The sequence below is a fragment of the Leclercia sp. W6 genome (assembly GCF_003336345.1).
In the GTDB taxonomy this organism is placed as follows: Bacteria; Pseudomonadota; Gammaproteobacteria; order Enterobacterales; family Enterobacteriaceae; genus Enterobacter.
Genome location: NZ_CP031104.1, coordinates 3,430,682 through 3,546,024, shown reverse-complemented (window position 1 = coordinate 3,546,024; position 115,343 = coordinate 3,430,682). Strand labels below are relative to the sequence as shown.

Below are 115,343 nucleotides of genomic sequence, written 5' to 3'. Positions count from 1 at the left end.
ATATCCGCGCCAAAAACAGCATGGGTATACCCACCAACAAATCCGACAAAGGTCACCACCATAATCAGCGGGCCGGGCGTGGTTTCTCCCAGCGCCAGCCCGTCCATCATCTGCCCGGCAGTCAGCCAGCCAAAATTGGCGACAGCACCCTGATAAACGTATGGCAGGACGGCGTAGGCCCCACCGAAGGTAAGGAGCGCAGCCTTGGTAAAGAACCAGCTCATCTGCGTCACCGGATGCGCCCAGCCCAGCCCCAGCGTCAGCACCGTCATGGGAATAAGCCAGAGCAGTGCGCCCGCCGCCACAATCCTTAACAGTTTCGCCCAGCTGAACAGGGCATGCGCCGGTACGGGCGTATGATCGTCAATAACCGCAGCTCCACCAGCGGCTTTCTCCTGTTTGTTATGTCCGCTGCCGCTGTGAAATTTTTCCGGCGCGATGCGTCCGCCGATATAGCCAGTTATCGCTGCTGAAATAACGATGACAGGGAAAGGTACGTTCAGGGCGAAAACGGCCACAAATGCCGCAGCAGCTATAGCCCAGTGGGCACCGTGCTTCAGCGCACGGGACCCGATGCGATGCGCCGCCTGCAGCACGATTGCCGCCACGGCGGGTTTAATGCCGTAAAAGATACCGGCAATAATGGCAACGTCTCCCCAGGCGATATAGATCCACGACAACGCGATAAGAATAAAAAGCGAAGGAAGGATAAATAACAGCCCGGCGATCACGCCACCCCACGTTCTGTGCATCAGCCAGCCGATGTAGGTCGCAAGCTGCTGCGCTTCCGGACCGGGCAGCACCATACAGAAGTTGAGTGCGTGAAGGAAACGCGACTCGGATATCCAGCGCCGGTTCTCGACCAGCTCCTGGTGCATGATAGCTATCTGTCCGGCGGGCCCGCCAAAGCTGATAAACCCCAGCTTGAGCCAGAACCAGAACGCCTCCTTCAGGGGGATCGGCGAGGGCTTAACGTTTTCCTCTGCCAGCGTCAGCGACTCCGTTTTGTTCATCATGGCCGGACCTCATTTCAAACGTCGTTAACAGACCATCAAACAGCGAACAGGCCGCTGCGAGTAATGTGTCATCATCCGTAATGCTTTCACGCAATCCTGCCAGTACACTTTCAACGCCAGCCGCTTCGGGAGGCTGAACCCCGCCAACATCAAGGTAATGCACCAGCATTGCCGGACCATTCAGGGCATCCCCCGTCAGCCCGAAGCGGACCATCAGTACTTCAAAGGTCACCCGATTGTCGATGTGGCTGAAGGTCGCCCCATCAAAATCAAACCCCACCGCCGCTGTCGGGCAATCATTGCCATCCTCAAGCCAGAGAAACTGCGCATCAGGATCGATAAAACGCCGTATAAGCCAGGCGCTGGCAAGCCTGTCAATCCAGGGTCTGCGTCGGGTTGCCCAGATCCGGTTGTGGAAATCCTCAGGCATCAGTTGTGTCAGCTCGCCGCTGACGGCGTGGGGCTCGCCGGGAGAGATGAACCTGTTAATGCCTGCTTCCAGTTCCGTCAGGCTAAAGACGGCCTGCGCCTGCGCTTCACCAGGAAAGAAATCAATCGCCACAATCCGATCCAGCTCGCGCCGAAGTTTTCTCACCACCTTCAGCTGGCTGACGGCGGTTTCCTCATCCAGGTCGTTTTTACACACCTGTAGCCTTTCCAGCAGGGCCATGTACTGCTGAGAGCGATCAAATAACGGGCGGATTTCCTCTTCTTCGGGCGTTGCAGCGTTAAAAACAAAAGCCGCACCCCCCTCATCGCGGATTTCACGACTTATATCGTTAAAGATCTCTTGGCCCTGTTGCGCTTCAGGCAACAGATAAACGCCGTCGCGCAGCATGGCGGCACCGGTGTTTTTTAATGCCCGCCAGACACGCATACGCAACGTGGCCTGCTGAGTGGGCAGCGTCAGGATAAGAATATGTAGTTTCATGATGTAGAGATTAATACATCATGTAGAATTTGCTACGAATAATTTTTTATATGCATATAACAATGGGGGGCCATCCAAAAAGAGAGCCACTAAAATGTAATACCGCTTGCCAGGCACACCGCTATTCTCTACTCTTTCCACATCCCCCCGGGGGGGATATGGAAAGCCAGGAGAGTTTCTGATGCTAAGCATTCTTTCTGATCGTTCATACCGCCACCTGTTTATGGCGCAAATAATTGCCCTTATCGGTACCGGTCTGGCGACCGTTGCGCTGGGCCTTCTGGCCTACGATCTGGCGGGCGACAGGGCCGGGGCCGTTCTGGGAACGGCGCTGGCGATTAAAATGAGTGCTTATATTCTGGTCGCCCCGGTTGCCGCCGCCTTCGCTGATAAATTTCCCCGCCGCACGATGCTGGTTACGTTGGATCTGGTGCGGGCTATGGTGGCTTTTGCACTGCCTTTCGTGACCCAAATCTGGGAAATTTATATCCTTATTTTCATTCTGCAATCGGCGTCAGCCGCGTTTACGCCAACGTTCCAGGCCACGATTCCTGATATCCTCCCGGACGAGCGTGACTACACCCGGGCGCTCTCGCTCTCCCGGCTGGCCTACGATCTTGAAAGCGTCATCAGCCCCATGCTGGCAGCCGCACTGCTGACGGTGATGAGTTTCCACAATCTTTTTGCAGGCACCGCCGTCGGTTTTCTCGCTTCCGCCATTCTGGTTGTCTCAGTCACCTTGCCCAGAATGCAGGCGCTGACTGTTCATCGCACCATTTACGATAAAACCACGCGCGGGATGCGCATCTTCCTGAAAACGCCAAGGCTGCGGGGGTTGCTGGCGCTGAATATGGCCGTTGCAGCGGCCAGCGCGATGGTGATCGTCAACACCGTGGTTCTGGTGCAGGCCGACTTTGGTTTCTCACAGCGCTCCACCGCGATTGCGCTGGCGTTCTTTGGCGTGGGGTCGATGATATCGGCGCTGATACTTCCGCGTCTTCTCGACAAAATAAGTGACCGGATGCCAATGATGGTCGGAACCGGTTTACTGGTTGTTGGCCTTGGGCTGGGTATTTTCCTTAAGGATTATTTTACGCTGGTCGTGCTCTGGGCTTTGCTGGGCGTTGGCTACTCGCTTTCCCAGACGCCATCCGGGCGTTTATTACGCCGCTCATCAACACCGGAAGACCGGCCTGCACTGTTTGCCGCTCAGTTTGCCCTGTCACATTCCTGCTGGCTGCTTACCTATCCGCTGGCCGGATGGGTAGGGGCAACCTGGGGAACTCAGGCCTCTTTTATTGCGCTTACCATTGTGGCGGCGTTCTCTCTGTTAACCGCCGTGCTGATCTGGCGTCCGGAACACGAGGTTTATTCGCAGTTGCACAGCCATCAGGATGCTGACGCGAAAACGGAAATAACCCATGAGCATGATTTCGTTATTGATGACGAACATCCCTCATGGCCGAAGAGAAAAAAATAATTACCCAACGTTCGTACTATCAGGAGAGGATAAACCGATAAACAGTGTGACCCTTACGTTGATACACATTATCTTATCCCCTCCACCCGGAGAGGATAAAAATGACTGTTCACGCTTCACACCCCGACATTATAAAAAGACTTAAACGTGCCGCCGGGCACCTGAAAAGCACCATCCAGATGCTTGAAGATGAAAAAGCCTGTCTGGATATCGCCCAGCAACTTTATGCTGTGGAAAAGGCGATAACAAACGCCAAGCGTACGCTCATTCATGACCATCTCGATCACTGTCTGGAGGATGCCCTTCACGCCGATCATGCCGGGTCTGACACAACGCTTAACGAATTTAAAGAGATCACCAAATATCTTTAAGGCAAGAGAAACATGACTGATTTTTCCGCTCTGTTACAGCAAGGCGTGGCTAACGCCTGGCTGTTTATTCCCAGCGCTATTTTGCTGGGTGCGCTCCACGGGCTCGAACCGGGCCATTCCAAAACGATGATGGCCGCTTTTATCGTGGCTGTCCGGGGAACCGTTAAGCAGGCTGTTCTGCTGGGGCTCGCTGCCACCCTTTCCCACACTTCAGTTGTCTGGTTAATTGCTCTGGGTGGAATGTATATCAGCCGCAAGTTTACCGCTGAATCTGCAGAGCCCTGGTTCCAGTTGATTTCTGCGATCATTATTCTCGCTACTGCCGCATGGATGTTCTGGCGCACCTGGCGCGGCGAAAAGCTATGGAAGATGGAGCAGGAACAGGAGCATTCTCACGGCCACCATCACGATGAAACACGCGTCATCGACACCGGTCACGGCAGCGTTGAACTCTCTATCTTTGAGGAAGGCCAGCCGCCTCACTGGCGTTTACGCATGCTTAGCGGCAAAAAATGGGAAGCGCGGGATATTTCGCTGGTGACCAACCGTGGGCCGGATACTTTTTCACAGGTATTCGACTTCGTTGAAAAAGACGGTTTTATGGAATCCACCCAGCCGATCCCCGAACCGCACAGCTTCGATGTCCGCTTAACCCTGGGTCATCGCGGCCATGTGCATGACTACGACGTAGCGTTTCATGAGCACGACCACGATCACGAGCATGACCACTCGGCTCTGGAAGGTCTGGACGTGAATTCTCAGGAATATCAGGATGCGCACGAAAAGGCGCATGCGAACGATATCAAAAAGCGTTTTGCCAATCGTAAGGTCACAACCGGGCAGATAGTCCTGTTTGGCCTGACCGGCGGGTTAATCCCTTGCCCGGCAGCCATTACCGTTTTGCTGCTCTGCATTCAGGTGAAAGAGTTTACGCTTGGTGCTGCCCTGGTGCTGTGCTTCAGTATTGGCTTAGCCATTACGCTGGTTTCGGTAGGTGCGGCTGCGGCGTTTAGCGTTCGTCAGGCAACCAAACGCTGGAGCGGATTTGATACGCTGGCGCGTCGTGCTCCGTACTTCTCAAGCGTGCTGATAGCTCTTGTGGGGATATATATGGGCTATCACGGCATGACAGGCATTATGCAATAATTTTTTGAAGCGCCGATATTCACAATACGTTGTAATTCGACCTGAACATTGAGGTTCAGGTTGAGTCTTCTTAAGTATTCATGCCTTTACACTCATGCAAAGAGTCCATGTCAGCTTTAAGCTCATTACACGTTTTGGCTGTGTATTGCACTAGTACGCTGTCCTTTCCCTTAGCAGTAAAGCACTCTTCCGGAATATTGTCTGATAGTGATTAATCACAAACTATGATGCTTTTGCCACCATATGAAGCTCGCATACGCATCTCTGCTTGTACCTGTGGCAGCCCTGTTTAAAAAACCAGCAATAAAAATTTTCACATACTAGGTATTAATATAAATTTTATTAAATAACAATAACTTGTCGTTGTTTGGAATATAAGTTGGAATAATTTGTTGTAAAAAATGTGGTTGCGTTCTATCCTTCATGGTGACATTTCACAACAAATTTTTAGAGATCCTCTATGTCTTTAATCAATAAAGAAGAAGCCCATTTAGTATGCCGTCCTTACTACAACACCTTAACTTCTGTTTTCGATAATGCTTGGAAAAACTGGATTCAAAACGATATTGCCCGTCGCCTGGTCGACAAACGAGTGCGCTCGGCAGTGCTCCGAAACGATGCCTTATTTTTTTTGAAGGATCAGATTGAAGCTGCAGAAATTGAAGGTATTAAGTACGTAAAGATGCCTCATCAAGTGGGATTTTTGATTCAAGATCGCTATTTTGTGAGAATCAAAAAAGGGGACAAGAGCCTTCGCTCTTCTAACTATCCGACGCAAAGAGCATTGGATTTCCACAACCCTGAAGTTGACATGTTTGGTGGTCTGATTCGATTAGAGTTACTTTACATACTTAGTGACGACTGTGTAGGAATTGATAAAATCGTCCTTACTCAGCGCAACGGGAAATTTGTTGCATGGGCAATTGATATAACAGATGAAAATCTGTACGACTTGCCTGTACACGAGCTTGAAGTGAACATACCCCAACCTCAGCCTGTTACAAAAAGTGTTTCACCTGCGAAAAGTGTTGTGAAACCGAAACGGGTTAGAAAGACAGAACCGAAGGTAGAAAATGGTCGTGGAGATTAAGTCAGCAGCCACCGTACGCCCAGAGATGATTGAGTTGCGTCGGAAAATGTTGGGTATGAGCCAAAAGGATTTGGCTCATCGTGTAGCCCTGTCTCAAGGTACGTTGTCCAAAATTGAACAAGGGCTTAAATCTGCAACTGAAGACCAAATCCGCAGTATTGCGGAAGCGCTTAACTGTCCCGTCGAGTTTTTCATGATGTCAGAAAGGCTTTATGGTGGACCAATCAGTGCAAACCCGATGTACCGTAAAAAAGCATCTGTCAGCATGAAAGTGCTGGATAAACTTGTTGCTGAAGTGAATGTACGTATTGCTCATCTCAGAAAGCTGTTGCAGTTCGTTGAGTTCGAGCCCGAATATGAGCTCCCTTACTACGATCCTGAAGACTACGAAGAAAATATCGAACAAATTGCTCGTAATGTCCGTACTGCGTGGCATATCCCACGTGGGCCGATAAAAAACCTTGTTGAGGTACTGGAAAGAGCAGGCATCATTATCATTGATTGCGATATGGAAGATACTGGACTTTCAGGGCTAAGTTACAAAGTGGCGGGATTGCCACCATTAATCTTTATAAATAAAAATCAGCCAGTTGATAGGTACAGATTTACTCTAGCCCATGAGCTGGGTCATTTAGTGATGCATCGGGCTCCCACTCCAACGATGGAGGATGAAGCCAACGCTTTTGCTGCAGAATTTCTTATGCCCGCCTCTGATATTTATAACGATTTACGAAATATCAGTATCGAAAAAGCCGCTGCCCTTAAACCATTTTGGCGGACTTCAATGGCTGCGTTGTTCTATAGAGCAAAAACGCTAAAAGCGATTACGGCAGGTCAAAGCGATTGGATTTGGCGGCAAATGTCCATTAAACGTTACAAAATAGATGAGCCTGTCAAACTCGATGTAAACGGGGAAACACCAACATTACTGAACGCAATAATTGATCATACGAAAGACGAGCTAGGGTATGACCAAAGCGAACTTGCATCTATCTTCAATTTATTCCTTCCCGAGGTTATGCGTCTGTATGCTTTGGGAGCTCAAAACCAACATCTACGGTTGGTAAATTAATCATTTAGGGCTGAGCAATAACGCTCAGCCTTATGGTCTAACCCGCTGTTTTAATATGTAAAAATTAAACTTCTGCCAGAGAGCTAATGTTGTCGGCATACCACTGCATCATCTCCCTACGTCCCTCCAAATACTGAGCATGGTTGTAAGTCCCACGTATCGCATTCTTATCCACATGCGCAAGCTGCGTTTCAATCCACGCCGAGTTAAAACCTTCTTCATGCAGGATGGTACTCATGGTGTGGCGGAAACCGTGCCCCGTCAGCCTTCCTTTATATCCCAACAACTCAATCACTTGATTGACACTTTCCTTTGAGATGGGCTTCGTTCGATCATTCCGTCCGACGAATACTAGGGGGTATAGCCCGGTAATAGGCTTAAGTAACTCAAAGAGCTCGACAACCTGATCCGACATCGGAACAATGTGTGGTCGTTTCATCTTCATCACTTCAGCAGGGATCTCCCAGAGCCGCTTTTCAAAATTAATATCCTCCCAACGAGCAAAACGTAATTCCTGAGTTCGAACTCCTGTAAGCATGATGATTTGAGTTGCAGTCTTGGTAATAACACTCCCGGTATAGCCTGCAAGATCTCTAAGAAAGTGGGGGAGTTCTTCAGCAGTCAGGAAAGGAAAATGCGTTTTCTTTGGTGTAGCGAGGGCTGTAGCGAGATCGGGTGCAGGGTTGTATTCAGCGCGTCCGGTCACGATTGCATGACGGAATACTTCACCGCAGCGCTGTCTGACTTTGCGCATCTTTTCTAATGCACCACGCTTTTCCATACGACGAAGGGTTTCCAGCAATTCCATGGGCTTAATTTCAGCTATGGGACGCTTACCGATGTAGGGAAAAATATCCTTTTCAAAGGTATCAATAATTTCATCGCGATAACGTAATGACCAACGATCCGCTCTCAGCTGATGCCATTCACGGGCAATAGCTTCGAAGGTATTTTCATAGTTAAGCTTTTGGGCAATTTTCTCTGCTTTCTTTACTTCACCGGGATCGCTTCCAGCAGACAGCAGCTTTTTCGCAGCATCACGCTTTTCACGGGCTTGAGCGAGAGAAACCTCAGGATAAACGCCGAAAGCAAGGCGCTTTTCTTTACCCGCATAACGATACTTTAAACGCCAGTAGCGTGAGCCGTTGGTGGTTACTTCAAGGTAGAGGCCTCCACCATCAGATAGCTTGTACGGCTTCTCTTTGGGCTTGGCTGTGTCGATTTGTCTGACTGTTAGCTTCATTGGGGGCATCTCAAAATGGGGCTATAAATCATGCCCCCCATTATGCCCCCAGAACGCACTTGATTCCGGTAGAGACAGTTGACCTCGGGAGAACATAATCAGCAGTAATTGCGGGTATTATAGGGGATTTACTTGAGACAGTGGAGTTCAGTAGAGGCTAATTGGCGGAAGATCACAGGAGTCGAACCTGCCCAGGACCGCTGGCGGCCCCAACTGGATTTGAAGTCCAGCCACCTCACCGGAGATGACGATCTTCCGCGCCTCGATTGCTACATGGAGGCGGGGCGCATTATAGCTACTTTCAATCATTTACCCCATCTTTTCCCTCACTTATTTCACCCCTTTTTTGACCTGCGTTATGCCCCCAGCGTAAACCCTAAGAAAATCCTCAGCTTACATTTTCCGCCTCTGCACTTTTACCGCGATCACAAAAAACAAGAAACGTAAAAAAGTAACCAGAAAACGCAATACCTGCCCGTGGGTGAATGGTTTACAAAAAATGTAACCGGTCTCAGCGCCCTACGCGTGAAGGAAAAACAATGAAAAGCGAAGTCTTATCCGTCAAAGAGAAAATTGGTTACGGCATGGGTGACGCCGCAAGTCACATCATTTTCGACAACGTTATGCTCTACATGATGTTTTTCTATACCGATATCTTCGGCATCCCTGCCGGGTTCGTCGGCACCATGTTCCTGCTGGCGCGTGCGCTGGATGCTGTCTCCGACCCCTGCATGGGGCTGATAGCCGACCGCACCCGCAGCCGTTGGGGTAAGTTCCGCCCGTGGATACTGTTCGGGGCGATCCCGTTTGGCGTCGTCTGTGTGCTGGCCTACACCACGCCGGACCTCAGCCTGAACGGCAAAATGATCTACGCTGCCGTCACTTACACCCTGCTGACCGTGCTCTATACCGTGGTCAACATCCCGTACTGCGCCCTGGGAGGGGTGATCACCAACGACCCGACGCAGCGTATCTCCCTCCAGTCCTGGCGCTTTGTGCTGGCGACGGCGGGCGGCATGCTCTCCACGGTGCTGATGATGCCGCTGGTGAATATGATTGGTGGCGAGGATAAAGCACTCGGCTTCCAGGGCGGTATCGCAGTGCTGTCGGTGGTAGCGTTCCTGATGCTGGCGTTCTGCTTCTTCACCACCAAAGAGCGCATCCAGGTGCCGCCGAGCACCACCTCCATGCGCGAAGATCTGCGCGACATCTGGAAGAACGACCAGTGGCGCATCGTCGGGCTGCTTACCATCCTCAACATTCTGGCGGTCTGCGTGCGCGGCGGGGCGATGATGTATTACGTCACCTGGATCATGGGCTCGCCAGAACTGTTTGTCGCCTTCCTTACCACCTACTGCGTCGGCAACCTGATTGGCTCCGCGCTGGCGAAACCGCTCACCGACTGGAAATGCAAAGTCAGCGTCTTCTGGTGGACCAACGCCTTGCTGGCGGTGGCGAGCGTGGCGATGTTCTTCGTGCCGATGCAGGCCAGCATCACCATGTTCGGCTTTATCTTCGTGATTGGCGTGCTGCACCAGCTGGTGACGCCGATCCAGTGGGTGATGATGTCCGACACCGTTGATTACGGTGAGTGGACCAACGGCAAACGCCTCACCGGCATCAGCTTTGCGGGCACGCTGTTCGTGCTCAAGCTGGGGCTGGCGCTGGGCGGGGCGTTAATCGGCTGGATGCTGGCTGGCGGCGGCTACGATGCCGCAGCAAAAACCCAGAACAGCGCCACCATCAGCATTATCATCGCCCTGTTTACCCTGGTACCCGCCGCTTGCTACCTGCTGAGCGCGGTGATTGCCAAACGCTACTACAGCCTGAAGACGCCATTCCTGGTCAAAATCATGAACGATCTGGCGCAGGGCGCGCGACGTAACCAGCAGGAATTTAACACCCTGCCGGTCAGCAAAGAATTGCAGAACTAAGAGGACGAAAGCATGAAAATCAGTGATGGAAACTGGCTAATTCAACCGGGTCTGAACGTAACCTATCCGGTGCAGGTATTCGATGTGGAGCAGCAGGGCAACGACCTGGTGGTCTATGTGGCGCCACGCGACGTGCGTGAGCGCACCTGGCAGCTCGACACCCTGATGTTCACCGTGCGCCTGTTTGCGCCGCAGGGGGGGATTGTCGGGGTGCGTATCGAGCACTTCCAGGGGGCGCTGAATAACGGCCCACACTATCCGCTCAACGTGCTGAAAGACGTTAACGTGCAGATTGAAAACAACGCGGAGTTTGCCGAGCTGAAAAGCGGCAACATCAGCGTGCGCGTCACTAAAGGCGAGTTCTGGTCGCTGGATTTCTTCCGCGACGGCCAGCGCATCACCGGCAGCCAGTTGAAAAACAATGGCTACGTGCAGGACGGTAATACCGATCGCAACTACATGTTTGAGCGTCTGGATCTGGGCGTGGGTGAAACCGTCTACGGCCTGGGCGAGCGCTTTACCGCCCTGGTGCGCAATGGCCAGAAGGTCGAGACCTGGAACCGCGACGGCGGTACCAGCACCGAAAAGTCGTACAAAAATATCCCGTTCTACCTCACCAACCGCGGCTACGGCGTGCTGGTAAACCACCCGGAAAACGTCTCCTTTGAAATCGGCTCCGAGAAGGTGTCGAAGGTGCAGTTTAGCGTCGAGGGTGAATATCTGGAGTACTTCGTCATCGACGGCCCGACGCCGAAAGAGGTGCTCAATCGCTATACGCAGTTCACCGGGCGTCCGGCGCTGCCGCCAGCGTGGTCGTTCGGGCTGTGGCTCACCACTTCATTCACCACCAACTACGACGAAGCGACGGTGAACAGCTTTATCGACGGCATGGCGGAGCGCGACCTGCCCCTGCACGTTTTCCACTTCGACTGTTTCTGGATGAAGGCCTTCCAGTGGTGCGACTTCGAGTGGGACCCGGTCACCTTCCCGGACCCGGAAGGGATGATCCGCCGCCTGAAGGAGAAAGGGCTCAAGGTCTGCGTGTGGATCAACCCGTACATCGGCCAGAAATCCCCGGTATTTAAAGAACTGAAAGAGAAGGGCTATCTGCTGAAACGTCCGGATGGCTCCCTGTGGCAGTGGGATAAATGGCAGCCGGGGCTGGCGATCTACGATTTCACCAATCCGGAAGCCTGTAAATGGTACGCCGACAAGCTGAAAGGCCTGGTGGAGATCGGCGTCGACTGCTTTAAAACCGACTTTGGCGAGCGCATCCCGACCGACGTGAAATGGTTCGACGGTTCCGATCCGCAGAAAATGCACAACCATTACGCCTACATCTACAACGAACTGGTGTGGAACGTGCTGAAAGAGACGGTGGGCGAGGAAGAGGCGGTGCTGTTCGCTCGCTCGGCCTCGGTGGGGGCGCAACAGTTCCCGGTTCACTGGGGCGGCGACTGCTATGCCAACTACGAATCGATGGCCGAAAGCCTGCGCGGCGGGCTGTCGATCGGGCTCTCCGGATTTGGGTTCTGGAGCCACGATATCGGCGGATTCGAAAACACCGCCCCGGCGCATGTCTACAAACGCTGGTGCGCGTTCGGGCTGCTCTCCAGCCACAGCCGCCTGCACGGCAGCAAATCCTACCGGGTGCCGTGGGCGTATGATGACGAGTCCTGCGACGTGGTGCGCCACTTCACCCAGCTGAAATGCCGGATGATGCCGTACCTCTATCGCCAGGCGGCGCTGGCCCGCGAGTTCGGTACGCCAATGCTGCGCGCGATGATGCTCGAGTTCCCGGACGATCCGGCCTGCGACTATCTCGACCGTCAGTATATGCTGGGCGATGCGGTGATGGTGGCGCCGGTATTCAGCGAGGCGGGCGACGTGCAGTTTTACCTGCCGGAAGGGCGCTGGACGCATCTGTGGCATAACGATGAATTGCAGGGCAGCCGCTGGCACAAACAGCAGCACGATTTCCAGAGCCTTCCGGTCTACGTGCGCGACAACACCCTGCTGGCGCTGGGTAACAACGACCAGAAACCGGACTACGCCTGGAACGAAGGTACCGCCTTCCAGCTGTTTAACCTGGCCGATGGCGCCACGGCGGTAAGCGAAGTCCCTGCGGCGAACGGTGCCGTGGCCTTTACCCTGACCGCGATGCGCAGCGGTGATACCATAACGTTAAAAGGGAGCGGCGAAGCGCGGAACTGGACGGTCTGCCTGCGCAATGTGCAGCGGATTAGCAGCGTGAAAGGCGCATCCAACATCGGCAGCGAGTGGGGCGTGGTGGTGAAAGCCGAAGGGGATGAGGTAGTGGTTCACCTCTGAGTCGTCTGGAAAAGCCCGGCGGCGCGTTGCTTGCCGGGCCTACGGATCGTGCATGCTGTGGGTTTTGTAGGCCGGGTAAGGCGAAGCCGCCACCCGGCAATGCAGTACGGTCTGATGCCCGGTGGCGCGTTGCTTGCCGCGCCTACGGATTGTGCATGCTGTGGGTTTTGTAGGCCGGGTAAGGCGAAGCCGCCACCCGGCAATGCAGTACGGTCTGATGCCCGGTGGCGCGTTGCTTGCCGCGCCTACGGATTGTGCATGCTGTGGGTTTTGTAGGCCGGGTAAGGCGGAGCCGCCACCCGGCAATGCAGCGCGCTCTGATGCCCGGTGGCGCTGCGCTTGCCGGGCCTACGGGTCGTGCATGCTGTGGGTTTTGTAGGCCGGGTAAGGCGAAGCCGCCACCCGGCAATGCAGTACGGTCTAATGCCCGGTAACGCTGCGCTTACTGGGCCCACATTATGGTGCGGGTGGTGGTGCCACCGTATTCACCGCCCCGCCCGTCATCGTCTGGGTCACCTGTTGCTTATCCATATTTACCGCATTCAGCTTGCCGTTAACCGTCGGTTTTAACGGGGAATCTTTCTGCACGTTGCCGCTGGCGGTGAGCTGAAGGTTGCCGTCGCCGGACACCGGCAGCGCTGGCCAGCCCCACTGCTGGATGATGTTCAACGGCACGCCGCGCCCGGTCAGATTAACGGTAGTCTGGCGCACCGGGGTCTGCGACACGCTGGCCTTCGCTTCCAGGATCCCTTTCTCGGTAAAGGCGCTCAGTTCATTGATGGCAATTGTCGAGGCGTTGGCGGTAAGCGACAGCGACGGACGACGCACGTCCACGCGATTAAAGGTGGCGGCCGCACCGTTCAGGGTGGCAGTGCCTGACCAGACTCCCCACTCACGATCTTTCGCCAGTTGCAGGTTGGTGCCATAACCATCGAGAGCGGTGATCTGCCACGGGAAGGTGGCGTCGACATCGATCACCAGGTTCCGGCTCAGGCCAAATTTGCGCAGCGTGACGCTGTGCAGCCATTCCGGCAGGGTCGTCATCCACTGCGTTTTCCAGTTCTCCGGCAGGGTGTATTCCAGCCCGGCGACGGCGACATCATCCAGCACCAGCGCTTTACCACTGCGCAACCAGTTGCCGGAGGTGCGCACCATTCCGCCTTCCCAGCGCGAAGTGAACTGGCGCAGGGCGATCCCCTGCGGGGAGAATTCAGCGTTCAGGATCGGGTCGAACAGATGCAGTGAACCGTAGATAAACTCGCTGGCGTTCATCGACAGGCGGCCATCCTCACTCTGCCAGTCGCCCTGGCTCAGGGTCAGGTTGCGCAGGTTTAAATCGAGATCGGTGACCGCCCAGTCCGGCCCCTGCAGGCGGGCGTCGGTCACGTCGAGGCGGCCAATCTGCAACGACGGCAGCGTGGTGATGGGAGCGAAGAAGTCGGCAAGGGATTTATCGCTCTGCAGGCGGATCTCATTCAGGCGCATGTTGTCCACCTTCCAGCCGCCGTTGGCGTCGCGTCGCGCGGTGCCGGTGAGCGAGCCCCGGGCCATGTCTGCGCCGATGGTGGTCAGCACCACCTCTTTATCGTTCAGTTCACCTTCAATCAGCACGTTGCTGGCCGGTACGCCGTTCAGCGTCAGCGACCCGGCGCTGATCTGAATCTGCGCTTTTTTACCCAACACGTTGCCTGCTTCAGGGTCCCAGGGGCGCACGCCGCCGGTCACCTTCTGGGCGCTCAGATCCCACTCGGTATTGGGGCTGTTAAACGCCATGTTGTTCAGCAGCAGGCGATCGGCCTGGAAGGGGAGCGGGGCAGTCTGGGGCGAGAGGTTCAGCGTGCCGTCAAACAGGGTGATGGTATCCATGTGCAGCGGATCGGTGAGCTGGCGGCTGCTCACGCCGATATCCACCATTTTGGCGACCAGCGTCGCGGGTTGGCCATCGCGCCCGAAGGTGACGTTTTTCAGCACCAGGTGCGTGGGCGACGAGAAACGGTGATCCATCAGGTCGAAATTGAGTTCGTAATCGGTGTTTACCGTGATCCAGCTGCTGACCTGCGCCGCTCCCCAGCGGGTTTGTACAAGGATATAGAGCGCGAGGATCGCAATAAGCAGAACGGCCAGAATACCGACGAGAAGCTTTCCAATAAATTTCATGGTCTTCCATCACGTAAAACGAACATAAAGGAGTTATGCACGATTTATACGCAATGCTCAAGGCGGGAATGGTGTAATTACGTGTCACGGCAGCAGTTGCCTGCTGCCGTGAAAGGCGATCAGTTCTTTTCTGGCGGGAAAATCAGGTTCAGGACGATAGCGGTGATCCCACCGGCGGCGATGCCGGAAGAGAGCAGGTTCTTCACCCAGTCCGGGGCAAACTGCAGGATCAGCGGCTGCTGAGAAACACCCAGACCCACTGCCAGCGACAGGGCGATGATCATGATAGCGCGGCGGTTCAGCGGCTCGCGGGAGACGATACGCACGCCCGATGCCGCGATGGTGCCAAACATCACCAGCGTTGCGCCGCCCAGGACCGGCTCAGGAATGTGCTGCACAAAGCCGCTCACCGCCGGGAACAGGCCCAGTAAAACCAGCATCAGCGCCACGACAAAGCCCACGTAGCGGCTGGCAACGCCGGTCAGCTGGATAACGCCGTTGTTCTGGCCGAAGCAGGAGTTCGGGAAGGTGTTGAACACGGCGGAGACAAACGAGTTCAGACCGTTGGCCAGGACGCCGCCTTTCAGGCGCTTCATGTACAGCGGGCCAGAGACCGGCTGTTCAGAGACGTCAGAGGTCGCGGTAATGTCGCCGATGGTTTCCAGCGAGGTGATCATAAACACCAGCATCAGCGGCAGCAGCAGGCTCCAGTCAATGCCCAGGCCGTAGTAGAGCGGCGTCGGCACCATGATCAGCGGGCTGTCGGTCGGCGCGGCAGACTGCGGCAGCATACCCATCGCCCAGGCGGCCAGGTAGCCAGCCGCCATGGCGATCACCAGCGAGGCGACGCGCAGGTACGGGTTACGCTGACGGTTAAGCAGAATAATGATTGCCAGCACGATGCCCGCCAGCAGCAGGTTTTTCGGGGCGCCGAAGGTGTGGTCGTTCATCGCCGCGTAGCCGCCGCCGATGGAGGTCAGACCCACCTGAATCAGCGACAGGCCGATAATCATTACCACTACGCCGGAGACCAGCGGGGTAATAATGCGGCGCGCCAGGTGCAGAACGCGGGAGATCACCATCTCGGTGCAGCTTGCCAGCATCAGGGTGCCGAACAGTGCCGCCATCATTGTTGGTACATCCGCGCCGCCGGTTTTCAGCGCCGTACCGCCCATGATCAGCGGGGCAACAAAGTTAAAGCTGGTGCCCTGAATCGACAGCAGACCGGAGCCCACCGGCCCCCGGGCTTTAATCTGAATGATGGATGCTACGCCCGAAGCAAACAGTGACATGCTGATAATGTGCTGGGTGTCCTGCGCCGGTAAACCGAGGGCCTGACAGATCAGCAGGGCTGGGGTAATAACGGCCACAAACATCGCCAGCAGATGCTGACAGGCGGCAAACAAGGTCTGCGCCAGCGGCGGGCGGTCTTCAAGACGGTAAATCAGTTCACTGTTTTGCGGCTGCGCAATCGGTTGCGCATCCTGCTGTTCAATGGCGTTAACGGACATCTGCTGCGAACCCCTGGAGGAAAAGCGGGCATTTTAGCCGAGTGGATGAGAAAAGCAAACGATTGCTAACAAAAAACGTTGATAAATTCACCCGTCCAGGACGGCTTTTTCTGTCCTGATGCGGCAAAGTTCATTACACTCCTGCTCCCGATTGCGCTAATAACACGCAAACGTTACAGGAAAACGCGCATGTTGATGGAGCACGTGCCTTAAAAGGAGCCCACTATGATTCATCTCGATACGTTGTCGACCCTCGTTGCGGCAACTCTCGTTTTACTGCTTGGCCGTAAACTGGTTCACAGCGTTCCCTTCCTCAGAAAATACACCATCCCGGAGCCCGTTGCGGGCGGATTGCTGGCCGCTCTTGCGCTGCTGGTGCTGAAAAAAAGCATGGGTTGGGAAATCAACTTCGATATGACCTTAAAAGACCCGCTGATGCTGGCCTTTTTCGCCACGATCGGCCTGAACGCCAACCTCTCCAGCCTGCGGGCGGGTGGCAAAGTGCTGGGCGTGTTCTTGATTGTGGTGGTCGGTCTGCTGGTGATGCAGAACGCCATCGGCATCGGCATGGCGTCGCTGCTGGGGCTGGACCCACTGATGGGCCTGCTGGCCGGTTCGATTACCCTGTCGGGCGGTCACGGTACCGGCGCGGCCTGGAGCAAACTGTTTGTTGAACGCTATGGCTTCCAGAATGCCACCGAAGTGGCAATGGCCTGCGCCACCTTCGGGCTGGTGTTGGGTGGCCTGATCGGCGGGCCGGTCGCGCGCTATCTGGTGAAGCGCTCCACCAACCCCAACGGCTGCCCGGACGATGAGTTGACGCCGTCGGCATTTGAGAAGCCGGACGTCGGACGCATGATCACCTCCCTGGTGATGATTGAAACCATCGCCCTGATCGCCATCTGCCTGACGGTGGGTAAAGTGATTGCGCAATTGCTGGCAGGCACCGCGCTGGAGCTGCCGGTCTTTGTCTGCGTGTTGTTTGTGGGGGTGATCCTCAGCAACGGCCTGGCCCTGATGGGCTTTTATCGCGTCTTTGAGCGGGCTGTGTCGGTGTTGGGCAACGTCTGCCTGTCGCTGTTCCTGGCGATGGCGCTAATGAGCCTGAAGCTGTGGGAGCTGGCCTCGCTGGCGCTGCCAATGCTGGCGATCCTCATCGTACAGGCCCTGTTTATGGCCCTGTACGCCATGTTCGTTACCTGGCGGATGATGGGTAAAAACTACGATGCGGCGGTGCTGGCGGCCGGCCATTGCGGCTTTGGTCTGGGGGCAACGCCGACGGCGATCGCCAACATGCAGGCCATCACCGAGCGCTTCGGTCCGTCGCATATGGCGTTTCTGGTGGTGCCGATGGTGGGGGCATTCTTTATTGATATCGTCAACGCGATCGTGATTAAGCTCTATCTGATGCTGCCCATCTTCGGCTGATCAGGCGTTAGAGTAACGTCCGGTCTCTGGCATCCAGCGGTCGATTAACGCTGCCGCCTGTTCGGGGTAGCGTTCATGAATATGGCGTGCCAGACGCTGAACTTCGGGGATCATGCCCTGATCGCGCAGTAAATCTGCTACTTTAAACTCGGCGTTACCGGTCTGACGGGTGCCGAGCAACTCTCCCGGCCCACGGATCTCCAGATCCTGTTGCGCAATTACAAAGCCGTCATTGCTGTCGCGTAATACTTGCAAACGTTTTTGCGCCGTTTTCGACAGTGGGGCTTTATAGAGCAATACGCAGTGCGAAGCCACCGCGCCACGTCCGACGCGGCCACGCAGCTGGTGCAGCTGCGCCAGACCCAGACGTTCCGGGTTTTCGATGATCATCAGGCTGGCGTTAGGCACGTCCACCCCTACTTCAATCACTGTGGTGGCGATCAGCAGATGCAGTTCGCCCTGCTTGAAGGCCTGCATGACCGCCTGTTTTTCCGCAGGCTTCATGCGGCCATGCACCAGCCCAACGTTCAGCTCCGGCAGGGCCAGCTTTAACTCTTCCCAGGTGGCTTCTGCCGCCTGCGCTTCCAGTAGATCCGACTCTTCAATCAGCGTACAGACCCAGTAGGCCTGACGCCCTTCCTGCAGGCAGGCGTTGCGCACGCGATCGATGATGTCGCTGCGGCGTGTATCCGGGATGGCAACGGTGATCACCGGTGTACGGCCCGGGGGCAGCTCGTCGATAACGGAGGTGTCGAGATCGGCATAGGCGGTCATCGCCAGGGTGCGGGGAATGGGCGTGGCGGTCATGATCAGCTGGTGCGGATGATAACCCTGCTGGAGACCTTTCTCCCACAGCGCCAGACGCTGATGCACGCCGAAGCGGTGCTGCTCATCAATGATCACCAGCGCCAGACCGTGGAACTGCACCTGCTCCTGGAAGATGGCATGGGTGCCGACAATCATCTGCACCTGACCGCTGGCAATCGCCTCCTGCTGCGCCTGTCGCGCTTTACCTTTTTGTTTACCGGCAAGCCAGCCCACCTCCACGCCCAGCGGCGCAAACCAGGCGCGGAAATTGTTGGCGTGCTGTTCGGCCAGCAGTTCGGTCGGCGCCATCAGGGCGACCTGTCTGCCGTGGGCAATGGCGCGCAGGGCAGCCAGAGCGGCCACCAGCGTTTTGCCCGAACCGACGTCGCCCTGCACCAGACGCATCATCGGCACGTCCAGCGCCATATCATGCTCGATCTCGGCGGTTACGCGGGCCTGCGCCCCGGTAGGTTTAAACGGCAGCGAGGCCAGCAGCCTCTCTTTTAATTCGTTACGGGCCGGGAGCGGCAGGGCGTGAAAACGCTGTGCCCCGGCGCGCAGCGCCAGCATGCTCAGGTTATGCGCCAGTAACTCTTCGAGAATAAGACGTCGCTGCGCCGGGTGTTGCCCGCTCTCTAAATCGCTCAACAGCAGTGAAGGCGGCGGGCGATGGAGAGTACGCAACGCATCCGGCAGGCTCATCATCCCCTGCGCCAGCTCCGGCGGCAGAAGTTCGGCAATGGCGCAGGTATCCAGCAGCTCCAGCGCCTGATCGGTCAGCTTGCGCAGCGTCGCCTGCTTAACGCCTTCGGTGGTCGGGTAGACCGGCGTCAGCGTCTCCTGCATCTCCGGCGTGCTGAGATCGCCCTGCACGCGGTACTCCGGGTGGATCATCTCCGCGCCATATTTCCCGCGTTTGGCTTCGCCATAGGCCAGCACCCGTCGACCGGTGACGAGGCTATTTTTCATTGCCGCATTGAAGTTAAAAAAGCGCATCGTCAGGATGCCGGAGCCGTCGCTGATCTGGCAGGTCATCATCCGGCGACCGCCGAAGGTGATGTTGCAGTTCAGGACTTCGCCTTCAACGGTGGCGTAAATGCCAGGCAGGAGTTCACCAATCTGGTAAAGCTGAGTGCGGTCTTCGTAACGCAGGGGGAGGTGCAGAAGGAGATCCTGCACAGTATGCAGGCCGATTTTCGCCAGTTTACTGCTCTGGGCCGCGCCAACGCCCGTCAGGGAATTGAGCGGCACAGCATCCAGCAGACGGCCTTGCATGATTTACTTCGCCGCCTGCATCGTCGCCCACCACGTCGCATCGGCTTCAATCTCGCCCTGCAGATTCACGTGGGGGTACGGTAATTTTTTCTGCTTCGCCACTCTGGCCAGCACCGGATAACCGCCTTCAAACAGCAGGCGCTGCTGCTCGTCGTCCGGCAGCATGCTGTTCTCGCGTTTGTACATCCCGGCATTTTGTCGCTGACGCTGGGCTTCATACAGAATGAGGGCGGAGGCCACGGAGACGTTCAGCGACTGCACCATGCCGATCATCGGAATGATGATGTCCTGATCCGCCAGATCTAAGGCTTCCTGGGTGATCCCCGTCTTCTCCTGACCCATCAGAATGCAGGTCGGGCGGGTGTAATCAATTTCACGGAAATCGACGGCTTTGTCGGAAAGGTGGGTCGCCAGAATCTGCATGCCGCGCCCTTTCAGATGCGAAATGGCTTCGGCAATATTATCGTGAGCTTTGACCTGTACCCAGCTGTTGCTGCCTGCGGCAGCCGAGGCCATAGGGCGCATCCGCGTCCCCTTCCAGACGGCGTGCACTTCATGCACGCCGACGGCATCAGCGGTACGGACGATAGCAGCAACGTTATGAGGTTTATGCACCTGCTCCATGCACACCGTCAGATCGGGCTGACGCCTGGCGAGCATTTCGCAAATCCGGGCATAACGCGTTGAGTTCATAAAACTAGTTTCGGTTACGGGTGACTTTAATGACGTCAGCCATCACGCGGATTTTACGCATGATATTCGCCAGATGCACACGGTCCCGCGCGGTCAGACGAATAAAGGCGCTGTAGACACGGCCATCCTTCTCTTCGGTATTCAGGCTATGAATATTCGAAGAGGCGGTGTTGATCGCCGCGGTCAGGTTCGCCAGCGCGCCCTGGTGGTTGAACATATCTACCTTGATCTCGGTGATAAATTCCTGCTCGGTCTCTTTATCCCACTCGACCGCCATAAACTTCTCTGGCTCTTTCTGATAGCCGCGGATGTTACGACAGGATTCGTGATGGATAACCAGGCCTTTACCGGGGCTGACGTGGGCAATAATCGGATCGCCAGGAATAGGGCGGCAGCACTTGGCAAAGGTGATCAGTACGCCGTCGGCGCCCTTGATCGGCAGATGCCCGTGGCTGGTTGATGACGGCTGCGGCACAGAGGTTTCGCCCTGCTGCAGGTTCTTCGCTACCACCACGCTCATCGCGTTGCCCAGACCGATCTCTGCCAGCAGGTCATCAAGCGAGGCGAGCTTCATACGCTCCAGCTCGTGCTGAATGCTCTCTTTCGGGATCTCAGCCAGCTTGCGGCTACCCCCCAACGCATGGTTGAGCAGACGACGACCCAGGCTGACGGAGTCATCGCGTTTGAGATTCTTCAGCAACTGGCGGATCTTGGCGCGTGCTTTCGAGCTCACGACAAAGTTGAGCCACGCCGCATTCGGACGCGCGCCTGGGGCGGTAATGATTTCTACCGTCTGGCCACTGGTCAACGGCTGTGACAGCGGATACGGCTGCCTGTCGACACGTGCCCCCACGCAGGCATGACCGATATCGGTATGCACGGCGTAGGCGAAGTCGACCGGCGTGGCACCAGCAGGCAGCTCGACAATGCGCCCTTCTGGTGTGAAAACGTAAATCTCATCCGGGAAGAGATCGGATTTAACGCTCTCGATAAATTCAAACGAGCTACCGGCGCTCTGCTGCAGCTCCAGCAGGCTTTGCATCCAGCGCTGAGCGCGGATTTGCGCGGTAGTGCTGGTTTCGCCGTGCTCTTTATAGGCCCAGTGTGCGGCAACACCCATCTCCGCCATCTGATCCATATCTTCGGTACGAATTTGCACCTCAACCGGCACGCCGTGCGGGCCAATCATCGAGGTGTGCAGAGACTGATATCCGTTCGCTTTTGGAATGGCGATATAGTCTTTCATTCGGCCCGGACGCGGCTTGTACAGGCTGTGCATCTGACCGAGCACGCGATAACAGGTGTCGGCGTCATGAACGATCACGCGGAAGGCGTAGATATCCATGATCGAGTGAAAACGCTGCTCTTTGAGCACCATTTTGCAGTAGATGGAGTACAAATGCTTTTCGCGACCGCTGACGCGACAGGGAATACCGGCTTCCTGCAAACGCCCTTCGATTTCCGAGAGGATCTTCTGAATCATCTCTTTACGGTTGCCACGCGCGGCTTTCACCACCTCTTTAATCACACGGAAGCGGTTCGGGTAGAGCGCTTCAAAACCCAGCTCTTCCAGCTCGGTTTTAATGTGATGAATACCTAAACGGTGCGCCAGCGGGCTGTAGATTTCGAGGGTTTCACGGGCAATACGGCGACGTTTGTCCGGGCGAAGCGAGCCCAGCGTGCGCATATTGTGGGTACGGTCAGCGAGTTTGATCAGAATGACGCGGATATCCTGCACCATCGCCATGATCATCTTGCGAAAGTTTTCGGCCTGCGCCTCTTTCTTGTCGCGGAAATTCAGCTTATCAAGCTTAGAGACCCCTTCCACCAGTTCGGCAACGCTTTTGCCAAACAGCTGTTCCATATCCTGGTAGGTGGCAGGGGTATCTTCGATCACGTCATGCAGCAGGGCGGCCATCAGCGTTTCATAGTCGAGTTTCATCTCGGCCAGAATACAGGCCACCGCTACCGGGTGCGTGATATAGGGTTCACCGCTTGAACGTGTCTGACCCTCGTGAGCGTCACGTGCAACGAGATACGCCTGCTGGAGACGTTTAATCTGATCTACCGGCAGGTAGGTTTGAATCAGTTGATTCAGGCTTTCAAACAGATACAAGGGCGACCCGCAGGTTTAATTAACGACGACCTTCAGCAATGGCGGTAACGGCCTGCAGTTCTGCGGCTTCCTGCTCTTGCTGCTCCTGGCGCTCACGAACATCGAGGATCTGGCTGTTGATCAGGCCTTCTTCGATTTCGCGCAGTGCGATAACGGTAGTTTTATCGTTTTCTTCCGGTACCAGTGGATCTTTACCGCCTGACTGCATCTGACGAGCGCGACGCGCGGCGACCAGCACCAGGTCAAAACGGTTACCAATTTTCTCTACAGCGTCCTGAACAGTTACGCGTGCCATACTTAAAATGCTCCACAGATGAAGAAATGACTGGGCATGATACTGAATGTGGGTTCAGTCTGCCAACAGTTTGGTGATTAATGCGTCATGTCGCTGCTTCTGGCGGCTCATACGCAGACGTTCGGCGCGAAGGATAGTTTTGAGATCGCTCAGGGCGGCGTCAAAATCATCATTCACAATCAGGTAATCATATTCGGCGTAATGGCTCATTTCCGCAACTGCCTGGGCCATACGTTTTGCGATAACCTCTTCGCTATCCTGGCCGCGGCCACGGAGACGGCGATCCAACTCATCTTTCGATGGTGGCAAAATAAAAATGCTGCGTGAATCGGGCATTTTCTGGCGAATCTGCTGCGCGCCCTGCCAGTCGATATCCAGGAATACGTTTACGCCGGTCGATAGCACTTGCTCGATGGTTTCACGCGAGGTGCCGTAATAGTTACCGAAGACCTCAGCGTGTTCAAGAAACGCATCTCTGCCAATCATCGTTCTGAATTCATCGTGATCGACAAAGAAATAGTGTTCACCGTGTACTTCACCCGGACGCGGCGCGCGCGTGGTGTGAGAAACAGAAACCTGCGTATCGTACAACGGTTGGGTTTTTAACAGCGCCTGAATCAGGCTGGATTTACCCGCGCCACTTGGGGCAGAAACAATATAAAGCATGCCTTGAGCCATGAGAGTCTTTGTATGTTGATAGCGTTGAAGTCCTACATACGGGCTTATTATACACGTCGCCGCTTCGTGACGTAGCCTTTGTCACACTTTTTCCGCATTCCGGTTGATTTTTGCGTACCTTTTTCCGGTTTTATGGGGTGTTTGCTGCAACAAAAATTCAATTCTGAGGTTGCCTCGTAAAGTCGTTTTTTGCTCCTCGCCTGCGGCTGCGCTTCGCGTTATACCCCCTGCAAAACAGGGAGGAGTGACGATGTGGCGATATTTTAGCGTGCTGTTAGCAATCTGGAGCAGTGCCGGTCAGGCGATATGCCCGGTCTGGTCGCCTACCCAGGCAGAGCAGGAGATAGCCAGGCTCAGCGCGCAAATAGCACGCTGGGATAAGGCGTACTGGCAACAGGGCACCAGCGACGTCAACGACGAAGTCTATGACCAGCTGGCGGCAAGGCTAAAACAGTGGCGGCACTGCTTTGGCGATGAACAGGCGGCGGACGTACCGGTGGCTGCGGGTGGTTCGGTCAGGCACCCGGTCGGCCACACTGGAGTCGCGAAGATAGCCGATAAAACAGCGCTCCGGCAGTGGATGCAGTCGCGTCGCGATCTGTGGATCCAGCCAAAAGTGGATGGCGTGGCGGTCACGCTGGTCTACCGTCAGGGTCAACTGGTGCAGGCCACCAGCCGCGGGGACGGGCTGAAAGGCGAAGACTGGACGGAGAAAGTCAAACGCATCGCCTCGGTTCCCGGGCAGGTAAAAGGCCCGCTTGCCAATAGCGTGTTGCAGGGGGAGCTCTTTTTACTGCGCGATAACCATATCCAGAAGCAGATGGGTGGGATGAATGCGCGGGCAAAAGTCGCCGGGACGATGATGCGACACGATTCCGGCGCAGGGCTGGATAACATCGGTATTTTCATCTGGGCATGGCCTGACGGCCCCGCCTCGATGCCTGAACGGCTACAGGCCTTAACCCAGGCAGGCTTCACCCTGACCGGGTCATGGACGCATAAAGTCAGTTCGCTGGAGGCGGTAGAAAAAATACGCGAACGCTGGTTTACATCGCCCCTGCCGTTTGTGACCGATGGGGTCATCATCCGCTCGGCGCAGGAGCCTCCGGGTCACCGCTGGCTTCCCGGCGAGGGCAGTTGGGTCGTGGCGTGGAAATATGCGTCGGTCGCCCGGGTTGCCGAAGTTCGGGCCATCAATTTCACCGTGGGGCGTACCGGCAGGATCGCGGTGGTTGCCCTCCTGGAGCCCGTACAGCTTGATGATAAGCAGGTGCAGCGCGTAAACCTCGGGTCAGTGGGACGCTGGCAGGCGCTGGATATTGCGCCGGGGGATCAGATCCAAATTAGCCTGGCCGGGCAGGGGATCCCGCGAGTGGATAACGTTGTCTGGCGGGGGAGCGATCGCCGCAAACCTGTGCCGCCAGAAACGCGTTTCACCCCGCTCACCTGTTTTTATGCCACGCCGGAGTGCCACGGGCAGTTTATGGCCCGGCTGAAGTGGCTGAGTTCGTCGTCGGTGTTAAATATCGCCGGGCTGGGTGAGGCTGGCTGGCAGACGCTGCATCAGGCGCACCACTTTGAACATCTCTTTTCCTGGCTGGCGCTCACTCAGGAGCAATTGCAACACACACCCGGCATAACGTCAGAGCGGGGCCTGCGGCTCTGGCATCAATTCAATCTGGTTCGCCGTCAGCCTTTTACCCGCTGGCTGGATGCGCTTGGCGTTCCCCTGCCACGAAGGGCCCTGCGCGCGCTTAGCGATCGGCAGTGGCAGCAGTTACTGGAGAGAGATGCGTTACGCTGGCATCAGGTGCCGGGCATCGGCCCGGAAAAGGCGCGCAGGCTGGTGGATTTTGTTCATCATTCCACCGTTAACGCCCTGGCTTCCTGGCTGGGTGAGCAGGGCGTACAGGGCTTTTAGTGGCTATCGTGGGTGTAATAAAAAACGGGTAATCCCAGTTTCAGACGCAGCGCCAGCATGCGGGCGGTAAAGCCAAATAAGAGCGTGGAGATGATCACCACATCCTGATTGCTCACGTAATGCTGCAAAGCAACATAGAGCACGGCGGAGGCGAAAGAGACGCCAGCGTAGAGTTCTTTCTGAAAGACCAGCGGGATGCGTTTGCAGAACATATCGCGTAGCACGCCGCCAAAGACGCCAGTGATCACCGCCGCGATAGTGGCGATTACCGGGCCCTGGCCCATATCCAGCGCGACCTGGGCGCCAATAATGGAGAATACGATCAGGCCGAGGGCATCCAGCACCAGAAACAGACGGCGCAGATGGGGCATAACCGGGGCGGCAATGGTGGTCAACACGGCGGCGACGGCCACGATAATCACATATTCAGGATGTTGGACCCAGCCGAGCGGATAGTGGCCCAGCAGGATATCCCGGACGGAGCCGCCACCCAGCGCCGTGGCAGTGGCAATAATAATGACGCCGAAGGTGTCCATACGACGACGTCCGGCGGCGAGGGCGCCGGTCATGGCTTCAGCGGTGATACCGATCAGATACAGGATATGCAGCAGCATGTTACCCCCAGAAATAAGAGCGTCAGGGTAACGTTTTGTGCTCTGTCTCACGATTTAGATTTTCTTGTGCGAGTAAATATGCCTTAGATTATCTAATGGCACTTTAGCTTAAAGAGGGCGATGTACTGTTTTTTGAGCAAATATCGCATTAGATAAATTTGGCCTTTAACGCTACTGGGGGCTAAAAATCTGCCGGAACATTGGCACCAGCATCTTATTCCCGGTTTCGCTGAGGTGGTTATCGTCGAAATACCACGGTTGTAAATTTTTACTGCCCATGCAGCGGCCCGTGGTACAGAGCCAGGCGGTGGGATCGAGCACCTGAACGCCACACTGTTTCGCCGCCCGCGCCTGCGCCTGCAAAATAACGGCGTTTTGTTTGGCGTAAGTCGCGACGGGTATGGATAAGTCGTGCGTGGTTTTGCCGGTCATCAGGCGATGAGATAACGTGCGGGGAACATTTTGCGCCATCTCGGGGATCGGATTCACCAGATAAACAGGACGCGTACTGTTGAGCGAGCATGCCATATCAACAATGGCATCAGAGTACTGACGCAGGTAGTCCTGCTTGTTTTGCTGCCCGGCCCCGAAGGTGACAAGCTGCTTTTCGGCATAGTGCGTCAGGCGGTTGACGATCACCACCGGTACGTCCGGCGCGTAATCCTTCAGCCTTGAAGGGAGAGAGCGGTTAAATTCCCCGCATCGATTGCGTGCCCCCAGCTCGCCCCTCGCCAGCGTCGGACAGCCAGAGTAGGTGATCCCGACAACAGAGCCCTTACCTTGCGCTGCTTCTGCCAGCGCGGTTGCGGTGGCTTCCGCATGGCTGTCGCCAATGATGATGGCTGCAGGCTCACCTGTGCCATAAGTGCTCAGGTGCGTTTTAGGATTGGCAGCGTAGTTTTTGTTGGTGGCTTCCAGCGCGATTTTGTTGACGAGCGGGTCGGGCTGACTGACCACGATGTGGTTTTTCACCAGATAGCTGAACAGCCAGGCGACACCCACGCAGGCAAAGAGGATCAACCAGAAAGCGCGGGTTGAACGCTGGCTAAGGTAATTTTTGCCGGGTTGCTCAATCAGCACCCACGACAGCCAGCCGACGGCGAAAGAGAGCGCAATCGCGCTCATGACCCACAGCCCGTTATGCTGCTTTCCGCAGTAGAGCAGAATCACCGCCACAGGCCAGTGCCATAAGTAGACGGAGTACGAGCTCAGCCCCGCCCAGCGAAAATTACGGTCGAACAGGCTCACCAGTGGCTGGTAGTCGCTATAAATCACCAGCATCGCGCCCGCGACGGGCAGTAAGGTCAGCGGTCCTGGCCAGGCATGCTCAGCGGTAATGTAAAAGAGAGAAAGCAGGATCAGCGCGTAACCCGCAATTGCCGCAACCGGGCGAAGCATCAACGGCATCACAAAGCGCTGTGCGGCATACCACACCAGACCACCGCATAACATCTCCCAGGCGCGGTAAGGCATCAGGTAGAAGCTGGTGGCCGCAGCGTTGGACGTGTGGGTGACACTCACGATAAACGACGCAACGGTGAATATGGCCAGGCATAAGCCGGTGTTCAGTTTTTTCCTGAGGGGATAGAGCCCCATCATAATGAAGGGTAATACCAGGTAAAATTGCCATTCGACGGACAATGACCAGGTATGTAAAAACCAGTTTTCATGGGAGTCGGGAGCAAAATAGTCCCCGGACTCTTTGTTAAGTTTCAGATTGGATATAAATAAGGCGGCATAGCCAATATAGTTTCCGAGTTTCTGGTACTCATTTGTTGGCAACCAGAAAAAGGTCGTCGCGGCGACAATCAGACACATCGCCAGCAGCGCGGGAATTATTCTTTTACAGCGCGCGGCATAAAACTGAATAAGGTTGAAGCTATTTCGCTCAAGGCCTGTGGCGATGATTTTGGTCATCAAGAAGCCGGAGATAACGAAAAACACATCCACGCCAGCGAAACCGCCGGGCAGCAAAGTGGCGGTAAAGTGATAAAACACTACAGAAAGAATGGCTATTCCGCGCAGCAGGTTAATGTCCTGCCGGAAATCGCGGTCAACTGAGAGGCTGGAGGTTTCCTCTAAGGATAAGTTGATGTTTGCCATTATGTTTCCTGAGAGGAAAGATAAGAATATTGAGTGCGGCGTGCATTCTAACAAAAATAGGAAAGGAGTTCTTATATTCTGATGCGCAGGTGGGATTCAGGACATACTTAAAGCCGTTAATTGACAATGGTCCCTTAGCGGGACCATTAATAGCGAAAAACGCGCGCTAATGTTTATTCAATATTCTGAATCTGTTCGCGCATCTGCTCAATAAGCACCTTCAGTTCAATCGCAGAGTTAGTGACTTCGGCATTGATAGACTTGGATGCCAGCGTGTTCGACTCGCGGTTGAATTCCTGCATCATAAAGTCGAGACGACGGCCCACGGCCTCTTTCTTCTTCAGGATGTTGTAGGTCTCTTTGACGTGCGCTTCCAGACGATCCAGCTCTTCCGCCACGTCAATACGCTGCGCCATCAGCACCAGTTCCTGTTCGAGACGGTTGTTTTCCAGCTGAACTTCGGCATCTTCCAGTTTGGCGACCAGACGCTCACGCTGCCACTGCAGGATCTCTGGCATATGGGCACGGACTTTCGCCACTTCGCCGCTTACGCCTTCCAGACGTTGCTCGATCAGCGCTTTCAACGCCTGACCTTCGGTTTCACGGGCTAAAATGAAGTCGTCCAGCGTGCTGTCCAGCGCGGTAAGGAGCTCAGCGGTAATGGCGTCCAGATCCTGTTCGCCTGCCGCCATCACGCCAGGCCAGCGCAGAATATCCACCGGATTAATTTCGCCTTCGTCGCTCTGCATTTTGACCCAGTTAGCGGCGTTCACCAGCTGTTTAGCCAGTTTCTCGTTCAGGATCAGCTCACCTTGCGCGCTCGCATCGGGCTCAAAACGCAGGTTGCATTCAATCTTTCCGCGGGTCAGGCGAGCGCGGATACGCTCACGCACGACAGGCTCAAGGCTGCGGAACTGTTCTGGCATACGGAAATAGGTTTCAAGATAGCGTTGGTTTACCGAGCGCATTTCCCAGGTAGCGCTGCCCCAGCTACCCTTGATTTCACGGCGGGCGTAGGCGGTCATACTGCGGATCATAGACTTTTCCGTTTTCAGAGGAGAGATGGGGGGATTATAGCTTTCGGGGCTTTCTCAGGATAGGAATAAGCGCGTTTAATCCGTATAATGCGCAGCCACATTCGTTTCAAGCCGGAGATATCATCATGCGTCCATCAGGTCGTAGCGCCAACCAGGTGCGCCCCGTCACCCTGACCCGTAACTATACAAAACACGCTGAAGGTTCCGTGCTTGTTGAATTTGGTGACACCAAAGTCCTGTGCACCGCCTCCATTGAAGAAGGCGTACCGCGCTTTCTGAAAGGCCAGGGACAGGGCTGGATCACTGCCGAATATGGCATGCTGCCACGCTCCACCCACACCCGTAACGCCCGCGAAGCGGCGAAGGGCAAGCAGGGCGGTCGCACCATGGAAATCCAGCGTCTGATCGCCCGTGCGCTGCGCGCCGCTGTTGATCTGAAAACCCTGGGCGAGTTCACCATCACCCTGGACTGCGACGTGATCCAGGCGGACGGCGGCACCCGTACTGCCTCTATTACCGGAGCCTGTGTGGCGCTGGCCGATGCCCTGAACAAACTGGTTGCGGCCGGTAAACTGAAAGCGAACCCGCTGAAAGGCATGGTGGCAGCGGTATCAGTAGGTATCGTCAATGGCGAAGCGCTGTGCGATCTGGAGTACGTTGAAGACTCTGCGGCAGAGACCGACATGAACGTGGTGATGACCGAAGATGGTCGCATCATCGAGGTGCAGGGCACAGCAGAAGGTGAGCCGTTTACCCATGAAGAGCTGCTCTCTCTGCTGGCGTTGGCCCGAGAGGGGATCGAATCTATCGTAACGACGCAGAAGGCGGCGTTAGAAAATTGATTTTAAAGGCGACTGATGAGTCGCCTTTTTTTTGCCTGTAAGACAGAAAAGAGAAAGGAGCGAATCCATGAAACCGTATCAGCGCCAGTTTATTGAGTTTGCGCTTAGCAAGCAGGTGCTTAAGTTTGGCGAATTTACGCTGAAATCCGGGCGCAAGAGCCCCTATTTCTTTAACGCCGGGCTGTTTAATACCGGGCGCGATCTGGCACTGTTAGGCCGCTTCTATGCCGAAGCGCTGGTGGATTCCGGGATCGAATTCGACCTGCTGTTTGGCCCGGCGTACAAAGGTATTCCGATTGCCACCACCACCGCCGTGGCGCTGGCGGAGCATCACGATCGCGACGTGCCGTACTGCTTTAACCGCAAAGAGGCCAAAACCCACGGCGAAGGCGGTAACCTGGTCGGTAGCGCGCTACAGGGCCGGGTGATGCTGGTGGACGATGTGATCACCGCAGGCACCGCCATCCGTGAATCGATGGAGATTATCCAGGCGAACAATGCCACGCTTGCGGGCGTGCTGATCTCGCTGGACCGCCAGGAGCGTGGACGTGGCGATATCTCGGCCATTCAGGAAGTGGAGCGTGACTACAACTGCAAAGTGGCCTCAATCATCACTCTGAAAGATCTGATTGCCTATCTGGAAGAGAAGCCGGACATGGCAGAGAGCCTGGCGGCGGTGCGCGCCTATCGCGAAGCGTACGGCGTTTAATGTAAAAGCCCGGTGGCGCTTTGCTTACCGGGCCTACGTAAACCGTAGGCCGGATAAGGCGGCAACAGGGTTACTGCAACTGCGCGGCCACGAGCGGCCAGCGGGCATCAAAATCGTCCGTCGGACGATATTTGAATTCACTGCGCACAAAGCGGGAGAGCATCCCTTCACAGAAAGCCAGAACTTGCCCGGCAAGCAGCGATTCATCCATGGTGAAGCCTTCGCCTTCACGCATTTTCTTTTCGCGTAATACCTGGCGCAGCTGCGCCTCAATACGTTCGAAAAGCTGGTTAATACGCCCCTGCAATCTGTCCTGTTCAAACATCAGCGCGTGGCCGGTCAGGATACGGGTTAACCCCGGATTGCGCTCGCCGAAACCGAGGATCAGCAGGACAATCAGACGCAGCCGTGCGGTGGTGTCTTTTTCATCCTTCAGAATCAGGTTGATACGCGTGATCAGGCTATCTTCGATAAACTCGATCAGGCTGTCGAACATCCGCGTTTTGCTGGGAAAATGACGGTACAGCGCCGCTTCCGACACGCCCACAGAGGCGGCCAGTTTTGCGGTGGTGATGCGTTGACTGCCATCGCTGGATTCAAGCATCAGAGCCAGAGATTGAAGTATTTCTTCGCGACGATTCCTTTTCGCTGTTTGTTTTTCTGCCATGTTACAAAATACCCCTGAAAATAATCACTTGTCAGGCTGACGTCCACACAACGACCGCAAACGGATGTTTGCGGTTTGTTATTACGTTATGCGTTGTGGGATGCGTATAGCCGGGTTTATTTACGCCCGGAATGGCCGAAGCCGCCTTCGCCGCGATCGGTCGCGTCGAAATCTTCTACCAGATTAAATTCAGCCTGTACCACCGGGACGAACACCATCTGGGCGACACGCTCGCCGGGTTGAATGGTGAAGCTCTCCTGGCCACGGTTCCAGACAGAAACCATCAGTTGACCCTGATAGTCAGAATCGATAAGACCCACCAGATTGCCCAGCACGATACCATGCTTATGGCCCAGGCCGGAACGCGGCAGGATCACCGCCGCCAGAGAGGCGTCGGCAATGTGGATCGCAAGGCCGGTCGGCAGCAGCGTGGTAGCGCCGGGTGCCAGTTCTACGGCGTCGTCGAGGCAGGCACGCAGGTCAAGACCGGCAGAGCCGGAAGTGGCATAGGTCGGCAGTGGAAATTGCTGACCAACACGCGGGTCCAGAATCTTAACGTCGATTTTTTTCATCATAACGGGTAACGATCTCGTCCAGTAATTGTTGGCCCAGGAGTTCCTTGCGCTCAAGCGGTAAGACTTTATCTCCATCCTGCCAGAAAAGGTGCAATGCGTTGCTGTCGCTGTTGAATCCTTGTGAGGCCAGCGATACGTCGTTCGCGCAAATCAAATCGAGGTTTTTGCGGGTACGTTTTTGCCGGGCATATTCTTCCACATTATTCGTTTCAGCGGCAAACCCAACGACGTAAGGGCGGCGATCTTTTAATGCCGCGACCCCGGCTACGATATCGGGGTTTTTCACCATTTTTATCGTGATTTCATCGCCTTGCTTTTTGATTTTCTCATCGGCTATGGCGGCAGCGCGATAGTCCGCCACGGCAGCACAGCCGATAAAAATCTGCTGCTGCTGCGCATGGGTCTGAACCGCGGCATCCATTTCCAGCGCGGTAGTGACGTCGATGCGCTGCACCCCAGGAGGCGTTGGCAGCGAAACCGGGCCGCTCACCAGCGTCACCTTTGCCCCGCGCGACGCGGCGGCGGCGGCAATCGCAAAGCCCATCTTGCCGGAGCTTTGGTTGGTGATATAGCGCACCGGATCCAGCGGTTCACGCGTCGGACCCGCGGTAATCATGATGTTGAGATGTTGCAGATCGTTGACAGGTGAAAAATGGCTCGCGGCCAGATCCACAATCGCCAGCGGATCCAGCATACGGCCCGGACCCACATCGCCACAGGCCTGGCTGCCGCTGTCCGGCCCCCAAATTAACAGCCCGCGAGAGGCGAGAGTCGTCAGGTTATGCTGCGTTGCCGCGTTGCGGTACATCTGCTGGTTCATGGCCGGGACCACGGCGACGGGCGCTGGCGTGGCAAGGCAGATAGTGGTAACCAGGTCGTTAGCCATGCCGGCGGCCACGCGGGCGATGAGATCGGCGGTGGCGGGGGCGAGGATGACTAAATCGGCCCATTTACCCAGCTCGATATGGCCCATTGCGGCTTCTGCCGCCGGATCGAGCAGGCTGTCCGACACCGGGTAGCCTGAAACGGCCTGCAGGCTCAGCGGCGTAATGAACGCTTTGCCCCCTTCGGTTATTGCCACCCGCACGTCCGCTCCGCGATCGCGTAAACGGCGCACCAGTTCCGGCGTTTTATAGGCTGCAATGCCGCCGCTCACGCCAAGAACGATTTTTTTACCGGCCAGGCTCATCATGATTCTTTCCTGTTGGGTTCAGCTGAGAGGCGGGCATTTTATCACAATCCGAAAAGCATCGTGCTGTTGTCCATGCGCCACTTTGCGAGGCGTTACGCAATACGAAAAACAGAGCCTCGTGAGGCGTCAGGCGCTGTGGCAGCATAGCGTGGTGATGGAGAAGGAGAGGGTATGGAGACACTATCCCCGCTGCTGCCGCGGGAGAAAATGCTACGGGATGGCGCGACGTTACTGACGGACGAAGAGCTGCTGGCGCTGTTCCTGCGTACCGGGACGCGGAGTAAAAACGTGTTCGTGCTTGCCAGAGATCTGTTGCAGCATTTCGGCTCGCTGCATGGTTTGTTATCCGCAGAGATGAAGGATTTCAGGCTGGTCGAGGGAATTGGCCTGGCGACATTCGCCCAGCTGAAAGGGATTGCTGAGCTCGCCCGCCGCTACTACTGCTCGGGGATTCAGGGCATCAACCCGCTGAAAGATCCGCAGATGACCCAGGAGTTTGTGCGTAGCCAACTGGCGGAAGAGGAGCGCGAGATCTTTATGGTCATCTTCCTCGATAACCAAAACCGGGTGCTGAGCCACAGCCGGTTATTTTCGGGAACCCTGCGCCATGTTGAGGTGCATCCCCGGGAAATTGTGCGCGAAGCGATAAAAGTGAATGCCGCGGGCGTGATCCTCGCGCATAATCACCCCTCAGGGCGCGCCGAACCGAGCAAAGCCGACAGAGACGTGACCGCACGCATCATGAAATGCTGTCAATTCATGGACATTTGTGTTCTTGATCATCTGGTGATAGGCCGCGGAGAGTACGTTTCGTTTGCCGAACGTGGGTGGATTTAAGCCATTTCTCGCGATCCATCGGGATCTTTGTCTGTTCGGGACTTGAGCACATCCGCGAGTCAGCGTATACTACGCCACCTTTGAGAATCTCGGGTTTGGCATTTGGGCCTGGCAATCGATGGTTCACTTAGAATCGCGATGACCGGGCTGTAAAGCCTGACGAGGCGCCGATACCCCATACGAAGCTCGAGCTAATTTGATTTTTGGAGAATAGACATGTCCCGAGTCTGCCAAGTTACTGGCAAGCGTCCGGTGACCGGTAACAACCGTTCCCACGCACTGAACGCGACTAAACGCCGTTTCCTGCCGAACCTGCACTCTCACCGTTTCTGGGTTGAGAGCGAGAAGCGTTTTGTCACCCTGCGCGTATCTGCTAAAGGTATGCGTGTAATTGATAAGAAAGGCATCGATACAGTTCTGTCTGAACTGCGTGCCCGTGGCGAAAAGTACTAAGTACTTAAAGAGGAAATAAATCATGGCTAAAGGTATTCGCGAGAAAATCAAGCTGGTTTCTTCTGCTGGTACAGGTCACTTCTACACCACCACGAAGAACAAACGTACTAAGCCGGAAAAACTGGAACTGAAAAAGTTCGATCCAGTTGTACGCCAGCACGTAATGTACAAAGAAGCTAAAATCAAATAATTTTAGTTTTCTGGTACTGAAAAACCCCGCAACCGCGGGGTTTTTTGCATTCTGCATCTCAACGGAGGAACCATGCCTGAATTACCTGAGGTAGAGACCAGCCGCCGTGGCATTGAGCCCCATCTGGTCGGTGCGACCATTCTTCACGCTGTTGTCCGTAACGGTCGTCTTCGCTGGCCGGTCTCTGATGAGATCCATGCGCTGAGCGATAAACCGGTTCTCAGCGTACAGCGCCGCGCAAAGTACCTGCTGCTTGAGTTGCCTGACGGCTGGATCATCATTCACCTGGGGATGTCCGGGAGCCTGCGCATCCTTAGCGAAGAGCTACCCCCAGAAAAACACGACCACGTTGACCTGGTGATGAGCAACGGCAAAGTGCTGCGCTATACCGATCCGCGTCGTTTTGGCGCCTGGCTGTGGACCAAAGAGCTGGAAGGGCATAACGTGCTGGCGCACCTGGGGCCGGAGCCGCTCTCAGACGCGTTTAATGCGGCGTACCTGAAGGCGAAGTGCGCGAAGAAGAAAACCGCCATTAAACCCTGGCTGATGGATAACAAGCTGGTGGTCGGCGTGGGCAATATCTACGCCAGCGAATCGCTGTTTGCCGCCGGGATCCATCCCGATCGGTTAGCCTCATCGCTGTCGGCGCAGGAGTGTGAGCTGCTGGTGCGGGTGATCAAAGCCGTATTGCTGCGTTCGATTGAGCAGGGCGGAACCACCCTGAAAGACTTCCTGCAAAGCGACGGCAAGCCCGGCTACTTTGCTCAGGAGCTACAGGTCTATGGCCGTAAAGACGAGCCGTGTCGGGTCTGTGGCACACCGATTGTGGCAACGAAGCATGCCCAGCGGGCAACGTTCTATTGCCGTCAGTGCCAGAAATGATGTGGAGGCCCGGTAAGCGCAGCGCCACCGGGCAAAACACTTATTTCAGCTTGTCCATCAGCGCCTGATGCACGCTGGCGGGTAAGAAATGGGTGACGTCACCTGCATGGCGCGCCACCTCTTTCACCAGAGTAGAAGAGATAAACGACCACTCTTTGGATGGCATCAGAAAGACGCTCTCCAGCTCGGGCATCAGATGGCGGTTCATGTGCGCCAGCTGCATCTCATATTCAAAATCGGCCACCGCGCGCAGCCCACGAATTAAGATATTGGCCTGCTGAGCGCGGGCAAAATTCGCCATCAGATCGCTAAAGCCCACCACGTCAACATTGGGCAGATGCGCCGTTGCGGCTTTCGCCAGCGCAACCCGCTCATCAAGATCGAACAGGGGCTTTTTGCTGGGGCTGGCGGCAATCGCCAAAATCACCGTGTCAAACATGCTTGCGGCACGCGTGACGATATCGATATGGCCGTTGGTGACAGGATCAAAGGTACCCGGATAAATCGCTTTTGTGCTCATGGCTCACGCTTTCTCAGAGTAGCCGCGGCTCAGCGCCCACAGCTCGGTGTATTTATTAAATGTATACTGGGCGTTAACCACCGCCAGTAACCAGCCCTGCTTACCGTCCAGCACGCCACCACGTAGCACCAGCGTCTTCAGAAACGCGCCGACGGTGTGGCTGAAAATTCCTGCCAGCGAGGTTTTCTTGCCGCGCTGATGACGCTCCTGGGCCCATGCCGTGGCGTAATTAAGCTGTTTACGCTGAAAGCTGGCGAAATCACGGCAGGTCAGATGCAGGAGGTCACCGTCGAGGGCAGTTACCGGCGCACCGTCGCAGGCCAGCGACTCGTGCACCAGGTTATCGTTGTACTGATAGCGCTCGCGCTCGTAGAGGCGCATCACGCGGTCCGGATACCAGCCGCTGTGGCGCATAAAACGGCCGAGGAAGTAGTTGCGGCGCGCAATGCTGTAGACAACATCAGGCTGAGGGGCCGCCAGTACGCGCTGGATGGCCTGTTTAAGTTCTGGGGTCACACGCTCGTCGGTGTCGATCATCAGGACATAATCGCCGGTGGCGTACTGCTGCGCCCGCTGGCGCTGAATGCCATAACCCTGCCAGTCGGTATCGATATGGACCTGCACACCGGCGGCGCGGGCGATATTAACCGTGTCGTCGGTACTGCCGGAGTCGAGCAGGACGATCTCATCGGCCCATGCCACAGAGGCGAGGCAATCCGGCAGCAGGTCGGCGGCGTTTTTGGCGATCATCACGACCGACAGACGCGTTGACATTAGTGGCTCCGCACGGGCAGGTAAGGTTGCAGCAGTTGTAGCAGACGGGTCAGTGCGCCCTGGTTCTGATGCAGCACTTCGACAGCGTGACGGCCATACCACAGACGATAATCTTCGTCGGTCAGCAGGTTTGAAACCTCTTTTTCGATGGCGTTCGCATCGGTGACGGTAATCAGCCCGTCCGCCTGCTGCAGTTTGGCGCAGATATCTTTGAAGTTAAAGGTATGTGGCCCCATCAGCACCGGGATGGCGTGCGCTGCGGGCTCCAGCGGGTTATGCCCGCCGCGCTCCACGAGGCTGCCGCCGACAAAGGCCAGGTCGGCAATACCGTACAGCAACATCAGCTCACCCATGGTATCGCCAATTACCACCTGGGTGCCGGAGGAGGGAATTTCACCGCTGCTGCGCATCGTGAAGCTGAATCCGCCCTTTTGCACCATCTCGCGGGCGTCTTTAAACCGTTCAGGATGACGAGGCACGAGGATCAGCAGCAGGTCCGGGAAGCGTTCAAGCAGCTGGCGGTGCGCCTGCAGGATAATCTCTTCTTCACCGTCGTGGGTGCTGGTGGCGATCCACACTTTGCGGCGCGGCGCCCACTGGCGACGCAGGGTGACCGCTCTGGCAGCCAGTTCAGGTGTGACAGAAATATCAAACTTCAGGCTACCGGTGACTGCCAGCTGGTTGCGCTTCAGGCCCAGCGACAGGAATCGCGCGCCATCTTCTTCATTCTGGGCCGCAATCAGGGTGATCTTACTCAGCAGGCGGCGCATAAAGTTGCCCAGCTTGCCGTAGCCCTTCGCGGAGCGCTCTGACAGGCGGGCGTTAGCCACCACCAGGGGAATTTTGCGGGCGTGTAGGGCAGAAATCATGTTCGGCCACAGTTCGGTTTCCATTACGATCACTAGCTTAGGGCGCACGGTGTTAAGGAAACGGTTCATGGCGCAGGGTAAATCATACGGCAGATAGACGTGATGCACATCTTTGCCAAAAGCGGACATGGCGCGTTCGGAACCGGTAGGCGTCATGGTGGTGACGGTGATCGGCAGCGACGGATAGCGGTGGCGCAGAGCGCGGACCAGCGGAATGGCGGCCAGCGTTTCACCCACCGAAACGGAATGGAGCAGGATACCGTCCGGCGCAACTTTGTTGCGGCAATAACCATAGCGTTCAGCCCAGCGTTGACGGTAGGCAGGCGCTTTACGGCTACGCAGCAGCAGTCGTAGCCACACCAGTGGCTGAATAATATAGAGCAGAGCGGTATACAACAATTCCAAGCGATTATCCGTTTTTTCAGTTTCGGCGGGCAAATTCTAAGCATTTAGGCCGTTTAAAGCTATCCCTTTGGCGCGTTTGCTCAGCCATTTGCCTGCGTTACGTGCGTTCACAGATAAAAAAACGGGCATCAGATGCCCGTTTAATGATTTCTGCTTAACGTTCCGCTTCCGGCAACGCGTTCAGGTGATAGGTGACGCGCTCCGACAGTCCCCGAATATCACCCCCGGTGATGAAGTAGCTGTCGTCTTTCTGGTTCGGGTTACTGACCGCGTATCCCAACATCTTGTTGATCAGCGTCGCCACCTGGTAATGGTTGAGCGGCATCTGCGGGCTGATGGTGCTCATCGCATACGCCGGATCGTTACTGAAGTAGAGGAACGGCACTTGGGCAATCGGCATCTCGACAATCGAGTGGCCGAACAGACCGCCATCACCCACGCGTTCGCCGTGATCCGAGGTGATAAAGACCAGGACCGGCAGCTTTGATTTCGCCATGGCGGTACGGATCGCCGAAGCCAGCTCTCTATCGTACAGGCGAACGGCATCATCGTACTCGTTTTTCTTCTGCGCCACGTCGTCATCGAGGCGTGGGGTAGAGAATTTGGCGAAGCCCTGCGGGATGTTGCGCTCGTAAGGGATGTGCGGCGCACGGCTGTTCAGCACCATCAGGAAAGGCTTGTTCCAGTCCAGCTTCGCCTGCTCAACGGAAGGGGTCAGTACCACGTCGGCACCCACGTCCGGGGCCGGGCGGATCTGGGTATCTTCCCACAGGTCGATGTCGTGGATGCCAATCCAGTTGCTCAGCCCTTCCAGGCCCTGGGCGGAGATAAACGCCGTCTGGTAGCCCTGTTTTTTGGCATTGGTGAAGATATTGGTCGACTTCGACTTATAGGCGCCGTAGTTGTCCGGCTCACGCAGGTTGTTCACCAGCATCGGGATCGCCACGCGGGTTGAAACCGCATTCGAAACGATCAAACGCCCGGTTCCCTGATATTGCTGCATCAGCGCTTTCAGTTCCGGGGTGGTGTCGCGTTCATAGCCCAGGGCGCTGACGTGGTGCGGGTTCAGGCTCTCACCAATCGCCAGGATGATGGAGTATTTCCCGGCCTGACTATCCTCAACCGGCGTGACCTTATAGGGCGCATAATGCGTGAGGCTCTGGTTTTCGCCGGAAATGGCTTCCGGGATCAGGCGAATGGCGCTGAAACTCATGGCCGACAGACCGTTACGCAGCAGAGAGTGGCGCAGATCCGGGTTGAATTTATACATCTGTCCGTCGATGGCTTTATAGAACTGGCCGACAAACATCACCACGATAGCCAGCAGGCACGGCATTGCCACCCACTTATGCCACAGCGGCGCCAGGCGGCGGGTAAAGACCAGCGCAAAGAGCACCGCGACGGCCATGATGACAAAGTAAATCCCAAGCGATCCAAGGCTGTCCGTAATGCCGCTGGCGATATCTTTGGTTTCGACAAAGGCCAGCCACACTTCGCTCGGGCCGTAAAACTGACCATAGAACTGGTAATAGACCGCTTCCGATATCTGGACGATAAAGGTAACGGCCAGCAGTAGCCGGGTCAGGAAGAAGCGGGCGCTGATGGCCGCCAGCAGGGAGATAATCAGGTACAGCGACATGTCGCTGGATTTCGGTTGATATACATGGTCTTTCAGCAGGATGATGATTTCACAGAGTGAAAACAGCACCAGGAAAACCAGGGTTAACACCACGGTGCGCAGGATATTGCGGCGCGGCGTGAGGGGCGATAGTAAGAATGCTTTAAACATGAAAGGACTCAACGTAACTCAAAACTTTTTAGTCAGCGGGCGAATGGCTTTACCAAAACCAAAACGCAGGGCGCGGATCAGAGTAGGGCGTTTATGCAGTCCTTTACGCCAGATATCCTCAAACAGGCTGAACCAGCGTGCGGCGACCGCTTCGCGGGAGTAAACCTGCAGACGTTTGTCGCCCTGCTCACGCATCTGACGATAGAGTTCAGGGGTATTTTTCAGCCGCATAATGGCCTCGAAGGCTTCATCAGGCGTTTTGGCGATCAGATAATCAAGCTCGCTTTCGCGGATAGCACGGTACGAAGGTTCGTCATCACAGATCATTACCGTTTTGCCGAGCCAGTTGTTAATCAGCTTGCTGGCAGGTTTGCGCGTCAGCTTATGGTCATGTGATTTACGGAAGCTGATACAGACGTCGACGTCCTGATAGTTGGTCCAGTTATCGAAGGAGATACGCAGGTCGATGCCCTGTTCAGCAAGGCGCTGCTTAAATTCGTCGCTACGGAAGGCCTCCGGAAAGCTGTCAACGCGGCCAAAAAAGGCCACGGTTTTGACGGTTTCATCGGTACGTTCGCGCGGTTTCACGCCGGGTTGTGGCCAGTAGGGTACAAAGACGCCATTGCTGCGGTTGCCTGCTTCCGGGTTCTGATCCACCACCACGTCGGCGCCAATCACCGGTGGGCGATCGGCACGGGCGACAACGGTGACGCCACGCCAGGGTTTAACGCGCGATCCAAAATCATCGTTATGCATCAGGTTGATGGCATCCGGGCGACACTCTGAGCCAAAAGAACACTCAATATCGTCGCCGTAATAGTGCTTCAGCGCCAGGGTGGTCTGGAACGTCCAGCCGCCGCGCCCGCCGCAGTAAAAGCGCTCCGGGATGGTGTCCGGGTTCACGCGGTTATCCAGCAGCGTCTGGAAATCTGCGTAGTTTTTAGCGATGAAATCAGCGCGGGAGACTGCGTGTAATTTAAGTTTGCTCATAATATCCGTTAGCCGATGATTTTCTTAAGGCGGAAGTAACGACGTCCCAGACGCCAGCGCTGACGTAAGCCGCGCGCGTTTTGCCAGATCATCGACCAGATGCCGCGATCGAACAGTTCCTGGGTGATTTCGCGTTTCTTCGCGCTGTCTTCGATGTTGTTAATGCTGTGCAAAATACCCAAACCCTCTTTGGCGATTTGCCACTGACAGGCCGGGACACGCTTTACCTGCTCCGGGTAGCGCTTATTGATGGCGTCCAGCATTTCGAGGATCTTCATATAGTGACGTGACGAACGCATGCGTGTGTCGTCGGTACCTGGCGTATGGGAGACCGATGCGGAGTGGATCAGATAGTCGTAATAGACTTCGTCAATGTACTGCACGCGTTTCGCGGTCAGCAGTACTTCCGTGGTCCAGGGGATATCCTGATGGCGCAGGCCATGTTCGAAGGTAAAACCTTGTGCCTTGATAAAGGCGTGGCGATAAATATTCAGCCAGGTGACATGCAGGAATTTGCGCGAGGCCAGCGCCATCTGCAACCATTCGGGGCCATCCAGTACGCCAGTGGAGGCCAGCTTGTCGGACGGGAAAATCTTTTTCGACGGACGGCCGTCGTCATAAATATAGGTGCCGTTGCAGGTCGCGACGTCCAGCTGGCCCGCAAAGGCGATCTCCAGCAGGCGCGGGTACATGCCAGGGTAAATAACGTCATCAATATCCGGGAATGCAACGTATTCGCCGGTCGCCGCGGCCAGACCGGTATTGCGCGCGGCTGATACGCCGCCATTAGCCTGGTCGATAACCTTAAAATGGGTAAATTCGTTGGCGTAGCGGGAAATAATTTCAGCTGAGCGATCCGTCGATCCGTCATTAACAATGATCAGTTCCAGACTGGATAAATTCTGCTGTTTAATGCTGTCAAAAAAAGCGCTCAGGAATTTTTCGCCATTATAGACGGCGACGATGAGGCTTAATTGAGGCGTTTCAGACATGCTTTCTCCGTAAAAATACGCAGCAATAAAAAGGGTATAACCATCACATGCAACGGCATTTCGACAGCCGGCAGGCTAAAGCGTTCCACGCCAGGGTGTTAAACACCGCTGGCGTGGGACCTTCATCAGGATGTTAACTTCTCGGTCGGTGCAGGTCGTAGGGCGCACATACCAACCAGCAGGCCGGTCAGTAGCATATACTGCTCAAGATAGTGATCTTTAAGGTTGTGATCGACCATGGTTCGGCAGAAGAAGCCGACGGTATAAAGAAGCAGGAACATCCCCACCATCACGTTGCCGCGACGAAACTCCCGCCAGCCGATATACCAGCAGCCTACCAGCAGGATCAGCCAGCCGGCGATACCTATCACACCATTCTGAATACCAAACTCGATCAGGCCGTAGTGGCTATGGGGAATAGTGATGCGGTTATCCTGGGTATCCCGGCGTAGCACATAACGGAACGCCTCTTTTCTGGCTCCGATGCCAGCCGGATGTTCGGCAATCAGTTTCCAGCCCTGATGGAAGAAGCTGGCCCGACAACCGTTGGAATGGTTCATGGGTGCGCCCAATCCGTTGATCGGTATTGCACCATCATTTTGATTGTAACAATAGCTGGTAAACGGGGCATTCCACCCTGCAATGGCGTCACTTTCCAGGCTTTGCCAGCGTGGGTCAGATTTCCATGAAGCGTAACCCAGCAAGACTGAGGCGGTGACAATGCCGACTAAAATACCGCCAGTGACGACCACCCGGCTACGGCGCATGTTGTGCAGGCTCAGCAGGAAAAAGGTCGAAAACAGGCTACCGACCAAGCCGATAGTACCCCAGCGGGAATCGACCAGTGCGGTACACAGCAAATTACTTATCAGGATGGCTATCAGGAAAGGCGTTTTCAGGCGCAGGAAGCGTTGATGTAGCAGACCGCGCGCCAGTAATTCGGCCATCAGGAAGCCCGTGATCATGTTGACCTGGAAGCTCATGCGGGTGCGGTTATAAACAATCCGTGTTTCACCCCAGTAAATATAACCGGTGCGCCAGTATAACCAGGCAATATCAAGCAAGTGTATGAGAACCACGCCCCAGAAGAAGAGGATGACTAGCGTAAAGAAGCGGGCGGCGGTCATGGAAGGATAGGTTCGTTGGATCGCTGGTAATAATACCAGGCCAGCACAGAACAGTAATACCGGGCGTAGCCACTGGCCGCTCCAGGTAGAAACCATCTCTTTTATGTCTGGTGCGACAAAAAAACCATTAATCACAATAAAGAAAGTTAACGCCCATACCACAATAAGAACGAACTTAATTTTGCTTAAATCCAGCCGTTGTCTGGTTGCGCTATTGCTAAAAAAGAGACCAAGAGCGACCGCGACAATGGGATAAATCAAACCATTACGGTGAAACGGCAGCTGATCGTTAGGAATAGGCCAGACAAAACATAAAGCCAGTACAGCAAGGACTAACAGGCCTGTCAGAATGTTACGAGTATTTGTCATATTTTTTGGGCTGGTTAAGGATTTTTCGGTTCTTGACCGGCTGGTTAACAAGGCAGTGAGTGATTTCCACGGTTTTTTAGTGGGAAATAAAAAGTCAGAGAAAATTATCACAAATACCTGACCTACAGAAGGACAATGTTTGTAAGCAAGAATAATCCATAACGTGTTTTCCGGCGCCAGGCTTTATGTATTACCCGGACCGTAACGTATATAATTTGTTGTTATGCCAGCTAATGCACAATAACCAGGAAAAGTATGCATATTGTTCACACTGAAGCAGACGGGGGTAAGGGCGGCCAGCCATTACGCATTATTAATGAATCCCTTGGGATGATTCAGCGTGGCCATCAGGTGACCATACTTTGCCCGGAGAGTGCGCCGCTGCACGGCCTGGCGCGCGATGCCGGGTTAACGGTGGTCACCATGCCGCTTCGGCGCAAGAATCTTCAGAACCTGCAGCAGCTGCGTGGCTGGCTGAAAGAGAACCGTTCATCCATTGATGTCATAAATAGTCATAATTCCGCCGATACCTGGCTGGTGGCGCTGGCCAATCTTACCCTCTCAAACCCGGTGCCGCTGGTGCGTACCCGCCATGCCTCCGGCGTGCCGCGTAACAACTGGACCACCCGCTGGCTGTTTCGTAAAGCCTGTTCGCATATCGTGACTACCGGGGAAGCGCTGCGCCAGCAGATGGCCGACATCGGCGTACCGATGGCCCAGAGCACCTCGGTGCCGAGCGGGGTGGATACGCAGCGTTTTCATCCGGCGGATAAACAACAGGTTCGCGCATACTGCGGCCTGTCGCAGACCGATTTCTGGCTGGGGGTGGTGTCACATCTGCGGCCTAACAAAGGCCATAGCGTGTTGCTGCGCGCGTTAGCCGCTATTGATAACCCGCAGATCAAACTGGCGATAGTGGGTGAAGGGCCGCATAAAGCGACGCTGGAGCAGGAGATTATCGATCTGGGATTGCAGCAGCGGGTAGTAATGGCGGGGCACCAGAGCGATCCTGAGCGCTGGTTCCCGGCCTTTGATGTTGCGCTCAGCCCGTCGCACGATATGGAAGGCGTCCCGCAGGGGGTGCTGCAGTCGCTGGCCTCGCGGATCGCCACCATCGCCACCGACGCGGGCGGCACGGCTGATGCCGTGATCGACGGCAAAACCGGTATTTTGATCGCCCAGCGCGATGAAACGGCGCTGCGCGAGGCGATTGTGAAACTGTATGAGAATGCTTTACTGCGCGAAACGCTGGCGCAGCAGGGCTATGATTACTTGTGCAGCCATTTCACTCGTGAATGCATGCTCGAGTCGATGGAAAAGGTCTTTTCCAACGCGGCTCAACGCAGCAGTTCGCGATAGAGCGCCTGCAGCTCTTTCGCCATCCGTTCCAGGGTATAAGGCTCAGCAGTGGCGCGTGCCGCTGCTGAGTAATCCACGCCCCGTTCACGGCCATTCAGCCATTCGCCGATCGCCTGCTGATAGCCAGCGTCGTCGAGCGCGTCGCGCACCCAGCCGTTCACCCCTTCTTCAATCCACTCCGCCGCGCCGCAGCCATGACTGGTGAGCAGCGGCAGGCCGCAGGCCAGCGCTTCGACACAGACATTCGGGAAGGGATCGTAGAGCGTCGGCAGGATAAGCGCGTCAGCGGTGCCGTAGACCTGGCGCACATCGGCGACCGGCCCCAGAAAACGCACCCGGGAAGCGACGCCGAGCGTCTGCGCCAGCTTTTCGAATTTGCGGGCGTGCTTGTCCCGCCCGGCAACCAGCAGCCAGACATTAGGGTGAGACACAATGGCGCGCAGCGCCGTCGCCACCCCTTTACGGCTGAAGCCGGAGCCGACATAGGCCAGAACCGGTGCATGCTGCGGGATACCCAGCGCATCCCTCTGGGAGAGCGAGCGCACATCAGGACTGAAGTGGGCGGTATCCACACCGTTGTAGATCACCGTCAGCTTGTCATCCCCCAGGCCAAAACGGCGGGCGATATCATCCCGGACCATTTTCGAGTTGCAGATCACTTTGCGCAGCGCAGGATGGGTAAACATCTGCGCTTCCGCCTGCAGAATATAGCGATGGTAGCGGCTCAGGGACTGCGCCCAGCGCGCCACCGGTGACTGAATGCGGTTGTACTGCTCAAGCCAGGTGGCGTGTACCCCATCACCGGCGCGGAAGATGGTCGCCCCGGGAATACGTTCGTGGCTTTGCACGATATCGAACTGCGTAAACTGCGCCGCCGCGGCGTCGGCAAAACCCGACTCGCGATCGAGACGGTTACGGAATGATGGATTAACCGTCAGCGTTTTCCAGCCGGCGGCATCTTCCCACTGGCGGGCAATCAGCGTCACATCCAGGGCCGTATCCTGCGCCAGCACCTTCAGCGCGCGGGAGACAAAACGCTCCGCGCCGCCGTTGGGGTTATAGGTCTGTCGGACGATAGCCAGCTTCATGCCGGGTTTTCCAGCAGTAGCGTATCGATGGCGCTCAGCACCATTTGCGGGGTGATCGCCGTAATACAGTCGGAGACGCCGCTGTCGCCGCAGCCCGCTTTACCGCACGGCTGGCAGGTAAAGCCAGCAACAATCACGCGGTAGTTCACTCCCCATGGCGCCCACTTAATCGCCCCGGTCGGGCCGAAGATGGCGACGGTCGGCGTGCCCACCGCGCTGGCGAGGTGCATCGGCATGGAGTCGACGCCAAAGTAGATCCGCGCGTGCTTCATCAGCGCGCCCAGCTCTTTCAGGTTTAGCTGGCCGCTTAAATCAAACACCGGCTGGGTGAGCGCAGCCCGCAGCGCATCCATGTAGGCGGTCTCTTCTTTTGACGGCGCGGCAGAGAGGATAATTGGCAGGCCGCGGGCCGCCAGGTTATCAATGGTCGCCGCCAGCTTTTGGATATCCCAGGCCTTAAACATCCAGCGCGACGTGGGGTGGACCAGAATGTAAGAGCCGCTGCTCAGCCCAAAGCCGGCCAGTTTTTCGGCAATCGACGCTTCCGCCGCATCGCCCGGTACAAACAGGGTGTGCTTGTCTGCATCGGTCTGGGGATGGATGCCGATCCGCCGGAGTGCATCGAGATTCACCTCCACCATATGGCGGCTGTTATCCTGGATCGCCGGGTAGAGGGTAGTGAAGGATTTCACCCAGCGGCGACGCGCCAGTCCGCCGCGTTTATCGGGCTTAAAGCCGACGGAGACGCGCGGCTTCAGACGACGCGCCAGACGCGCGCCATGCCAGTGTTCGGTGAGGTTGATCAGCACGTCATACTGACGCGCTTTCAGGGTGTTCAGCAACGCACGATACAGACGGAACTGCGCGAACCAGCCCTTTTTACGCCAGTTACGCCCGATGGTATGCACCTGGTCGATAAACGGATGGCTGGTGAGCATCGCCTGGGTGTCGTCATACACCAGGGCATCCACTTCCACATCGGGATAGTTCGTTTTCAGTACCGTAAAGACCGGCGAGGTCAGCAGAACGTCGCCGTGGTGACGTAGCTTAACAATCAGCACGCGCTTCGGTGGGCGCTCCGCTGAGAAAAAATCAGACATAGGCTCTCTCTGCTGCCAGCAACGGCTCTAATTGCGCAAATACCGCAGCGGCGCTGAGGTCGCTCAGCTGCGATGAATGTTCCGGGCGGCAGATATATTGATTTTTGCCATAGCCGCCAATCAGACCCGGGTCCGTCGGGCCGTAAAGCGTAATATTAGGACGATCCAGCGCCGCCGTCAGGTGGCTGAGACCGGTATCCACCGACACCACCGCCGTCGCGCCCGCCAGCTGCTGCGCCACACCATCCAGCTTCATCCGGGGCAGCACGTGCACGTAATCAAAGCCTTCCGCCAGACGCTTCGCCCGCGCCTCTTCGTGCGGGGCGCCCCACGGCAGCCTGATGCGCAGGCCCGCATGGCTCAGCAGGCCGATAAGCTCGCGCCAGTGGGCTTCCGGCCAGTGTTTGTCATCGCGGGTGGTGGCGTGCAGGAAGATGAGATAAGGCGCGTGTGGCTTTGCATCGTGCAGGAAATGCTGCGAAATGGCGTAACCCCCCTGCAGTTGCGGTTTTGCATAGCCAAGGCTCTTCGCGAACAGCTCCCGGGTGCGCTCCACGGCATGCTGCTGCTTCGCGATCGCGTGGCGACGATTGTAGAACAGGCTCGCCAGCGGCTCGCGGGCGCTCTGCCAGTCCATACCGTGCTTTACGCCGTGGGCCAATCGGGTGACCAGCGCCGCGCTTTTTACCAGCCCCTGGGCATCGATGATCGCATCGTAATGCTGGGCCTGGAGCGCGTCGCGAAAGGCCTTACGTTCGGCCTTAATCGGTGCGGAAAACCAGGCTTTGCGCCAGCGGCGGATCGCCACCGGAATAACGCGGTCTACGGCAGCATGCCAGGTGGGGATCTGGGCGAAGCCCTCTTCCACCACCCAGTCGAAACGGATACCCGGAATAGCCTGCATGGCATCAGTGAGCGAGGGCAGGGTATGCAGCACATCGCCCATTGAGGAGGTTTTAACGATCAATACCCGCATCCGTTATCCTTCTTCGCTCAACAGCAGTTCGTTAAGCTCGTCGAGGACACGCTGCGGAGTGATGTCGATCAGGCTCTGGTGATAGCCTTCAGCGGCGTCACCTTTACGGACTTTGTGGTAGCCGGTGATCAGGCGGATCACGCGCGCTTTATGTGACAGCGGCGGCGTGAAGTCCGGGCTGCTCGGGCCGTACAGCGCCACCAGCGGGCGGTTCAGCGCCGCGGCAACGTGCATCAGGCCGGAGTCGTTCGTGACCACTGCCTTACAGGCTGCCAGCAGAACCACCGCCTGCTCCAGCTGGGTCTCCCCGGCCAGATTGCGGCACCAGGCCTGCTGCTCGACGCTCAGCGCGGCGAGGATTTCATTGCCCGCCTCGTGATCTTTCGCCGAGCCGAACAGCACAATCTGATAGCCTTCGTCGATCAGCTGCTTCGCCAGCTCAGCATAGTGATAGTGCGGCCAGCGCTTCGCCGGGCCAAATTCCGCGCCGGGGCAGAAGCCGATGATCGGGCGTTCGGCCAACAGACCAAAGGTATTGCAGATCTGGGATTTCTCACCCTCGTTCACCTGAAGCTGCGGCCACAGCAGCGGCTGCGGCAGGTCCTTCGCGCTGCGCATCACCCCTTTGTCGTAGGCCAGCGCCACGTAACGCTCTACCATCAGCGGCCAGGCCTCTTTATCCAGCACGCGCGCGTCATTCAGCAGGCCGTAGCGCATCTCGCCGCGCCAGCCGGTACGGTGCGGTACGCCAGCAAAGAAGGGAACCAGGGCAGATTTAAAGGAATTCGGCAGTACATAAGCGCGATCGTAGCGCTTATCGCGAAGGCTATGGCCGAGCTTGCGGCGTTCGCCAATTTCCAACGCCCCGTGGCCGAGCGGCATCGGGATCGCTTCGTTCACTTCCGGCATCCGCGATAACAGCGGACGGCACCACGCGGGTGCCATCACGTCAATTATCGCCTGGGGATAGCGCGCCTTGAGCGTGCGATAGAGACTTTGCGACATCATCATGTCGCCCACCCATGACGGGCCGATCACCAGAATTTTCATACTTACGCGTCGCGGTTCAGCCAGGCCATATATTCCGTTACCCCTTCGGCAACGGTCTTGAACGGCTTGTCATAGCCAGCGGCACGCAGGTTGGTCAGATCCGCCTGGGTGAATGCCTGATAGCGGCCTTTCAGCTTGTCCGGGAATGGGATGTACTCAATAGTGCCTTTCTGGTGATACGCCAGCGCTGCGTCAGCCACCGCCTGGAAGGATTCCGCCCGGCCGGTACCCAGGTTGAAGATCCCGGAGACGCCGTTTTCCCAGAACCACAGGTTCACTGCTGCCACATCGCCCACATAGACGAAGTCACGCTTGAAGCCGTCGCTGCCTTCGAACAGTTTCGGACTTTCGCCATTATTCAGCTGGGTGTTGAGGTGGAAGGCCACGCTCGCCATGCTGCCTTTGTGACCTTCGCGCGGTCCGTAGACGTTGAAGTAGCGGAAGCCGACAATCTGGGAGTTCGCTTCTGGCAGTACCTGGCGTACATATTCGTCGAACAGGAACTTGGAGTAGCCGTAGACGTTCAGCGGCTGCTCGTACTCGCGGGACTCGATAAAGTCTGAGGTACGCCCGCCGTAGGTTGCTGCGGAAGAGGCGTACAGGAACGGAATTTCGCGCTCCAGGCAGTAGTGCAGGATCTCTTTGGAGTACTGATAGTTGTTGTCCATCATGTACTTGCCATCCCACTCGGTGGTGGAGGAGCAGGCACCTTCATGGAAGATTGCGTCGATATCGCCGAACTCTTCGCCCGCCATAATCTGGATCAGAAAATCTTCTTTATCCATGTAGTCGGCAATGTTCAGATCCACCAGGTTTACAAACTTGGTGCCGTCTTTCAGGTTATCCACCACCAGGATGTCGGTGATGCCTTTGTCATTGAGAGCTTTAACAATATTGCTGCCGATAAAGCCCGCGCCGCCGGTAACGATGATCATAACTGTAACCTTTGAAGTGTGGAGCCCGGGGACAATCCCGGGCACTGATATTCATATCATATCATTAGTATGACCACCCTTCAGCCATTCACCGACTTAGCGCAGGGGTACACGTGATTTATGCTGCAAAAACGATAACTGTTAAAGCGTCATCTCGTATAGAGGTATAGCTTTGGGTAATATGTGCCGAAATTTGCCGAGTCTGGAGAATTGCAATGCGTGGTGATTTTTACAAACAGTTAAACAGTGACCTGGAAACCGCGCGGGCGGAAGGGTTGTTCAAAGAAGAGCGAATCATTACCTCCGCTCAGCAGGCAGATATCACCGTTGCCGACGGCAGCCAGGTGATTAACTTCTGCGCCAACAACTACCTGGGTCTTGCGAATCACCCTGAGCTGATTGCCGCGGCGAAGGCGGGCATGGACACCCACGGTTTTGGCATGGCCTCCGTGCGTTTCATCTGCGGTACCCAGGACAGCCATAAGGCGCTGGAGAGCAAGCTGGCCGCCTTCCTCGGAATGGAAGATGCCATTCTGTACTCCTCCTGCTTCGACGCCAACGGCGGTCTGTTTGAGACCCTGCTCGGCGCGGAAGATGCCATTATCTCCGACGCCCTGAACCACGCTTCCATCATCGACGGCGTGCGTCTGTGCAAAGCGAAGCGTTTCCGCTACGCCAACAACGACATGGTTGAGCTGGAAGCCCGTCTGAAAGAGGCCCGCGAGGCTGGTGCGCGTCATGTGCTGATCGCCACCGACGGCGTCTTCTCGATGGACGGCGTGATCGCCAACCTGAAAGGCGTCTGCGACCTGGCGGATAAATACGATGCGCTGGTGATGGTCGATGACTCCCACGCCGTCGGCTTTGTCGGCGAAAATGGTCGCGGCTCCCACGAATACTGCGACGTCATGGGCCGCGTGGATATCATCACCGGTACGCTGGGTAAAGCGCTGGGTGGTGCCTCCGGCGGCTACACCGCCGCGCGTAAAGAGGTGGTGGAGTGGCTGCGTCAGCGTTCCCGTCCGTATCTGTTCTCTAACTCCCTGGCACCAGCCATCGTTTCCGCCTCCATTAAAGTGCTGGAGATGGTGGAGTCCGGCGCCGATCTGCGCGACAAACTGTGGGCCAACGCCCGTCTGTTCCGCGAAAAAATGACCGCCGCAGGCTTTACTCTGGCCGGTGCCGATCACGCCATTATCCCGGTGATGTTGGGCGATGCCGTCGTGGCGCAGAACTTTGCCCGTGAGCTGCAGAAAGAGGGGATTTACGTCACCGGATTCTTCTTCCCGGTGGTGCCAAAAGGTCAGGCGCGTATTCGCACCCAGATGTCTGCGGCGCATTCCCCTGAACAAATTGAGCGTGCGGTGGAAGCCTTTACCCGCATCGGCAAACAACTGGGCGTGATTGCCTGAGGACGCATAATGAAAGCACTATCCAAACTGAAAGCGGAAGAAGGCATCTGGATGACCGACGTACCAGAGCCGGAAGTCGGACATAACGATCTGCTGATTAAAATCCGTAAAACCGCCATCTGCGGTACTGATGTGCACATCTACAACTGGGACCAGTGGTCGCAGAAGACCATCCCGGTGCCGATGGTTGTGGGCCACGAATATGTTGGCGAAGTGGTAGGCATTGGCCAGGAAGTAAAAGGCTTCAAAATTGGCGATCGCGTCTCTGGCGAAGGCCATATCACCTGCGGCCACTGCCGTAACTGCCGCGGTGGACGTACCCACCTGTGCCGCAACACCGTGGGCGTGGGCGTCAACCGTCCGGGCTGCTTCGCAGAATACCTGGTGATCCCGGCGTTCAACGCCTTCAAAATCCCGGACAACATCTCTGACGATCTCGCCTCCATCTTCGACCCGTTCGGTAATGCGGTACACACCGCGCTCTCCTTCGACCTGGTAGGCGAAGACGTGCTGGTGTCTGGTGCAGGCCCAATCGGCATCATGGCAGCAGCCGTGGCGAAGCACGTCGGTGCGCGTAACGTGGTGATCACCGACGTGAACGAATACCGTCTGTCGCTGGCGCGTAAAATGGGCGTTACCCGTGCGGTGGATGTCTCTAAAGAGAGCCTGAACGACGTGATGGAAGAGCTGGGTATGACCGAAGGCTTTGACGTCGGTCTGGAGATGTCCGGTGCGCCACCGGCGTTCCGTACTATGCTCGACACCATGAACCACGGCGGCCGGATCGCGATGCTGGGTATTCCGCCGTCGGATATGTCCATCGACTGGAACAAAGTGATCTTCAAGGGGCTGTTCATCAAGGGCATTTATGGCCGTGAGATGTTCGAAACCTGGTACAAGATGGCGGCACTGATCCAGTCGGGTCTGGATCTCTCTCCGATTATTACTCATCGTTTCTCCATCGATGAGTTCCAGCAGGGCTTTGACGCGATGCGTTCAGGTCAGTCCGGGAAAGTTATCCTGAGCTGGGATTAAGTAAAAAAGCGCCTGCGGGCGCTTTTTTTCGCTGGTCTCACGTTTTTACGTCCACAAACGGATTGATACTAACTTTTCTTCGCTTTTTTCGCCCTGCGCTTATAGAGTTGGCTAAGGTTTACTTAACTTTACAGCGCATATGTTCAAGCTCACCGTTTGTTTGTTGACCTGTAATTCCGCCCGGTTGCTGCGTGAAGTGCTGCCTCCGTTGATCGTCGTCTCCGATGAAATCATTGTTCTCGACTCAGGCAGTCACGACGCTACATTAGCGATTTGCCAGGAGTATGGCATCACCCCTCATCACCACCCCTATGCCATGCATGGCGTACAGATGAATCACGCCATCGATCTGGCGAGCAATGACTGGGTGTTATGCATGGATAGCGATGAAATTCTGGATGCGGAAACCGTGGATTTTATCCTGCGTCTGAAGGCGGGTGATGAACCCCACCCACAGCTGGCATGGCGTATCGCCCGCTACTGGCATGTGCTGGGGGAAGAGGTGCGCACCATTTATCCCATCTCCTCGCCTGATTTCCCGGTGCGGCTGTTTAACCGGACTCAGGCGCGTTTTAATCAGCGTCCGGTGGATGACAAAGTGGAAGGGGTGATCCAGTCGGCGAAAATACCGGGCCGCGTTCGCCACGATACCTTCTATTCCCTGCATGAAGTATTCAACAAGCTCAACAGCTACACCAGCCGGCTGGTGAAGTACCAGCCCGTAAGGCCGTCGATTGCCCGTGGCGTCATCAGTGCCATCGGCGCGTTCTTTAAGTGGTATCTGTTTAGCGGCGCGTGGCGTCAGGGAAGAGTGGGGGTGGTGACCGGTCTCTACGCCACCTTTTACAGCTTTCTGAAATATTTCAAAGCCTGGTACCAACACCAGGAGCAAAAAGCGTCCGCGGACAAAAAAAAGCCCGCGGACTCTCGTGTCATTGAGTAGGCCATCCCGCCTGAGGCGGGATTAGCTTTTCTTACCCCAGCCCTGCCACTGCAGCTGGACATATTTCACCAGTGTACTCTGGCTGATGCTTTCGCCAATTACCGAGAAGTACCGGGTGACGTAAACCGGCTCAGGCGGCTGCTTAGGCGCACAAAGCGTCACGCCCCGGAAAGGGTTACGCGGTTTTGTGCCAGGCGCAGCGCCAGCGGGCGGCGTGCTGACCGGTCGGGAGGTATCCACCTGCGGCTCATTGAGCAGGCTGCTCGCGGGTACCAGGGTAATATCCGCAGGCAGGTTGGGCAGCATCTGCTGCAACACGCGAACGGTGGAGGGGTGAGGATGTCCGATGGCGATCGCTGAACCCGATCGGCGGGCCACCTGTACGGCACGGTTAAACTGGAAACGGATATCGACTTCGTTTTGCGTATCGTCCAGGAACACTTTGCGCTTAATCACCTTCACGCCGGTGCCCTGCGCGGCGCGCATCGCCTGGCTGTTGCCAATGGTCATGCTGTCCAGAAAGTAGAGATTATAGCGCGCCAGCGACTGCATCACTTTCTGCATGCCAAACAGGCTGGAGGTCATGGCGCTGCCCATATGGTTATTCAGCCCTACGGCGTAGGGGACTTTGCCATAGGCTTCGCGGATGATGCGCTCGATCTCGTCGCTGGTCATCTCCGGGCGCAGCGTATCTTTTTCCAACGGCTGTTTACTGAGCGGCGCCATCGGCAGGTGGATCAGCACTTCATGCCCGCTGTTATGGGCTTTGGTGGCCATTTCATGCGCGTGAGGCGCGTTCGGCAGGACGGCGACAGAGATGGCGGAGGGCATCGCCAAGACCTGATTTTCTGTGTGTGGACGATAACCGAAGTCATCGATAACGATAGCGAGTTTACCTGCGTAAACCGGCATCGCCAGCGCCAGTGCGCTGACGAGGGGAAAAACCATACGACGAAATTGAAGCAAAACTTATCTTCCCAACCACGGCTGTGGATTGACCGCCTGACCCTGGCGACGAATCTCGAAATAGAGTGACGGGCGGCCCTGACCGCCACTGCTGCCCACAAGGGCGATAGCCTGACCGGCCCGCACCTGGGTACCAACGCTGACCAGCGCGCTCTGGTTGTAGCCGTAAAGACTCATGTCGCCTTTACCGTGCTCTACCACCACCACCAGGCCGTAGCCCTGTAGCCAGTCGGCGAGGATCACCCGGCCATCGGCGATAGCTTTGACTTCGCTGCCTTCCGATGCACCGATCACAATCCCCTTCCAACGTAGCTCACCCTGCAGCTGTTCGCCATAGCGATGCAGAATAGAACCGCGTACCGGCCAGTAGGCCTGGCCGCGCGGTGAGCCTAAACCGCCGGTGCGGGACATCAGCGAACGTTCGTTTTCGGTCGGTTTATAGGTGGTGCCTTTGCGGGAGGCTTCCTGCTGTTTGTCACGCACGGCCTGCGCTTCGCGGGCCTCTCTTTCGGCGCGCGCTTTCGCTGCCGCCTCTGCACGGGCGATGCTGTTGCGCAATTTCGATTCGTTAGCGCGCATTTCGCTCAGCTGGCTCTGACCTTCCTGAATGGAGGATTCGAGACCGGCAAGGGTTTTCTTACGTTCGTTGCGCGCCTGCTCCAGCCTGGCTTGCTGCGCCTGCTGATCGTAGAGCAGGGTCTGCTGCTGGCTCTGTTTCTCTTCCAGCTCCGCTTTCTGCGTGGTGACCTCTTCGCGCGTCTGCTTCAGCTGGGCGATGGTCTCCTGGCGGGACTGGTTGAGGTAACCGAAATAGGCCTGCAGGCGCTGCCCGCGCTGGCTCTCTTCGCCGCTGAGGATCAGCTGAACGCCGGTGTGTTCACCCTGGCGAAAAGCTGCGTCTAACTGCGCCGCAAGGTTGCGCTCCTGAGCCGCGCGCTGGCGCTCAAGTTTGGCGATAGACGCATTCATCTCGTCTATTTGTTTATTGAGCTGGGCGAGGGTGTTCTGGGTTTCACGTAGCTGACGTGCGGCCGCGGAGATGGCCTCTTCCTGCTTTTTGAGTTGCGCAAGCAGCGACGAGCGTTGCTGCTGCTGTTGGCGTACCGCCCGCTCTTTAGCGGCGATATCCGCCTGAATGCTTTTGAGCTGATCGCGCTCGTCCGCCTGGGCGGATGCCGCGCACAACAATACGCCAGCGCTGAGTGCGCTGGCGTACAGTAAAGGCCTGACTGATAACCGTAACGGCTTCACGACCCATGTGAATGAAACAATCGCCTTTCCCCTCATGGGGAGGGATTATTCCACGATGAACAGCGGCTTGCCAGTCATCTCTTGCGGGATTTCCATGCCCATCAGGGTCAGCATGGTTGGGGCGATGTCCGAAAGCTTACCGCCATCAACGGATTTCACGGTTTTATCACCGACATAAATCAGTGGTACCGGCAGGTTAGTATGCGCGGTATGCGCCTGACCGGTGGCCGGATCGCGCATCTGCTCGGCGTTACCGTGGTCAGCGGTGATCAGCATCTGGCCGCCTGCGGCTTCCACCGCTTTGGTAACCTGTTCAATGCACAGATCCAGCGCTTCAATGGCTTTAATTGCCGCTTCCATTACGCCGGTATGGCCCACCATGTCGCCGTTCGGGTAGTTACAGATGATGGCGTCGTATTTACCGCTTTCGATAGCAGCAACCAGCTTCTCGGTCAGCTCGGCGGAGCTCATCTCTGGCTGCAGGTCGTAGGTCGCCACTTTCGGGGAGTTGATCAGAATGCGATCTTCGCCTTTAAAGGACTCTTCCACGCCGCCGTTAAAGAAGAAGGTAACGTGGGCGTATTTCTCGGTCTCGGAGATGCGCAGCTGGGTCTTGTCGTGCTTCGCCATCCACTCGCCGAAGGTGTTCGCCAGAGATGACGGCGGATAAGCGCATGGCGCTTTAATGTCGGCGGCATATTCGGTCAGCATCACGAAATCGCCGAGCTTAACCTCTTTTTTACGGGCGAAGCCGTCGAAATCGGCGTTGACGAAAGCACGGGTGATTTCGCGGGCGCGGTCAGCACGGAAGTTCATGAAAATCAGCGCATCGCCATCTTCCATTGCGGCATCTGCCTGGCCTTCGGCACGGATCACGGTCGCTTTTACGAACTCGTCGTTTTCATCGCGGGCATATGCGGCTGCCAGCGCGGCAACAGCGGTATCTGCCTGGAACTCGCCTTTGGCTTCAACCAGCAGATTGTAGGCCTGCTCTACGCGATCCCAACGGTTGTCGCGGTCCATGGCGTAGTAACGGCCAATGATAGAGGCTACGCGGCCTTTGCCCAGTGCGGCAAACTTCTCTTCAAAGGCTTTCAGGGAGGATTCAGCGCTGCGTGGTGGAGTATCGCGGCCATCCAGGAAGGCGTGCAGATAGATTTTGTCTGCTCCTTTCTCTGCTGCCAGCTCCACCATCGCCATGATGTGATCTTCATGGCTGTGAACACCGCCCGCGGAGAGCAGACCCATAATATGCACCGCTTTGCCTGCGGCGGCAGCTTTCTCAACCGCGCCGGTCAGCACCGGGTTAGCAAAGAAGGTACGTTCTTTAATTTCAACATCCAGACGGGTCAGGTCCTGATAAACAATGCGGCCTGCGCCCAGGTTGACGTGTCCAACTTCGGAGTTGCCCATCTGGCGATCGGGCAGACCCACTTCCAGGCCGGAAGCATCAATCAGGGTGTGCGGACGTTTTGCCCACAGCGCATCCATAACCGGGGTTTTAGCGCTGAAAATAGCGTTATCCTGCTGATCTTCGCGATAGCCATAGCCGTCAAGAATCACCAGTACCATAGGTTTTTTAGAAACCGACATTGCGACAACCTCTTTGCTCAAAAGACAGAAAATTTGCGTAATTTTACTACAGCTGAATCGATCAAATAGCCGCAGAAGATCAAAGAAACCGCAGGGGTAGGGCTAAGGTTAGGCCATTTTTGGTCTTTTTTTTCGTGGCAGTACGCAGAAAATGGATTAGCTTATTGTCGCTGGCTGTATTTGCCACAACGCACAGGTATACTCCTGTCCTGGTTTTTTATTCACTCAGTCGGGAGTCGTTACCCCCCATGCAAGAAATTATGCAATTTGTCAGCCGCCACCCCATACTTTGTATCGCGTGGATTGGTCTACTGGCGGCAGTACTTTTCACCACGTTCAAAGGCCTCACCTCGAAAGTGAAGGTGATCAACCGCGGCGAAGCAACGCGTCTTATCAACAAAGAAGATGCAGTGGTTGTCGATCTGCGTCAGCGTGATGATTTCCGCAAAGGCCATATTGCAGGGGCGATTAACCTGCTGCCGACCGACATCAAAGCTAATAACCTTGGCGAACTGGAAAAGCATAAAGATAAACCGATTATCGTCGTTGACGGCACCGGTATGCAGGCTCAGGAGCCCGCAAACACGCTCGTCAAAGCTGGCTTTGAGAAAGTCACTGTCCTGAAGGACGGTATCTCTGGCTGGAGCGGCGAGAATCTGCCTCTGGTTCGCGGTAAGTAAACAGGAGTCTGAACATGGCCAATATCGAGATCTACACCAAAGCGACCTGTCCGTTCTGCCATCGTGCAAAAGCGCTGCTGGACAGCAAAGGCGTTACCTTCCAGGAACTGCCGATTGATGGCGACGCTGCAAAGCGTGAAGAGATGATTAAACGTAGTGGCCGTACGACGGTTCCGCAGATTTTTATCGATGCGCAGCACATTGGTGGCTGTGATGACTTGTATGCGCTTGACGCGCGTGGTGGACTCGATCCGCTGCTGCGCTAAGGCGTTTTAGGACAATTAAAAAGGGCTTTTCCATGTCAGAACAAAATAATACCGAGATGACTTTCCAGATCCAGCGCATCTACACCAAAGATGTCTCCTACGAAGCACCTAATGCGCCGCACGTTTTCCAGAAAGACTGGCAGCCAGAGGTTAAACTTGATCTGGATACCGCTTCCACCCAGCTGGCGGAAGATGTGTATGAAGTCGTGCTGCGTGTTACCGTAACCGCCTCTCTGGGCGAAGAGACTGCATTCCTGTGCGAAGTACAGCAGGGCGGCATCTTCTCCATCGGCGGCATCGAAGGTAATCAGATGGCGCATTGCCTGGGTGCATACTGCCCGAACATCCTGTTCCCGTATGCCCGTGAATGCATCACCAGCCTGGTTTCCCGTGGTACGTTCCCGCAACTGAACCTTGCGCCGGTGAACTTCGATGCGCTGTTCATGAACTATCTGCAGCAGCAAGCTGGCGAAGGTACTGAACAACATCAGGATGCCTGATGAGTACTGTCAATGCGTCAATGACTGTGATCGGTGCCGGCTCTTACGGCACCGCTCTTGCTATTACTCTGGCAAGAAATGGACACGAAGTGGTCCTCTGGGGCCACGATCCCAAACATATCGCGACGTTACAAGCCGATCGCTGCAACGTCGCGTTCCTCCCCGATGTGCCTTTCCCTGACTCCCTGCATCTTGAAAGCGATCTGGCGACGGCGCTTGCCGCCAGCCGTAATATTCTGATCGTGGTGCCGAGCCACGTGTTTGGCCAGGTGCTGCGACAGATTAAACCGCTAATGCGTGACGATGCGCGCGTGGTCTGGGCGACTAAAGGGCTGGAAGCCGAAACCGGACGCCTGTTACAGGATGTCGCCCGCGAAGCGCTGGGCGATGCCATTCCGCTGGCGGTGATCTCCGGCCCGACCTTTGCGAAAGAGCTGGCGGCAGGGCTGCCGACGGCCATTTCATTGGCCTCGACCGATGAGACCTTCGCTGACGATCTGCAGCAGCTGCTGCACTGCGGTAAGAGCTTCCGCGTTTACAGCAACCCCGATTTTATCGGCGTACAGCTGGGCGGCGCGGTGAAGAACGTTATCGCTATCGGTGCGGGCATGTCCGACGGCATCGGCTTTGGCGCCAACGCACGTACCGCTCTGATCACCCGTGGTTTAACTGAAATGTCCCGTCTTGGCGCGGCGCTCGGTGCCGATCCGGCCACCTTTATGGGGATGGCGGGATTAGGCGATCTGGTGCTGACCTGTACCGACAACCAGTCCCGTAACCGTCGTTTTGGCATGATGCTCGGCCAGGGCATGGATGTGATCGGCGCGCAGGAGAAGATCGGCCAGGTGGTGGAAGGCTACCGCAATACCAAAGAAGTCCGCGAGCTGGCACACCGCTTTGGTGTCGAAATGCCAATAACCGAGGAAATTTATCAGGTATTGTATTGCGGAAAAAATGCGCGCGAGGCAGCATTGACCTTATTAGGTCGCGCACGCAAGGACGAGCGTAGCAGCCGTTAACCGCAGGAAAGCGTTATCACCTGAATGACCCGGCCAGCAAAGAACTGGCCGGTCATTATTATTACGTCTGGAGTAAGCAATGCCGTGTGAAGAACTGGATATCGTCTGGAACAATATTAAAGCCGAAGCCCGGGCTCTGGCTGACTGTGAGCCCATGCTGGCCAGTTTCTACCACGCGACGCTACTCAAGCACGAAAATCTCGGCAGCGCCCTGAGCTATATGCTCGCCAACAAACTGGCTTCACCGATCATGCCGGCTATCGCCATCCGTGAAGTGGTGGAAGAGGCCTACGCGGCTGACCCAGAGATGATCGCCTCCGCCGCCTGCGATATACAGGCGGTACGCAACCGCGACCCGGCGGTGGATAAATACTCCACGCCATTGCTCTATCTGAAAGGTTTCCACGCCCTGCAGTCCTACCGTATCGGCCACTGGCTATGGAACGAAGGCCGCCGTGCGCTGGCCATCTTCCTGCAGAATCAGGTCTCGGTGAGTTTCCAGGTGGATATTCACCCGGCGGCGAAGATTGGCCGCGGCATCATGCTCGACCACGCGACGGGTATTGTAGTGGGTGAAACGGCGGTGATTGAAAACGACGTCTCGATCCTGCAGTCCGTGACCCTGGGCGGTACCGGGAAAACCAGCGGCGACCGTCACCCGAAAATCCGTGAAGGGGTGATGATTGGCGCAGGCGCGAAGATCCTCGGCAATATCGAAGTCGGGCGCGGCGCGAAAATTGGCGCCGGTTCCGTAGTGCTGCAACCTGTGCCTCCGCATACCACCGCGGCTGGCGTTCCGGCGCGTATCGTCGGCAAGCCAGACAGCGACAAGCCAGCAATGGATATGGATCAGTTCTTCAACGGCATCCACCATACCTTTGAGTATGGCGACGGGATTTAACCTGTAGGCCCGGTGGCGCTGCGCTTACCGGGCATTACCGGTTGGCAACGCAAGCCTCTTATCCGGGCTACCGTAATATCGCGCCAGGGTATCCCAGCTGGCGCCAGGCCTCATACACCACGACCGACACCGCGTTCGACAGGTTCATGCTGCGGCTGTCCGGCATCATCGGAATACGAATTTTTTGTTCAGCGGGCAGAGCATCAAGAATGGTGGCTGGCAGGCCGCGCGTTTCCGGACCAAACAGCAGATAATCCCCTTTCTGATAGCTCACGGCGCTGTGGGCAGGCGTGCCTTTCGTCGTCAGGGCAAAGATCCGCTCCGGCTTTTCCGCGTCCATAAATGCAGCCAGGTCCTTATGGCGCACCACGGCGGTGAATTCGTGGTAATCCAGCCCGGCGCGGCGCAGGCGCTTGTCGTCCCACGTAAAGCCCATCGGCTCAATGATGTGCAGACGGAACCCGGTATTGGCGCACAGGCGGATGATGTTGCCGGTATTAGGTGGAATTTCTGGTTCGAATAAAACGATGTTAAGCATGCTGCCCCCTTGAATAGCGGGGGCAGGATACCATCCCCTCTCCCCTTTGGGGAGAGGATGAGGGGTTAAGCCGCGTTCCCCTGCGCCAGCGGCGCCAGCCCGGCAGGGAGCTTACTCAACTCCTGCACCAGCATCTCCTTGCTGATTTCCGGGATGGTTTTCGCGCCGGTCAGCGTCATTGCCACCTTCATCTCTTTCTCGATCAGGTTGAGCAGATTGGCGACGCCTGCCTGGCCGTGGGTCGCCAGCGCATACAGATAGGCGCGACCCAGCAGGACCGTATCGGCGCCGAGGGCAATCATGCGTACCACGTCCAGCCCGTTGCGGATCCCGGAGTCCGCCAGAATTGCGATATCGCCTTTTACCGCATCGGCAATGGCGGGCAGGGCGCGGGCCGAGGAGAGCACGCCGTCGAGCTGGCGGCCGCCGTGGTTCGACACCACAATCCCGTCGGCGCCAAAACGCACCGCATCCCGGGCATCTTCCGGATCGAGGATCCCTTTGATCACCATCGGGCCATCCCAGAACTCGCGGATCCACTCCAGGTCTTTCCACGAGATGGACGGATCGAAGTTATTCGCCAGCCAGCCAATATAATCTTCCAGCCCCGTCGGTTTACCCAGATAGGTGGAGATATTCCCCAGATCGTGCGGGCGGCCGTTAAGCCCCACATCCCACGCCCATTGCGGATGCGTTACCGCCTGCCAGTAGCGGCGCATCGCCGCATTGGCACCGCTCATTCCGGAGTGAGCATCACGATAGCGTGCGCCGGGGGTCGGCATGTCCACGGTAAAGACCAGTGTGGAACAGCCTGCCGCTTTCGCGCGCTCCAGGGCATTGCGCATAAAACCGCGGTCGCGCAGGACGTAAAGCTGGAACCACATCGGGCGCTTGATAGTCGGAGCCACCTCTTCAATCGGGCAGACCGAGACGGTTGAAAGCGTAAACGGAATGCCTTTCGCATCCGCGGCGGCGGCGGCCTGCACTTCACCCCGGCGGGCGTACATGCCACACAGCCCGACCGGGGCGAGGGCGACCGGCATGGAGAGCGTTTCATTGAACAGCTTCGTCTCAAGGCTCAGGTCGGACATATTCTTCAGCACGCGCTGGCGCAGGGCCACTTCCGACAGGTCTTCCACGTTGCGACGCAGGGTGTACTCGGAATAGGCCCCTCCATCGATATAGTGAAACAGGAACGGTGGCAGGATGCGCTGGGCGGCGGCGCGATAGTCACTGGCTGCGGAAATGATCATCAGTTCTTCTCCCTGGAAATAACGGTATCGCCCGGCAGACGGGTGATACGCGCCTGCCGGGCCTGATCTTCATCAAATTGTTTAATAGTGGTGTGGACGAAGCCCAGATGCGCCATCATCGCGGCGCGTGCGGCTTCGGCATCACCTGCCAGAATGGCGTTGAGGACCGCTTCGTGCTGCTCGGTCAGCCGGGCAAAAACCGGCGGCACCAGATACATGCGCTGGCGACTCTGCTTTACGGACGATTGCAGCAGGTCGAAGAAGCCGCGCATGGTCTGGAGCAACACGACGTTGTGTGAGGCCTCGGCAATGGCCAGATGAAACCGGACGTCTGCCTGCGAGGCGATATCCGGATCGCTGCTTTGGGTGGCCTCGAAACAGGCTTTGAGCTTCTCTTTATCCGCTTCTGTTGCCCGCATAGCCGCATGCCAGGCGGTGCTGGTTTCTATGGCGTGGCGGGCTTCGAGGATGTCAAAGCTGTAGTCCGGGTCGTTCTCCATCAGAGTTTTCAATGGCTGAACAATGTTCTGCCCGGACCAGTCATCGTCCTGCCAGCGCACAAAGGTGCCGCCACCGCGACGGCTTACCAGCACCCCTTCGCTGACCAGGGTCGCCAGGGCTTCGCGCAGCGAGTTACGCGATACGCCAAGCCGGGCAGCAAGCTGGCGTTCGGCGGGCAACTTCATGCCCGCTTCCAGCTGCATCTCTTCAATCAGCGCCCGCACGCGAGTAGCAATCTCGTCGGACAGGCGTCTGGGCATTACTATCATGGGATCATCCAGGTTAAGACATAGGCCTGCAGGGTGGTGATGACCCCGACCATGCAGGTAAATATCAGGCTGTGTTTAACGGTAAAGCGGAACAGGTCGGACTCTTTCCCCACCAGGCCTACCGCCGCACAGGCAATGGCGATGGACTGCGGGGAGATCATCTTCCCGGTGACGCCACCGGTGGTGTTGGCCGCCACCAGCAGAACATCCGACACGCCAATCTGCTGCGCGGCGGTCGCCTGCAGGGCCGCGAACAGGGCGTTCGATGAAGTATCTGACCCGGTCAGGAACACTCCCAGCCAGCCGAGGAACGGCGAGAAGAAGGTGAAGGCTGAACCGGTATGGGCCAGCGCCAGGGCCAGCGTGGACGACAGGCCGGAGTAGTTCGAGATAAAGGCGAACGCCAGCACCATGCCGATGGAGTAGATCGGCAGCATCAGCTCTTTAATGGTTGCGGCAAAAGTCTGCACCGCGGCGGCAGGCTTCATGCGCAGCCATACCACGGAAAGGAGGGCGGCAAACAGAATGGCGGTACCGGTGGCCGAGAACCAGTCGAACTTGAACACCGCCGCGTACGGCGTGGCGTCGTGTACCACCGGCGGCATACGGGCAACCATCTTGTCGAGGAACGGCACGGAGATATTGACCACCATGTCATACAGCGCGCCGTTCGGAGCGAACAGGGCTTTAAACGGTGGGATACTCCACAGCGTCACGGTCGCGGTCAGGAACAGGAACGGCGACCACGCGCGGACGATTTGTCCTGCGGTATAGCCCGTGCGGGCCAGGGTCTGATCCACGTGCGATGCGCCCATGTCGGCAAAGCGGAAGATACGCACCGGCTGCCAGCGTTTCAGGAACAGCGTCAGGCAGACCAGCGAGACCAGGGAAGAGATAATATCCGGCAGTTCCGGGCCAAGGAAGTTAGAGCTCAGGTACTGGGCGATGGCGAACGAGCCACCCGCGACCATTACCGCAGGCCAGGTCTCTTTAATGCCGCGCCAGCCGTCCATAATCGCCATGATCCAGAACAGCACGATAATGGTCAGGAACGGCAGCTGACGGCCCACCATCTGGCCGATTTCAAAGCTGTCCAGCCCGGTTACCTGCCCGGCCACCAGAATTGGAATACCCATCGCACCAAACGCCACCGGCGCGGTGTTGACGATCAGACACAGACCCGCGGCATAGAGTGGATTAAAGCCAAGGCCCACCAGCAGGGCGGCGGTGATCGCCACCGGGGCACCGAATCCGGCAGCCCCTTCCAGGAACGCGCCGAAGGAGAAGCCGACAATCAGCATCTGCAGGCGCTGGTCCGGGGTGATGGAGAGGATCGACGAGCGGATAATGTCGAACTGCCCGGTCTTCACCGAGATTTTATAGACAAAGACCGCGGCAATGATGATCCAGGCGATGGGCCACAGGCCGTAGAAGAAGCCATACACCACCGAGGCTAGGGCGCGATCCACAGGCATTTTATAGAAGAACAGCGCTACCAGCAGGGCAATGGCAACGGTGTACGTCGCCGCAAGATAGCCCTTCAGCTTGAGCTTAATCAGCGCAAAGAAGAAGAACAGAATAGGTAGCGAGGCGATCAGGCTTGATAGCCAGATATTTCCTGCCGGATCGTAGTTTTGTTGCCAGAGGCTCATTGCAGGTCTCCTGAGGACCACACCTTCTGTGAGGCGGTGAGTCTGTGCTCATCTCTGCGTCACATTATGTGTAAAAGTGGTCCTGCCAATAGTGTGATGTAGGGTTAATGACAACAAATGGTTAACCAAATGTTATTGGTCGGCAATGTGTTTGTGAGCGAAGATTATAGAAATGTGAACCGGGGAAGGATTGCTTAGTGAATTGGTAGGGCCAATATGGAGGGGGAGAAAGCGGTAGGCCGGGTCAGCATCGCGCCACCCGGCAAAAAATCAGAATTCGGTCTTACTGAAACCCGTCATCTCTTTCAGACCCATCTCACGACCCAGCTCGGTCATCGGATGGACAACCACCAGGCCGCGCACACTTTTCTTCAGCTTGCCCATATCGGCCTGCTCTTTCTTGGTGATCGCACGGCGGAACGGCAGTTTAGTGAGCTTTTGCGCCTCTTTGCTCAGCTTCTGGCTGTGCACGCTGCGCAGACGTTCGATCTCAGTTTCCAGCGTCGCTTTCTCTTTTTCCAGTTCGGCGTACTTCTCTGCGGCATCAACCAGAGAGAGGCTGGCCTGCTGGTGGCGGATCAGATCCAGACGATCGCTCAGACGTTTAATTTCACTCTTTTCGACTTCTTTCATAACAAATGGCTCTAAAAACAGGGGGAATTACCACAAAGGATACACGAATGTGCGCAGGCTTACTTCTGAAACGCTTTTTTTAAGCTGATTCGGGAAATCAGCTCGGTCAGGGAGAGTACCATGGTAGAGCGAACAATCTGCTGATAACGCTGTTTCTGCATGGCGTACAGTTCAGGATCGCTGGTATCAAAATGCGGGGCCGGGGGCAGGGCGGTAACGCAATGCAGCTCACCCAGCGGGCCGAGGATCTCGTCGTCGGTAAACGAATAGTCGTTGCCGTCATGATTGAGCTCCTCGCGCAACGCCATCAGCAGTTCCGCATCTTCATACTCGTGACGGCTGATGACGCCCAGGCCATAGATCAGTTTCAGACGTACAGATAAATCGCCCAAGGGGCCGTCACCGTCGAGCAACGGTTCAACTGCGTATTTCACTGCGTAGTCGTCTTTGCGAAACACCTGAAGCACTAGGATATTCACCGCCTCGGTTAACAACTCGACGGCGGATATCAGGAAACTTCGAACGGTTTTGCCAGCATTCAGACGCTCCAGCACACGGTTTTCAAAGGCCTGGGTTTGTTCCATTATTGCCTGCATATCTGACAAACTATATTCCGGGCGCAGGATGACCTGCGCCAGTTCCTGCATCATTTGGTTGTGTTATATACGTTCACCGCCTCCACAACCACGTCGCTGTTGGCATCCAGACCGGATACCTGCGCCAGCGCGGCCTGTGGACCTTTCTCAGCAATCAACTGCGCCAGTTCCTGCGCCTGCGGATCTTCTTCGCTGCGGTAGTGCATCGCGGCGGCAATGCCTTTGACCAGGTTGGCGTGCGGCAGACCATATTCCAGGGTGCCGAGCAGCGGCTTAATCAGGCGATCGCCCGCACTCAGTTTGCGCAGCGGCTGACGGCCAACGCGCTCAACGTCATCTTTCAGATACGGGTTTTCAAAACGACCGAGGATTTTCTGAATGTATGCCGCATGCTTATCGGCATCAAAACCGTAGCGTTTAAACAGTACCGCGCCGCTCTCATCCATTGCACCTTTTACCACGGCGCGGACCTTCTCATCGAGAATGGCGTCACGAATGGTCTGATGACCGGCTAATTTACCGAGGTAGGCGGTTATAGCATGCCCGGTGTTCAGCGTGAAGAGCTTACGTTCGACAAATGCCATCAGGTTATCAGTTAATTCCATGCCAGCAATGTCAGGCAGTGGGCCTTTAAACTGGGTTTTATCGACAATCCATTCGCTGAAGGTCTCGACGGTCACTTCCAGCGGATCGTGAGTGGCAGAGGCGGACGGTGGCACAATACGGTCTACGGCGGAATCAACAAAGCCAACGTGCTCTTCAACCCAGGCTTTGTCTTCATCGGCTACCGCGGCCATCACGTGGCCTTTCAGCTGGCTGGTACCGCGCACCATGTTTTCACAGGCGATGATGTTCAGCGGGGCGTCGTTACCCTGGGCCTTACGTTTGGCCAGACCTTTCGCCACCGCTGGCGCAATGCGCTCCAGGACCACCGGACCGACGGCGGTCGTCACCAGGTCAACCCCGGCAATCAGGTCGATAACGTCGTCGCCAATGCTGCTGACCGCGTTGACGCCGGTCACGGTTTCAACCTGCTCGTTTTCGCCAACTACATGCACCTGATAGCTATGACGTGCATTCAGGGCATCAAGTACCGTCTGATTGACATCGGCGAATGTCAGCGTAATGCCTGCGTCTGCCAGCAGTTTGCCGATAAAGCCACGACCGATGTTACCTGCGCCAAAATGTAATGCTTTCATAGTATTAACCTTCATCAATGTTTTTACCCGAGAGGGCTGGGGTGAGGAACCACGCGAATTTCCCCTCACCCTAGCCCTCTCCCCAACGGGGAGAGGGAGGTTTGCTTAACTTACTTGTTCAGCAGCGCCAGAACTTCTTCTACGCTGGTGGTGTTAGCCAGACGTTCGATAACACTCTCATCGTCCAGGGCATTGGTCAGGCTGGTAATCACCTGAATGTGCTCGTTGTTACGGGCCGCGATACCAATTACCAGACGGGCGATGTCATCTTCTTCTTCACCGAAGCGCACGCCTGCCGGGTACTGACAGAACACCACGCCGGTTTTCAGAACGCGATCTTTCGCTTCAACCGTACCGTGCGGTACCGCAATGGATTCGCCCAGGTAGGTCGGGGTCAGTTTTTCACGTTCCAGCATCGCATCAACATATTCTGGCTGAACGTAGCCGCCTTTCACCAGCTGCTCACCGGCAAAGCGAATCGCTTCTTCTTTATTGCTCGCGGTACGGCCAAGGAAGATGTTCTCAGCACCCAGACGGAACAGGTGGCTGTTGCTCTCATCGAAGCTGTCCTGCAGGCTGGTACGCACTTTCACTTCGTTTTCTTCGTGACGCTGTGCCGCCACCAGGCGTTCGGTCAGGCTGGTGTACAGGCCGCTGTCGAGGAAGTTGGTCAGCGAAATGTGCTGCGCCTGCGGTACCTGGCGCATCGCACGCTCGGTCAGGTCGCGGTGGGTGATGACCAGGTCAACATCCGGCGGCAGGCTGTTAATGGCGCTGTTAGTAACGGAGATCTGAGACAGACCGGCATCCGCCACTTTCTTACGCAGTACGCCTGCACCCATGGCGCTGGAGCCCATACCGGCGTCGCAGGCAACGATGATTTTACGTACATGGCTCAGGTCGTTAGAAACATCGCCCGCAGCCAGCGGCGTTGCGCCTTTAGACTGGGCTTTCATGTCCTGCATACGACGGGTTGCCGCTTCGATATCGTCTTCTTCTTTCACTTTGCTGGTTTTCAGCAGGATAGACGCCACGATGAAGGAGACCGCCATTGCTGCAAAGATTGCCGCGAGGTTAGCGAAGTAAGCACCTTTCGGGGTCATCGCCAGTACTGCCAGGATAGAACCCGGAGAGGCTGGAGAAACCAGACCGCCACCCAGCACGCTCAGGGTGAACACACCGGTCATACCGCCGAGGATAACGGCGAGGATCAGACGTGGGTTCATCAGCACGTATGGGAAGTAAATTTCGTGGATACCGCCCAGGAAGTGGATGATTGCCGCACCGCCCGCAGACTGTTTCGCACTGCCACGACCGAAGAAGATGTACGCCAGCAGGATACCCATACCTGGACCCGGGTTCGCTTCAATCAGGAAGAAGATAGACTTGCCGAGGTCATGAGACTGCTGAATACCCAGCGGTGAGAAGATACCGTGGTTGATGGCGTTGTTAAGGAACAGGATTTTCGCCGGTTCAACAAAGATGGACGCCAGTGGCAGCATGTCGTGGGCAACCATGAAGTTAACGCCCGCCGCCAGCAGTTTGGAGAGCACTTCAACTGCCGGGCCAATGCCGAGGAACGCCAGAATCGCCAGGATCATACCGATGATGCCGGCAGAGAAGTTGTTCACCAGCATTTCGAAGCCGGATTTGATCTTGCCATCAACCCAGACGTCAAATTTCTTAATTGCCCAGCCACCCAGTGGACCGGCAATCATTGCGCCGAGGAACATCGGCATATCCGCACCGACAATAACACCCATGGTGGTGATAGCACCGACCACGCCGCCACGGTCACCGCCTACCAGACGACCACCGGTATAACCGATGAGCAGCGGCAGCAGATAGGTGATCATTGGGCCTACAAGTTTTGCCAGCGTTTCGTTAGGCAACCACCCTGTCGGAATAAATAACGCGGTGATAATACCCCACGCGATAAACGCGCCGATATTTGGCATCACCATGTTGCTGAGGAAACGACCAAAGCTTTGAACTTTGATCTTGAAATCGGATGACATAAAACACCCCTTCTTTTTGTTTACGCAGGCCTTCGGCCCGAGGTTTGTTGTGAATGCGGTGGCAGAGGTAGCCTGCACTGTTCTGATGTCGTGAAATCTGGCACTTAATTGTTTCACTGTCCAGATGGGTAAAATTTATGTGATCTAAGTCACGTAAATGTAGGGGGTGTGGTGAAGAATGACGTGATAGATATCACAAAATTGACGCGTAAAAAAAATACAATGGGCATGAAAGCGGCAATTTAGCCCCTTAAATGTGAAGCAAATCACATTTCGAAGTCGCGAGTTTGTTTCTGGAGTGTGATCAAAACCACAAAATATTTTTATGCGGATTTCTCTGGATGTGATCGCTGACAACTTCTGCTTTGGCGAACAGCGCCAGGATGTAAGTCAACAACACTTATAGCTAAAATTAAATGTTTGTAATGTGGTATGGCGAAAAGTTCTAAGCTAAAGTAAACAGGTACTGTAAATTTAAGTCTATTATTATTCAGGATATATTTTGTCACGCTTATAAACTTGCATGGAGATATAACAAAAAACCATACTCCCCGGCTCTGAAATATTAAGTTCACGATGGTGTGCTTAACAGTGAATTAATATGCTTGCTTACCATTTAATTATTTAAATGAGTTGTTGATTTATTTAGCGAGGCAAATATGTTTCTCAACTATTTTGCGCTGGGTGTGTTGATTTTCGTATTCCTGGTTCTTTTTTATGGAATCATCGCTATCCATGACATTCCATATAATATTGCCAAAAAACGCAACCATCCTCATGCCGATGCGATCCATACGGCGGGATGGATTAGCCTGTTTACGCTCCATGCCATCTGGCCGTTTCTGTGGATTTGGGCCACGCTCTACCAGCCAGAGCGCGGCTGGGGGATGCAGAACCACATTCAGCCGCCAGAACGTAGCCCCGACGTAGATGCGCTGGCGAAGCGCGTAGCCGAGCTGGAACAAAAACTGGCCGCCGTGCCGCCCGTTGCTGACAAGAATACGCCGGAGCAATAATCATGGATCTGTTGATCATATTGACCTATGTCGCGTTTGCATGGGCCATCTTTAAAATATTCCGTATCCCGGTAAACCAGTGGACGCTGGCGACCGCAACATTAGGCGGCGTATTTATCGTGGCCGGCCTTATTTTATTAATGAACTATAACCACCCCTATACGTTTACGGCGCAGAAAGCGGTAATCTCAATTCCGATTACGCCGCAGGTTACAGGGGTGGTAACTGAAGTGACCGATAAAAATAACCAGCTCATTAAAAAGGGCGAAGTGTTATTTAAAATCGATCCGGGCAGGTATAAAGCCCGCGTCGATCGTCTGCAGGCCGACCTGGTGACGGCGACACACAATATTGATGTCCTGAAAGCCCAGCTTGCGGAAGCACAATCGAATACCACCCGCGTCTCCGCCGAGCGTGACCGTCTGTTCAAAGACTATCAGCGTTATGTGAAAGGCAGCCAGGCAAAGGTAAATCCGTTCTCTGAAAGCGATATCGATAACGCGCGGCAAAACTACCTGGCGCAGGACGCCATGGTGAAAGCCTCCGTGGCGGAACAGGTGCAGATCCAGAGCCAGTTAGAGAGCATGTCTAACGGTGAGCAGTCGCAGATTGCCTCTCTGCGCGCCCAGTTGGCCGAAGCCACCTATAATCTGGACCAGACCATCATCCGGGCGCCGAGTAACGGCTACATCACCCAAGTGCTGATTCGTCCGGGAACCTATGCGGCTTCACTGCCGCTGCGTCCGGTGATGGTGTTTATCCCTGAACAGAAACGGCAGATTGTGGCGCAGTTCCGCCAGAACTCGTTGCTGCGTCTGAAACCGGGCGATGAAGCCGAAGTGGTATTCAACGCCCTGCCAGGCCAGGTCTTCTCTGGCAAGCTCACCAGCATCCTGCCGGTGGTGCCGGGCGGTTCTTACCAGGCGCAGGGCTCGCTGCAATCCCTGACGGTGGTGCCGGGTACTGACGGCGTGCTGGGCACCATTGAACTGGAGCCGAACGCCGACGTGGACGCTCTGCCTGACGGTATCTATGCCCAGGTGGCGGTTTACTCCGATCACTTCTCGCATGTTTCCGTGATGCGTAAGGTCCTGCTGCGTATGACCAGCTGGATGCACTACCTCTATCTCGACCATTAATCCCCTGAAAGGCAAGCATGCGCGACGCATCGCCTGCCTTTTTTCTTTGCCTGAGCCATACTTATGCTTTTGTTGGCGGATAAGGAGCAGGCAATGAAACTCATCGGCAGTTATACCAGTCCCTTTGTACGTAAAATCTCCATTCTCCTGCTGGAGAAAGGCATCACTTTTGAATTTGTTAATGAACAGCCCTATCAGGCTGAAAGCGGTGTCGCGCAGTACAATCCCCTGGGCAAAGTCCCGGCGCTGGTAACCGATGACGGTGAACACTGGTTCGATTCCCCCATCATTGCCAGCTATATCGAACTGCTGGATATCGCCCCGGCGATGATCCCCCGTGAACCGAAAGCGGCGCTGGCTATCCGGCAAATCGAGGCGCTGGCGGACGGGATCATGGATGCGGCGTTAGCCTCCGTGCGTGAACAGGCCCGCCCGGCGGCGCAGCAATCTGAGACCGAGCTGCTGCGCCAGCGGGAGAAAATCGCTCGCAGTCTCGATCATTGTGAGCAGCTGATCCGCGAGGGGAAAATTGCCACCGACAGCGTCAATCTGGCGACCATCGCCATTGCCTGCGCCATCGGCTACCTCAATTTCCGCCGGGTTTCACCGGGCTGGTGCGTTGATCGTCCGCTGCTGGTTAAGCTGGCGGAAACCCTCTTCCAGCGTGAAAGTTTCGCCCGTACCGAACCGCCAAAGGCTTGATGTCGTCGATAACACTTCCTTGCCGGACGCGGTACAATCGCCCTGACATTGACTCCCTCTCCCGTCGGGAGGGGGGAAAATACCTAACCGTCAGGCATATTCATGACTACTCAGCACGCTCTCTACAGCCAACTCCCCGCGACCGATCGTCTGCTTCGCGATGCCCGTCTTACTGCCATTATTGCCCGTTTTGGTCACAGCCGAACGGTGGAAACCTTGCGTCTGTTGCAGGACGAAGCCCGCGCCGGGATCCGCGCCGACAACCGCCTGCCAGCGTGGTGCGACGACTGGGCCCTGGAGACCGAAAAGCGGCTGACGCAGGATGACGAACAGGGGCTGCGGCAGGTGCTGAACCTGACGGGCACCGTGCTGCATACCAATCTGGGACGCGCGCTGCTGGCAGAGGAGGCGGTTGCCGCGGTCAGCCAGGCGATGCAGGTGCCAGTGACCCTGGAGTACGATCTCGACGGTGCCGGACGCGGCCACCGCGACCGCGCGCTGGCGGCGCTGCTGTGCCAGCTCACCGGGGCGGAAGATGCCTGCATTGTGAATAACAACGCCGCCGCAGTGCTGCTGATGCTGGCCGCGACGGCGAGCGGCAAAGAGGTGGTGGTCTCCCGCGGTGAGCTGGTAGAGATTGGCGGCGCGTTTCGCATCCCGGATGTGATGACCCAGGCCGGGTGCCAGCTTCGCGAGGTGGGCACCACCAACCGTACCCACGACCGGGATTACGCCGCAGCCATCAATGAAAACACCGCTCTGCTGATGAAAGTGCATACCAGTAACTACCACATCGAAGGCTTTACTCATGCCGTCGACGAAGCCGAATTGGTGCGCATCGGGCAGGAGAAAGAGGTGCCGGTGGTCGTCGATCTGGGCAGCGGTTCGCTGGTGGATCTCAGCCGCTATGGCCTGCCGAAAGAGCCGATGCCCCAGGCGCTGATTGCCGCTGGTGTCAGCCTGGTGAGCTTCTCGGGGGATAAGCTGTTAGGCGGTCCGCAGGCGGGGATTATTGTCGGCAAGCGCGATCTGATTGCCAGATTGCAACAGCATCCACTGAAACGCGCCCTGCGGGCGGATAAAATGACCCTCGCCGCGCTGGAGGCGACCTTGCGACTCTATCTTCACCCGGAGACGCTGGCCGAACGGCTGCCGACGCTACGCCTGTTGAGCCGCGATGCCGCCTCCATTCATCGTCAGGGAGAGCGGCTGCTGACACACATTGCTGCACACTATCCTGACTTCGAGGTGCGCGTGGAAGATTGCCTGTCGCAGCCGGGCAGTGGGTCGCTGCCGGTGGATCGTCTGCCCGGCGCGGCACTGACCTTTACCCCGCGCGACGGGCGCGGCGGCCAGCTGGATGCGCTGGCATTGCGCTGGCGCTCGCTGCCCGTGCCGGTGCTCGGACGGATCAAGGACGGGCGCCTGTGGCTGGATTTACGTTGCCTGGAAGATGAAGCACTGTTTCTGGAGATGTTGTTGAAATGATTATTGCCACTGCCGGTCATGTTGACCATGGCAAAACGACGTTATTGCAGGCGATCACCGGCGTCAACGCCGACCGACTGCCGGAAGAGAAAAAGCGCGGCATGACCATCGATCTGGGTTATGCCTACTGGCCGCAGCCGGATGGCCGGGTGCTGGGGTTTATCGACGTGCCGGGGCACGAAAAGTTTTTATCCAACATGCTGGCGGGGGTAGGCGGTATCGATCACGCCCTGCTGGTGGTGGCCTGTGATGACGGGGTGATGGCGCAGACACGCGAGCATCTGCAGATCCTCAGTCTGACCGGCAACCCGCAGCTGACGGTGGCGCTGACCAAAGCCGATCGCGTCGATGAGGCCCGGGTGGAGGCGGTGCGCGAGGAGGTGCTGGTGACCCTGCGCGATTATGGCTTCGCGGATGCCACGCTGTTTGTCACCGTCGCCACCGAAGGGCGGGGAATTGATGCCCTGCGTGAGCATCTGCAACAGCTCCCTGAGCGCGCCCATGCTGACCATCACCGTTTTCGGCTGGCTATCGACCGCGCCTTTACCGTGAAAGGGGCGGGGCTGGTGGTGACCGGCACGGCGCTGTCTGGCGAGGTGCGCGTGGGTGACAACCTGTGGCTGACCGGGGTCAACAAGCCGGTACGTATTCGCGGGTTGCACGCGCAGAATCAACCTGTCGAACAGGCGCACGCCGGACAGCGTATTGCCCTGAACCTGGTGGGCGATACGGAAAAAGCTGAGCTGAACCGTGGCGACTGGCTGCTGGCCGAAGCGCCGCCGGAGCCGGCCACGCGGGTGATTGTCTCCCTGCAGGGCGACGTACCGCTCGCGCAGTGGCAGCCGCTGCATATTCACCATGCCGCCAGGCACGTGACGGGGCGTGTCTCGCTGCTGGAGGGGGCGCTGGCGGAGCTGGTCTTTGACACCCCTCTGTGGCTGGCCGATAACGATCGGCTGGTGCTGCGCGATATTTCTGCCCGCGTCACCCTGGCCGGGGCGCGGGTCGTGACGCTTAACCCCCCACGTCGCGGAAAGCGTAAGCCGGAGTACCTGCACTGGCTGGCGACGCTTGAGACGGCAACGGATGACCGCAGCGCCCTGCTGGCGCACCTGGAGCGTGGGGCGGTGAATCTGGATGACTTTGGCTGGGCACACCAGCTCAGCGGAGAAGGGCTGCGTCAGCTGACGCAGCAGCCGACGTTCATCCAGGCCGGAAACAGCCTGTTAAACACCCCGGTTGCCGCCCGCTGGCAGCGTAAAATTCTCGATGTGCTGGCAACCTATCATCAGCAGCATCAGGATGAACCTGGCCCCGGGCGCGAGCGCCTGCGCCGTATGGCGCTGCCGATGGAGGATGAAGCTCTGGTGCTGCTGCTGATCGAGCGGATGCGCGAGAGCGGGGAGCTACAGAGCTACCACGGCTGGCTGCATCTGCCGGATCATAAAGCGGGCTTTACCCCGGAGCAGCAGGCCGTCTGGCAAAAAGCGCAGGCGCTGTTCCGCGACGAGCCGTGGTGGGTACGCGACCTGGCGCGTGAAACCGCCACTGAGGAACAGGCCATGCGTCAGGTGCTGAAGCATGCGGCGCAGCAGGGGCTGATCACCGCGATCGTCAAAGACCGTTACTACCGCCACGATCGCATCGTCACCTTTGCGAATCTGATCCGGGCGCTGGATAGCGAGCGCGGCTCGACCTGCGCGGCAGATTTCCGCGATCGGCTGAACGTCGGGCGTAAACTGGCGATCCAGATCCTGGAGTATTTCAACCGCATTGGCTTTACCCGCCGCCGCGGTAACGATCATCTCCTGCGTGACGCGCAGCTCTTTACCGGCGAGTCGCCGCAGCCTTAAGCCTCGCTTCTGGCAAGTTTCTGTTTTGCCAGCCATACGGCGCCCAGCCTGCCAGCCTGGTTACCCAACTGGCAGGGCAGGATGGGCACCTGCAACGATTCCCACTCTTCAAAGGTCTGCAGGTGCCTGTCGAGCAGCTTATAAATTTTCTCCTGCTCGCTGATGCCGCCGCCAATCAGCACCACCTGCGGATCAAACATGGAGATGACGCTGTAGACCCCGCGGGCCAGAAACAGCGCCCACTCTTCGACGGCTTCGCGCAGGTGCAGGTCGTTCTCCATACGCTCGAACAGCTCTTCGCCTTTCGGCATCTCCTCTTCGGAGACCGCCAGCGCCCGGCGGCAAGTCTCCATCAGCCCTTTGGCCGAGGCGACTTCATGCATCCCTTCGCCGTTCTTGCCGACCGGGATCACCCCGAACTCCCCGGCGCGGTGGTGCGAGCCGCGCCAGAGATCGCCCTCCACCACAATACCGCCGCCGATGCCGGTGCCGAGCGTTATGCAGACAAAATTTTCATATTCACGCCCCGCGCCGCGCCAGCGTTCGCCCAGTGCAGCACAGTTGGCGTCATTCTCGGCGATAACCGGCAGGTCCGTCAGCTCTGAGAAAAGCGCATACAGGTTGACGTTGTCCAGATAGTCGAGCGCGCCCGCCTTTGCGGCTTCGCCGGTATGGGTATTGATGTGGCCAGGAAAACTCACGCCGATAGCCGCGATCTCGTGTTCATTCTGGTAAGCCTCGACCACCTCGCGCCACTGTTGCTTAAAGCTCTCCTCATCCTCTGGGGTATCAAACTGATCGGTGGCGATTTCGTTGCCGTTCTCGTCGATCACGCCGTGTTTAATGTGGGTTCCGCCCACGTCAAAGCCGATAAAAAGCCGCATTTATCCTTACCTCCGCCCGGGTTGTGCGCTTTAAGTATGGCTCAGCGCCGAAAACCAAACGTAAAGTAAGGTAATGCGTGAAGGGGCTCGCAAAGCAGGCGACGACTGGCGATGTTTTCACCGCCGCGGTCTACCTTTGAAAGACACTACACACAAGGAGACAGTCATGACGAATAACCCTCCATCAGCACGTATCCTGCCTGGCGAATATGGTTTTCCTCTCAAACTTAAAGCCCGTTATGACAACTTTATCGGCGGCGACTGGGTTCCTCCGGCCGACGGCGACTATTATCAGAACCTCACCCCGGTGACCGGCCAGCCGCTGTGCGAGATCGCCAGCTCCGGGAAACGCGATATCGACCTGGCGCTGGATGCCGCCCATAAAGCGAAAGAGAAGTGGGCGCACACCTCGGTACAGGATCGCGCGGCGATCCTGTTCAAAATCGCCGATCGCATGGAGCAGAATCTGGAGCTTTTAGCCACGGCGGAAACCTGGGACAACGGTAAACCGATCCGCGAAACCATGGCCGCCGACGTGCCGCTGGCGATCGACCATTTCCGCTACTTCGCCTCCTGTATTCGTGCGCAGGAAGGGGGGATCAGCGAGGTGGACAAAGATACCGTGGCCTATCACTTCCATGAGCCGCTGGGCGTGGTCGGACAGATCATTCCGTGGAACTTCCCGCTGTTGATGGCCGCCTGGAAAATGGCGCCCGCGCTGGCGGCAGGCAACTGTGTGGTACTGAAACCGGCGCGCTTAACCCCGCTGTCGATCCTGCTGCTGATGGAAGTGGTGGGCGACCTGCTCCCGCCGGGCGTCGTGAATGTGGTCAACGGTGCGGGCGGGGAGATTGGTGAATATCTGGCGACCTCCAAACGGATCGCCAAGGTGGCCTTTACCGGCTCCACCGAAGTGGGCCAGCAGATCATGCAGTACGCCACCCAGAACATCATCCCGGTCACGCTGGAGCTGGGCGGAAAATCCCCGAACATCTTCTTCGCCGATGTGATGGATGAAGAGGATGCCTTCTTTGACAAGGCGCTGGAAGGATTTGCGCTTTTTGCCTTCAACCAGGGTGAAGTCTGCACCTGTCCAAGCCGGGCGCTGGTGCAGGAGTCCATTTACGAACGCTTTATGGAGCGCGCCATCCGCCGCGTGGAGTCGATCCGCAGCGGCAACCCGCTGGACAACGGTACCCAGATGGGGGCCCAGGTTTCCCACGGGCAGCTGGAGACGATCCTCAACTACATTGATATCGGTAAGAAAGAGGGGGCGGATATCTTAACCGGCGGACGGCGCAAGATGCTGGACGGGGAGCTGAAAGAGGGTTACTACCTGGAGCCGACCATCCTGTCCGGTAAAAATAACATGCGCGTCTTCCAGGAGGAGATCTTTGGCCCGGTGCTGGCGGTGACCACCTTCAAAACCATGGAGGAGGCGCTGGAGCTGGCCAACGATACCCAGTATGGCCTGGGCGCAGGTGTCTGGAGCCGCAACGGCAATCTGGCCTATCAGATGGGACGCGGGATCCAGGCAGGACGCGTATGGACCAACTGCTATCACGCTTATCCGGCCCATGCCGCGTTTGGCGGATATAAACAGTCGGGTATTGGCCGCGAAACGCACAAGATGATGCTGGAACATTACCAGCAGACCAAGTGCCTGCTGGTGAGCTACTCCGACAAGCCGCTCGGGCTGTTCTGACCCTTTAGCGCAGGTCGCCGCTGGGTGGCCTGCGCTATCTGCATACGCAGGGTATTCAGCACGCCGTCGAGTACATACTGCACCCGCCACGGTTGATAGTCACGTTTACGGAAGATAGTCACCAGATCCAGCCACCACTCCTCCTGATGCGCGAAGCAGGGCACCAGAACACCCTGTTCGATCTCTTTCTGCAGGCTCTGTTTGGGCGCAAAGACGATCCCCAGATGATTGCGCGCCAGCTCCAGCGCCGTCTGGGTATTGTCGCAAATATAGTTCCCGGTGACTTTATAGTCATGTATCTGATTGCTGTGATTCGAGCGGAAACGCCAGATATTGGCATCGTCGATAACCATTGAATCAATAAGAATACAGGAGTGGTTAATTAAATCTTCAGGATAACTAATAGGGTGCTTTTTAATATATTCCGGGGTGGCGAAAGCGGTAACCGAATATTTGGTTAAGGTCGTGGCGACCAGACTTTCATCTTTGGGTAGAGCATAGGTAATTAAAATATCGCAATCGTCGGGGAACACGACGCCTTCGAGAAACTCGCTGCCACTCAGGTTATAGGTTTTCAGGCTAATGCGAATATCGCCAATATTGTCGATCTCATGAATCACGTGGCGGGCCAGCCAGGTAATGATACCCGTGGGTCCGTAAATAGTCACTTTACCGCGTTTTTCATGCTTATAATCTGCAATAAAATTAATCAGTTGTTCGTTCTTTTCCAGCGAGGCGTTGATAAAGGGCAGCAGCGACTGGCCAAACTGGGTCAGCGCCAGGTGGCGGGTGGTGCGCTCAAAAATCTTCAGCCCGACGCGAGTTTCGAAATCCGAGAGATATTTACTGACGTTGGCCTGGGCCATACCCAACAACGCGGCAGCATCACCAATGCTGTGAGTGGCGGCAATGACAGAAATAATTTTTAATTCGCGCGGTTTGATTTGCAGCTTGTTCATTGCCTGATGCTCATCTATATGAATTTATATATAATATTATACAAATATCAAAATTGCATTGCGATTTTTGTAACCATTATTATGCGCCGGGTCGCAGGAAATTTAATGGATTACAAACAATGACGTTTAAAAAGAGTTTACTCATCGCCACGGTTTTATTTGCGGCTGCTCCCGCAATGGCCGATGAATTTTCAATTGGCGCGGGCGCCGTTTTTAATGAATCACCGTATAAAGGTTATAACGAGAATGTTTTTGCTGTTCCATTAATGCACTACGAAGGGGAACACTTTTACGTGCGTCAGGCTACCGGCGGCTGGATTGTCTGGAAAGATGCCAAAAACGAACTTAGCCTGACCGCCTCCTGGATGCCGCTGCATTTCGATCCGGACGATAACGACGACTCTGCGATGAAGCAGCTGGACGAGCGCAAAGCCTCCGCGATGCTGGGCGGGGCATACTATCGCCACGAAAGCTGGGGTAGCCTGAAGTTGGCGATTGCCGCCGATGCGATGGATGAGAGCGGTGGGGTGGTGGGCGAAATGTCATATTTCCGCCCATTCCGCATGGCGCGCCTGACCCTGACGCCATCAGTGGGGGTCTTTTACTACGATGAAAGCTTCAACGATTACTACTACGGCGTCTCGCAGAAAGAGTCCCGTCGCAGCGGTTTAAAGCAGTACAACGCAGGCGAAACCGTGACCCCTTATGTGGGTGTGGCAGCTAAATACCCGCTGACACAGAATCTCTCTCTGAATGCCAGCGCCGTCTATACCGTGCTGCCTGACGATGTGAAAAACAGCCCGATGATCGACCGTGACGACAGCTTCGCGCTGATGACCGGTCTCTCCTGGAGGTTTTAAGGAAGTAAAAATCAGCCCTCAGAGATGAGGGCTGATTCTGTTTTCCGGCTTTAGCGTGCGGCGTTCGCCTCATCCACCCAGATCCGCATCTCCCCTTCGCCGCGGTTCGCCCAGCTAAACCACGGAATAAAGGTCAGCGTCTGCGCCTGTTGCGTGGTGGGGGCACGATCGTACTGCCACAGCGGTTGGTGTTCAGCGTCCGCGGCGTGGCGGGCATACCCTTGCGTCTGGATCAGTATCTTATGGGCAAAAATCCCTTTGCCTTCAACGAGCCTGAATTCGCTGTCGGCTGGCAGGGTAAGGTTGTGCAGCCCCGCGCCGTTATCCGCCTCTTCAAGACAGTAGACCAGTGGTCCGCGCTGCAAAGCCACTTTTCCGGCCTGCTGGCGCACCTGCGGATTACCGTAAACCCGGCGGACCGGCATCGGCAGGGTTAACACCAGCTTATCGCCTTTCTGCCAGCGGCGGGTCAGGTAGATATAGCCCTGACGCATCTCACCCGTGATGGGTTTGCCATTCAGCGTGAGCTGTGGGTTGTCGCACCAGTCCGGCACACGTAAGGCCAGGGTATAGTCGACGTCCACCGAGGAGGCGATCTCAATGACGACCTGCTCCTGCCACGGGTAGTTGCCGCTGATCCGCAGCTGCAACTCCTGCTCACCCACCGGGAAAGCCATGCTGTTGCCGATGTAGAGGTTGATAAAGAGGGCATCGTCGCGAACGGTATAAATGTAGTGACCAATCGAGGCCAGAACGCGGGCGATGTTCGGCGGGCAGCAGGCGCAGCCGAACCAGCGCTGGCGAACCGGCTTCACGTGATCGTAGATATGGTTAAATTTCAGCGTCTTCGGATGCACTTCCAGCGGGTTGACGTAGAAGAAGTGTTTTCCGTCCAGCGCCATGCCGCCAAGCACGGTGTTGTACAGCGCCCGCTCCATCACGTCGGCGTACTGGCTGTTGGCTTCCATTTCCAGCATGCGACGGGCAAACATCATCAGGCCGATGGAGGCGCAGCTCTCGGCATAGACGGTGTCGTTTGGCAGATCGTAATCGCTGCTGAAGGCTTCGCCGCTGCTCTGGGAACCAATCCCGCCGGTGATATAGAGCTGGCGCTGGGCCATGTTGTTCCACAGGCGCAGGCAGTCCTGGCGTTTACTCTCGTCCTGGCTCAGACGGGCCAGGTGCGCGACGCCGGTCATCAGATAGACGAACCGCACCGCATGGCCGATGGCGGTTTGCTGTTCCGCCAGCGGCTGATGCGCCTGGCTGTAGGCTTTATCCTGCACCATCCACGCCGGGCCGTAGGTGTTCCAGTACGAGGTTTTGCCGCGCTTTTCATATTCGATGTCGTAGTAGTGCGGCTGGGTGCCACGCGCTTCGACGAAATATTTCGCCAGCGCCAGGTAGCGCGGCTCCTGGGTGACATCAAACAGGCGCATCAGCGCCAGCTCGATCTCCGGGTGGCCGGGATAGCCATGTAGCTGCTGCTCGCCCGGACCAAAGACGCTGTCGATATGGTCGGCCAGCTTACAGACCACCTCCAGCAGACGGCGTTTGCCGGTGCCCTGAAACCAGGCCACGCCCGCTTCAATCATATGCCCGGCGCAGTAAAGCTCGTGGCACTCCGCCAGGTTTGTCCAGCGCTCCTCCGGCGCTTTCACCGTGAACCAGGTATTGAGATAGCCATCGTCGCACTGAGCGGCGGCTACCAGTTCAATCACCTCATCGGCGGTTTTTTCCAGCTCCGCGTCGGGCTTCTGGCACAGCGACCAGGCGACCGCCTCGAGCCATTTCGCCACGTCGCTGTCCTGAAAGACCATTCCGTAGAATTCACCATTTTGCTGACCCGCCGCGATGCGAAAGTTGCTGATGGCATGGCTCGGTTCCGCCTCCTCAATGCGATCGTTCAGGGCATCCCACTGGTAGGGGATGACCACATCGCGCACCAGCTGTTGATACTGACCCAGAAACGGGTCGCTGATTTTCAGTTTATGCAGGTCGGGTTCCATTATGGACATCATGTTCTCCTCAGGCGTGAGCGTGACGCTGGCGCAGGTCGGTGGCAATGCGCGTCATCATCGGGTTATTGAGTCGGCACTTGCGGATCGCCAGCGCCAGCAGCAGATGAAAAAGGGCGGGCAGCAGGGTCTCCATGGCGGTAATGCCCTGTAATGAGGCGGGCGTCTGGTTGCCCGCGCCCGGCTGGTAGGCGACGAAAATAAACACCAGGCTGATGATCCCGGCGCTGGAAGCCCAGGCCAGCTTGATGAAAAAGAGGTTAAAGGCGAAGTTCATGCCGGAGGAGCGTACGCGAGTTTTCCACTCGCCGTAGTCGTCGGCAAAGGCCATCAGCGCGAAGTGCAGCGGCAGGGTAAAGCCGAGGATCACGCCGTTCGCCAGAATGACCACCAGCCACAGAGTCTGGTAAGCCGGGCCGCCGGGCAGGAACCACATCCCCACCGCCAGGGCTGCCAGCACCAGGTTGGTGTAGTAGTAGAGTTTGACGGTGTCGCTGCGACGCGACAGCAGGTTAACGATCACCGCGCCCAGAATAGAGGCAAAGGTCACCATCGTGAAGAAGAGCGAGGTGTAGGCGGTGCTCCCTTCCAGCACGTAAGTGATGAAATACATGTAGCCGCCGCCACGAATGTTGAAGATGTTAATCAGCAGGAAAGACATCACCAGCATCAGCAGCAGTTGGTCGTTGTTACGCAGACCGGCGAGATGCTCCTTAAGGGTAAATTTTCCCATCATCGCCAGCGGTACGCGCTCGCGAACCCAGAAGAAGCAGCACAGGAACATCACCACCGCAATGGCGCACAGCACACCCACGCCGAACTGATATCCCTGCGCCACGTTGCCCTGGCCGAGAAGTTCAACCAGCCACGGCAGGCCAACGGAGACCAGAAAACCGGCCACGCCGCACAGCACAAAACGCCATGACTGGCAGGAGAGCACTTCGCTGTGGCGGGTGGTCATGGTGTTGATCAGCGCGCAATAGGGCACGTTGATGGCGGTATAGCCCACCGAGAGCAGCAGATAGGTGCCGAAGGCCCAGGCGATTTTGACCCCCATGCCCGCGTCCGGCACGGTGAAGGTCAGGACGCCGATAATGCCAATCGGCAGGGCGACCCACAGTTGCCAGGGGCGAAAGCGTCCCCAGCGGCTCTGGGTACGGTCGGCGATGATCCCCATCACCGGGTCGGATATGGCGTCGAAGATGCGCAGGGCGATAAACAGCGTGCCGACCAGCGCCGGGGTTAAGCCAAAGACATCGGTATAGAAAAAAGTGAGAAAGTTCATGATCAAACAGGTGATCACCGTGCCGCCGGCATCACCCAGGCCGTAGCCTATTTTTTCTCGCACCGTCAGGCGATCGTTGATGGCCTGCTGGGCGATCTCTGTCTGTGTAATCGGGGTGGAAGTCATGAGGTAACTCCTCGGGTTATTGGATTTTTTATGTTGTTTTGCAGAGTACCTGACTAATTTTGCACTGTTCCCTGGGGGCAACAAGGGAAGGGAAAAGTATAAAAAGGTGAGGATTCCGACCTTGTTCGTAAAATGTGATTTTGATCGGGACGAATAACAAATAGCTGTTAATAATCAGTGATAAAGAGAAAGAATCTGCTAATAAATAGCGAGAAATTGAATAACCATGCTCGAATTATCCATAGCGCTTCCGATCAGAGTGCAGAATGGCGGCTATTTTATCTCCCGGGGCGTCGGGCGACATCCGGCGCGCAGGCTCGACTCCTGGGAGGTCATCTTTGTGGAAAAGGGGACATTAACGATCCAGGAGGATACGACGCTGTTTGAGGTCCATGCCGGAGAAAGTCTGCTCCTCTGGCCCCACCGCCGACACAAGGGGATTGAAGATTTTCCTGCCGATTTACGCTTTTACTGGCTGCATTTTGAAGTTGACGAGCAGGCCGCGCCGTCATCCCTGAGCACGCTGCTGTCGGTGCAGCAGCACGGCAAAACCGGCGATCCGCAGGCGATGATTGCCCTGTTCCGGCAATTTCTGACCGAACAGGAGAAGCTTCAGCGCAGCCCGGCGCTGGAATTTATTCTGCTGCTGATCCTGCAACAGCTCTCAGTCATGCCCGGGCAGGAGCTCGCCCCGGACGAAGCGGGCGTCAGCCTGGCGTGGAAGGCGCGGCAGCTGATCAGCACGCAGTTTCACCGGCCGCTCTCCACGTCGCAGCTTGCCCGGGAGCTGCACTGCAACGCCGATTATCTGGGGCGGGTGTTTCGTCGGGTCTTTCATCTGACGCTCACCGAGGCTATCCACCGTCAGCGCGTCCGGGCCGCGGAGAAGTTACTGCTTAATGATGCCGTGTCGCTCAAGGAGGTGGCGGTGCGCTGCGGGTTTAACGACACCGGATATTTCCGGCAAATTTTTCGTAAGCATACCGGGTTAACGCCCGGCGTCTGGAAGCGCCGCTACTGCAAGGAGCACATCAATTCCGCCTGAGCGCTGTGGCAAATGGCCAGTATTCGCGGCAGGGCGCACAAAAGTGACTTTTTGCCCGGTCTGATCAAAGCGCGTGCCCTGAACACTCTGGCAACCTGACTTTTTCAACAAGGATGGAGCAGGCGATGAACCCGTTTATTGTTGCGGACCCGGCGAAATGTATTGGCTGTCGCACCTGCGAAGTGGCCTGCGTGGTCTCGCACCAGGAGAACCAGAATTGTGCCGCTGTGACGGCAAAGACCTTTACCTCCCGCATCCGGGTGGTGAAAGGCGGGACGTTCACTACGGCGGTCACCTGCCACCAGTGTGAAGATGCCCCCTGCGCCAACGTCTGCCCGACGCAGGCGATCCAGCGTGAGCAGGGGGTCTGGCGGGTGGAGCAACAGCGCTGTATCGGCTGTAAAAGCTGCATGATTGCCTGCCCGTTCGGGGCGATGCAGGTGACGGGAGAGGCGGAAGCGGTGCAGGCGCTGAAGTGCGACCGTTGCGCGCACCGCGAAGGTGGACCCGCCTGCGTGGAGGCCTGTCCAACCCGCGCGTTAAGTTGCGTTGATCCTGCCAGATTACGTGCCGAACGGCTGCGTTATCTGGCATAAATCCTTACTGACCGTTTTCCCGCCAGGCGAGGTCGATCTCCTCGGCGAGGATCTTCACGCCCGCTTCGATTTTTTCCGGGTCCGGGACATAGTTCATGCGCATGCACTGGTGGGTATGCGGCCACGGCTTGTCCAGCCCCGGGAAGAAGTAATCCCCCGGCACCATCAGTACTCCGCGCTTTTTCAGACGCTGATAGAGCAGCTCGGTGGTGATCGGTAGATCCTTAAACCACAGCCAGAGGAAAATTGCCCCTTCGGGTTTGTGGATCAGACAGCGCTCTTCCGGGAGATAGCGGCGGATAGTCGCAATGGTCTCGTGTACGCGCTGATAATAGAAGGGCTTAATCACCTCGTTGGACAGGCGCAGCAGATCGTTGCGCTTAATCATCTCGCACATCATTGCCGGGCCGATCCCGCCAGGGGAGAGGCTGATGATGCCGTTCATGTTGGTGATGGCGGTGATGATTTTCTCATTGGCGATGATAATCCCGCAGCGGCTACCCGGCAGACCCAGCTTGGAGAGGCTCATGCACAGGACAATGTTCGGGTTCCACAGCGGACGCGCTTCGCTGAAGATAATGCCCGGGAAGGGCACCCCGTAGGCGTTATCAATCACCAGCGGAATGTCATGCTGGTTCGCCAGCGCATCCAGCTTAATCAGCTCTTCATCGGTGATGACGTTGCCGGTCGGGTTGGTGGGGCGCGAGACGCAGATCATCCCGGTCTCTTCGCCAATATGCAGATGCTCAAAATCGACGTGATATTTGAACTGGCCTTCCGGCAGTAGCTCGATGTTCGGGCGCGCGGCGACGAAAAGATCGTCCTCAAGGCCGGAGTCGGCATAACCGATGTACTCCGGCGTCAGCGGGAACAGCACTTTTTTGGTGGTGCCGTCGGCACGTCGTCCCGCGAAGAGGTTAAATAAGTAGAAAAACGCGCTCTGGCTGCCGTTTGTCAGAGCAATGTTCTGTGGATCAATCTCCCAGCCGAGGGTGTCGCGCAGCATCTCCGCGAGGGCAGCGAGCAGCTCGGTTTTGCCCTGCGGGCCGTCGTAATTGCACAGCGCATCTCTGGCTTTGCCATTTTCCAGCATGTCTGCGAGGAGCGTCTGAAAATAGGCGTTCATCTCGGGGATTTGTGCCGGGTTACCGCCGCCGAGCATGATGGCGCCCGGTGTGCGCAGCCCGTCGTTGAGATCCTCCATCAGGCGGGTGATGCCTGAATGGCGGGTGAATTTGTCGCCGAAAAGTGAAAAAGTCATAGCAGGTGATCTGTCGAGCGTGTTCTAAGTGTGGCTCACCATAACGCTACAACTGCGCAGGTGCAAATCAGCGTCGAAACGAAGATGTGTGACTTTATGTTGTTAGTTTGCCATCAGGCAGCAAGTTATCCTGCTTCCCTCTCCCGTGGGAGAGGGATTTTGCCCCTGCCGATCAGCGATTGCCCGCCCACACCACCATTACCTTGTCGCCCTGATGCTCGCGTACAAAGCCGTAGCCCTGAGGCAAGGTTAACGTGGTTTGTCTGCCTTCACCGATCGCTGGATGGCGGGCGCGGAACTGCCCGAGCCGCTGCCAGTGGGCGACGGTTGCAGCCTGCGCGCCGCTGATATCCTGCCAGTTCATGTCCGAGCGCGTGCCCTGTAAAGGATCGGAACCCGTCGGGCCGAACGGTCTTGCAGATTCATCGCCATAAAAGATCTGCACGCTGCCCGGCGCCAGCAACAGCAGCTCTGCCGCACGCTGGTCACCCTCGCGGAACAGACGGGTGTCATGGGAGGAGAGATAGCTCAGGACGTTAAAGCTCTGCAGCTTTTCCGCCATCTGCTGCCAGGTCAGGTCGATGTCGGCCAGGCAATCTACCGCTTTGGCTGCCTGCTCCTGGTAATCAAAATTGATCATCGCATCGAAGCCGTGACGGTAATAATCGCTCTGCATCACCCCGTGTCCCCAGGATTCACCGGTGATCCAGAACGGGGCATCGTCGAGTTTTTTCTCCGGGTTGGCCGCTTTCCATGCTTTAAGGGCATCGCTGGCCTGATCTTTCAATTGCTGCCAGCCCGCCAGCTCAACGTGCTTGGCGGTATCGACCCGGAAACCGTCGATACCGTATTCACGCACCCACTGACTCAGCCAGTGGGTGAGGTAATCCCGGGGCGTGTAACCGTCAATGGCCTTCGCCCGGGTGTCGGGCTTGTGGCGATAAAAATTCGGTAAGCCTGATGGAGTGGTCGATTCCGTTTTCAGGTCCGGCAGGAAGGCCAGCGACATGGTCAGATCGTCGAAGCCGGGGTTGTCGTAGTCACCAATGTCGGTACGTACCCACTTCTTGCCCCACCAGTTTTCCCAGCCCGCTTTATCGCTGAAGTTGATGTAGTCATTAAAGCTGTGCCAGCTCTGTCCGGTGCCCGGTTTCCAGTCGGTCCAGCGTTCGCCCAGGGTTTTCTTCAGCTCTTCCCCCTGCAGATAGAGCGAGCCGAACTGGTACTCCTGCATATCGGCCAGCGTCGCGTAACCGGTGTGGTTCATCACCACGTCAAAGAGGATGCGGATCCCCCGGCGATGGGCTTCATCCACCAGCTGACGTAAATCATCCTCCGTACCCATGTTGGCATCGAGCCGGGTCCAGTCCTGGGTGTAATAGCCGTGATAGGCGTAATGGGGGAAATCGCCTTTCGTTCCGCCGCCGACCCAGCCGTGGATCTGCTCCAGCGGGGAGCTGATCCACAGGGCGTTAACGCCGAGCTGTTGCAGATAATCCAGTTTGCTGGTGAGCCCTTTCAGGTCGCCGCCGTGGAAGGTGCCTATCTCCTGCATGCCATCTTTATGGCGCCCGTAGCTGTTGTCATTGGCCGGATCGCCATTCTCAAACCGGTCGGTGAGAACAAAATAGACGGTGGCGTTTTGCCAACTGAACGGGGCGGGCTTCTCCGTTTCTGCCCGCTCAAGTAACAGCAGGCCGTTGCTCCCCGGTGCGGGTTGCAGGGTAATTTTACCCTGCTGCACCGTCGCGGTCTGTTTGCTGTAAAAATCACGCACCACGCTCCCTTCCGGGAAGGTATTGCTGACATCGAGCGTCAACGGTTTGCCGTCCCATTTGGGACACTGGCGCACTACCGATGCCACCGCCTGTTCGCTGGCGCTGGCAACGGTCAACATCAGCGTTGGCGTGCCGGAGCGGGTATCAATTCGTGCCTGATAATCCCCGTCGCGGAAGACGCGCCACTGCGCCGGATCGCCTTCGCACGGCTTCAGTGACATCATCTCGTTGAGTTTTATGGCGTTAGTGGGTTGCCAGCACGCCTTGTCAAAACTCAACGTTAGCGGGCGGGTACCCTTCGTCAGCTTTGCCTGTGCCGTGAAGACGCCCGATCCTTCAGCGGTAAAGGCCGGAAAGCCGGGGGCGGACCAGTCGGCGCTGGCCAGTGCAGGCAAGAACAGAAGAGCAAGAGCAGAACGTTTCATACCATTTTCCTGTCACAGCATTTTGCTCAGTTTGCCATCTATTTTAGTGGGCAAACTCATCCCCTGGCGCTATCGCGCAGGGAGGAGCAAAGAGGGTGAGTGATCTCACGCTAAGTACGCTGTTTAACTGCGATATTGAGCACGTTTTCGCGAAAATGATGCTGAAACGCGCAGATTCCAGGTGACAGGGTTTCGGATTTGGACTATTTCTAAGGATGCTCTTCTCGTCTATTTTTGCTAGGATTTGAGATTCGCCTCTCAATTTTCGAAAAAAATAAGGTGTTGGAATGTTTCTATCCGACCAGGAGACCTAATGATATCGACTCCCATTCGACGATATGGGGCTGCGATACTCATGTTACTCACCACGGCATTTTCTGGTGGGGTGCTTGCAAAGACGCACACGGATACAACGAGTAAGAAAGCCCACGTCATAAAGACGACAACAAGTAGTAAGGTTAGCAGTAAACAAGAGTATTCTCGCAATAGTGCAAAGAGTAGTTCACTTCCTGATTTGCGAAAATACCCTTCCGGAACACCAAGGAAAAAAGCGTTTCTCCGGACGGTAATGCCTTACATCACAAGTCAAAATGCCGCGATTACGGCGGATCGTAACTGGCTTATTTCCAAGCAGTACGACAGCCGCTGGTCGCCGTCCGAGCGTGCGCGCCTGAAAGAGATAGCCAAAAACTATAAAGTGAGCTGGAACGGGAACACACGTCGTGTACCGTGGAACACCTTGCTTGAGCGTGTGGATATCATCCCAGGCAGCATGGTCGCAACGATGGCAGCAGCCGAAAGTGGCTGGGGTACCTCTAAGCTGGCCCGTAACAATAACAACCTGTTCGGCATGAAATGTGCGAAGGGTCGTTGTACTAATGCGCCGGGCAAAGTGAAAGGTTACTCGCAGTTTGAATCGGTAAAAGATTCCGTGAATGCGTATGTTGTTAACCTGAACACGCATCCGGCCTATAAATCCTTCCGTAAGTCGCGCGCGCAGCTGCGTAAAGCAGACCAGGAAGTGACGGCGAGCAATATGATCCACAAGCTGAAAGGTTACTCAACCCAGGGCCAACGCTATAACAACTATCTGTTTGCGATGTACCAGGATAACCAGCGCTTAATTGCCGCTCATATGTAATCTTAAAAAAAGGCCTTCCATCCGGAAGGCCTTTTTTATTTATATCAGTACTTCACTGTAGCGATCGCGATACTCTTTCGGCGTGGTGTCATACTCTTTTTTAAAGACCGAATAGAAATACTGCAACGACGGATAACCGCACATCTGCGAAATCTCATTAATGGAGAGCGAGGTCGAAATCAGCAGGCTTCGGGCTTTCTCCAGTTTTTCCGCATGGATAACCGCATGGATCGTCTCGCCCACCTCTTCTTTAAAGCGCTTCTCCAGATTTGAACGCGAAATCCCTACCGCATCCAGCACCTGATCCACTTTGATGCCTTTGCAGGCGTGGTTACGAATGTAGTGCATGGCCTGAATGACGGCCGGATCGTTCAGCGAGCGGTAATCCGTTGAGCGTCGCTCCACCACACGAACCGGTGGCACCAGCAGACGTTGCAGGGGAAGATTTTCGTTATCCAGCAGCCGGTGCAGCAGCTTGGCCGCCTGATAGCCCATCTGACGTGTTCCCTGCGCCACGGACGACAGCGCCACGCGTGACAGGTAGCGGGTGAGCTCTTCATTATCGATCCCGATGACGCACAGCTTTTCCGGCACCGGAATATGCAGATGTTCGCACACCTGCAGCACGTGCCGGGCGCGGGCATCGGTCACGGCGATAATGCCGGTCTGCGGCGGCAGGGTTTGCAGCCAGTCGGCGAGACGGTTCTGCGCGTGCTGCCAGTTTTCCGGGGCCGTTTCCAGCCCCTGATAAACCACGCCGCGATATTTCTCCTTTGCGACCAGCTGACAGAATGCGTATTCCCGTTCCGCCGCCCAACGTTTTCCGCTGGAGGTGGGCAGGCCATAAAAGGCGAAGCGGTGAACCCCTTTTTCTTTGAGATGGAGAAACGCGCTCTCTACCAGAGCGTGATTGTCGGTGGCGATATAGTGAACGGCAGGGTAGTGTTCCGGCTGGTGATAAGAGCCGCCGACGCCGACGATGGGCACATCGACATCGACCAGCAGTTGCTGGATAACGGCGTCGTCAAAATCCGCGATGACGCCGTCGCCCAGCCAGTCTTTGATATTTTCGATTCGCGTGCGGAAATCTTCTTCGATGAAAATATCCCACTCGGATTGCGACGCCTGCAAATATTCCCCAACGCCCTCGACGACCTGACGGTCATAAGCTTTGTTGGCATTGAATAACAACGTAATGCGGTGACGCTTCTCAAACATGGCGCTATTTTTCCAGTATCAGTGACAGATGAAAAGGCATCCTCAGGCGCGCCGTTTGGTAGCGGAATCCATCCATACCGCCAGCAATAAAATGGCACCCTTGACGATATACTGCCAGAATGTCGGGACGTCCATCATACTCATTCCGTTATCCAGCGACGCCATAATAAATGCCCCCATAACTGCCCCTGCGACGCTACCAACACCTCCGGCAAGACTTGTTCCGCCGATGACACAGGCGGCGATGGCATCGAGTTCGGCAATATTCCCGGCAGACGGCGAGCCCGCACCCAGACGCGAGCTTAAGATCAGGCCCGCTACGGCAACCATCAGGCCATTAATGGCAAAGACGGCAAGTTTGGTGCGTTCAACATTAATACCTGACAGACGTGCGGCCTCAAGGTTGCCGCCGATGGCATAAATACGCCGACCAAAGGCGGTGCGGGTTGCCATAAACATGCCTGCCAGTAATAACAGAACCAGTATCAGCACCGGCGTCGGGACGCCACGATAGTCGTTCAGCAGCCAGATTGCCCCCAGCACGATCACCGCCGTCAGCGCCTGACGCCCAACGACAGAGGTGGAAGGCGTTGTGGCTAACCCTAACGTCTGACGGCGCATTCTGCCGCGCCATTGCCAGGCAACAAACGCCATCAGGCCAATCGCGCCGAGGGTAAAACCCACTCCGCCGGAGAGATAGCTCTGCCCAATCTGCGACATGGAGGCGCTGGTGGGGGAGACGGTGGTGCCGTTGGTGATGCCAATCAGAATGCCACGGAAGGCCAGCATTCCCGCCAGCGTGACGATAAATGACGGTACTTTGCGGTAGGCCACCCACCAGCCGTTCCAGGTGCCGAGCAGCAAGCCGAGCAGCAGGGTGACCACGATAGTGAGCGGCAGTGGCCAGCCCAGCCAGACGTCGAAAATTGCCGCCACGCCCCCCAGCCGGCCCATCATCGAACCCACGGAGAGGTCGATTTCCGCGGAGATAATCACAAACACCATCCCCACCGCCAGAATGCCGGTAATGGCGGTCTGGCGCAGCAGGTTGGAGACGTTACGGGCGCTGAGGTACGAGCCGTCAGTCGTCCAGGTGAAGAACAGCATGATCGCCACGATAGCGGCAATCATGACAAACACCTGCAGGTTGAGCGCTTTTAGCCCGGAAAACAGACCCGGTGCGGGTGCCGTGGCTTTTAACTCAGAGGGGTTGCTTTTCGACATGGCGTTCGCTCCTTAGTGCGGCTTCCATCACCTGTTCCTGCGTCAGGTTCTGGTTTATCAGGTTGGCTTTCAGTTTTCCTTCGTGCATCACCAGTACCCGGTCACTCAGACCCAGCACTTCGGGAAGCTCCGAGGAGATCACAATCACGGCGATACCCTGCTGAACCAGCTGGTTGATCAGCTTGTAGATTTCATATTTCGCACCGATATCAATTCCGCGGGTGGGTTCATCGAGGATCAGGATGCGCGGGTTGAGCAACAGGCAGCGGGCGAGGATCGCCTTCTGCTGATTGCCCCCGCTCAGGCGGCCAATCGCCAACTCCGGGGAGGAAGTTTTGACTTTCAGCTGCTGTAAAGAGTGAAGAATGCAGTGCTGTTCCGCGGCATCATCCAGGCTGCTCAGCGTGCCGCTGAACTGATCTAACGCGGCAAGGGTGATATTTTTGCCCACCGCCATCACCGGTACGATGCCATCTTTTTTGCGATCTTCCGGCACCATCGCGATGCCGTGGGCGATGGCCTGCTGACAGTTTTTGATCTCTACCTGCTGCCCATCAATAAAGATGCTGCCCTCCCAGCGGCCAGGCCAGACGCCGAACAGACACTGCACGGCCTCGGTGCGCCCGGCGCCAACCAGCCCGGCCACCCCCAGGATCTCACCGCGATGCAGCGAAAAAGAGACGTCATTGACCCGTTTAATATGGCGATTCACCGGATGCCAGGCGGTAAGGTGCTCCACGCGCAGCACCTCTTCCCCGAGGGTGTGGGGTTCGTTTGGATAGAGCGCGGTGAGCTCACGGCCCACCATCATGGTAATGATGTCGTCCTCGCTCATCCCCTGCGCTTCCCGGGTGCCGATATGCTGCCCGTCGCGAATTACGCAGACCGTATCCGAAATGGCTTTCACTTCGTTGAGCTTGTGGGAAATATAAATGCAGGCAATCCCGTGGTTTTGCAGGTCACGAATGATGTCCAGCAATACCGCGGTTTCCTGTTCCGTCAGCGATGCTGTTGGTTCATCGAGGATCAGCAGACGCACCTGTTTGTTCAGGGCCTTGGCGATCTCCACGAGTTGTTGCTGTCCCAGACCTAAATCACCCACCCGGGTGTCGGGGGAGATCGTCAGACTGACCTGCGCCAGCAGCTTTTCGCAGCGCAAGGTCATGGTGTCGTAATCCAGGACGCCGTGGCGGGTTATCTCGGCGCCGAGGAAGATATTTTCCAGCACGGTCAGATGCTTCACCAGCGCCAGCTCCTGGTGAATGATGGCGATCCCTTTGCGCTCGGTGTCGCGGATGTGTGTGGCCTGCAGCGTTTCGCCGGAAAAGACAATTTCACCCTCGTAGCTGCCGTGAGGATAGATGCCGCACAGAACCTTCATTAAGGTGGATTTGCCCGAGCCATTTTCGCCGCATAACGACATGATCTCGCCGGGGTTTAAGCGCAGGCTGACGTTGTCGACGGCCTTCACCGCGCCAAACGCTTTGGTGATACTTTTCATTTCAAGTAAATAAGACATAACTGCTCCACATGACCCGAAGGAAAACAGTACAAGTCGATGTGCCCCCGCAAGCCGGGGGCGATGATGGATTACAGTTCGCTCTTTTTATGGAAACCGTCTTTCACAACGGTGGCGTCAATGTTCTCTTTATTGACTTCGATAGGGGTAAGCAGTCGGGAAGGCACATCTTTCAGGCCGTTGTTTAAGCTGGCATCCGCTTTAGGCTGTTGGCCATTGCCGAGCTCAACGGCAATTTCTGCGGCGGTGGTGGCAAGCTCGGTGATCGGCTTATATACCGTCATGGTCTGGGTACCTGCCACAATACGTTTCACCCCGGCAAGGTCCGCATCCTGCCCGGAGATCGCCACTTTTCCGGCCAGACCTTGGGCGCTGAGTGCCTGAATCGCGCCGCCTGCGGTCGCATCGTTAGAGGCCACCACGGCATCGATTTTGTTATTATTGGCGGTGAGGGCGTTTTCCATAATTTTTAACGCGTTTTCAGGTAACCAGCCGTCCGCCCACTGATCGCCAACGATCTTGATTTTGCCTTCATCAATATAGGGCTTCAGCACCTTCATCTGCCCGGCGCGGAAGAGTTTGGCGTTGTTGTCCACCGGGGAGCCGCCCATCAGGAAGTAATTGCCTTGTGGGACTTTGGCGACCAGGCTTTGCGCCTGTAATTCGCCGACCTTTTCATTGTCGAAGGAAATATAATAATCAATGTCCGCATTATTAATCATGCGGTCGTAGGCCAGCACTTTAATCCCTTCGCGCTTGGCTTCTTTTACCACGTTACTTAAAACCTGACCGTTATAAGGAATAATAACCAGCACATCGACGCCGCGGTTTATCATATTTTCGATTTGCGACATTTGCGTTTCTTCATTGCCATTGGCAGACTGGACGAAAACTTTCGCACCTAATGCTTCTGCCTTATTGACAAAAATATCGCGATCTTTTTGCCAGCGCTCCAGACGGAGGTCATCAATCGCCATGCCGATTTTGACTTCTTTTGCATGACTCGCCGTACTCGCCAGCAGCAGCGATGCACAAAGAGTGAGGCACAGGTTCTTTATCTTCATAATTGTATTGCCTTTTGTAGGGTTAGGTTGCTGAGATAAAAGAAACAATCATTGCAAGAGACGTAGCAAATTCTTAACGGGGAATGGCAGGCTGGCAATTACAGATTTTTATCTTCTCGTTATGATATTTGGTTTATTTTCGAATTTATGACCGCGATCGAATTTTAAATTCTATAAGCTCTTAATTACACGTGATTATGGAATTTGTGCTGTGAAATTTGTTTGTCTGCAAATTGATTTTGCGAGCCAGCGCACGTTTGTGCATTCTCTCAATAGCAGTGTGAAATAACGTAATTGAGCAACCTGCGATCCCTATTCAGTATTACTCCAGTATCAACTCTTTGCTGTATCCCTGATTATGGAGCTCACTATGCAAGCTTATTTCGATCAACTCGATCGCGTTCGTTATGAAGGTCCGAAATCCTCAAATCCTTTAGCGTTTCGTCATTACAACCCGGACGAGCTGGTGCTGGGTAAGCGCATGGAAGATCACCTGCGTTTTGCTGCCTGCTACTGGCACACCTTCTGCTGGAACGGTGCCGATATGTTTGGCGTGGGCTCATTCGATCGTCCGTGGCAGCAGCCAGGCGAAGCGCTGGAGCTGGCAAAACGCAAAGCGGATGTCGCCTTTGAGTTCTTCCACAAGCTGAATGTCCCTTATTACTGCTTCCACGATGTGGACGTTTCACCGGAAGGCGCATCGCTGAAAGAGTATCTGAATAACTTTGCGCAGATGGTCGATGTGCTGGCCGAAAAACAGCAGCAGAGCGGCGTGAAGCTGCTGTGGGGCACCGCCAACTGCTTTACCCATCCGCGCTATGGCGCAGGTGCTGCCACCAACCCGGACCCGGAAGTCTTTAGCTGGGCGGCCACGCAGGTGGTGACGGCAATGAATGCTACCCATAAGCTGGGCGGTGAAAATTATGTGCTGTGGGGCGGGCGTGAAGGCTACGAAACGCTGCTCAATACCGACTTACGTCAGGAGCGCGAGCAGATTGGCCGCTTCATGCAGATGGTGGTCGAGCATAAACACAAAATCGGCTTCCAGGGTACGCTGCTGATTGAGCCAAAACCGCAGGAGCCGACCAAGCATCAGTACGACTACGACGTGGCGACGGTCTACGGCTTCCTGAAGCAGTTCGGACTGGAAAAAGAGATCAAGGTGAATATCGAAGCCAACCACGCGACGCTGGCGGGTCACTCGTTCCATCACGAGATCGCCTCCGCTATCGCGCTGGGCATTTTCGGCTCCGTAGATGCCAACCGCGGCGATCCGCAGCTCGGCTGGGATACCGACCAGTTCCCGGTCAGCGTGGAAGAAAACGCGCTGGTGATGTACGAAATTATCAAAGCGGGTGGCTTCACCACCGGCGGCCTGAACTTTGACGCCAAAGTGCGCCGTCAGAGCACCGATAAATACGATCTCTTCTATGGCCATATCGGGGCGATGGATACCATGGCGCTGTCGTTGAAAGTGGCTGCCCGCATGATTGAAGATGGTGAGCTGGATAAGCGCGTGGCGAAACGTTATGGCGGCTGGAACAGTGAGCTGGGTCAGCAAATTTTGAAAGGCCAGTTATCACTGACCGAACTGGCGAAGTACGCTGAACAGCATAACCTGGCACCGCAGCACCAGAGCGGTCATCAGGAATTGCTGGAAAATCTGGTGAATCATTATCTGTTTGATAAGTAACCGGGTATTGCTGGGCAGCGCGACGCTAGCCCGGCTTACGGTTAGCCCAGGCCCGGAACCGCTGCAAGCGTCCGGGCATTTCTGTTAAAGGAGTCACCGCAATGTATATCGGGATCGATCTTGGCACATCGGGTGTGAAAGCCATTCTGTTAAATGAACAGGGCGACGTGCTAGCAACGCAAACAGAAAAACTGCACGTTTCACGGCCACACCCGCTCTGGTCTGAACAGGATCCTGAAGCCTGGTGGCTGGCCACGGATCGCGCCCTGAAAGCGCTTGGCGAGCAACACTCTCTGCGCGAGGTAAAAGCGCTGGGCATTGCCGGACAGATGCATGGCGCCACGCTGCTGGATAAGGATAACCGCGTTTTGCGCCCGGCGATTTTATGGAACGATGGCCGCTGCGGTGAAGAGTGCGCCCTGCTGGAAGAGCGTGTCCCGGCCTCGCGGGAGATCACCGGCAACCTGATGATGCCGGGCTTTACCGCCCCGAAACTGCTGTGGGTGCAGCGCCATGAACCCGAAATTTTTAGCCAGGTGGCGAAGGTACTGCTGCCGAAAGATTATCTGCGGTTGCGCATGACCGGAGAGTACGCCAGCGATATGTCTGATGCCGCTGGCACTATGTGGCTCGACGTGGCAAAGCGTGACTGGAGCGAGACGATGCTCGAAGCCTGCCATCTCACCCGCGACCATATGCCTGCGCTGTTTGAAGGCTGTGAGCAGACGGGCACGCTGCTGCCGTCGGTGGCGCAGCAGTGGAATATGCCGGCTGTTCCGGTCGTGGCGGGGGGCGGGGATAACGCCGCCGGCGCGGTTGGCGTCGGCATGGCCGATGCCGGGCAGGCGATGCTGTCGCTGGGCACCTCCGGCGTTTACTTCGCCGTGAGCGACGGCTATCGCAGTAATCCTGACAGCGCAGTGCACAGTTTCTGCCATGCGCTGCCCGGAAAATGGCATCTGATGTCGGTAATGCTCAGTGCGGCCTCCTGTCTGGACTGGGCGGCGAAACTGACCGGATTAGAGAGCGTGCCGGCTCTGCTCGATGCCGCGCAGCAGGCGGATGAAAACGCCGATACCGTCTGGTTCCTGCCCTATCTGTCCGGCGAGCGCACGCCGCATAACAACCCCCAGGCGAAAGGGGTGTTCTTTGGCTTAACCCATCAACACGGCCCGGCTGAACTGGCGCGTGCGGTGCTGGAAGGGGTGGGCTATGCGCTGGCCGATGGGATGGATGTGGTGCATGAGTGCGGACTCAAACCGACCAGCATTACGCTGATTGGCGGGGGAGCACGTAGCCCTTACTGGCGCCAGATGCTGGCGGATATCAGCGGACAGCAGCTCGATTACCGTACCGGTGGGGATGTCGGGCCTGCGCTGGGTGCGGCGCGGCTGGCGCAAATTGCAATGAATCCGGGCAAGCCGCTGGCGTCGCTGTTGCCACAGCTGGCGCTTGAACAGCAGCACACCCCGGACCCCGATCGTCATGCCCGCTATGCCGGGCGTCGCGACGTGTTCCGCAAAATCTATCAGCAGCTTCTGCCACTGATGTCGTGAAACAGCGCCGGGTGGCGGCTTCGCCTAACCCGGCCTGCAATCGCTATATTTTAAATGATTGATTCTAAATAATTATTTATTTGTATGGTTTTTTTCCGAATTCATACTTCTCCGTGCCCTTCATTACAGTGGATCGCAAGACTTCATCCATAATGCCTCGTTTAGTTCCCTGGTGAGGTTTACGTGAAAATGGAAAGAGACGTGACGAATAGCTCCCCTGCTTTTAATGCCGTATCCTGGCTTGCCCTTCTTGGTGGGATCATTAGCTATCTGGTTGGTTTATGGAATGCGGATATGCAGCTCAATGAGAAAGGATATTACTTTGCGGTCATTATCCTGGGCTTGTTTTCTGCAGCCTCTTATCAGAAAACCGTTCGTGACAAATATGAAGGGATCCCGACGACGTCGCTCTACTATATGACGTGCCTGACGGCATTTATTATCGCCGTCGCGCTTTTAGTGGTGGGTTTGTGGAATGCCACTCTGTTGCTAAGTGAGAAGGGCTTTTATGGTCTAGCGTTCTTCTTAAGCTTATTTGGTGCGGTGGCAGTGCAAAAAAACGTGCGGGACAGTGCGGCGCACACTTCGTCTGATACGATCGCAGAACAGAAAGAGATCGTCTGAAAAAGCGCCCGGTGGCGTTTCGTTTGCACAGCCTTGTAGGCCCGTGCAAGCGAAGCGCCGCCAGGCAAACAAGCATCACTCAGCTCACAAACCTGCGCGTATCAATGCGCTGCAGTAGCATCGACAGCAACAGACTGACCGCCACCGTTATGGAGAAGATCCAGACGATATCCAGCAGCGGCCAGCTCTTTAACTCCACACCTCGCGTGCGCAGGGCGTGGATCACCAGCGCGTGAAAACCGTAGATCCCAAGCGAGTTCCGTGAAATTAACCCCAGCAGCGGCAGGGGGCGCGCATGGAGCGTGTTTTTCACCAGGGTAAATAACGAAACCGCGCAGATAAAGACCATCGGGCCGCAGTAAAGATACCAGGTATCGGCGAAAGTGCCGCGCCACTGCAGCTCATGCAGCGTACCGCGGGAGATTATCGCCACCGCGGCAATAAACAGGGCGGCACAAAGGGCATTCAGCCAGCGTTTGCGGGTATCCATCATTCCCAGGGCGCGGCCCAGCATGCCGTATAGCACGTAATAGAAGGTGTCGCCGTTGATATAGAGATTGATGGGCAGCCATTCAAACCCGCCCATTTTTTGCGAGACCGTATTGGGGTTCGCCACGATGCCAATCACGACCATCAGCGCCAACAGCATTTTGCCGCTCGTGCTTTTCACCTGCACCAGCGGGGAGAGCAGATAAATCACGATAATGGCGAAGAAAAACCACAGGTGATAGAAGACCGGCTTTTGCAGCAGGTATTTCAGCGACAGCTCGCTGTTGATCGAGGTAAAGAGCACGATATAGAGGAACGCCACGGTGCTGTAAAACAGCAGGCACAGACCGATGCGTAAAAAGTGGCGCGGTTGCGCGCTGCGTTCGCCAAAAAAGAGATAGCCGGAGATCATGAAAAAGAGCGGCACGCTCACCCGCGAGGCGGAGTTGAGCACGTTGGCGACATCCCAGTTTATAAGACTGACGGCGGGGGCGTTGGTGATATACCAGGTGGTGGTATGGATCATCACCACCATCAAACAGGCGATTCCCCGCAAATTATCAATCCAGTTAATTTTTTTCTGCATCCATCCCTCTGTTTAAACATTAAAAAGAGTCTGACTGTGATATTGATTCAGACGCTCGTTGGAAAATTCTGAGTTTGCATCGTCCTGCTTGTGCCGGGGCGGTGAGATTCGCAGAATGCCGGGCCATAATCTATAAAGTTTAGAGTTTAAAAATAACAGCCACAGCAGAGGGCGGTAATATAAATGATGATGCGTGCGATATGGCTTTTGCTACCCGCGCTACTGGCCAGCTGCGCGGCTCAGGAGACCTCCCCGGCGCAAAAAGCGCAAACCCAAAAGGTCAGCCCGGAGCGTTCCCTGGATATGGAACAGCTGTGTAAGGATCGGGCGGCCCAGCGCTATAATACCGGCGCGCAAAAAATCGACGTCACCGCCTTTGAGCAGTTTCAGGGCAGCTATGAGATGCAGGGCTTCACTGCCCGCAATGAGAGTTTCATCTGTTCTTTTGACGCAGATGGCCATTTTTTACACCTTTCGATGCGTTGAGATAGCCGCTTAATACGCTGGCTGCGCCTGCAGGGTGCTGTCAGCTATGCTTATTTCCCAATTTTCCCTAAACAACCCCGTTTCGTACTGTATATCTTGCACTCAGCGGGTATACTGAACCCTTCCATTTAAAACCACACGTATCCAGCACGAAATACTATGCAAAAGTTTGATACTAAGACCTTCCAGGGCCTGATCCTGACCTTACAGGATTACTGGGCTCGCCAGGGCTGCACCATTGTTCAACCTTTGGACATGGAAGTGGGCGCCGGCACTTCACACCCGATGACCAGCCTGCGTGCACTGGGGCCAGAGCCGATGGCTACCGCCTATGTACAGCCATCCCGCCGCCCGACCGATGGTCGCTACGGTGAAAACCCGAACCGTTTACAGCATTACTATCAGTTCCAGGTGGTGATTAAGCCATCGCCAGACAACATTCAGGAACTGTATCTCGGGTCGCTGAAAGAGCTGGGTATGGATCCGACCATTCATGACATTCGTTTCGTGGAAGATAACTGGGAAAACCCAACGCTGGGTGCCTGGGGTCTGGGTTGGGAAGTGTGGCTGAACGGAATGGAAGTGACGCAGTTCACCTACTTCCAGCAGGTTGGCGGTCTGGAATGTAAACCGATCACCGGTGAAATCACCTACGGTCTGGAACGTCTGGCCATGTATATTCAGGGCGTAGACAGCGTTTACGACCTGGTCTGGAGCGACGGCCCGCTGGGTAAAACCACCTACGGCGACGTGTTCCATCAGAACGAAGTGGAACAATCCACCTATAACTTTGAATACGCGGACGTGGACTTCCTGTTCACCTGCTTCGAGCAGTACGAGAAAGAAGCCCAGCAGCTGCTGGCGCTGGAGACTCCGCTGCCGCTGCCTGCCTACGAGCGTATTCTGAAGGCCGCCCACAGCTTCAACCTGCTGGACGCCCGTAAAGCGATCTCCGTGACTGAACGTCAGCGCTACATTCTGCGTATTCGTACCCTGACCAAAGCCGTTGCAGAAGCTTACTATGCGTCCCGTGAAGCCCTTGGCTTCCCGATGTGCAACCGAAACAAATAAGAGGCGGCCATGTCTGAGAAAACTTTCCTGGTGGAAATTGGCACCGAAGAGCTGCCACCAAAAGCCCTGCGCAGCCTGGCTGAATCTTTCGCTGCGAACGTGACTGCTGAGCTGGATAACGCTGGCCTGGCGCACGGTAAAATTGAGTGGTTTGCTGCTCCGCGTCGTCTGGCGCTGAAAGTGGCTAACCTGGCGGCGTCTCAGCCCGATCGCGAAGTTGAAAAGCGCGGCCCGGCGATTGCCCAGGCGTTCGACGCCGAAGGCAAACCGAGCAAAGCAGCAGAAGGCTGGGCGCGTGGTTGCGGCATCACCGTTGACCAGGCCGAGCGTCTGACCACCGACAAAGGCGAATGGCTGCTCTATCGCGCCCACGTGAAAGGCGAGAGCGCAGAAGCGCTGCTGCCAAACATGATTGCCACCTCGCTGGCGAAGCTGCCAATTCCAAAACTGATGCGCTGGGGTGCAAGCGACGTGCACTTCGTGCGTCCGGTTCACACCGTGACCCTGCTGCTGGGTGATACCGTGATTCCTGCCACCATTCTGGGTGTTGCGTCCGATCGCGTGATCCGCGGCCACCGCTTTATGGGCGAGCCGGAGTTCACCATCGACAACGCCGATCAGTACCCTGAAATCCTGCTGGAACGCGGTAAAGTCATTGCTGACTACGAACAGCGTAAAGCCAAAATTAAAGCCGATGCGGAAGAAGCGGCCCGCCAGATTGGCGGTAAAGCCGATCTGAGCGACAGCCTGCTGGAAGAAGTGACCTCCCTGGTAGAATGGCCGGTTGTGCTGACCGCGAAGTTCGAAGAGAAATTCCTCGCGGTTCCGGCAGAAGCGCTGGTTCACACCATGAAGGGCGACCAGAAGTACTTCCCGGTCTATGCCAACGACGGCAAGCTGCTGCCAAACTTCATCTTCGTGGCGAACATCGAATCGAAAGATCCGGTGCAGATCATCTCCGGTAACGAGAAAGTGGTGCGCCCGCGTCTGGCGGATGCGGAGTTCTTCTTCAATACCGACCGTAAAAAGCGTCTGGAAGATCACCTTCCGCGCCTGCAAACCGTGCTGTTCCAGCAGCAGTTGGGTACCCTGCGCGACAAGACCGACCGTATCGCAGAGCTGGCCGGCTGGATCGCCCGTGAAATCGGTGCGGACGTTAATCACGCTACCCGCGCCGGTCTGCTCTCCAAGTGCGACCTGATGACCAACATGGTGTTTGAATTTACCGACACCCAGGGCGTGATGGGCATGCACTACGCGCGTCACGATGGCGAAGCGGAAGATGTGGCCGTGGCCCTGAACGAGCAGTATCAGCCGCGCTTTGCCGGTGACGATCTGCCGTCCAACCCGGTAGCCTGTGCCGTGGCGATTGCCGACAAGATGGACACCCTGGCGGGTATCTTCGGTATCGGTCAGCATCCGAAAGGGGATAAAGACCCGTTCGCGCTGCGTCGTGCTGCGCTGGGCGTGCTGCGCATCATCGTTGAGAAGAACCTCAACCTCGATCTGCAGACCCTGACGGAAGAAGCGGTGCGTCTGTACGGCGACAAGCTGACCAACGCCAACGTGGTGGATGAGGTTATCGACTTTATGCTGGGCCGTTTCCGCGCCTGGTATCAGGACGAAGGCTACAGCGTGGACACTATTCAGGCAGTGCTGTCGCGTCGTCCAACCCGTCCGGCCGATTTCGATGCCCGTATGAAGGCGGTCTCCCACTTCCGTACTCTGGAAGCGGCATCGGCGCTGGCTGCGGCCAACAAGCGTGTCTCCAACATCCTGGCGAAGTCCGATGAAAAGCTGAACGAGCGCGTAAACGCCGCGACGCTGAAAGAGCCGGAAGAAATCGCCCTTGCGATGCAGGTTGTGGTGCTGCGCGACAAGCTGGAGCCGGCCTTCGCGGAAGGTCGCTACCAGGAAGCGCTGGTGGAACTGGCTGAACTGCGCGACGTTATCGACGCCTTCTTCGAGAAAGTGATGGTGAACGTAGAGGATAAAGATCTGCGTATCAACCGCCTGACCATGCTCGAAAAACTGCGCGAGCTGTTCCTGCGCGTGGCGGATATTTCTCTGCTGCAGTAAGGGGCTTTTGCCCGGCGGCGCTACGCTTGCTAAAAAACCCGCTTCGGCGGGTTTTTTTATGGCGTGCCGTTGAAAATTTAACCTTGAAACCCTGAACAAAAACCGGCTATCCTTTCTTCGGTTACTTTTCTCCCTCTGGAGCGCCCCCCAAAATGAACAAACACGACTGATGAATTTCGATCCTTGCTAAACGCCACCGCGTCGGCAGGGGATGTTTTGATTTCATTCAGGAGTGCTTATGGCTCATTTTGCGCAATCCCCTTCTTTTATTTTGCATCAGGTCATCTGTCAGTTTCCGACAGGCGATACCCTTTTTGGCCCGCTGAATCTCTCGCTGGAGCCCTCGCTGTGCGCACTGGTTGGTCGTAACGGCAGCGGCAAGACCCGTCTCCTGCGCCTGCTGGCCGGGCTGGACGTGCCTGCCAGCGGCCATATCGAGCGTTTCGGCACGCACAGCTATGTGGCGCAACAGCACGATATTTCTCCCCACACCACGCTGGCCCAGCTGCTTGGCTATGAAAATCTTTTCGCAGCCCGCGAGCGTATCGACAGTGGTGATTATCTGCCTGAGGATCTGGAGCGTCTCGACGGTTACTGGGATTTAACGGAACGACTGAGCGAGGCGTTTATCGGCGCCGGGCTTGCGCCGTTTGATCCCAACAGGCTGGCCGCTGAACTGAGCGGGGGCGAGCGGGTTCGCGCTCTGCTGTGCGGCGCATTTACGGCGAATGCGGACTCTCTGCTACTGGACGAACCCACCAACCACCTCGACAGGCAGGGGCGGGCGTGGTTTTACGAGCAACTTGCCCGGCATGCCGGTTGCGTGCTGGTCGCTTCACACGATCGTGAGCTGCTGGCACAGGTGCCGCGCATACTGGAACTCAGCGCGTCGGGGTTACACAGCTACGGTGGCAATTACGCGGACTATCAGCGCCAGCGGAATGCGGAGCAGCAGGCCGCCCGCGCGGCACTGGAGCATGCAACCACCGAGCGCAAACGCACCCGCGCCCGTCTGCAAAAGGAGCATGACGACAGCCTGCGCCGGTCAGCGAAAACCCTGCGCACGGTGGATAGTCTTAATATCGCCTCGTTTGAGCGCGTTAAGTATAAAGGGGCAGCAAAGGAGCGTCCGGGCGCGTGGCGCAAACAGCATCATGAGCAACAGGATGCGATGAACGCGGCGGTCAATCAGGCGCGGGAGCGGGTGGAAGAGGAAAATCCGGTGATGTTTACCCTGCCAGGCAGCCAGATTGCGGAGGGGAAACAGGTGCTGGTGCTGGAGGATCTGGTGCTGCCGCACGTCACGATGGCGCCGCTTAACTGGCGCATGGATGGGCCGATGCGGGTGGCGTTGCGGGGGCCGAATGGCTGCGGGAAATCCACCTTGCTGAAAGCCATCCTCGGCCAGTGCCTGCCTGTTTCGGGGCATTGCCGGACGTCGGTCACGGTGGCGTATCTCGATCAGCACTTATCGCAGCTGGATTTGTCGCAATCCGTTATCTCCCACCTCAATTTGCATAACACGCCGCTGGAAGAGGGGATACTGCGCAGCCGTCTGGCCCAGCTGCAGCTGGGCGCCGATCGGGTGACGCTCCCGCTTTCAGCGCTCAGCGGCGGCGAACGCTTAAAAGCGGCGCTGGCCTGTGTGCTGTGGCGGGAAGAGGCGACGCAGCTTCTGCTGCTCGATGAACCGACTAACCATCTGGATCTGGCTTCGACACGTGCTATCGAGGCGGCGCTGGCTGGCTTTACAGGCGCACTACTGGTGGTATCGCATGACGACGCTTTTCTGGATGGTCTGAAGCTGACCCATGAACTGGCATGGCTGGAAGGGGAGTGGCGCGGTGAAAGGCGGTAATAAAAACACAAACCCCCGCAAATGCGGGGGCTAAACATTACTACTCAGTCAACTGCTTGCGGAGTGCCGGGTTAGCCTGAATCAGGCTCATCAGCTTCAGCTCGGTCATGGAGGGCTTCACTCTTTTTGATTCCCACTCCTGAACCATCGCTACGCTGACACCCATAGCTCGTGCGAAATCATCGGTTTTCATCCCTGTCCCTTTGCGTAAGCGCTCAAATTCCGTAAAGGGGTTAGACTTTTGCGAACGGGTCACCGTCTGCGGTGCATCCTTAAAAACAATCTGTTCCAGACTGCTTAGCAGATCAAACATAGGATCTTTTAATTCCATTGAGAACTCCTCATAAATCACACTGCGGGATCGTGAACATTAGAGAGCAATTTAAGAATAGTCGCTAAAACTGAGAACAGATCGTAACGTGCGTGATTAATTTTTAGAGATACGTTTCGCTGGCTCGCTTTTCAAACCGACTGAGTATGCTAATGACTTGATTATTCAGTAGCGCCATAGCACCAGGTATTTTTTTGTAAATAGTAAGAATTTATATGGCAATAATCGTTTTACATGAAAAGGGTATCTTGCGGGCCTGACCTGGACTATTCTGTCACCGTTGGGCACGCGTGTGCCGGTGTGCGCTTTTTTGGGTGAAAGGAGTAATAACAATGGCGACAGGAAAGCCCTGCTCTCGCTGGTTTGCGCCGCTTGCGGCGTTATTAATGATAGTTAGCCTGAGTGGGTGTTTCGATAAGGAAGGGGATCAGCGCAAAGCGTTTATCGACTTCCTGCAAAATACTGCGATGCGTAGTGGCGAGCGTTTGCCAACGCTGACTGCGGATCAGAAAAAACAGTTTGGTCCCTTCGTTTCTGACTATGCCATTTTGTATGGTTATTCACAGCAGGTGAATCAGGCGATGGACGCCGGACTGCGTCCGGTGGTGGATAGCGTAAATGCGATTCGCGTACCGCAGGATTACGTGACCCAGCGTGAACCGCTGAGCCAGTCAAACGGCGCACTGGGTGTGCTGGGCCAGCAGCTGCAGAACGCCAAAATGCAGGCCGATGGCGCGCGCTCTGCGCTGAAGCAGGGCGAAGATCTGAAGCCTGTGTTCGACAAAGTGTATGAAAAAGTGGTGACCAAACCTGCCGAAGCTCTGCAGCCGCTTATTCCGGCAGCCCAAATCTTTACACAGCAGCTGGTGCAGGTAGCGGATTATATTTCCCAGCAGGGCACCCAGGTGAGCTTTGTCTCCAACGGTATTCAGTTCCCGACTTCGCAGCAGGCCAGCCAGTACAATGCGCTGATTGGGCCGCTGGCCGCGCAGCATCAGGCGTTCAGCCAGGCGTGGAGCGCGGCGATGGCCGCAACGGAATAACGTCTGAAAGCGTACTCGCATTTTGCCGGGCAATGCTGCGTAAACCTGTAGGCCCGCGCAAGCGAAACGCTGCCGGGCACATTCCAGAATAAAAAACCCCGCTGCAAAGCGGGGTTTTTTATCTTCTCAGAAAATAAAGCTTGTCTTTGATCCGCGAACTATGTCTTAATACACCTCGTCGGTTTGTTACACAGACCTAGAGCAGTTTAGTTAAGCAGTCCAGATGCGTTATCTTAGATACCCTTCGTAGTGACCCTTCCTTCATCGCTTAAAAATCTGTAACACATTCCATCATCGCGCCGGAAGGCAAAACAAATTTTTAAAAGGTAATATCTATGTCTGGTAAAATGACTGGTCTGGTAAAATGGTTCAACGCTGATAAAGGTTTCGGCTTCATCACTCCTGACGATGGCTCTAAAGACGTGTTCGTACACTTCTCTGCTATCCAGAACGATGGCTACAAATCTCTGGACGAAGGTCAGAAAGTTTCCTTCACCATCGAAAGCGGCGCTAAAGGCCCAGCAGCTGGTAACGTTGTAAGCCTGTAAGCTTCCAACTCAGCGAAAGAATTTAAAAACCCGCCTCTGGCGGGTTTTTTTCGTTTAAGGCTTAACTTGCGGATTTACGCAGTTTTTATCCACCTTGCCCTGCAGGGCGTCGATCAGGTTTTCCACCGCACAGGCCGCCATGTTATAGCGCGTTTCGTGGGTGGCGGAGCCAATATGCGGCAGCGCGACCACGTTTGGCATTTTCAGCAGTTCCGAGCTCACCGGTAGTGGCTCCTGCTCAAATACGTCCAGCCCCGCGGCGTGGATCTCACCGTTTTTCAACGCTGCAATCAGCGCCTGTTCATCCACCACCGGACCGCGTCCTGCATTAATAAAGATGGCGGATTTCTTCATCTTCTCAAACTGCGCTTGGCCAAACATATGGTGAGTTTCATCGGTCAGCGGCAGGATCAGGCAGACGAAATCCGCTTCCTGCAACAGGGTATCCAGGTCACAGGGGCGGGCGTTAAAGCGTTCTTCAGCCTCTTTATGCTGGCGGCGCGCGTTATACAGAATCGGCATGTTGAAACCGAAGTGGGCGCGCTGGGCCAGGGCCATGCCGATGCGGCCCATCCCGACAATACCCAGCGTTTTGCCATGCACATCGACACCAAACCAGTCCGGACCGATGCTTTTGGTCCACTCTCCGGCTTTAACGCGCTCGGCCACTTCCACCACGCGACGCGCGCTGCTGAGCACCAGCGCCATCAGCGTATCGGCCACGGTTTCGGTGAGTACGGTTGGCGTGTGCATCAGCAAGATGTTGCGGGCATTCAGTGCATCGACGTCAAAGTTGTCATAGCCTACCGAGATGGTCGAGGTTGCACGCAGCGCAGGCATTTTTTCCAGCAGTGCGGCATCCACCTTTTCGCTGGAGCCCAGCAGCCCGACGGCACCGGCGAACGCCTCAGCATGCTGCTGCACCGTCTCCGGGCTCAGGTTGTTAACCCGGGTAACGGTGAAATGATCTTCAAGGCGCTGCTGCAGGGCATCAGGCAGGGCTTTATACAAAATGACGGACGGCTTCATGCTAATCTCCGTTGATTTTAAAAGGGTTCAGGCGTGGCGTGCGCCGACGGGAAGGTTCTGATTATTAGCAGGCTTAACAATTAAAGTAAGCCATACCGAAGCAAAAAGCGCCACCCCCATAAAGATGTACGAGGCTGACGGGCCGCCGGTCACACCGTTCAGATAGCCCACGAACCATGAACCAAAGAACGAGCCCAGCGCACCCATGCTGTTGATCAGCGCCATCGCGCCGCCCGCCACGTTACGCGGCAGCATTTCCGGGATGATGGCAAAGAACGGACCATACGGGGCATACATCGCCGCACCGGCAATCACCAGCAGCGTATAGGAAACCCAGAAGTGGTTCGCGCCCACCGCCCACGAACCGATAAAGGCACAGGCGGCAATCAACAGCAGCGGCCAGACGAACAGCTTACGGTTTTGCAGTTTGTCCGACGCCCAGGAGACCACAATCATGGCGATGGTTGCTGCCAAATAAGGCACGGAGGAGAGCCAGCCCACTTCAACCATGCCGAGGTTATCGCCCGCGCTGCGGATGATAGACGGCAGCCACAGAACAAAACCGTAAACGCCGATACTCCAGGTGAAATATTGCATGCACAGCAGTACCACGTTGCGGGAGCGGAAGGCTTCGCCGTAGTTACGCACCGCTTTCAGTCCCTGCTGCTCTTTATCCAGCTGCGCCTGCAGGGCCGCTTTTTCATCTTCAGAGAGCCATTTGGCCTGGGCTGGTTTGTCTTTCACCAGCACCCACCAGCAGAAGGCCCAGATAATGGCCGGTACACCTTCAATAATGAACATCTCACGCCAGCCGAAGGACTGGATCAGATACCCGGAGACCACCGACATCCACAGTACGGTGACCGGGTTGCCGAGAATAAGGAAGGTATTGGCCCGCGAGCGTTCGGATTTGGTAAACCAGTTGCTGATGTAGATCAGCATCGCGGGCATGACCGCCGCCTCCACTACGCCGAGAATAAAACGAATGGCCGCCAGCGCCGGGATGTTATTCACCACCCCGGTAAGGGAGGCGCAGGCACCCCAGAGGATCAGGCAGATGAAGATCAGTTTGCGGACGCTGCGGCGTTCGGCATAGATGGCGCCAGGGATCTGGAAAAAGAAGTAACCGAGGAAGAAGAGGGCGCCCAGCAGCGAGGAGACGCCTTTGGTGATCCCCAGGTCTTCCGTAATGCCTGCGGCAGACGCGAAGCTAAAGTTCGCACGATCAAGGTACGCCAGGCTGTACGTGATAAACACGACAGGCATGATGTACCACCAGCGTTTTACTGCGTTTGTTGCATTGTTCATAGGCTTGCCTCTGTCGTTGAGGGGGTTACCGCCGTTGTCTGTAGGGTACACGGTGGTTTAATCGTTAGCCCACTCTCCCCTGTAGGGAGAGGGAATTTATGCGTCCAGTTGCGCCCGGGTGGGTAATCCTTCGCTGTCGCCCTGAACCTGGATCGCCAGCGAGCCGATAACATTGCCGCGCGTGACGGCCTGATGCAGCGTTTTGCCTTCCAGCAGGGCGCTGACCACACCAACAGCAAAGCCGTCTCCCGCGCCGACGGTATCGACGACGTTCTCGACCTTTACTGCTGCCACGGCACCCTGCTCGCCATCGGCGGTTTTATACCAGGCGCCGTCGGCACCGGTTTTCAGGATCACAGCCTTTACGCCCCGGTTCAGGTAAAAATCGGCGATCCCTTCCGGGGTGTTTTCCCCGGTCAGGATGAGACCCTCTTTCAGGCCGGGTAGCACCCAGTCGGCCTGGAAGGCGAGGTGATTCAGCTTCTCCACCATCTCCGCTTCGCTTTTCCACAACACCGGGCGCAGATTGGGATCGAACGAAATGGTTTTCCCCGTGGCTTTCATGGCGCCCGCCGCGTGATCGAGCAGGGCGTAAGAGCTGGCGGACAGCGCTGCCGCCACGCCGCTCAGGTGCAGATGTCTGGCGGCGGTAAACCCGATCGGATTGAAATCTTCAACGGAGAGGTGGCTGGCCGCCGAGCCTTTGCGGAAATACTCCACAATGGGATCGGTTCCATCGGTGACTTTTGATTTAAGCTGGAAGCCCGTCGGATAACGGTCGTCTATGGTCACGCCTGCGGTCTCGATCCCCTCTTTTTTCAGGGTGTCGAGCACAAACTGGCCGAAGCTGTCATTGCCGACGCGGCTCACCCAGCTCACCTTCAGGCCCAGGCGCGCCAGGCCGGTGGCGACATTCAGCTCGGCACCCGCGACGCGCTTCATAAAGTGATCGACTTCGCTTAAGTCACCGGTGTGGGTAGCCACAAACATGGCCATCGCTTCACCAATGGTGATGACATCCAGACTATTCGGCATCGCTTACGCCTCCCGCAGTAAATTGACGTAATGACGGGTGACCGCCGTCAGATCGGGCCCTTCAAGCGGAAACTCGATCCCGCGTGGGACATCGCCGGGCAGTTGCTCCAGCAGGGCCTGCCAGCGGGTGCTGTCCTGGTCCGGCGGCACGGCGCGATACTGCTGCTGATGAGGAACGGCGGCCTTTACGTGGATATAGCTCACCGCGGGCGCCAGATGCTTCGCGGCTTCTTCCGGTGATTCACCCACCCACAGCCAGTTGCCCATATCGAATGTCAGCGTGACCGGCAGGCTCATTACCCGGCAGGCCGCCTTGAAACGCTGCATCGGCGCCAGCTGGCCGCAACGCGTCTGGTCGTTTTCCACCACCAGCGTCATGCCGGTTTCATCGAGCAGGGCGCGCAGCGCATCGAGCTGCTGCTTATCGCTGAAGTTGCCGAGGGAGACTTTCAGCCACAGGGCGTTGAGCGTCGCGGCCTCGGCAAGGTAGCGGGGCAGCATAGGGTTGAGGGTGCCATCCGCGCTAAACAGCGCATCGGGGGCGGAGTAACAGGCCAGAAGGCCGAGCAGTTCGATGGACTCGGCAAGGGTGGGTAAGGTTGCCAGTTCGGCATCGCTGAATAACTCCCGGCGGATCTCGACGCCATCGGCGCCTGCCCCGGCGATAACCGGCAGCATGGCACGCTGCCCACCCGCTTGCCGTACCTGGTCAGCGCCATACGCGGCGGTGACAACAATAATTTTTCTGCCCATCGGCGGACTCCATCACGTAGCTGATACTCTTTACGCTAGATGGAACCGGTTCCAAAGAAAAGTTCAGGATGCCGGATTTATGATCGCCATCACGAAGGGGGATTAACGCGCCGTGGAACCGCGCACGATCAGCTCCCCGGAGAAGACCTGCTCCCGGACCGCCTCATCGGCGCCGTTGATTCGGCGAACCACCTGCTCGACGGCGGCGAAGCCAATCTGCCAGGTGGGCTGTTTGAGGGTGGTGATGCCGACACCGGCCAGCTCGGCCCACTCCAGCTCGTCAAAGCCCAGCAGACCGATATCGCTGCCCCAGTGCAGGCCGATGCGCTTAAGCGATCGGGCGACCTGTAGCGTTAAGGCGCCGTTAGCGGAGATGACCGCCTTGCGCATGCCGCGATGACGGGTATGGAACTGGCGCAGGGCACTGTCCATCTGCCCGGCTTCATGAAGGGGGATTTCGACGTTCTCGGCGATCACGCCAGTATAACGGGCGAGGGTCGCGCGAAACGCGCTGAGGCGCTCGCGACGGGTGTTGACCATGCCCAGCGGTTCGCTCAGGAACAGAATCGCTTCAAACCCTTGTTCTATCAGGTGTTCCGTGGCGGTGGTGGCGGCCTGGGTGTTGTCCAGCCCTACCACATCACAGGCGAAATCCGGGATTTTGCGGTCAATCAGCACCATCGGCAGGGCGGACTGTTGCAGGCGGTTCAGCCCCTCTTCACGCATTCCCACAGCGTTAACCACAATGCCCTCTACCTGATAGCTGCGCAGCAGATCGAGGTAATGCAGCTCCTGGTCAAGTTCGTTGTTGGTGTTACACACCAGCGGGGTGAAGCCTTTTTCCCGACAGGCGGCTTCGATGCCGCTGAGGACGTTAACAGAGTAGGGGTTGGTGACGTCGGCGAGGATAAGCCCGATCAGGCGGGTTCGCCCGCGCTTCAGTCCCCGGGCCATCAGGCTGGGACGATAGTCGAGTTCTGCGATGGCCTGTTCAATGCGGGCTAACAGCGCGTCGGACAGCAGGTGTTTTTCGCCGTTGAGGTAACGGGAGATGCTGGTTTTACCGGTTTTTGCGGCTTTCGCCACATCGCTGATGGTGGGCCGTGTTGATTTGCTCATCGCTGGTTTCCTTGCCTTGGGTGAGCATACCTTAGCGCGAAAATGCCCGGTGGCGCTACGCTTACCGGGACGACTGGCCGGGCAGGGCGATGCCGCCACCCGGCACACCCCTTACTGAATCGGGCTTAAGGTGATCTCAACGCGACGGTTCTGGGCTTTGCCTTCCGCCGTGCTGTTGCTGGCGATCGGATTCGCCGGGCCCATACCGCTGGTGCGAATACGGGTCGCCGCTACGCCCTGGGTGATCAGCGAGCTGGCCACCGCGTCAGCACGTTGCTGGGAGAGACGCATATTCAGATCCTGGCTGCCGGTGCTGTCGGTATAGCCCAGCACGTTCACCGCGGTTTTTTCGTACTCCTTGAGCACCATCGCCACGCCGGTCAGGGTATTGGCACCCGCTGGTTTCAGCGTTGAGCTGTTGCTGTCGAAGGTGACGTTGTTTGGCATGTTCAGAATGATGTTATCGCCGCTGCGGGTTACGCTCACGCCGGTGCCCTGCATTTTGTCGCGCAGCTTCGCTTCCTGCACGTCCATGTAATAACCGACACCGCCGCCCAGGGCTGCGCCTGCTGCGGCGCCAATCAGCGCGCCTTTGCCGCGATCTTTTTTCGAGGAGGAGAGTGCGCCAACACCTGCGCCTACCAGGGAGCCGAGGCCTGCGCCAATGCCTGATTTACCCGCTTCGCGTTCGCCGGTGTAAGGGTTGGTGGTGCAGCCTGAAACAACCAGTGCGCCGCTCACCACGGCGGCAATCATAAGTGCGCTTTTTTTCATCTTCTTTCCTTAAGCTTTTTTATTCTTTGCCACGACGGGCGTGGCGGTTGATTATGACGTGCAGTTACGGAGAAAATTCCGGGGATAACTCTTAAATTTGTGTCTAATCATAAACAGCCTCAATGAAGGCTGAGAAAACCTGCAACAGGCAATCCAGGAGCACACGCTGTGACCACTTCAACGAAAACCATTCTGACTGCAGCCCACTGGGGGCCGATGCTGGTCGAGACCGACGGCGAGACGGTGCTGTCATCCCGCGGCGCGTTGCCGACAACGTATCCCAACTCCTTGCAGACCGCGGTGCGCGACCAGGTACACAGCAAAACGCGCGTGCGCTGGCCGATGGTGCGTAAGGGGTTTCTCGCCTCGCCGGATAATCCGCAGGGGGTGCGCGGGCAGGATGAGTTTGTGCGCGTAAGCTGGGATGAGGCGCTGACGCTTATCGATGCGCAGCATAAACGTATTCGCCAGAGCTATGGCCCATCGTCCATTTTCGCCGGTTCGTACGGCTGGCGTTCCAATGGCGTGCTGCACAAAGCCGCAACCCTGCTTCAGCGCTATATGAGCCTGGCGGGCGGCTATACCGGCCATCTGGGGGATTATTCCACCGGTGCGGCGCAGGCCATCATGCCGTATGTGGTGGGCGGCAACGAAGTGTATCAGCAGCAGACCAGCTGGCCGCTGGTGCTGGAGCACAGCGAGGTGGTGGTGCTCTGGAGCGCCAACCCGCTCAACACCCTTAAGATCGCCTGGAACGCCAGCGACGAGCAGGGCATCCCCTATTTCGACGCGCTGCGTAAAAGCGGCAAGCGCCTGATCTGCATCGATCCGATGCGCTCCGAAACCATGGATTTCTTTGGCGAGCGCGCCGAGTGGATCGCCCCGCATATGGGCACCGATGTGGCGATGATGCTCGGCATCGCCCATACGCTGGTTGAGAACGGCTGGCAGGATGAAGCGTTTCTTGCGCGCTGTACCTCCGGGTATGAAAAGTTTGCCGACTACCTGCTCGGAACGACGGACGGTATCGCCAAAACCGCCGACTGGGCCGCCGACATTTGTGGCGTTCCGGCAGATAAAATTCGTGAACTGGCGGCGTTATTCCACAATAACACCACCATGCTGATGGCGGGGTGGGGGATGCAGCGCCAGCAGTTTGGTGAGCAAAAACACTGGATGCTGGTCACCCTCGCGGCGATGCTCGGCCAGATTGGTACGCCGGGTGGCGGCTTTGGCCTGTCGTATCACTTTGCCAATGGCGGTAACCCGACCCGTCGTGCGGCGGTGCTGGCCTCGATGCAGGGCTCGGTCAAGGGCGGTACCGACGCGGTGGATAAGATCCCGGTCGCCCGCATTGTGGAAGCCCTGGAAAACCCCGGCGGTTTTTATCAGCACAACGGCCTGGATCGCCACTTTCCGGATATTCGCTTTGTCTGGTGGGCAGGTGGGGCCAACTTTACCCATCATCAGGACACCAACCGCCTGATCCGCGCCTGGCAGAAGCCGGAGCTGGTGGTGATCTCCGAGTGCTTCTGGACCGCGGCGGCGAAGCATGCCGATATCGTGCTGCCGGCGACCACCTCGTTTGAACGCAACGACATGACCATGACCGGCGACTACAGCAACCAGCATATGGTGCCGATGAAGCGGGTCGTACCGCCGCGCGATGAAGCGCGTGACGATCTTGATGTGTTTGCCGAACTGAGCGAGCGCTGGGAGCAGGGCGGCGGCGAGCGTTTCACCGAAGGTAAAACCGATCTGGATTGGCTGGAGACGTTTTATGAGATTGCCGGGCAGCGCGGCGCGGCACAGGGAGTGACCCTGGCACCCTTTGCCGAGTTCTGGGAAGCCAATGCTATCGTTGAAATGCCGGAATCTAAGGAGAACGCCAGGTTCGTGCGCTTCGCGGATTTCCGTCGCGATCCCGAGGGCCATCCGCTTAAAACCGAGAGCGGCAAAATCGTGATTTACTCAGAGCGCATCGCCAGCTTTGGCTATGCCGACTGTCCACCTCACCCGATGTGGCTGGCGCCGGACGAGTGGCATGGCAATGCTGAGCCGGGGCAGTTACAAATTCTCTCTGCCCATCCGGCGCATCGTCTGCACAGCCAGTTGAACTACTCTGCCCTGCGCGAGCAGTATGCGGTGGCCGGACGCGAGCCGGTGACGCTGCATCCGGATGATGCGAAAGCGCGCGGCATTGCCGATGGCGACGTGGTCCGCGTCTGGAACCATCGCGGCCAGGTGCTGGCAGGTGCGGTGGTCAGCGAGGGCATTAAGCCGGGGGTGATCTGCATTCACCAGGGGGCATGGCCGGATCTGGATCCTGACAACGACGGGATTTGTAAGAACGGGGCGGTCAACGTGCTGACCAAAGATCTCCCCAGCTCGAAGCTGGGGAATGGCTGCGCGGGAAATACCGCGCTGGCGTGGCTGGAAAAATATCAGGGGCCAGCGCTTACGCTGACGGCGTTTGATCCGCCTGCCAGCT

102 protein-coding genes and 1 tRNA gene (3 of these 103 only partly in view) are annotated in these 115,343 nt (G+C 56.5%); 44 read left to right on the top strand and 59 right to left on the bottom strand.

Annotated elements, in window-relative coordinates; genetic code table 11:
• Both chrA and DVA43_RS17225 read right to left on the bottom strand, forming a co-directional pair.
• On the bottom strand, positions 1 to 1,013 hold the 5' portion of the coding sequence (gene chrA, locus DVA43_RS17230) for a chromate efflux transporter (protein WP_369798191.1). It extends 364 nt beyond the left edge of the window; the window shows 1,013 of its 1,377 coding nt (coding positions 1-1,013); the start codon lies at positions 1,011 to 1,013; its stop codon lies beyond the left edge, outside the window.
• Positions 970 to 1,947: a chromate resistance protein ChrB domain-containing protein gene (locus DVA43_RS17225; protein ID WP_210406682.1), complete on the bottom strand. Its 978-nt coding sequence runs from the start codon at positions 1,945 to 1,947 to the stop codon at positions 970 to 972. The genes chrA and DVA43_RS17225 overlap by 44 nt, the downstream gene beginning before the upstream one ends.
• A 181-nt stretch (positions 1,948 to 2,128) precedes the next feature.
• Between DVA43_RS17225 and DVA43_RS17220 the strand changes: the two genes are divergently transcribed.
• The 5 genes from DVA43_RS17220 (at position 2,129) to DVA43_RS17200 (ending at position 7,106) form a co-directional block, all read left to right on the top strand.
• Positions 2,129 to 3,427 (top strand): MFS transporter, encoded by a 1,299-nt coding sequence (locus tag DVA43_RS17220; protein ID WP_023336536.1) that lies wholly within the window; start codon positions 2,129 to 2,131, stop codon positions 3,425 to 3,427.
• 101 nt (positions 3,428 to 3,528) lie between these two features.
• On the top strand, positions 3,529 to 3,798 hold the full coding sequence (locus tag DVA43_RS17215) for a metal-sensing transcriptional repressor (protein ID WP_023336537.1): 270 nt from the start codon (positions 3,529 to 3,531) through the stop codon (positions 3,796 to 3,798).
• Between the two features lie 12 nt (positions 3,799 to 3,810).
• Positions 3,811 to 4,944, top strand: coding sequence for a nickel/cobalt efflux protein RcnA (locus DVA43_RS17210; RefSeq protein WP_023336538.1), 1,134 nt, complete (start codon positions 3,811 to 3,813; stop codon positions 4,942 to 4,944).
• 460 nt (positions 4,945 to 5,404) lie between these two features.
• Positions 5,405 to 6,034, top strand: coding sequence for a hypothetical protein (locus tag DVA43_RS17205; protein ID WP_023336539.1), 630 nt, complete (start codon positions 5,405 to 5,407; stop codon positions 6,032 to 6,034).
• Entirely contained in the window at positions 6,018 to 7,106 is a 1,089-nt protein-coding gene (locus DVA43_RS17200) for an ImmA/IrrE family metallo-endopeptidase (protein WP_074398706.1), read from the top strand. Before DVA43_RS17205 ends, DVA43_RS17200 begins: the two co-directional genes overlap by 17 nt.
• Positions 7,107 to 7,170: 64 nt before the next feature.
• Here DVA43_RS17200 and DVA43_RS17195 read toward each other — a convergent pair whose 3' ends face one another.
• Positions 7,171 to 8,349 (bottom strand): integrase arm-type DNA-binding domain-containing protein, encoded by a 1,179-nt coding sequence (locus DVA43_RS17195; RefSeq protein WP_114316249.1) that lies wholly within the window; start codon positions 8,347 to 8,349, stop codon positions 7,171 to 7,173.
• Positions 8,350 to 8,511: 162 nt separating this feature from the next.
• A tRNA-Sec gene (locus tag DVA43_RS17190) sits at positions 8,512 to 8,606 on the bottom strand.
• A gap of 282 nt (positions 8,607 to 8,888) precedes the next feature.
• Here DVA43_RS17190 and DVA43_RS17185 point away from each other — a divergent pair.
• Both DVA43_RS17185 and yicI read left to right on the top strand, forming a co-directional pair.
• A complete protein-coding gene (locus DVA43_RS17185; RefSeq protein ID WP_114316248.1) occupies positions 8,889 to 10,283 on the top strand; it encodes a glycoside-pentoside-hexuronide family transporter in 1,395 nt (464 codons plus the stop codon).
• A 12-nt stretch (positions 10,284 to 10,295) separates the two neighbouring features.
• Positions 10,296 to 12,614 (top strand): alpha-xylosidase, encoded by a 2,319-nt coding sequence (gene yicI / locus DVA43_RS17180; protein WP_114316247.1) that lies wholly within the window; start codon positions 10,296 to 10,298, stop codon positions 12,612 to 12,614.
• 456 nt (positions 12,615 to 13,070) lie between these two features.
• Here yicI and DVA43_RS17175 read toward each other — a convergent pair whose 3' ends face one another.
• Both DVA43_RS17175 and DVA43_RS17170 read right to left on the bottom strand, forming a co-directional pair.
• A complete protein-coding gene (locus DVA43_RS17175) occupies positions 13,071 to 14,771 on the bottom strand; it encodes an AsmA family protein (RefSeq protein WP_114316246.1) in 1,701 nt (566 codons plus the stop codon).
• Positions 14,772 to 14,890: 119 nt separating this feature from the next.
• Entirely contained in the window at positions 14,891 to 16,282 is a 1,392-nt protein-coding gene (locus DVA43_RS17170) for an NCS2 family protein (protein WP_114316245.1), read from the bottom strand.
• 225 nt (positions 16,283 to 16,507) lie between these two features.
• On the opposite strand from DVA43_RS17170, the gene gltS reads away from it, so the two are divergent.
• Entirely contained in the window at positions 16,508 to 17,710 is a 1,203-nt protein-coding gene (gltS, locus tag DVA43_RS17165; RefSeq protein WP_114316244.1) for a sodium/glutamate symporter, read from the top strand.
• Here the strand turns inward: gltS and recG are convergent, their stop codons facing one another.
• From recG to gmk, 5 genes are read right to left on the bottom strand one after another with little or no spacing between them, the layout of a single operon-like run.
• Entirely contained in the window at positions 17,711 to 19,792 is a 2,082-nt protein-coding gene (gene recG, locus DVA43_RS17160; RefSeq protein WP_114316243.1) for an ATP-dependent DNA helicase RecG, read from the bottom strand.
• A 3-nt stretch (positions 19,793 to 19,795) separates the two neighbouring features.
• Positions 19,796 to 20,485 carry a tRNA (guanosine(18)-2'-O)-methyltransferase TrmH gene (trmH, locus tag DVA43_RS17155; RefSeq protein WP_114316242.1) on the bottom strand — a complete coding sequence of 230 codons (690 nt, stop codon included), beginning with the start codon at positions 20,483 to 20,485 and terminating at the stop codon, positions 19,796 to 19,798.
• Positions 20,486 to 20,489: 4 nt separating this feature from the next.
• Positions 20,490 to 22,601, bottom strand: a complete 2,112-nt coding sequence (gene spoT, locus DVA43_RS17150; RefSeq protein WP_103177696.1) for a bifunctional GTP diphosphokinase/guanosine-3',5'-bis pyrophosphate 3'-pyrophosphohydrolase — start codon at positions 22,599 to 22,601, stop codon at positions 20,490 to 20,492.
• Between the two features lie 19 nt (positions 22,602 to 22,620).
• Positions 22,621 to 22,896 (bottom strand): DNA-directed RNA polymerase subunit omega, encoded by a 276-nt coding sequence (rpoZ, locus tag DVA43_RS17145; protein ID WP_039030179.1) that lies wholly within the window; start codon positions 22,894 to 22,896, stop codon positions 22,621 to 22,623.
• Between the two features lie 54 nt (positions 22,897 to 22,950).
• Positions 22,951 to 23,574, bottom strand: coding sequence for a guanylate kinase (gmk, locus tag DVA43_RS17140; RefSeq protein WP_114316241.1), 624 nt, complete (start codon positions 23,572 to 23,574; stop codon positions 22,951 to 22,953).
• 250 nt (positions 23,575 to 23,824) lie between these two features.
• Here gmk and ligB point away from each other — a divergent pair, with 250 nt between their 5' ends.
• Positions 23,825 to 25,495 (top strand): NAD-dependent DNA ligase LigB, encoded by a 1,671-nt coding sequence (gene ligB / locus DVA43_RS17135; protein WP_114316240.1) that lies wholly within the window; start codon positions 23,825 to 23,827, stop codon positions 25,493 to 25,495.
• On the opposite strand, the gene DVA43_RS17130 is transcribed toward ligB, so the two are convergent.
• The 3 genes from DVA43_RS17130 to DVA43_RS17120 form a co-directional block, all read right to left on the bottom strand.
• Positions 25,492 to 26,109: a trimeric intracellular cation channel family protein gene (locus tag DVA43_RS17130; protein WP_103177699.1), complete on the bottom strand. Its 618-nt coding sequence runs from the start codon at positions 26,107 to 26,109 to the stop codon at positions 25,492 to 25,494. The two genes, ligB and DVA43_RS17130, sit on opposite strands and share 4 nt — an antisense overlap.
• A 171-nt stretch (positions 26,110 to 26,280) precedes the next feature.
• Positions 26,281 to 28,212 carry an acyltransferase family protein gene (locus DVA43_RS17125; RefSeq protein WP_114316239.1) on the bottom strand — a complete coding sequence of 644 codons (1,932 nt, stop codon included), beginning with the start codon at positions 28,210 to 28,212 and terminating at the stop codon, positions 26,281 to 26,283.
• A 173-nt stretch (positions 28,213 to 28,385) separates the two neighbouring features.
• Complete coding sequence (locus tag DVA43_RS17120; protein WP_114316238.1) at positions 28,386 to 29,249, bottom strand: YicC/YloC family endoribonuclease; 864 nt, start codon at positions 29,247 to 29,249, stop codon at positions 28,386 to 28,388.
• Between the two features lie 125 nt (positions 29,250 to 29,374).
• Between DVA43_RS17120 and rph the strand changes: the two genes are divergently transcribed.
• Both rph and pyrE read left to right on the top strand, forming a co-directional pair.
• Positions 29,375 to 30,091, top strand: coding sequence for a ribonuclease PH (gene rph / locus DVA43_RS17115; RefSeq protein WP_103177714.1), 717 nt, complete (start codon positions 29,375 to 29,377; stop codon positions 30,089 to 30,091).
• A 67-nt stretch (positions 30,092 to 30,158) separates the two neighbouring features.
• Positions 30,159 to 30,800, top strand: coding sequence for an orotate phosphoribosyltransferase (gene pyrE / locus DVA43_RS17110; RefSeq protein ID WP_114316237.1), 642 nt, complete (start codon positions 30,159 to 30,161; stop codon positions 30,798 to 30,800).
• A gap of 70 nt (positions 30,801 to 30,870) precedes the next feature.
• Here the strand turns inward: pyrE and slmA are convergent, their stop codons facing one another.
• The 3 genes from slmA to coaBC all read right to left on the bottom strand — a co-directional run bounded on the left by slmA (position 30,871) and on the right by coaBC (position 33,231).
• Complete coding sequence (gene slmA / locus DVA43_RS17105; protein WP_103824307.1) at positions 30,871 to 31,467, bottom strand: nucleoid occlusion factor SlmA; 597 nt, start codon at positions 31,465 to 31,467, stop codon at positions 30,871 to 30,873.
• Between the two features lie 116 nt (positions 31,468 to 31,583).
• Positions 31,584 to 32,042, bottom strand: coding sequence for a dUTP diphosphatase (dut, locus tag DVA43_RS17100; RefSeq protein ID WP_168191994.1), 459 nt, complete (start codon positions 32,040 to 32,042; stop codon positions 31,584 to 31,586).
• Positions 32,020 to 33,231: a bifunctional phosphopantothenoylcysteine decarboxylase/phosphopantothenate--cysteine ligase CoaBC gene (coaBC, locus tag DVA43_RS17095; RefSeq protein WP_114317158.1), complete on the bottom strand. Its 1,212-nt coding sequence runs from the start codon at positions 33,229 to 33,231 to the stop codon at positions 32,020 to 32,022. The genes dut and coaBC overlap by 23 nt, the downstream gene beginning before the upstream one ends.
• A gap of 174 nt (positions 33,232 to 33,405) precedes the next feature.
• Here coaBC and radC point away from each other — a divergent pair, with 174 nt between their 5' ends.
• The 4 genes from radC (at position 33,406) to mutM (ending at position 35,596) form a co-directional block, all read left to right on the top strand.
• Entirely contained in the window at positions 33,406 to 34,071 is a 666-nt protein-coding gene (gene radC / locus DVA43_RS17090; protein WP_114316236.1) for a DNA repair protein RadC, read from the top strand.
• A gap of 216 nt (positions 34,072 to 34,287) precedes the next feature.
• Positions 34,288 to 34,524 carry a 50S ribosomal protein L28 gene (gene rpmB, locus DVA43_RS17085; RefSeq protein ID WP_002436699.1) on the top strand — a complete coding sequence of 79 codons (237 nt, stop codon included), beginning with the start codon at positions 34,288 to 34,290 and terminating at the stop codon, positions 34,522 to 34,524.
• A 22-nt stretch (positions 34,525 to 34,546) separates the two neighbouring features.
• Positions 34,547 to 34,714, top strand: a complete 168-nt coding sequence (gene rpmG / locus DVA43_RS17080; RefSeq protein ID WP_013094893.1) for a 50S ribosomal protein L33 — start codon at positions 34,547 to 34,549, stop codon at positions 34,712 to 34,714.
• Positions 34,715 to 34,786: 72 nt separating this feature from the next.
• Positions 34,787 to 35,596, top strand: a complete 810-nt coding sequence (mutM, locus tag DVA43_RS17075) for a bifunctional DNA-formamidopyrimidine glycosylase/DNA-(apurinic or apyrimidinic site) lyase (protein ID WP_114316235.1) — start codon at positions 34,787 to 34,789, stop codon at positions 35,594 to 35,596.
• 40 nt (positions 35,597 to 35,636) lie between these two features.
• Here the strand turns inward: mutM and coaD are convergent, their stop codons facing one another.
• From coaD to DVA43_RS17040, 7 genes are all read right to left on the bottom strand, one after another.
• The gene (gene coaD / locus DVA43_RS17070) at positions 35,637 to 36,116 is read right to left on the bottom strand and encodes a pantetheine-phosphate adenylyltransferase (RefSeq protein ID WP_114316234.1); all 480 of its coding nucleotides are present in this window, start codon (positions 36,114 to 36,116) and stop codon (positions 35,637 to 35,639) included.
• 3 nt (positions 36,117 to 36,119) lie between these two features.
• Positions 36,120 to 36,890 (bottom strand): glycosyltransferase family 2 protein, encoded by a 771-nt coding sequence (locus DVA43_RS17065; protein WP_114316233.1) that lies wholly within the window; start codon positions 36,888 to 36,890, stop codon positions 36,120 to 36,122.
• Entirely contained in the window at positions 36,890 to 38,164 is a 1,275-nt protein-coding gene (waaA, locus tag DVA43_RS17060; RefSeq protein ID WP_114317157.1) for a lipid IV(A) 3-deoxy-D-manno-octulosonic acid transferase, read from the bottom strand. Before waaA ends, DVA43_RS17065 begins: the two co-directional genes overlap by 1 nt.
• A 154-nt stretch (positions 38,165 to 38,318) precedes the next feature.
• Complete coding sequence (locus tag DVA43_RS17055; RefSeq protein WP_114316232.1) at positions 38,319 to 39,953, bottom strand: sulfatase-like hydrolase/transferase; 1,635 nt, start codon at positions 39,951 to 39,953, stop codon at positions 38,319 to 38,321.
• Between the two features lie 18 nt (positions 39,954 to 39,971).
• Positions 39,972 to 40,943, bottom strand: a complete 972-nt coding sequence (locus tag DVA43_RS17050) for a glycosyltransferase (RefSeq protein WP_114316231.1) — start codon at positions 40,941 to 40,943, stop codon at positions 39,972 to 39,974.
• 8 nt (positions 40,944 to 40,951) lie between these two features.
• Entirely contained in the window at positions 40,952 to 41,935 is a 984-nt protein-coding gene (locus DVA43_RS17045) for a glycosyltransferase (protein WP_114316230.1), read from the bottom strand.
• Between the two features lie 125 nt (positions 41,936 to 42,060).
• The gene (locus tag DVA43_RS17040; protein WP_114316229.1) at positions 42,061 to 43,431 is read right to left on the bottom strand and encodes an O-antigen ligase; all 1,371 of its coding nucleotides are present in this window, start codon (positions 43,429 to 43,431) and stop codon (positions 42,061 to 42,063) included.
• 255 nt (positions 43,432 to 43,686) lie between these two features.
• On the opposite strand from DVA43_RS17040, the gene DVA43_RS17035 reads away from it, so the two are divergent.
• A complete protein-coding gene (locus tag DVA43_RS17035; RefSeq protein ID WP_114316228.1) occupies positions 43,687 to 44,790 on the top strand; it encodes a glycosyltransferase family 4 protein in 1,104 nt (367 codons plus the stop codon).
• On the opposite strand, the gene DVA43_RS17030 is transcribed toward DVA43_RS17035, so the two are convergent.
• Genes DVA43_RS17030 through rfaD form a run of 5 tightly spaced genes read right to left on the bottom strand, consistent with a single transcriptional unit; the run spans position 44,769 to position 49,939 of the window.
• Complete coding sequence (locus DVA43_RS17030; RefSeq protein WP_114316227.1) at positions 44,769 to 45,878, bottom strand: glycosyltransferase family 4 protein; 1,110 nt, start codon at positions 45,876 to 45,878, stop codon at positions 44,769 to 44,771. The two genes, DVA43_RS17035 and DVA43_RS17030, sit on opposite strands and share 22 nt — an antisense overlap.
• Entirely contained in the window at positions 45,875 to 46,978 is a 1,104-nt protein-coding gene (rfaQ, locus tag DVA43_RS17025) for a putative lipopolysaccharide heptosyltransferase III (protein WP_114316226.1), read from the bottom strand. Before rfaQ ends, DVA43_RS17030 begins: the two co-directional genes overlap by 4 nt.
• Positions 46,971 to 47,954 (bottom strand): lipopolysaccharide heptosyltransferase RfaC, encoded by a 984-nt coding sequence (gene rfaC, locus DVA43_RS17020; protein WP_114316225.1) that lies wholly within the window; start codon positions 47,952 to 47,954, stop codon positions 46,971 to 46,973. The genes rfaQ and rfaC overlap by 8 nt, the downstream gene beginning before the upstream one ends.
• Before the next feature lie 3 nt (positions 47,955 to 47,957).
• On the bottom strand, positions 47,958 to 49,004 hold the full coding sequence (gene rfaF, locus DVA43_RS17015) for an ADP-heptose--LPS heptosyltransferase RfaF (protein ID WP_114316224.1): 1,047 nt from the start codon (positions 49,002 to 49,004) through the stop codon (positions 47,958 to 47,960).
• A 2-nt stretch (positions 49,005 to 49,006) separates the two neighbouring features.
• Entirely contained in the window at positions 49,007 to 49,939 is a 933-nt protein-coding gene (gene rfaD, locus DVA43_RS17010; protein ID WP_103177730.1) for an ADP-glyceromanno-heptose 6-epimerase, read from the bottom strand.
• 215 nt (positions 49,940 to 50,154) lie between these two features.
• Here rfaD and kbl point away from each other — a divergent pair, with 215 nt between their 5' ends.
• From kbl to DVA43_RS16995, 3 genes are all read left to right on the top strand, one after another.
• Positions 50,155 to 51,351 carry a glycine C-acetyltransferase gene (gene kbl / locus DVA43_RS17005; RefSeq protein ID WP_103824320.1) on the top strand — a complete coding sequence of 399 codons (1,197 nt, stop codon included), beginning with the start codon at positions 50,155 to 50,157 and terminating at the stop codon, positions 51,349 to 51,351.
• A gap of 9 nt (positions 51,352 to 51,360) precedes the next feature.
• Positions 51,361 to 52,386: an L-threonine 3-dehydrogenase gene (gene tdh, locus DVA43_RS17000; protein WP_103177732.1), complete on the top strand. Its 1,026-nt coding sequence runs from the start codon at positions 51,361 to 51,363 to the stop codon at positions 52,384 to 52,386.
• 139 nt (positions 52,387 to 52,525) lie between these two features.
• Entirely contained in the window at positions 52,526 to 53,329 is an 804-nt protein-coding gene (locus DVA43_RS16995; protein ID WP_114316223.1) for a glycosyltransferase family 2 protein, read from the top strand.
• Positions 53,330 to 53,350: 21 nt separating this feature from the next.
• On the opposite strand, the gene DVA43_RS16990 is transcribed toward DVA43_RS16995, so the two are convergent.
• The 3 genes from DVA43_RS16990 to gpmM are packed head-to-tail and all read right to left on the bottom strand — an operon-like array spanning position 53,351 to position 57,139.
• Positions 53,351 to 54,295 carry a divergent polysaccharide deacetylase family protein gene (locus DVA43_RS16990; RefSeq protein WP_114316222.1) on the bottom strand — a complete coding sequence of 315 codons (945 nt, stop codon included), beginning with the start codon at positions 54,293 to 54,295 and terminating at the stop codon, positions 53,351 to 53,353.
• A 3-nt stretch (positions 54,296 to 54,298) separates the two neighbouring features.
• Positions 54,299 to 55,582, bottom strand: coding sequence for a murein hydrolase activator EnvC (gene envC, locus DVA43_RS16985; RefSeq protein WP_103824325.1), 1,284 nt, complete (start codon positions 55,580 to 55,582; stop codon positions 54,299 to 54,301).
• Positions 55,583 to 55,591: 9 nt separating this feature from the next.
• Positions 55,592 to 57,139 (bottom strand): 2,3-bisphosphoglycerate-independent phosphoglycerate mutase, encoded by a 1,548-nt coding sequence (gene gpmM / locus DVA43_RS16980; RefSeq protein WP_114316221.1) that lies wholly within the window; start codon positions 57,137 to 57,139, stop codon positions 55,592 to 55,594.
• Positions 57,140 to 57,387: 248 nt separating this feature from the next.
• Between gpmM and DVA43_RS16975 the strand changes: the two genes are divergently transcribed.
• From DVA43_RS16975 to cysE, 5 genes are all read left to right on the top strand, one after another.
• Positions 57,388 to 57,819: a rhodanese-like domain-containing protein gene (locus DVA43_RS16975; protein WP_103177737.1), complete on the top strand. Its 432-nt coding sequence runs from the start codon at positions 57,388 to 57,390 to the stop codon at positions 57,817 to 57,819.
• A 14-nt stretch (positions 57,820 to 57,833) separates the two neighbouring features.
• A complete protein-coding gene (grxC, locus tag DVA43_RS16970) occupies positions 57,834 to 58,085 on the top strand; it encodes a glutaredoxin 3 (protein WP_103177738.1) in 252 nt (83 codons plus the stop codon).
• A gap of 32 nt (positions 58,086 to 58,117) precedes the next feature.
• On the top strand, positions 58,118 to 58,585 hold the full coding sequence (secB, locus tag DVA43_RS16965) for a protein-export chaperone SecB (RefSeq protein ID WP_032615746.1): 468 nt from the start codon (positions 58,118 to 58,120) through the stop codon (positions 58,583 to 58,585).
• A complete protein-coding gene (gene gpsA / locus DVA43_RS16960; RefSeq protein ID WP_103177739.1) occupies positions 58,585 to 59,604 on the top strand; it encodes an NAD(P)H-dependent glycerol-3-phosphate dehydrogenase in 1,020 nt (339 codons plus the stop codon). The genes secB and gpsA overlap by 1 nt, the downstream gene beginning before the upstream one ends.
• Positions 59,605 to 59,683: 79 nt before the next feature.
• Complete coding sequence (gene cysE / locus DVA43_RS16955) at positions 59,684 to 60,505, top strand: serine O-acetyltransferase (protein WP_103177740.1); 822 nt, start codon at positions 59,684 to 59,686, stop codon at positions 60,503 to 60,505.
• Between the two features lie 67 nt (positions 60,506 to 60,572).
• On the opposite strand, the gene trmL is transcribed toward cysE, so the two are convergent.
• From trmL to DVA43_RS16915, 8 genes are all read right to left on the bottom strand, one after another.
• Positions 60,573 to 61,043, bottom strand: a complete 471-nt coding sequence (gene trmL / locus DVA43_RS16950; protein WP_114316220.1) for a tRNA (uridine(34)/cytosine(34)/5-carboxymethylaminomethyluridine(34)-2'-O)-methyltransferase TrmL — start codon at positions 61,041 to 61,043, stop codon at positions 60,573 to 60,575.
• 65 nt (positions 61,044 to 61,108) lie between these two features.
• On the bottom strand, positions 61,109 to 62,296 hold the full coding sequence (lldD, locus tag DVA43_RS16945; protein WP_103177742.1) for an FMN-dependent L-lactate dehydrogenase LldD: 1,188 nt from the start codon (positions 62,294 to 62,296) through the stop codon (positions 61,109 to 61,111).
• A complete protein-coding gene (lldR, locus tag DVA43_RS16940) occupies positions 62,296 to 63,066 on the bottom strand; it encodes a transcriptional regulator LldR (RefSeq protein ID WP_114316219.1) in 771 nt (256 codons plus the stop codon). Before lldR ends, lldD begins: the two co-directional genes overlap by 1 nt.
• Positions 63,063 to 64,718 carry an L-lactate permease gene (gene lldP, locus DVA43_RS16935; RefSeq protein WP_114316218.1) on the bottom strand — a complete coding sequence of 552 codons (1,656 nt, stop codon included), beginning with the start codon at positions 64,716 to 64,718 and terminating at the stop codon, positions 63,063 to 63,065. Before lldP ends, lldR begins: the two co-directional genes overlap by 4 nt.
• A 270-nt stretch (positions 64,719 to 64,988) precedes the next feature.
• Positions 64,989 to 65,351, bottom strand: coding sequence for a YibL family ribosome-associated protein (locus DVA43_RS16930; protein ID WP_103177745.1), 363 nt, complete (start codon positions 65,349 to 65,351; stop codon positions 64,989 to 64,991).
• Positions 65,352 to 65,410: 59 nt separating this feature from the next.
• Positions 65,411 to 66,001 carry a mannitol operon repressor MtlR gene (mtlR, locus tag DVA43_RS16925; protein WP_114316217.1) on the bottom strand — a complete coding sequence of 197 codons (591 nt, stop codon included), beginning with the start codon at positions 65,999 to 66,001 and terminating at the stop codon, positions 65,411 to 65,413.
• Positions 65,998 to 67,146 carry a mannitol-1-phosphate 5-dehydrogenase gene (gene mtlD / locus DVA43_RS16920; protein ID WP_114316216.1) on the bottom strand — a complete coding sequence of 383 codons (1,149 nt, stop codon included), beginning with the start codon at positions 67,144 to 67,146 and terminating at the stop codon, positions 65,998 to 66,000. The genes mtlR and mtlD overlap by 4 nt, the downstream gene beginning before the upstream one ends.
• A 110-nt stretch (positions 67,147 to 67,256) precedes the next feature.
• The gene (locus tag DVA43_RS16915) at positions 67,257 to 69,164 is read right to left on the bottom strand and encodes a PTS mannitol transporter subunit IICBA (protein ID WP_114316215.1); all 1,908 of its coding nucleotides are present in this window, start codon (positions 69,162 to 69,164) and stop codon (positions 67,257 to 67,259) included.
• A gap of 659 nt (positions 69,165 to 69,823) precedes the next feature.
• Between DVA43_RS16915 and DVA43_RS16910 the strand changes: the two genes are divergently transcribed.
• The 5 genes from DVA43_RS16910 to selB all read left to right on the top strand — a co-directional run bounded on the left by DVA43_RS16910 (position 69,824) and on the right by selB (position 75,362).
• A complete protein-coding gene (locus tag DVA43_RS16910) occupies positions 69,824 to 70,180 on the top strand; it encodes a DUF3302 domain-containing protein (protein WP_114316214.1) in 357 nt (118 codons plus the stop codon).
• A gap of 2 nt (positions 70,181 to 70,182) precedes the next feature.
• Positions 70,183 to 71,319 (top strand): HlyD family secretion protein, encoded by a 1,137-nt coding sequence (locus DVA43_RS16905; protein WP_114316213.1) that lies wholly within the window; start codon positions 70,183 to 70,185, stop codon positions 71,317 to 71,319.
• A gap of 93 nt (positions 71,320 to 71,412) precedes the next feature.
• Positions 71,413 to 72,021, top strand: coding sequence for a glutathione S-transferase (locus tag DVA43_RS16900; RefSeq protein ID WP_114316212.1), 609 nt, complete (start codon positions 71,413 to 71,415; stop codon positions 72,019 to 72,021).
• A gap of 102 nt (positions 72,022 to 72,123) precedes the next feature.
• Entirely contained in the window at positions 72,124 to 73,509 is a 1,386-nt protein-coding gene (gene selA / locus DVA43_RS16895; RefSeq protein WP_114316211.1) for an L-seryl-tRNA(Sec) selenium transferase, read from the top strand.
• A complete protein-coding gene (gene selB / locus DVA43_RS16890; RefSeq protein WP_114316210.1) occupies positions 73,506 to 75,362 on the top strand; it encodes a selenocysteine-specific translation elongation factor in 1,857 nt (618 codons plus the stop codon). Before selA ends, selB begins: the two co-directional genes overlap by 4 nt.
• On the opposite strand, the gene DVA43_RS16885 is transcribed toward selB, so the two are convergent.
• Positions 75,359 to 76,246 (bottom strand): ROK family protein, encoded by an 888-nt coding sequence (locus tag DVA43_RS16885; protein ID WP_103824338.1) that lies wholly within the window; start codon positions 76,244 to 76,246, stop codon positions 75,359 to 75,361. The two genes, selB and DVA43_RS16885, sit on opposite strands and share 4 nt — an antisense overlap.
• Positions 76,247 to 76,412: 166 nt before the next feature.
• Here DVA43_RS16885 and aldB point away from each other — a divergent pair, with 166 nt between their 5' ends.
• Complete coding sequence (aldB, locus tag DVA43_RS16880) at positions 76,413 to 77,951, top strand: aldehyde dehydrogenase AldB (RefSeq protein ID WP_103177755.1); 1,539 nt, start codon at positions 76,413 to 76,415, stop codon at positions 77,949 to 77,951.
• Here the strand turns inward: aldB and DVA43_RS16875 are convergent.
• Positions 77,921 to 78,910 carry a LysR family transcriptional regulator gene (locus DVA43_RS16875; RefSeq protein ID WP_114316209.1) on the bottom strand — a complete coding sequence of 330 codons (990 nt, stop codon included), beginning with the start codon at positions 78,908 to 78,910 and terminating at the stop codon, positions 77,921 to 77,923. The two genes, aldB and DVA43_RS16875, sit on opposite strands and share 31 nt — an antisense overlap.
• Before the next feature lie 119 nt (positions 78,911 to 79,029).
• On the opposite strand from DVA43_RS16875, the gene DVA43_RS16870 reads away from it, so the two are divergent.
• Positions 79,030 to 79,770, top strand: coding sequence for a MipA/OmpV family protein (locus DVA43_RS16870; protein WP_114316208.1), 741 nt, complete (start codon positions 79,030 to 79,032; stop codon positions 79,768 to 79,770).
• 50 nt (positions 79,771 to 79,820) lie between these two features.
• Here the strand turns inward: DVA43_RS16870 and DVA43_RS16865 are convergent, their stop codons facing one another.
• Together DVA43_RS16865 and DVA43_RS16860 are read right to left on the bottom strand one after the other, a co-directional pair.
• Positions 79,821 to 81,788, bottom strand: a complete 1,968-nt coding sequence (locus tag DVA43_RS16865; protein WP_114316207.1) for a glycoside hydrolase family 127 protein — start codon at positions 81,786 to 81,788, stop codon at positions 79,821 to 79,823.
• 10 nt (positions 81,789 to 81,798) lie between these two features.
• Positions 81,799 to 83,199, bottom strand: a complete 1,401-nt coding sequence (locus DVA43_RS16860) for an MFS transporter (RefSeq protein ID WP_114316206.1) — start codon at positions 83,197 to 83,199, stop codon at positions 81,799 to 81,801.
• Between the two features lie 226 nt (positions 83,200 to 83,425).
• On the opposite strand from DVA43_RS16860, the gene DVA43_RS16855 reads away from it, so the two are divergent.
• Positions 83,426 to 84,244, top strand: a complete 819-nt coding sequence (locus tag DVA43_RS16855; RefSeq protein ID WP_114316205.1) for a helix-turn-helix domain-containing protein — start codon at positions 83,426 to 83,428, stop codon at positions 84,242 to 84,244.
• A 125-nt stretch (positions 84,245 to 84,369) separates the two neighbouring features.
• Positions 84,370 to 84,840, top strand: coding sequence for a 4Fe-4S dicluster domain-containing protein (locus tag DVA43_RS16850; protein WP_103824345.1), 471 nt, complete (start codon positions 84,370 to 84,372; stop codon positions 84,838 to 84,840).
• A gap of 4 nt (positions 84,841 to 84,844) precedes the next feature.
• On the opposite strand, the gene avtA is transcribed toward DVA43_RS16850, so the two are convergent.
• Entirely contained in the window at positions 84,845 to 86,101 is a 1,257-nt protein-coding gene (gene avtA / locus DVA43_RS16845) for a valine--pyruvate transaminase (protein ID WP_114316204.1), read from the bottom strand.
• A 172-nt stretch (positions 86,102 to 86,273) separates the two neighbouring features.
• Entirely contained in the window at positions 86,274 to 88,304 is a 2,031-nt protein-coding gene (locus tag DVA43_RS16840) for an alpha-amylase (RefSeq protein WP_114316203.1), read from the bottom strand.
• Between the two features lie 313 nt (positions 88,305 to 88,617).
• Here DVA43_RS16840 and DVA43_RS16830 point away from each other — a divergent pair, with 313 nt between their 5' ends.
• Entirely contained in the window at positions 88,618 to 89,445 is an 828-nt protein-coding gene (locus DVA43_RS16830; RefSeq protein ID WP_114316202.1) for a protein bax, read from the top strand.
• Positions 89,446 to 89,484: 39 nt separating this feature from the next.
• On the opposite strand, the gene xylR is transcribed toward DVA43_RS16830, so the two are convergent.
• From xylR to xylF, 4 genes are all read right to left on the bottom strand, one after another.
• The gene (gene xylR / locus DVA43_RS16825; protein ID WP_103177765.1) at positions 89,485 to 90,663 is read right to left on the bottom strand and encodes a D-xylose utilization transcriptional activator XylR; all 1,179 of its coding nucleotides are present in this window, start codon (positions 90,661 to 90,663) and stop codon (positions 89,485 to 89,487) included.
• A 42-nt stretch (positions 90,664 to 90,705) separates the two neighbouring features.
• On the bottom strand, positions 90,706 to 91,887 hold the full coding sequence (xylH, locus tag DVA43_RS16820; protein ID WP_114316201.1) for a xylose ABC transporter permease XylH: 1,182 nt from the start codon (positions 91,885 to 91,887) through the stop codon (positions 90,706 to 90,708).
• Positions 91,865 to 93,406, bottom strand: a complete 1,542-nt coding sequence (locus DVA43_RS16815) for a xylose ABC transporter ATP-binding protein (RefSeq protein WP_114316200.1) — start codon at positions 93,404 to 93,406, stop codon at positions 91,865 to 91,867. The genes xylH and DVA43_RS16815 overlap by 23 nt, the downstream gene beginning before the upstream one ends.
• 71 nt (positions 93,407 to 93,477) lie before the next feature.
• Positions 93,478 to 94,470, bottom strand: a complete 993-nt coding sequence (xylF, locus tag DVA43_RS16810; protein ID WP_103177768.1) for a D-xylose ABC transporter substrate-binding protein — start codon at positions 94,468 to 94,470, stop codon at positions 93,478 to 93,480.
• 370 nt (positions 94,471 to 94,840) lie between these two features.
• Between xylF and xylA the strand changes: the two genes are divergently transcribed.
• The 3 genes from xylA to yiaA all read left to right on the top strand — a co-directional run bounded on the left by xylA (position 94,841) and on the right by yiaA (position 98,343).
• Positions 94,841 to 96,163 (top strand): xylose isomerase, encoded by a 1,323-nt coding sequence (gene xylA, locus DVA43_RS16800; protein ID WP_114316199.1) that lies wholly within the window; start codon positions 94,841 to 94,843, stop codon positions 96,161 to 96,163.
• A gap of 101 nt (positions 96,164 to 96,264) precedes the next feature.
• Positions 96,265 to 97,719, top strand: a complete 1,455-nt coding sequence (gene xylB / locus DVA43_RS16795; protein WP_114316198.1) for a xylulokinase — start codon at positions 96,265 to 96,267, stop codon at positions 97,717 to 97,719.
• Between the two features lie 189 nt (positions 97,720 to 97,908).
• Positions 97,909 to 98,343 (top strand): inner membrane protein YiaA, encoded by a 435-nt coding sequence (yiaA, locus tag DVA43_RS16790; RefSeq protein WP_103824353.1) that lies wholly within the window; start codon positions 97,909 to 97,911, stop codon positions 98,341 to 98,343.
• A gap of 79 nt (positions 98,344 to 98,422) precedes the next feature.
• Here yiaA and DVA43_RS16785 read toward each other — a convergent pair whose 3' ends face one another.
• Positions 98,423 to 99,418, bottom strand: coding sequence for an acyltransferase (locus DVA43_RS16785; protein WP_114316197.1), 996 nt, complete (start codon positions 99,416 to 99,418; stop codon positions 98,423 to 98,425).
• A gap of 189 nt (positions 99,419 to 99,607) precedes the next feature.
• Here DVA43_RS16785 and DVA43_RS16780 point away from each other — a divergent pair, with 189 nt between their 5' ends.
• From DVA43_RS16780 to DVA43_RS16765, 4 genes are all read left to right on the top strand, one after another.
• Positions 99,608 to 99,904 carry a YsaB family lipoprotein gene (locus DVA43_RS16780; protein WP_370463904.1) on the top strand — a complete coding sequence of 99 codons (297 nt, stop codon included), beginning with the start codon at positions 99,608 to 99,610 and terminating at the stop codon, positions 99,902 to 99,904.
• Between the two features lie 159 nt (positions 99,905 to 100,063).
• Positions 100,064 to 100,975, top strand: coding sequence for a glycine--tRNA ligase subunit alpha (gene glyQ, locus DVA43_RS16775; protein ID WP_003860141.1), 912 nt, complete (start codon positions 100,064 to 100,066; stop codon positions 100,973 to 100,975).
• A 9-nt stretch (positions 100,976 to 100,984) separates the two neighbouring features.
• On the top strand, positions 100,985 to 103,054 hold the full coding sequence (glyS, locus tag DVA43_RS16770; RefSeq protein ID WP_114316195.1) for a glycine--tRNA ligase subunit beta: 2,070 nt from the start codon (positions 100,985 to 100,987) through the stop codon (positions 103,052 to 103,054).
• Positions 103,055 to 103,292: 238 nt separating this feature from the next.
• Positions 103,293 to 104,912 (top strand): ABC-F family ATP-binding cassette domain-containing protein, encoded by a 1,620-nt coding sequence (locus DVA43_RS16765; protein ID WP_114316194.1) that lies wholly within the window; start codon positions 103,293 to 103,295, stop codon positions 104,910 to 104,912.
• Positions 104,913 to 104,952: 40 nt separating this feature from the next.
• Here the strand turns inward: DVA43_RS16765 and DVA43_RS16760 are convergent, their stop codons facing one another.
• Positions 104,953 to 105,243 carry an HTH-type transcriptional regulator gene (locus tag DVA43_RS16760; protein WP_103177777.1) on the bottom strand — a complete coding sequence of 97 codons (291 nt, stop codon included), beginning with the start codon at positions 105,241 to 105,243 and terminating at the stop codon, positions 104,953 to 104,955.
• 332 nt (positions 105,244 to 105,575) lie between these two features.
• Between DVA43_RS16760 and DVA43_RS16755 the strand changes: the two genes are divergently transcribed.
• Together DVA43_RS16755 and cspA are read left to right on the top strand one after the other, a co-directional pair.
• Positions 105,576 to 106,286, top strand: coding sequence for a DUF3053 domain-containing protein (locus DVA43_RS16755; RefSeq protein ID WP_103177778.1), 711 nt, complete (start codon positions 105,576 to 105,578; stop codon positions 106,284 to 106,286).
• A 335-nt stretch (positions 106,287 to 106,621) separates the two neighbouring features.
• Entirely contained in the window at positions 106,622 to 106,834 is a 213-nt protein-coding gene (cspA, locus tag DVA43_RS16750; protein ID WP_032615822.1) for an RNA chaperone/antiterminator CspA, read from the top strand.
• 54 nt (positions 106,835 to 106,888) lie between these two features.
• Here cspA and ghrB read toward each other — a convergent pair whose 3' ends face one another.
• The 6 genes from ghrB to DVA43_RS16720 form a co-directional block, all read right to left on the bottom strand.
• Complete coding sequence (gene ghrB / locus DVA43_RS16745; RefSeq protein WP_114316193.1) at positions 106,889 to 107,863, bottom strand: glyoxylate/hydroxypyruvate reductase GhrB; 975 nt, start codon at positions 107,861 to 107,863, stop codon at positions 106,889 to 106,891.
• 27 nt (positions 107,864 to 107,890) lie between these two features.
• Positions 107,891 to 109,171, bottom strand: a complete 1,281-nt coding sequence (locus DVA43_RS16740) for an MFS transporter (protein ID WP_103824359.1) — start codon at positions 109,169 to 109,171, stop codon at positions 107,891 to 107,893.
• A 96-nt stretch (positions 109,172 to 109,267) separates the two neighbouring features.
• Positions 109,268 to 110,206: a sugar kinase gene (locus DVA43_RS16735; protein WP_114316192.1), complete on the bottom strand. Its 939-nt coding sequence runs from the start codon at positions 110,204 to 110,206 to the stop codon at positions 109,268 to 109,270.
• Positions 110,207 to 110,209: 3 nt separating this feature from the next.
• On the bottom strand, positions 110,210 to 110,959 hold the full coding sequence (locus DVA43_RS16730) for a sugar phosphate isomerase/epimerase (protein ID WP_114316191.1): 750 nt from the start codon (positions 110,957 to 110,959) through the stop codon (positions 110,210 to 110,212).
• 102 nt (positions 110,960 to 111,061) lie between these two features.
• Entirely contained in the window at positions 111,062 to 112,078 is a 1,017-nt protein-coding gene (locus DVA43_RS16725) for a LacI family DNA-binding transcriptional regulator (protein ID WP_114316190.1), read from the bottom strand.
• Positions 112,079 to 112,189: 111 nt separating this feature from the next.
• Positions 112,190 to 112,852, bottom strand: coding sequence for an OmpA family lipoprotein (locus DVA43_RS16720; RefSeq protein ID WP_103177784.1), 663 nt, complete (start codon positions 112,850 to 112,852; stop codon positions 112,190 to 112,192).
• Positions 112,853 to 113,068: 216 nt separating this feature from the next.
• Here DVA43_RS16720 and DVA43_RS16715 point away from each other — a divergent pair, with 216 nt between their 5' ends.
• Positions 113,069 to 115,343 carry the 5' portion of a molybdopterin guanine dinucleotide-containing S/N-oxide reductase gene (locus DVA43_RS16715; RefSeq protein ID WP_246842315.1) on the top strand. 5 nt of this gene lie beyond the right edge of the window, so the window shows 2,275 of its 2,280 coding nt (coding positions 1-2,275); its start codon is at positions 113,069 to 113,071; its stop codon lies off the right edge, out of view.
• Positions 115,311 to 115,343 carry the end of an N-acetyltransferase gene (locus DVA43_RS16710; RefSeq protein ID WP_114316188.1) on the bottom strand. 414 nt of this gene lie beyond the right edge of the window, so 33 of the gene's 447 nt are visible here — the last part of the coding sequence; its start codon lies beyond the right edge, outside the window; it ends in the stop codon at positions 115,311 to 115,313. The genes DVA43_RS16715 and DVA43_RS16710 overlap by 38 nt on opposite strands.

Coding starts and splice junctions, on each gene's coding strand:
- DVA43_RS17225 (WP_210406682.1), bottom strand. CDS start 1,947: ATGAAACTACATATTCTTATCCTGACGCTGCCCACTCAGCAGGCCACG.
- DVA43_RS17220 (WP_023336536.1), top strand. CDS start 2,129: ATGCTAAGCATTCTTTCTGATCGTTCATACCGCCACCTGTTTATGGCG.
- DVA43_RS17215 (WP_023336537.1), top strand. CDS start 3,529: ATGACTGTTCACGCTTCACACCCCGACATTATAAAAAGACTTAAACGT.
- DVA43_RS17210 (WP_023336538.1), top strand. CDS start 3,811: ATGACTGATTTTTCCGCTCTGTTACAGCAAGGCGTGGCTAACGCCTGG.
- DVA43_RS17205 (WP_023336539.1), top strand. CDS start 5,405: ATGTCTTTAATCAATAAAGAAGAAGCCCATTTAGTATGCCGTCCTTAC.
- DVA43_RS17200 (WP_074398706.1), top strand. CDS start 6,018: ATGGTCGTGGAGATTAAGTCAGCAGCCACCGTACGCCCAGAGATGATT.
- DVA43_RS17195 (WP_114316249.1), bottom strand. CDS start 8,349: ATGAAGCTAACAGTCAGACAAATCGACACAGCCAAGCCCAAAGAGAAG.
- DVA43_RS17185 (WP_114316248.1), top strand. CDS start 8,889: ATGAAAAGCGAAGTCTTATCCGTCAAAGAGAAAATTGGTTACGGCATG.
- yicI (WP_114316247.1), top strand. CDS start 10,296: ATGAAAATCAGTGATGGAAACTGGCTAATTCAACCGGGTCTGAACGTA.
- DVA43_RS17175 (WP_114316246.1), bottom strand. CDS start 14,771: ATGAAATTTATTGGAAAGCTTCTCGTCGGTATTCTGGCCGTTCTGCTT.
- DVA43_RS17170 (WP_114316245.1), bottom strand. CDS start 16,282: ATGTCCGTTAACGCCATTGAACAGCAGGATGCGCAACCGATTGCGCAG.
- gltS (WP_114316244.1), top strand. CDS start 16,508: ATGATTCATCTCGATACGTTGTCGACCCTCGTTGCGGCAACTCTCGTT.
- recG (WP_114316243.1), bottom strand. CDS start 19,792: ATGCAAGGCCGTCTGCTGGATGCTGTGCCGCTCAATTCCCTGACGGGC.
- trmH (WP_114316242.1), bottom strand. CDS start 20,485: ATGAACTCAACGCGTTATGCCCGGATTTGCGAAATGCTCGCCAGGCGT.
- rpoZ (WP_039030179.1), bottom strand. CDS start 22,896: ATGGCACGCGTAACTGTTCAGGACGCTGTAGAGAAAATTGGTAACCGT.
- gmk (WP_114316241.1), bottom strand. CDS start 23,574: ATGGCTCAAGGCATGCTTTATATTGTTTCTGCCCCAAGTGGCGCGGGT.
- ligB (WP_114316240.1), top strand. CDS start 23,825: ATGTGGCGATATTTTAGCGTGCTGTTAGCAATCTGGAGCAGTGCCGGT.
- DVA43_RS17130 (WP_103177699.1), bottom strand. CDS start 26,109: ATGCTGCTGCATATCCTGTATCTGATCGGTATCACCGCTGAAGCCATG.
- DVA43_RS17125 (WP_114316239.1), bottom strand. CDS start 28,212: ATGGCAAACATCAACTTATCCTTAGAGGAAACCTCCAGCCTCTCAGTT.
- DVA43_RS17120 (WP_114316238.1), bottom strand. CDS start 29,249: ATGATCCGCAGTATGACCGCCTACGCCCGCCGTGAAATCAAGGGTAGC.
- rph (WP_103177714.1), top strand. CDS start 29,375: ATGCGTCCATCAGGTCGTAGCGCCAACCAGGTGCGCCCCGTCACCCTG.
- pyrE (WP_114316237.1), top strand. CDS start 30,159: ATGAAACCGTATCAGCGCCAGTTTATTGAGTTTGCGCTTAGCAAGCAG.
- slmA (WP_103824307.1), bottom strand. CDS start 31,467: ATGGCAGAAAAACAAACAGCGAAAAGGAATCGTCGCGAAGAAATACTT.
- dut (WP_168191994.1), bottom strand. CDS start 32,042: ATGATGAAAAAAATCGACGTTAAGATTCTGGACCCGCGTGTTGGTCAG.
- coaBC (WP_114317158.1), bottom strand. CDS start 33,231: ATGAGCCTGGCCGGTAAAAAAATCGTTCTTGGCGTGAGCGGCGGCATT.
- radC (WP_114316236.1), top strand. CDS start 33,406: ATGGAGACACTATCCCCGCTGCTGCCGCGGGAGAAAATGCTACGGGAT.
- rpmB (WP_002436699.1), top strand. CDS start 34,288: ATGTCCCGAGTCTGCCAAGTTACTGGCAAGCGTCCGGTGACCGGTAAC.
- rpmG (WP_013094893.1), top strand. CDS start 34,547: ATGGCTAAAGGTATTCGCGAGAAAATCAAGCTGGTTTCTTCTGCTGGT.
- mutM (WP_114316235.1), top strand. CDS start 34,787: ATGCCTGAATTACCTGAGGTAGAGACCAGCCGCCGTGGCATTGAGCCC.
- coaD (WP_114316234.1), bottom strand. CDS start 36,116: ATGAGCACAAAAGCGATTTATCCGGGTACCTTTGATCCTGTCACCAAC.
- DVA43_RS17065 (WP_114316233.1), bottom strand. CDS start 36,890: ATGTCAACGCGTCTGTCGGTCGTGATGATCGCCAAAAACGCCGCCGAC.
- DVA43_RS17055 (WP_114316232.1), bottom strand. CDS start 39,953: ATGTTTAAAGCATTCTTACTATCGCCCCTCACGCCGCGCCGCAATATC.
- DVA43_RS17050 (WP_114316231.1), bottom strand. CDS start 40,943: ATGAGCAAACTTAAATTACACGCAGTCTCCCGCGCTGATTTCATCGCT.
- DVA43_RS17045 (WP_114316230.1), bottom strand. CDS start 41,935: ATGTCTGAAACGCCTCAATTAAGCCTCATCGTCGCCGTCTATAATGGC.
- DVA43_RS17040 (WP_114316229.1), bottom strand. CDS start 43,431: ATGACAAATACTCGTAACATTCTGACAGGCCTGTTAGTCCTTGCTGTA.
- DVA43_RS17035 (WP_114316228.1), top strand. CDS start 43,687: ATGCATATTGTTCACACTGAAGCAGACGGGGGTAAGGGCGGCCAGCCA.
- DVA43_RS17030 (WP_114316227.1), bottom strand. CDS start 45,878: ATGAAGCTGGCTATCGTCCGACAGACCTATAACCCCAACGGCGGCGCG.
- rfaQ (WP_114316226.1), bottom strand. CDS start 46,978: ATGTCTGATTTTTTCTCAGCGGAGCGCCCACCGAAGCGCGTGCTGATT.
- rfaC (WP_114316225.1), bottom strand. CDS start 47,954: ATGCGGGTATTGATCGTTAAAACCTCCTCAATGGGCGATGTGCTGCAT.
- rfaF (WP_114316224.1), bottom strand. CDS start 49,004: ATGAAAATTCTGGTGATCGGCCCGTCATGGGTGGGCGACATGATGATG.
- rfaD (WP_103177730.1), bottom strand. CDS start 49,939: ATGATCATCGTTACCGGCGGCGCGGGCTTTATCGGCAGCAATATTGTT.
- kbl (WP_103824320.1), top strand. CDS start 50,155: ATGCGTGGTGATTTTTACAAACAGTTAAACAGTGACCTGGAAACCGCG.
- tdh (WP_103177732.1), top strand. CDS start 51,361: ATGAAAGCACTATCCAAACTGAAAGCGGAAGAAGGCATCTGGATGACC.
- DVA43_RS16995 (WP_114316223.1), top strand. CDS start 52,526: ATGTTCAAGCTCACCGTTTGTTTGTTGACCTGTAATTCCGCCCGGTTG.
- envC (WP_103824325.1), bottom strand. CDS start 55,582: ATGAGGGGAAAGGCGATTGTTTCATTCACATGGGTCGTGAAGCCGTTA.
- gpmM (WP_114316221.1), bottom strand. CDS start 57,139: ATGTCGGTTTCTAAAAAACCTATGGTACTGGTGATTCTTGACGGCTAT.
- DVA43_RS16975 (WP_103177737.1), top strand. CDS start 57,388: ATGCAAGAAATTATGCAATTTGTCAGCCGCCACCCCATACTTTGTATC.
- grxC (WP_103177738.1), top strand. CDS start 57,834: ATGGCCAATATCGAGATCTACACCAAAGCGACCTGTCCGTTCTGCCAT.
- secB (WP_032615746.1), top strand. CDS start 58,118: ATGTCAGAACAAAATAATACCGAGATGACTTTCCAGATCCAGCGCATC.
- gpsA (WP_103177739.1), top strand. CDS start 58,585: ATGAGTACTGTCAATGCGTCAATGACTGTGATCGGTGCCGGCTCTTAC.
- cysE (WP_103177740.1), top strand. CDS start 59,684: ATGCCGTGTGAAGAACTGGATATCGTCTGGAACAATATTAAAGCCGAA.
- trmL (WP_114316220.1), bottom strand. CDS start 61,043: ATGCTTAACATCGTTTTATTCGAACCAGAAATTCCACCTAATACCGGC.
- lldD (WP_103177742.1), bottom strand. CDS start 62,296: ATGATCATTTCCGCAGCCAGTGACTATCGCGCCGCCGCCCAGCGCATC.
- lldR (WP_114316219.1), bottom strand. CDS start 63,066: ATGATAGTAATGCCCAGACGCCTGTCCGACGAGATTGCTACTCGCGTG.
- lldP (WP_114316218.1), bottom strand. CDS start 64,718: ATGAGCCTCTGGCAACAAAACTACGATCCGGCAGGAAATATCTGGCTA.
- DVA43_RS16930 (WP_103177745.1), bottom strand. CDS start 65,351: ATGAAAGAAGTCGAAAAGAGTGAAATTAAACGTCTGAGCGATCGTCTG.
- mtlR (WP_114316217.1), bottom strand. CDS start 66,001: ATGATGCAGGAACTGGCGCAGGTCATCCTGCGCCCGGAATATAGTTTG.
- mtlD (WP_114316216.1), bottom strand. CDS start 67,146: ATGAAAGCATTACATTTTGGCGCAGGTAACATCGGTCGTGGCTTTATC.
- DVA43_RS16915 (WP_114316215.1), bottom strand. CDS start 69,164: ATGTCATCCGATTTCAAGATCAAAGTTCAAAGCTTTGGTCGTTTCCTC.
- DVA43_RS16910 (WP_114316214.1), top strand. CDS start 69,824: ATGTTTCTCAACTATTTTGCGCTGGGTGTGTTGATTTTCGTATTCCTG.
- DVA43_RS16905 (WP_114316213.1), top strand. CDS start 70,183: ATGGATCTGTTGATCATATTGACCTATGTCGCGTTTGCATGGGCCATC.
- DVA43_RS16900 (WP_114316212.1), top strand. CDS start 71,413: ATGAAACTCATCGGCAGTTATACCAGTCCCTTTGTACGTAAAATCTCC.
- selA (WP_114316211.1), top strand. CDS start 72,124: ATGACTACTCAGCACGCTCTCTACAGCCAACTCCCCGCGACCGATCGT.
- selB (WP_114316210.1), top strand. CDS start 73,506: ATGATTATTGCCACTGCCGGTCATGTTGACCATGGCAAAACGACGTTA.
- DVA43_RS16885 (WP_103824338.1), bottom strand. CDS start 76,246: ATGCGGCTTTTTATCGGCTTTGACGTGGGCGGAACCCACATTAAACAC.
- aldB (WP_103177755.1), top strand. CDS start 76,413: ATGACGAATAACCCTCCATCAGCACGTATCCTGCCTGGCGAATATGGT.
- DVA43_RS16875 (WP_114316209.1), bottom strand. CDS start 78,910: ATGAACAAGCTGCAAATCAAACCGCGCGAATTAAAAATTATTTCTGTC.
- DVA43_RS16870 (WP_114316208.1), top strand. CDS start 79,030: ATGACGTTTAAAAAGAGTTTACTCATCGCCACGGTTTTATTTGCGGCT.
- DVA43_RS16865 (WP_114316207.1), bottom strand. CDS start 81,788: ATGTCCATAATGGAACCCGACCTGCATAAACTGAAAATCAGCGACCCG.
- DVA43_RS16860 (WP_114316206.1), bottom strand. CDS start 83,199: ATGACTTCCACCCCGATTACACAGACAGAGATCGCCCAGCAGGCCATC.
- DVA43_RS16855 (WP_114316205.1), top strand. CDS start 83,426: ATGCTCGAATTATCCATAGCGCTTCCGATCAGAGTGCAGAATGGCGGC.
- DVA43_RS16850 (WP_103824345.1), top strand. CDS start 84,370: ATGAACCCGTTTATTGTTGCGGACCCGGCGAAATGTATTGGCTGTCGC.
- avtA (WP_114316204.1), bottom strand. CDS start 86,101: ATGACTTTTTCACTTTTCGGCGACAAATTCACCCGCCATTCAGGCATC.
- DVA43_RS16840 (WP_114316203.1), bottom strand. CDS start 88,304: ATGAAACGTTCTGCTCTTGCTCTTCTGTTCTTGCCTGCACTGGCCAGC.
- DVA43_RS16830 (WP_114316202.1), top strand. CDS start 88,618: ATGATATCGACTCCCATTCGACGATATGGGGCTGCGATACTCATGTTA.
- xylR (WP_103177765.1), bottom strand. CDS start 90,663: ATGTTTGAGAAGCGTCACCGCATTACGTTGTTATTCAATGCCAACAAA.
- xylH (WP_114316201.1), bottom strand. CDS start 91,887: ATGTCGAAAAGCAACCCCTCTGAGTTAAAAGCCACGGCACCCGCACCG.
- DVA43_RS16815 (WP_114316200.1), bottom strand. CDS start 93,406: ATGTCTTATTTACTTGAAATGAAAAGTATCACCAAAGCGTTTGGCGCG.
- xylF (WP_103177768.1), bottom strand. CDS start 94,470: ATGAAGATAAAGAACCTGTGCCTCACTCTTTGTGCATCGCTGCTGCTG.
- xylA (WP_114316199.1), top strand. CDS start 94,841: ATGCAAGCTTATTTCGATCAACTCGATCGCGTTCGTTATGAAGGTCCG.
- xylB (WP_114316198.1), top strand. CDS start 96,265: ATGTATATCGGGATCGATCTTGGCACATCGGGTGTGAAAGCCATTCTG.
- yiaA (WP_103824353.1), top strand. CDS start 97,909: ATGGAAAGAGACGTGACGAATAGCTCCCCTGCTTTTAATGCCGTATCC.
- DVA43_RS16785 (WP_114316197.1), bottom strand. CDS start 99,418: ATGCAGAAAAAAATTAACTGGATTGATAATTTGCGGGGAATCGCCTGT.
- DVA43_RS16780 (WP_370463904.1), top strand. CDS start 99,608: ATGCGTGCGATATGGCTTTTGCTACCCGCGCTACTGGCCAGCTGCGCG.
- glyQ (WP_003860141.1), top strand. CDS start 100,064: ATGCAAAAGTTTGATACTAAGACCTTCCAGGGCCTGATCCTGACCTTA.
- glyS (WP_114316195.1), top strand. CDS start 100,985: ATGTCTGAGAAAACTTTCCTGGTGGAAATTGGCACCGAAGAGCTGCCA.
- DVA43_RS16765 (WP_114316194.1), top strand. CDS start 103,293: ATGGCTCATTTTGCGCAATCCCCTTCTTTTATTTTGCATCAGGTCATC.
- DVA43_RS16760 (WP_103177777.1), bottom strand. CDS start 105,243: ATGGAATTAAAAGATCCTATGTTTGATCTGCTAAGCAGTCTGGAACAG.
- DVA43_RS16755 (WP_103177778.1), top strand. CDS start 105,576: ATGGCGACAGGAAAGCCCTGCTCTCGCTGGTTTGCGCCGCTTGCGGCG.
- cspA (WP_032615822.1), top strand. CDS start 106,622: ATGTCTGGTAAAATGACTGGTCTGGTAAAATGGTTCAACGCTGATAAA.
- ghrB (WP_114316193.1), bottom strand. CDS start 107,863: ATGAAGCCGTCCGTCATTTTGTATAAAGCCCTGCCTGATGCCCTGCAG.
- DVA43_RS16740 (WP_103824359.1), bottom strand. CDS start 109,171: ATGAACAATGCAACAAACGCAGTAAAACGCTGGTGGTACATCATGCCT.
- DVA43_RS16735 (WP_114316192.1), bottom strand. CDS start 110,206: ATGCCGAATAGTCTGGATGTCATCACCATTGGTGAAGCGATGGCCATG.
- DVA43_RS16730 (WP_114316191.1), bottom strand. CDS start 110,959: ATGGGCAGAAAAATTATTGTTGTCACCGCCGCGTATGGCGCTGACCAG.
- DVA43_RS16725 (WP_114316190.1), bottom strand. CDS start 112,078: ATGAGCAAATCAACACGGCCCACCATCAGCGATGTGGCGAAAGCCGCA.
- DVA43_RS16720 (WP_103177784.1), bottom strand. CDS start 112,852: ATGAAAAAAAGCGCACTTATGATTGCCGCCGTGGTGAGCGGCGCACTG.